Genomic DNA, 115,343 nt, shown 5'->3' with positions numbered 1-115,343 from the left:
TCAACGCACGCGCTGCCCCTATTTTTACGACACTAATCAACCCTGCAACAAACGTCAGCCGGGCAGCGGCTGCGCGGCGCTTGGCGGCTACAGCCGTCAGCTTGCGGTGGTCGGTGCCAGCGAATCCTGCATTGCCACTCATCCAAGCGATATGGCGGTTGCCATGCAGCTGCTTGATGCAGTTGTTGAGACCGTCAACCCGGACGGTAGCGAACGCCAGATCCCGCTGGCGGAATTTTATCGCGCGCCGGGCGACACGCCGCATCTGGAGACGGTGTTGCAGCCCGGCGAACTGATTGTCGCCGTCACCCTGCCGCCGCCCGCGGGCGGCACGCATATCTACCGTAAAGTGCGCGACCGCGCCTCCTACGCTTTTGCGCTGGTCTCCGTGGCGGCGATTGTCCACCCGGACGGCAGCGGGCGCGTTGCCATCGGCGGCGTTGCCCATAAACCGTGGCGGCTTGCCGAAGCGGATGCGGCGCTGCCGCAGGGGGCACAGGCGGTGTATGACAAGCTCTTCGCCACCGCGCAGCCTACGGCTGAGAATGCATTTAAATTGACGCTGGCGAAGCGCACGCTCGCCTCGGTGTTGTCGGAAGCGAGGGCGTAAACGATGAAATTTGAGAAACCGGCAGGCGAAAACCCCATCGATCAACTGAAAGTGGTCGGTCAGCCCCATGACCGCATCGACGGCCCGCTAAAAGTGAGCGGCCGCGCCCACTACGCCTACGAATGGCATGATGTGCTGCCCAATGTCGCCTATGGCTACATCGTCAGCGCGGGCATCGCGAAAGGTAAAATCAGCGAGATTAATTGCGATGCGGCAGGCAACGCGCCGGGCGTGCTGTCGATTATCACCGCCGATAACGCCGGCCCGCTGGGCAAAGGCGAGCGCAACGCCGCCACGCTGCTCGGCGGCCCGCAGATTGAGCACTACCACCAGGCCGTTGCGCTGGTGGTGGCTGAAACCTTTGAGCAGGCGCGCGCCGCTGCCGGGCTGGTGGACATCACTTACCAGCGCGAAAGCGGTGCCTACGATCTGGCGGCAGAGAAACCGGCGGTCAACAGCGCGCCGGAGAGCGCACCGGACAAAAATAGCGGCGATTTTGACGCTGCCTGGGCAAGCGCCGAGGTGAAACTCGACGCCACCTACACCACGCCGGATCAGAGCCATATGGCGATGGAGCCGCACGCCTCGATGGCCGTCTGGGAAGGGGATAAGGTGACGGTCTGGACTTCCAACCAGATGGTCGCCTGGTGCCGCACCGATCTGGCCGCCACCCTCAAGTTGCCGGAAGAGAACGTGCGCATCATCTCGCCCTATATTGGCGGCGGTTTTGGCGGCAAGCTCTTCCTGCGCAGCGATGCGCTGCTGGCTGCCCTCGCCGCTCGCGCCTTGCAGCGCCCGGTAAAAGTGATGCTGCCGCGCCCGATGATCCCCAATAACACCACCCATCGCCCGGCGACTATTCAGCACATCCGTATCGGCATCGATCGGCAGGGCAAAATCACCGCCATCGCGCACGATAGCTGGTCCGGTAACCTGCCGGGCGGGACGCCGGAGACGGCGGTAAACCAGACCGAGCTGCTCTACGCGGGGGCTAATCGCCATACCGGTTTACGGCTGGCGACCCTCGATTTACCTGAGGGCAACGCCATGCGCGCGCCGGGTGAAGCACCGGGCATGATGGCGCTGGAGATTGCCATTGATGAGATGGCAGAGCGAGCCGGGATCGATCCGGTTGAGTTTCGCATTCTCAATGACACGCAGGTTGATCCAAAGGATCCACAGCGCCCCTTCTCACGCCGCCAGCTGGTGGAGTGCCTGCGCAGCGGCGCGGAGCACTTTGGCTGGTCGCAGCGCAACGCCACGCCCGGCCAGACGCGGGATGGAGAGTGGCTGGTGGGCTACGGTGTCGCGGCGGGCTTTCGTAACAACCTGCTCGCCCCGTCCGGCGCACGCGTGCATCTCGACGACGCAGGCCGGGTGACGGTAGAGACGGATATGACCGATATCGGCACCGGCAGTTACACCATCATTGCCCAGACCGCCGCCGAGATGCTCGGCGTGCCGCTCTCCCACGTTGAAGTGCGGCTTGGCGACTCCAGCTTCCCAATCTCTGCCGGTTCCGGCGGGCAATGGGGTGCCAACACCTCTACCGCAGGCGTTTACGCTGCCTGCGTCAAGCTGCGTGAAGCCATCGCCAAAAAACTGGGTTTTGATGCCGCTTCAGCGGTGTTCGCTGATGAGACGATAAGCGTGGGCGATCGCAGCGCACCGCTAAAAGCCGCGGGCGCGCTCAGCGCGGAAGATACCATTGAGTTTGGCGATCTGGATGAGCAGTATCAGCAATCGACCTTTGCTGGCCACTTTGTTGAGGTCGCCGTCGATGCGGCAACCGGTGAAGTGCGGGTACGCCGTATGCTGGCGGTGTGTGCCGCCGGGCGCATCCTCAACCCGAAAACCGCGCGCAGCCAGGTGATTGGCGCGATGACGATGGGGCTGGGCGGCGCATTGATGGAGGAGCTGGCGGTTGATACGCGCCAGGGTTACTTCGTCAATCACGATATGGCGACCTATGAGGTACCGGTACATGCCGACGTGCCTGAGCAGGAGGTGGTTTTCCTCGACGACACCGATCCCATCTCCTCGCCGATGAAGGCCAAAGGCGTGGGCGAACTGGGACTGTGCGGCGTCAGCGCGGCGATTGCTAATGCGATCTACAACGCGACCGGCGTGCGGGTGCGGGATTACCCGGTCACGCTCGATAAGCTGCTCGACGCCTTGCCGGATATTGCCTGAGGAGACGTTATGCAGCAGACCATTCTGGCACCCGACACGGCAGATGAAGCGCTGCTGACGCCACAGCAGGCGCTGCTCACCGATGACAGCGAAGCGATTCTGCGCTTCGCCGTCGATGCGCTCGGCGCAGGCATGGAGACAGCGCTGGTAACGCTGACCGGCATTCGCGGCGGCGCAGCACGCGCGGCGGGCGCGCAGATGGTGGTGCGCGAAGATGGCGGCTATTGCGGCTTTGTCTCTGGCGGTTGCGTGGAGTCTGCCGCCGCCTTTGAAGCGATGGCGGCAATCGCCTGCGTTGAAGATCGCGTGGTGCGCTACGGCGAGGGATCGCCGTGGTTCGATATTGTGCTCCCCTGCGGTGGCGGTATCACGCTGCATATTCATCGCCTGCGTAGCGCGCAACCGCTGCTGGCAGTGCTGAACCTGCTTGCGCAGCGCCAGCCCGCCGCGCTGCGCTACCATCCGGCCCGCGAGCAGCTTGAGTGCGTGACGGGTGTGACCCAAAGCGGCTGGGATGAGGAGATCTTTACCGTCGCCTACCGCCCACGCGTGCGGGTGATGGTGTTTGGTCGCTCGATTGAGGCGCAGGCCACCGCCAGCCTCGCCCGCGCCTCTGGCTACGATGTGCAGCTTGTCGAGACGCTAACGGATTGCGCACAGATCGACGCGCAAACGGCAGTGATCCTGCTGTCGCACGATCTGCACCGCGAACTGCCGGTGTTGCAGGCGGCGCTCCACGCGCAGCCTTTCTACATCGGCGCGCTCGGCAGCTATCGCACCCATCAAAAACGCACGCAGAAGCTCAGTGAGATTGGCTTTGCGCCCTCTGACATTGCGCGCATCAAAGCGCCGATTGGCATTTTCCCGAAAGCGCGCGATGCGCGTTCGCTGGCGCTCTCAGTGCTGGCGGATGTCGCCGCCGCGCAGCTTGCAGCGGACGAAAGCTGATGGCTGCTCCGGTGGTAATTATTCTTGCCGCAGGACGCGGCGAGCGCTTTCTCGCCTCCGGCGCGCAACGCCATAAGCTTGATACGCCGCTCGGTGAGCGCACGCTGCTGGAACATGTGATTCATGCGGTAGCGCGCGCCGGACTCAGCTGGCACCTTGTTCGCCCCGTGGGCGGCACGGGCGGAATGGGAGACTCTATCGCGCTGGGTGTTAACGCCACCCCGAACGCCTCCGGCTGGCTGATTCTGCCCGCCGACCTGCCGCTGATCGCACCAGAATCGTTGCTGCGCGTCGCCGAAGGGTTAGGTGAAAAACCGCTGGTGGTGCCGTGGCATCAGCAGCACCAGGGCCACCCGGTGGCCTTTTCCCGCTGCTACTTCCCTTCCCTACGGGCATTAACTGGCGATAGCGGCGCGAAAAACATTGTGCAGCAGGCAAGAGCGCGCGGCGAGGTGCTGGATCTGCCGCTGACGGATGCGGGGATTATTCAGGATATTGATACGCTCGAGGATTTGCGGCGAGCAGAGCGTATCTACAATAACTATTTACGCGTCCAGCGTGCGTAAGTGAGTCGCCACACCCCAGCGCAGCACCTCGCATTTTTCTTCCGCCATCTCTAACACCGCGTAGCTCGCATTGGGCTGCGCATAGCGGGCGAAATTCTCAAGGCTCCCTTCCTTCAGCAGCGCCAACAAACCCTGAGTGACGTGCCCATGGCAAACAACGCAGAGGGTTTTATGCGCCGCGCGAGTGTGCTGAAGCTGTAAACACGCCAGCATGCGCTGCACCGCCTGCGCCAGTGATTCACCGCCAGGCGGGCAGAACGCGGCATCGTGTGCGAATAACGCATCTGTTTCAGCAGGACATTCAGCCCGCAAATTCTGCGTGGAAAGCCCTTCGTAGCGCCCGAATGACTGCTCCATCAGCGCGGCATCAATCACCAGCGGCGCCTGAAAAAGCGCGGCGAGTTGTGCCCCCATGCTGCGCGCCCGCGTAAGCGGCGAGCTAAAGACAGACTCGGCGGCGTAACCTTCATCTTCTAACGCAGTGAGTAATGCCACCGTTTCCCGCTCGCCGCGTTCGGTGATTGGGCTGTCCTGCTGACCCTGAATCATGCCCGCGCGGTTCCACTGCGTTTGTGCGTGGCGTACGAGAATAACTTTCATCTGTCCTGCTCCTCGCCCGGTATATTCGCGGGAAATTATAATGGGTATGAATGGAAGAAGAGTGGCTATCATGTGGCGGGAATACAAGCGAAAAATAACGCTGAAGACGGGGAAAATATGATTGGGATAAAAACGTTTAATGCAGTTTGCGCGAATGTCGCCAACGAGGATGAGGTGCTAACCCTTGGCGTAGGAGACGATGCACACGACCCGGATCATTTTTTTATCATCGGGAGATTTGATGAAGATGATCTTGCTATTGATGAGTGCATCGGGTTTCAGAGCGACGACACAGCCTATGAACTGGCGGCGGCAATAGAAGCCGTTACGCTAAGCGTGGATACATTGACGATTCGGCTGAACGAGGCTGCGGCGCAGCAGGCAGGTTACAGGGAATATTGCGCGAAGATTTCTGCTGTTCAAAACAGCGGGGAGTTGCAAGCCGCCTTGCTGACGTTATTTGCAGGCAGCAAAGTGAGGCTGCAACTTAAATAATGCTGTGGTGTGAATGTGCCAAACAGCCAAGGCTCAGCGTACGCGCTGATACTGGTTCACCCGGTGGCCCACCGCGATGCATTTCGCCTCGACCATGCTGATGTAGTAATAGCGGGGGTTTGGCAGATGGGTCATCAGCCACGGAAGTTCCGTGGAGTATTCGACATCAGTGGTGGCGATCATCCACACCGGTTCACCGAATAAGGTGATGACCGTAGCGTGATGGGCGTACTCATCCCACCCGCGTCGGCTCTGCGCGGCATAGGCCCTGGCGATCTCAATGGCTTCAGCTTGAGTAATCAATACCGCGTCCTGAGCAGAAGAAGTTTTGAGTAAACTACACGGCTTTGTGACCAGTGGCTATGACGGTTTTTAGCTGAGGAAGTTGGAATAATTTATCTCCAGCCTGGTGATTCATCAGCTGCGGCGAGAGGGAGATCATTTCGCATGTGATGCTTTTGTTGGGGCTTCGTTTTTACATTCTCTTTTCGCCTCAGCTACACTACTCCCTCAATTTTTCTTGCTGAACTCAACAATGTTAAAAAAATTACGCTTTATCATTCCTCTGCTCGCGCTGATTGGCGCTGTCGCCTACTGGCTAACGCCGCACTACTCCGAAGAGGAAGAGAGCTATTACCGCGCGGTGTTCTGCACCATCGATCATGACGATCCGCAGAATTTTTCCCGAGATATGGAAAACATTATCGAGGGCGGCAATTCCGATTACGCGTTACGTAAAAATCACTACATCTCCGCGCTGGGCGAACGGATGATTGATACCTGGACGTCACTCAGCGCGCAGCAGCAGGCAGAGCTCAAAGAAAACCAGCAGAAGTGCCGCGACATAATGAGTGACAAACAGCGGTCATAATAAAATTATGAGCTTTGCAGCAGTGGCCTTCTGGTTTAACGGCAGAGATTATTTGAGAGTAAGTTATGAGCAAAAAGAGTATCGACACCAGTAAATTCTTAAGTTATGTCTTGCGCCATGAACCAGAAGCAATTGACCTATCTCTGGATAAAGAGGGCTGGGCCGTTATAGACGACCTTATTCTGCGTGCTGGTAATAAAGGCCATACACTCGATAAAGATCTTATTTTTGAAGTTGTTGAAAGCAGTGAAAAGAAACGCTTCACGATTTCAGAGGATGGCTTACGCATTCGTGCGGCTCAGGGGCACTCTACTCAACAGGTCAATATCACTTACGCAGAGAAAACGCCTCCAGATATTTTGTATCACGGCACTGCAACCCGCTTTATCGCTCAAATCAGAGAACAAGGCCTTCTGCCATTATCACGCCAGTATGTACATCTTTCCTCTGATGAAGATACGGCAATTCAGGTCGGGCAACGTTATGGAAAGCCCGTGTTATTAAAAATAAAAGCCGTGGATATGTATAAGAGGGGCTTTATATTTTATCAGGCGGATAATGGAGTTTGGTTAACGGCGCATGTGCCGTATGAGTTTATTCAGGAGTGACGGCTACTCATCGTCATCCTGATCATCTTTATGACGGGTTGCGTCAAGGCGAGCCGATTTTCACCTGAGTAATTGCAAATGCGAAGAGATGAAAACCAACCAGACAAAAATACCTTTTCCCATTATCAGAGAAATAGACAATTTCTAAACCATCAACTTTTCTGTGTCGGGAACAACACGTGCATCACTTCGCTCAATCTTAGCGCCACAATTCTTTTCAAGCTCATCTAGAAATTTAGTCATACTATCGCTATTTATCTGCTTTTGGTTTAAAGGGATATATTTAGCGTTTATTACCGCTGATGCCTAAATCGCTGCTTTCAGCAAAATGGCTGATAACGCTCTTGAAGCTTGGTTATATAAATGATTACTAACCCTTCATCATCCTGGTACTCCTTGATATAACTTCGAGAAAGAAAGGATATTAACTCAACAAATTTTTGAGGAGAAATTGCTGAACTTTCATAGTCCCCAAACATAAAGCTGACTTCGTTAAAATCTTCAGGAACATCCCAATTTTGATCTAGCGAATAACCGCATCCTTCTGATGGGGAGCATCCATACCCTTCGCTAGCGCGTTTCAAAAAGGCGATATAACTCATCTTATTTAGTGATAAAACCAAATAAACAATATCATATAAATCCCTGCCATCATTTTGATAAAAATAGTTTTTTGTTGTTTGTAACCACTTTAACTTTTTCATGCGCGTTAATGATGATTTGTAAGAAGTAGAATAAATTTTTTATTCACAGTGTACGCTATGTGGTTGCGCCAGGATAATTTACGAAACCAGATCAGCTTGTCAATTATCACTCATTAGGGTCAATATAATCCAGTGCAACCTCCCAATCAACTGTCAGTTATTGAGGGACACTAACGAGCTCAGAGAATAAACTTCCCTACACGGTACTGTTTTGCGAGAAATTTCTTGTAATTCATTCTTTTTTTCATGATTTTATCTTAGCTCTGTAAGTTAACGCTATTCTAAATTTGCTTTAATAATTACTGTCAACTATTAAACATTATAATTTTTGATCGCAACATTTCCAGTTTCGCTATAATCGAAATATTTAATATTATTATTAAACTCTAAGAGCTCAGACTTTATATTATTAAAGCCTAAATCTTCTATTCTTATTTTTTTCAAAGATATAAAAGAATCATTAGCTTTATTAAAGTCATTTACATTATCAAAATCAATATAGCTATTGAAATTAATCGACTCAATAACTATATCTGATTCATGGAAATTTAAATGAATTTCCCCATCAAAAACTAGCATTATATTAATTGTTGTATTTTCGAAATCAGAGCAGTAGCCAGCAAGCCATATGTGCTTATCTCCAACACAAAACTCATTCCCTATGGAGTGATAATAGTTATCGGTGTCAGTCGATAACTTAATATACACACATTTAATTCCTGAAATCGTTAACTCTGCTCGTTGCATCATTAAAGTAAAAATATCTAAATCATTAACATCCAAGCTATTCAAAGCTCTAGTCACAATACTATTGCTATTTTTTTTAGTTATTACGCCATACCATGATTCATCATCAATATTTATAACCATATTGTTCAACAAAATAGATGAGTTTTCTTTTTTATTAATTATATCTAGAATTGAAAAATATGATTTCAAACCAATGTTATTATCCAGACAAATTACTTGAGGATAGCAGTCTGTTATATTTAACTTATACTTAATCATTTGCTGGCACCTTTTTTAAATTTATATTCAGTAACTGTTGAGTTATTTATCGGTTTTCCATCAGTCTGTGAAAACCCAGTACTTGGAATAACATTTTTTTCAGTTAAGACAAACCCATTTTTTTTAGCTTCATTTTCGATTTTTTTTATCACTGGATTATTCCATGAACCTTTAACTATAATGGTCCCATTTTTATCCAACACTCTTAAAACCTCATCATTAAATGGTTTAAATCCATAAGGATTTTCCATGATGACCGTTTTTTGGGAGCCAGTAACAATATTCGATAAATTATTAGCGTCACCATCATATACACCTGTACCTTTAGGATAATCAGGATGGGAAATGTTATAAGCACCTTCTATAGGTTTGTTACCTGCACCTATATTTAAAGTCCCCCCTTGCTGTGGCTTATCATAAAATGGGTATTTAACGAGTGTATTTTCTAGCCAAGCGTTATTACTCGGAGAAACAATTCCGCCACTTGGCTTACCAACAACTTTATTCCCAGCAGATCCGCCGAATATAGCAACTGAACCCAGCGCGATATTTGTACCACCTTCTGCAAACTTGCCATCATATACCTGAGCGATCCCTTTTCCTGTCTGGTAAGAACCACCGGCAGCTAATGATAAACGCATTAACTGGCTTATTCTGCCGGGTCCGGCTAACAGTGCATCAGTTCCTATCACGGCCTGAGACAAGTGAACTCCAGCGGAATTAAGGTATCGGTATGCTTCGTTATATTCTTTTGTCAAAACCGGGCCGATTGAATCATTTTTCAATATTGAGTCGATAACCTGAGATGCTTCCGCTTCACTCATTCCTCTGTAAAGTTGTAATTGAGTTCCGTACTCATTAAGATAGCGAGCCAGTTCTAATTTACCGGTATCATCCAGTTTACCTGCTTTATAACCGGCGATTAACTTATCGTTATACTTGTCTTCATTTGTGAGATAAAAAATATCCTCTGAAGCCTTCAACAGGTTTTGTCCGGCCTTTTGAGCCTCGAGCGCTTTAAATCGGCGATCTTCTTTTTCTGGTGATAGTAAGTTATTCTCAACCGTCGTTTTCCCGGCCTGCGCCGCTGCAATCACACTTGCACTACTGTCGCCCACCAGGCCACCGGCAAGGCCGGATGCCAGGGTTGCCAGCGCGGAAACGGTCTGTTTCTCTTCCTCGCTCAGTTCACCAACGGTTTTATGGTATGCGTCAACGGCAATTATGCCTGCCAGTTCACCTGTGGCGGCCCCTGCCGCTGCGGTCGCTGCATCTTTTTTGCTGGCTGCCGCCAGCGCGGCATTTACCACGGCGTGGGCCAGCACGCGTGCTTGCCAATCTGTTTCGGGGATTAACCTGGCAATCTCATTCGCCAGGTAAGGTGCGGCGCCACCCGCAATCGCTGATTTGAGATCGCCTCCGGCCAGCGCCTGCACTGCGGCAGTTGTGGCGGTAATGGCACGCTGAACGCTGCCGCCTGTGCCCTGTTGTGTTTTCGCAAACTCACGGTTATAGAAGGTCTGGTACATCTGGTCACTGATGGCCTCATCAGTAACCGGCTTCCCTGCCTTCTGCAGCAGGCTGATGGCTGCCGCGCGGTCTTTCTCATCCGCGTGTTGCATGCTGGCTTTGGCGTTTTCCGTCGCGGTGATCTTCGCGTCGGTGCGCACAACATCCGAGACCTGGCTGCCAATCTCGCCAATCAGCTGTGCGGTTTGCAGGCGCCGTTGCTCTTTTTCCTTGTTAAATATCGGGTCAATGCTGCCGTTGGCATGTTCCGTGTCGCGGCTCAGCGTGCCGACATCCTGCTGCTGATTGGCGGTATTGCGTACAATCACCGTACCGTCAGCCACCGCCGATTGCGTGGTGCCTTCGGCATGCCCGCTACCGCCGAGCCCGGTCAGCATGTTGCTCGCCATATTGCCGATCACATTACCGGCAATGCTTCCCCCGGTGCTGAACCCACCGCCGACGTGTTCGACTTTGTAATCCGCTTTGTTGGCGATATCTGTGAAGCCAAGCGTACCGGTGTCGAGCCGGTTTTTGTCGGCCTCTGCGCGGCTGGCAAGCACCGCGCCATCCAGCTGCGTATGGTTGCCGACCGTAACATCGAAACCACCCTTGCCAGCGAAGATCCCCGTCTGCTCCTGCACCGAGTCGTAGTTGCTCTTCATCTTGTCGCGGCTGTAGCTGAAGCTGCCACCCGCTCCGCTGCCGAAGGTGTAATTCAGCCCGCCACTGACGCTCTGCTGCTTGCTGTTGTAGTTATCGCTGTCCTGCAGGCTGCTCAGCGTCAGGTCTCGGCCAACATCCGCCGTCACCTTGTCGCCATTAACCTGCGCGCCCTGCAACAGGGTGTCACGTCCGCTGCTCAGGCTGACATTTTGCCCGGCATCGAACGTGCTCTCCTTCCAGGTGGTGCCATTACCTTTCTCGCCGCCCTTCGCGGCGTTGCCGCTGGCGGAAACGGTAAACCCTGCGCCATCTTTTCCGGCGGTGATGCCGACGCCAAGGGAGCCGCCCTTGCTGGAGTTGCTGCCAGTGGTTTTCTGCGTATCTGCCGCGCCCGTGAGGGTGATATCCCGCGCGGCATCGAGAGTGAGATCTTTCCCGGCTTTCAGCTGACTGCCCGCAATGGCAATATCGCCGCTGTTCACCGTCTGACCTTTGCCGCTGGCGGTGATGCTGAGATCGTTCCCGGCGTTAAGGGTGCTGCCGGTATTGGTCTCCTGCTCAGAGTGGGAGGTGGATTTCGACGACTGCCCACCGATGGAGGCCATCACGCCGAACGCACCGTTCTTCGTCATATCGCCGCCGCTGACAGCATCTGCCAGACGGCTCGCCTGCCCGGCCTGAATGCCGGAAAGCGCCGCTTTGGTGGCCTGCAATGCGGCCAGTCGTCCGTCGCTCTGATCTTTGGCTTCCATGGCGGTGGTCGCCGCCGTGTTCACCGCATCGCCGACCGCGCCGGAGAGCGCCACCGTCAGGCCGCTGCTCTTCTGCTTGAACGTCTGGTCACTGACGCGTTTGTCACGGCCCGGTTCGACAACCACACTGTCGCCGGAAAGGGAGAGATCCTTTTTCGCCACCAGATCTGCGCCGCCCACGTGCAGTTGCTCGCCCGCGTTAATCGAGACGTTGCCGCCATTGCTGCCAATGGCGCTCATGCTCTGGCTCTGGGTGGTGCCCTTCTCTTTCAGATCCTGCGTGGTTTTACTGGTACCGATGGTGAAACCGATCCCGCCGGAGCCCATCAGGCCGCTCTTTTTCTTCTCTTTGAACTGCCAGTTGGAATCCGTGTTGGTGGCGGCCTCAATATTGACATCGTGACCGGCACTCAGCGCCACATTGCCATCACCCACTACATTCGAGCCTTTCACCAGCAGGTCATTGCCGGATTTGAGGGTGATGTTATCGCCGCTCAGCAATGTGCCGGACTCGCGCGTTGCGCTCTGCTCAGAGATGGTGTGCGTGGTGGTTTTTTTCAGGAACCCTTTCTTGGTTTTGGTTTGCTCCTGGTAGTGGTAATCGCTCTCGGTGGCGGTCGTCAGGTTGATGTCACGCCCGGCCTGCACGCCGATATCGCCCTGCGCTGTCACCTGTGCCGCTTCGGCGTTCATATCGCGCCCGGCGATAATCGTCGTGCCAGCGCCGCTGGCAATCTCTGTACCCTGCTGGCGTACCTGCTCGTTGATAACGGTTTTTTTGCGGGCTTTATAACTGTCGCCCTGCGTCATCTCTGCGGCTTGTAGATCGACATCGCGCCCGGCCTGCATCCCGACCTGCTGCTCTGCTGCCAGCCCGGCGGCCTGGGAATGAATGTCCTGCCCGGCGGTGAGGATCAGGTTACCGCCCGCACTGACGGTGGTGCGATCAAGCCCGGTGCTGTGACTTTCGCTGTTGCCGTTACGGCTGCTCTGGCTGGTCTGCTGCGCATTCAGGTTGAGGTCATTGCCCGCGGCAAGCGAAGCATCTTTTCCTGCGCGAACATCGCTGGCGGTCAGCGTTAAATCTTCGCCTGCCTGCATGGAGAGCGATCCGCCCGCTGTGATGCCGCTGCCCTGATAGCTCACCGTGGACCGGCTGGTCGGTGTTTGCCGCCGGAAGCCGGACTGGCTGTGGGCATCGTTAATTTCAATGGCGTTGACGGCGATATTGCCGCCCGCGTCCATCAGCAGATCGCCGCCTGCCGTCAGGGTAGAGCCGGTGAGCGCGATATCTTTTCCGGCATTGAGCGATAAGCCATCCAGCGCCGTAATGCTGGCGATGCTGCCAAGCGTGGTGTCCTTCAGGCTTATCGTGCCGCCCTTGCCCTGCGCATTGAGCGCAAACTGGTCGGCCAGAGTGATGTTGTTGATGCTGCCGTCGAGGCTCTCAAGCGCTACCGTTTTGCCACTGATGGCAGAGCTGATGTTGCTGATATCGCCAACGGCGCTGAGATCGACATTGCCGCCCGCTTTCAGCAATGCATCGTTGGTGTTGATAATCTGCGAGGCGCTGTTAACGCTGAGATCGTTGCGCGCCAGCAGCGTGCTGCCGCTGTTGGTGACCTTGCCGCCATTGATGGTGACGTTATTCCCGGCAATAACACTGCCGTTATTGACGGTGACATCTTTCGGCGAGAGGTAAAGTTTCGGGATCATCACCGTTTCGCCGCCGATGGTCGCGCGCTCCCACCACAGGATGCTGTGGTCCAGCGCCGCAATCTGATCGGCGGTGAGCGCGATACCAAACTGCAGCCCCAGGGATTGCTTCGCGTTGGCGGCGTTATCCATCAGGTAGCGCATCTGCTCAAGATCGGAGCCGATACCGTTCAGGTAGCGGTTACCGGTCTGGTTCAGCATGGCATTGCTGACATAACGGGTATCAAATGCGGCATCACCGAGGAAACGGTAGTCGTAATCCGGTTTCAGGTTGATGCGATCCAGCATGTAGGCTGAACCGAGGAACAGCTTCTCGTCGGTATACTTTGGGTTGGTCTCGCGCGGCGCAACCAGTGTGGTCATGCCAGCCTGGACGAAGAGCGGGTTGCCTGCCAAATCAGGCGTTGATACGCCCGCACCGGCGATACCACCTGGCGAACTGACAAGCTTCACGCTCTCCGACGGCGTCATTCCCTGCGGTAGCGAAGGACCATTTACCTGGCTGACTGGCGTAATGCCGCCAGGTAACCCGGAAGAGTTTTGCCCGGTGGGCTTCGCCGCAGGGTTAACCCCGGCCGGCAGGTTCGCGGCGTTAAAGCCTGGCGCGGAGGCCGAAGGCGACAGCCCCAGCAATGCATTCAGGTCGCCGAACAGCGCCGGATCTAAATCACCCAGCCCGTCCAGTTTTGGGTTGAGGGTAATGAGATAAGGGCTTTTCGGGTTAGCCGACACCACGAAATAGCCGTTATTACCCGTTGGCAGCGGATAGGCGCTGGTATCAACGGTTTTCCCCTGGTGCTGACCGGGGCCGCTGTTAGCGATATTTTTCAGCGCGGCCTGGGTAACATTGGCACTGGCCAGGCTTCCTGCATTACCGAGGCTGGCACTGCCTTTCTGCTGACCGCTGACGGTGCTCAGCGCCGTTCCGGCCGTTGTGCCATTGTCCAGCGAACCGCCGCCGTTAATCTGCTGCAGCGCGTTTTGTAGCTGATCCTGCCACTGCGGCGAGTTAACGGACGCAGAGCCTGCGGCAAGCGCCTGTTTTGCCACGCTACCGCCAATACCCTGGTTGCTCAGGGTATTGAGTGAAGGAGCGGTAATCGTACCACTCACACCACCCGCGTTGGAGGTGGTAGTTTCGTTACTGATATTGCTACTAAAGTTAGCGGTTACATTACCACCGGCCTGGATAACGGCGCGATATAATTGCCCCTGAGTGGTCTCAAGCTCATGACCCTGCAAGGTAAATTTGATGTCCTGAATGTACTTTAAGTATCTTGTGTTTTTGTTAGATAAACCGCCATCCGGAATCTCTTTTTCAGCATATTTTCCCGCCCGGCCTGGGTCATATTTATAAACAAGAACATCAGTGGTTGTGCCATTTTGCCAACTCTGATTGTTAAGCTGGCCTCCTTGTAACGTAAGGTTATTCCCACTCAGTATTTCACTGGCTTTGTTATCAAGGGAGTTTGCTGAAATAAATGCATTTCTGCCTGATGCTATACGTGCGCTTCCACCACTACTGGTGACATCAGTACGTGTCTCACTTAATACAAATTTTTGTGAAACAGAGTCTTTAAAGGGAAGATAGTAAAACGTCGTTACTGTCCATGAAGAGCATCCGCCATCTTTACCTCCGCAAGAGGAAGACTCATGATATTCATCATTTCTATAGTAGCCATAACTACCTGTAGGCAGCAGCGAATAATGTACGTTTAAGGTTGCGTTGCCTATACCAGGAATTGTTTGCACATTTGTTGTGACTGTATTGGCTTTAAGCCCATCCCGCTGATTCAGCAGATGCCCGGTTCTGATGGTGATATCACCACTCTGCGTCTCAATATTCCCTGACGTGTTAACCACTTCACTATTCGCATTCCCCGCCGCATCACGCTGCATCGTCAGGTTATTCCCTGCCAGCATATCGCCGCGCTGGTTGGTGATACTGTTCGCATAGAGCGCCAGGTTATTCGCCGCGTAGAGCAGCGCAGTGTTAACAATGCTTCCCGGTGCGCTGAGCGTCAGGCTGCCGCGGGTGCCGGTAAAGCCGTTTACTGCGATCCCGCCGCGGCTTAACAGCGTCACATCACCGCCGCCCTGCAGAGAGCCATTACCATTCAGCACAATCGTGCTGCCGCTTAGGGTGCTGCTGCCGTTGCCGGTGGTGATTTGCCCGTTGTTCGTCAACTGCCCGCCTGCACTCAGGTTGACCGCCTGGCCCTGCATCACAGACTGGTTATCAATTGCGCCATTGCTGCTAATGTTCAGATTCCTGCCCGCCGCCAGCGCCGTTTTACCGGTAAAGGCATCGGCAAGTTGCAGCGTCAGATTTCCCAGCGCAACCACCTGCCCCAGCGCATTCATCCCGGTTGCGCCTACAAACAGATCGCCGCCGCTGAAGAGCTTGCCGCTGGCAGACTGATTCACTTGTGAGGCATGGACCGTCAGCTGGCTGTTCCCCAGCAGCGTGCCGTTGTTGGTGAGCTGGGCGTAATTCAGCGCCAGGTTGTTGGCCTGGGTAGTGCCCTGGTTAGTGAAGGTATTGCCGGTCAGCGTCATCTGGTCGGCAAGCAGCGTCCCGGTGCCAGCGTTATTGGCGGCATTGAGGATCAGATTGGTGGCCTGTAACCAGCCCGCGCCGCTGTATTGCGGGGTGGTTAAGGTCAGACGCGCGCCGGAGAGGAGTTTGCCCGCATTTATTGCCTGCGCGGTGCTTTCAATGCGCGTTTCGCCCGCCCCCTGAATCAGCCCGTAGTTGAACAGTGACGGTGCGGTGAGCGTTAAACCCCTGGCGCTCACCAGTTCGGCACCTGCATTGTTGGTCAGCGAATTCGCCGTAAGCGTAAGATCACCGCCCTGGATTTTGCCCTGGTTGCCCACGGTGGTGGCGGTAAGGCCAAGCGTACCGTTGCTGGCGAATGTGCCTCGCGCCTGCTGGGTGAATGCGCCGTTGAGCGTCGCGGTCGCGCCGTCGCGCCCGCTGATGGCGCCGCTATTATCGAGTGTGTTGCCCTTCAGCGTAAGGGTGGCTGCCGCCCATTGCCCCTGGTTGGTGAGCGAAAGCGCCTGCAACGCCGCCGCGCCCATGGCGGTAATTTTACTGCCCGCCGTGGAGTTGAGATTGCCCGTAAGCGTCAGGTTCAGCGCCCCGGCGCTCTGCACCGCGCCGCCATTCTCCAGCGACTGGGCCGCCAAAAGCACCCGGTTCCCTTGCCAGTTCCCGGCGTTACGCACCGTCCCGGCGGTAATATCGAGCGTGCCCTGAGTGAGTAACGATCCCGTCGCGCCGTTGCTCAGCTCAAGCGCCGGTGCCACCAGCGCCATGCGCGCCAGTGTGGTGACAGCGGGTTGACGATTATCCAGTTGCAGGCCTTTCAGCCCGATCAGTTTGCCCGTGTTGGTGATGCGGCTCTCATGTGCCGCAAGGCTGTTGCCCTGCAGCATACCGGTGTTGGTCAGCGACTGCCCGCTCAGCGTGATATCACCGGCGCTCAGCATCTGCCCGTCGTTATTCAGCGTCTGGGCGCGTACATTCATTCCACCCTGGCTGGTTAACGAGCCGGACAAGGCCAGCGTATTGCCAACCCTGGCCGTCAGATCACCCTGGCTCAGCAGCGAGCCGCCGAGCGTCCAGTTATCGGCGGCCACATTGACCTGGTTGCCCTGCAACGTCCCCAGCGTGGTGAGCGATCCACTATCCAGCGTCAACGCACCGCCGCTCAGGGTGCGCGATCCTGCGCCGGTGGTCAGCGTGTCACCGCTCACCGCCAGGCCATTACTGCCCTGCCACAAGCCGTTGTTGTGCAGTTCCGGGCCCGTTAACGTCAGGGTATTGCCGGTGATGCGTCCGCTGTTGGTCAGGGTTTGTGCGCGTAAATCGGTCGCGCCGCCGCTGACCAGTTGCCCGTCGTTGATGAGATCTGCGCCGTAAACTCCGGTCAGCCCCTGCAGGCCGTTAACCAGACCGCGGTTGTTCAGGCTCGAACCGTTTAACGAGACGGTGCCACCCTGCACTGTTCCTCCATTTTCCAGCTTGCCGGCATTGAGCGTCATGGCATCGCCGGAGAGCAAACGGCCGCCCGCATTATTGGTTAGCGTGTCCGCCGTGGCCTGCAGCCCGTGCGTTCCCTGCATCAGCCCGCTGTTGCTGAGCGCTCTGCCCTCAAGGGTCAGTGACTGAGCGGCGATGTCACCGCTGTTGGTCTGTGTATCGCCACGCAGCACCGCGTCCTGATGGGCAAGCAAGGTTCCGCTGTTGGTCAGCGTGCCGCGCAGTGTGGCGTCGAGAGCGTCAGACTCCACGCTGCCCCCGTTAACCAGCGTGAGCGCGTTCAGGGTCAGCCCGCCGTTCACATAGAGCTGCCCCTGGTTCTCCAGCCGATCGAGATTCAGCGCCAGCGCGTTGCCGCTGACCAGTTGACCCTTGCTGCCATTCAGCAGGTTAAGGGTGCTGAGCGTCAGGGCGTCGTTGCCCTGCAACAGGCCGGTGTTGGTCAGTTCAGGCGCGGTAAGCCGCAGTACTTTTGCCGCCAGCTTGCCGCCGTTCTGGGTTTGTGCGGTGCGGATATCCGCCGCGCCCTGGCTCAGCATCTGCCCCTGGTTATCCAGCTTGCCGCTCAGGGTGGCGTTAAGATCGTCCTGCGCCTGCAGGGTGCCGCCGTTGTGCATATTGTCGGCGGTTGCAGTAACGGTGCGGCCCTGCATCTGCCCCTGGTTATCCAGCGTGCTGCCATTAAGCGTAAGGCCGTTGCCGCTCAGCATCTGCCCACTGGCCGCATTCACCAGCGAGGCTCCATCCCAGGCGAGCGTGTCACTGCCCTGAATCAACCCGCTGTTGCGCACATCGCCGTGCAGGGCGAGCACTTTAGCCATCAGCGTGCCGTCATTCTCGCTGCCTGCCGCCTGGAGCGTCATTGCCTGCTGGCTGATGATGCGCCCCTGGTTTTCCAGTTTGCCGCTAACTGCGGCATTCAGGCCATTTTTGCCCAGCGCGGTGCCGCTGTTGAGCCACTCGCCGGTGGCTAAATCCAGCGTATCGCCCTGCAACTGCCCGGCATTGACCAGGCGGCCATTTTTCACGGTGACGGCGCCATTGCTCAGCACGACGCCGCCCTGCTCATTGGTCAGGCTGGTGCCGGTTGCTGTCAGGCCGTTCGTGCCCTGCAACGTTCCACTGTTGGTAATATCGCCCTGCTTCAGCGTCAGGGTGTTACCCGCCATCAGGCCGCGGTTAAGCAGCGTCGGTGCGCTGACCGTCAGGCCGCTCTCGCCGATGATGCGCCCGTTATCGTGGTTTATCGCCTGCCGCGTGAGCGCCAGCAGCAGCGAGGTGGCGGTCAGCTCACCCCGGTTCTCCAGACTTTGCGCCGTCACGCTGCCGGTATCTGCCGAGACCAGCCCATCATTCACAATATTGGCTGAATTAAAGGTGAGATTTTTGTCGGCCAGCAGACGCCCGCTGGCGGCATTGGTCAGGTTACGGTAATCACTGGAGAGACTGACGCCGTTGATCTCGCCGTCGTTCACCAGCGTGTTGCCACCAATATGCAGATCGCCGTCGGTGGTGATGAGACCGCTGTTGGCTAATTCAGGGATGGCGAGGGTGAAGCCCTGCGTGGAGTAGATTGTCCCGCCGGAGAGGTTATCCAGCTTGCTGGCCTGAAGATCGAGTACGCGGGTGCCCTGCAACAGGCCGCTGTTGCGGATCTCCCCGCCGTTCATCGCGAGGGTGTCGGCAACCAGCGTGCCGCTATTTCCAAGTTTATTTTGTACGTTTAAATCGATGCCAGCGGCGCTGGACTTGCCGCCGTGGCTAAGCGAATTGGCTTTAACATCCAGCGCGCCTTTGACCGCCTGCGTCCCGTTTAGGGTGATGCTGTCCGCATCGAGGGTCATATCGCCCCCGCTCTGCAACTGCGCCTGTTGCTGGCTGCTCAGCGTCCCGGCGTGAACAGTAAGCGCACCGCCAGCGTTAACCTGCCCGTCGAGATCGGCCCGCGTTTGTGCACGTAGCGCCACATTGCCGATACCGGTAATGGTGGAACCCGCGCCGCTGGCGATGGTTCCGGCCTGCACGCGCAGTGCGCCATCGGATGCCAGCGTGCCGCTGTTTTGCACCCGATCGCCCGTGATATCAAGAGCCTGCCCCTGTACCGTACCGCTGTTGTTAAGCGCTGTGACAGTTGCGGTGAGCTGGCCTTTTGCCGCCACCGCACCGCTGTTAGTTACCTCTCCGCCACGGATCTGCGCCGCACCCGCTGCGTTCAGCGTGCCGCTGTTTTGTAGGGTATCTCCGCCGATATCCAGCGTCTGCCCCTGTAAAGTGCCGCTGTTGATAAGCGTCTGGCTATCGGCCGTTAGCTGGCCTTTTGCCGCCATCGTTGCGCGGTTATCCAGCAGCCCGGCGCGCAGTTGCGTATCACCCGCAGACAAGGTTGAGCCGCTGTTGCGCAGCGTATCAGCAGCGATCTCCAGCGTCTGGCCTTCAAGCGAGCCGCTGTTATCAAGCGTTGCGCCTTCAGTGGTTAAGCGCCCTTTGGCGGTGATCGCGCCGCGGTTTTCCAGCGTCTTGGCACGCAGCAGCGCGTCGGAAGTAAAGGTCAGCTCCCCCTCGTTGTGTAACGTATCGCCGGTGAAATTCAGGGAGAGCGCCTGAATGGTGCCGAGGTTATTGAGATGGGGAATGTTTAACAGCAGGCCCTGCACCGAATAGATCGAGCCGCCGGCCTCGTTATCCAGTTGCCCGGAGTTCAGGTTCAGCGCCTGGGTGCCCTGGAGCAGGCCCCGGTTGGCGATCTGCCGAGCGTTCAGCGCCAGGCTATCCGAAATCAGCGTGCCGCTGTTGGTCAATCCATTCTGCGCGGTGAGTGTAATGCTTCCCGCGCTCGTTCTGCCGCCGTGGTTCAGGGTGTTGGCCTTCACCTCCAGCGCCCCTTTCGCCCACTGCGCGCCGTTAAGCGTGGCGCTGTCGGCGGCAATCGCCATCTTGCCGCCGCTTTGCAGCTGGGCGGTGCTGGTCAGCGTGCCTGCCTCAACCTCCAGCGATTTGTCGGCGTTGAGTTGCCCTTGCAGCGAGGCGTCACGTTTTGCTGAAAGCTGGAGGTCACCTTTGCTGTTGAGCGTGGAGTCAGCGGTTGTCGTCAGGGAACCGGCATCAATACGCAGTGCGTCATCCGCGACCAGCATGCCGCTGTTGCGCACCTGCTCACCGCGCATATCGAGGTTTTTGCCTTGCAGCGTCCCGCTGTTTTCCAGCACATCACCTGCAATGCCGAGTGTCAGCCCCTGCATCATTCCCTGGTTGTTCAACCGACCGCCACTGGCGTTCAGGGCGCCTTTTGCCGCCACGTTGCCCCGGTTTTCCAGTTGTCCTGCTTTTAGCACCAGCCCGGTATCGGCAAGCAGCTTGCCCTCGTTTTGCAGCACATCGCTGGTGGCATTAAGCGACATCCCCTGAATCGTGCCGCTGTTGTGCAGTTGTGGAATGTTGAGGATCAGATCCTGAGCGGTGTAGATCGTGCCTGTCGACTGGTTCTCCAGCCGATCCGCCTGCAGATTGAGGGCCTGGGTGCCTTGAACCTGCCCGCTATTGCTAACCTGCGCGGCATGCAGCGCGAGGCTATCCGCGATCAGCTTCCCGCTGTTGTTGATGTTATCTGTTGCCGTCAGGGCGACAGCGGCTCCGCTCATCTCTCCGCTGTTGTTGATGCTATCTGTCGCCGTCAGAGCGACAGCCGCCGCGCTTGTCTGCCCGCTGTGATCGAGCGTTTTCGCCGTCACATTCAGCGCATCCTGCGCGATTTGCGTCCCGCTCAGCGTCGCGTCATCTGCGCTGAGATCCATGCGGCTCTTGCTTTCCAGACGTCCCGCGTTGTTGAGCCGGGTAGCGTTAGCGGTTAACTGGCCTTTTGCAGCAATGTTACCTCGGTTATCGAGCTGCCCGGCTCTCAGCCAGAGGCCGGTATCGGCAAGCAGCGTGCCCTCGTTTTGCAGCACATCGCTGGTGGCATTAAGTGACAGCCCCTGGATGGTGCCGCTGTTGTGCAACTGCGGAATATTGAGGATCAGATCCCGGGCGGTGTAGATTGTGCCGGTCGCCTGGTTATCCAGCCGATCCGCCTGCAGATTGAGAGCCTGGGTGCCCTGAATCTGCGCGGTGTTGTTAATCTGCGCGGCATGCAGCGCGAGGTTGTTCGCCACCAGCGATCCGCTGTTGTTGATGGCATCTGTCGCCGTCAGGGCAACGGCAGCCGCGCTGGTCTGCCCGCTGTGGTTAAGGGTTTTCGCCGTCACGCTCAGCGCGTCCTGCGCGATTTGCGATCCGCTAAGCGTCGCGTTATCCGCGCTGAGATCGACACGCCCCTTGCTTTCCAGACGCCCGCGGTTATTAAGCTCAGTCGCGCTGGCGGTGAGCTGGCCTTTCGCCGCGATGCTGCCCTGGTTTTCCAGTTGCCGTGCCTTCAGCCACAGGCCGGTATCGGCAAGCAGCGTGCCCTCATTTTTCAGCACGTCGCCGGTGATACGCAGCGACCGCCCCTGCACCGTGCCCTGATTGTTCAGCTGTGGCAGGGTGAAGTTGAGATCTTTTGCTGAATAGAGCGTGCCGCTGGCCTGGTTATCCAGCAGGCTGGTGTTGAGGTTCAACGCGTCGGTGCCCTGAACCTGCCCGCTGTTGCTGATGTGTGCCGCGCCGAGAGTCAGGTTATTCGCTATCAGCGAACCACTGTTGGTCAGGGTATCGCGGGCATTGAGGTTGAGCGCACTGGCGCTGGATTTTCCTGTGTGCTGGAGCGTGTTCGCCGTCACGTCCAGCGCCCCGTTGGCCTGCTGAGTGCCGTTCAGCACTGCATTATCAGCGCCGAGTCGGATATTACCGTTGCTTTGCAACTGCCCACTCTTGCCATTGTTCAGCGAGCTGGTTTCGGCAGTGAGTTGCTGTTTTGCTGCGATGGTTCCCTGGTTATCCAGTTGCCCGATCTTCAGTTGCGTATTGCTTTCCGACAGCAACGTGCCGCGGTTATGCAGCACATCGCCGGTCAGGTTAAGTGAGCGCCCCTGAACCGTGCCCTGGTTGTTGAGTTGCGGCAGCGTGAGCGTGAGATCCTGCGCAGAGTAAAGCGTACCGCTCGCCAGGTTATCGAGTTGAGTGGTGTTGAGATTCAGAGCCTGGGTGCCCTGAAGTTTCCCGCTGTTGGTTATGTGCGACGCGCCAAGCGCCAGCTCTTTCGCTACCAGCGAGCCGCTGTTGGTAAGCGTCTGCTGGCCGGTCAGCGCGATGCGATTCGCCGTTGAGGTTCCGCTGTGGGTGAGGCTTTTTGCTTTAACCTCCAGCGTCTCTTTTGCCACCTGAGTGCCATTCAACGCCACCGCCTGCGTTCCGGCGATGACCATATTGCCGCCGGTCTGATGGCTTCCGTTCAGCGTCACGCTCTCACCGCTCGCGGTTAACGATCCGCTGGCGACACTCTCCCGGATGACCATTTTCCCGTTAGCATCAAGCTGGATATCCCCCTGCCGCGCAGCCAGGTTGCCGAGGTTCACCCCGACGCCTTTTTCGGTCGAGACCAGATGAATACGGTTGGCATACATACCGCCGAGCGCGCCGGTATCTACCGCCACGACCGGAGCCGCGCCTTCGCCAGCAATTGGTGTGGCGTTTCCGCTGGCATCGACGCGGTTAGCGCCTGCAGTTACCGTTAACGCTTTCGCATGGATCGCGGCGTTCACTTCGGTGGCGCGCGAGATCAGCGACAGCGCATCGCTCGCGCTGGCGTCCAGCCCCTTCCCTTCCACCGTAATGGTGCCTTTTCTCACCTCCAGCGCAGAGAGGTTGCCCGCCGCGTCAAACTGCGGTTTACCGGTTGTGAGCGTTGCATTCGGCGTGTTGATAAAGCCGCAGCCATTACAGGTGATGCCATACGGGTTGGCGACCATCACATTCGCCGCTTTCCCGGCTACTTCGGTATAACCCTGCAACTGGGAACGGCTGCCGCCGGTGACTTCGTTGATAATGCCGCGCGCTTCCTGGCCTGCGCGCAGGTTCGGGTTGTTCTGGACAAGCCCGCCCAGCTGCGTCTGCGTAAGCTGACCGGTGGCGTTATTGAGGATTAACCCCTCGGCACCTACGTTGTAATCTTTGAACTGGTTATGGGAAATACCCGCGCCGTTAGGCGTGGCGATATTAACCACCGGCACGCCATTGGCGGCCTTGTCCATGGTGGCCGGGCCATTCGGCGTGATGGCCGCGGCAAAGGAAGGCGCAACGGGCTGCCAGACCAGCAGGCTGATGATCAGCCAGCTCAGCGCGCGTTGTGAGAAACGAACAGGTTTGACAGTATCCATTGCCTTCTTCCTTAAAATGTCACCGCAACACGCCAGTTAAGCGTCAGATGATCCGGCCCCAGCCAGTCGGGATAGGCGAGCGGCGTCCCCAGTGTGATTTGACTTGCGAACCAGCGCCCGGCGCTGCTAAGCGATGCCGCCGTTCCCCACAGCGTGCCCGAAGCGAATTTATCGAAGCGATCCTTTTCCAGCCAGCCGCCGTCCAGCGCGACGGTGGCGCTGATCTGCCCGAACACCGGCAGGGTAAACAGCGGGTAGTTGAGTTCGTTACGCCAGTAACCCCCGTTATCGCCGGAGAGATACTGCTCTTTAAAGCCGCGAATGGAGCTTTCGCCACCGAGGGTCAGCCGTTCGCTGCCATAGAGCCGGTCCGGCGACCACTGCCCGTACAGGCTGGTAAGCCACAGAAGATCATGGGTTACCGGGCGCTGGAAACTGGCACTCAGGTTCCACTTACGGAACTCTGCGCGCGGCACGTCGCCGATCTTCTCTTCATCGGTTTCAGCGTTAAACCACGGCATACCGTGGCTGTAACCGGGGTTGAACGTTGCCACACCGCCGAACATTTTCTGTGTGTGGTTGATACCAAGCTGGAGGCTGGAGAGGTTGCGGGTGCTGCTTTTCAGCGGCGCGTCGTTAAGCCAGTTACGGCTGGAGCGCTGGGTTACGCCCGCCGAGAGCGCGGTTTTGATATCGCCATTACGAAACACCACCCATGAACCATTCAGCCGATGGGTTTTGGTGTCACCCGTCGACATCCATGGATAACCCTGATTCATAATGGTGGTGCGGTAGTTACTCCAGGCGTAGCTGTAATCCAGCAGGCCGTAGCCATAAGGCACGCTGACGCCGGTCTGGAAACTCTGCGCGTCATATCCGGTGGCAAAGTCACTGCTGCGCCCGCCGCTGACAAACCATTTATCAGCCAGCCCCAGCAGGTTATTTCCACTCAGTGAACCGTTTAATTGCTTCTCGCCAGTGCTCTTCTGCCCGCTATTATCGAGCGAGAAAGAGGCACTTAACGGGAATTCCGGCGTGGCGGTAAGGTTAACGATGGAATATCCCGGCTCGGTATCCGGCACTATTTCTATCTGCACAGGGTTGCTGCGCAAACGGTTTATTTGCTCCATCCCCTGCTCAATATCACGCAGGTTTAACACCTTGCCTTCCAGACCGGGGAAAACCATTTTCAGCATGCGCGGCGATTCATCGTCGAGGCGGATATGGCTTAATTTCCCTTCCATTACTACCAGGCGTAATTCACCCTGCGACAGATCTTGCTCAGTAAGAAATGCGCGGCTGGTGATATAGCCGCGGCTGATATACCAGTCAGAGATGGCGGTGGTTAATTCGGTGATTTTTGCCATATCCAGGCATTGATTCAGCCACGGTGAGATCAGTTTCTGCTGCGCTTTCGCGCTGATAAGCGTGACGCCTGAAAGGGTTATAGTGTGAATGGTAAAACAGGGCCCCTGAGCGTTGCCGTCGGGCGTACGCACCTCCTGACGCGGCAGCGGCGTGCTTCGCTCCAGCTCATCGCGCTGCTGCTGGCCCTGGCGCAACAACTGTTCCTGCTGTTGACGCACCGCATCCCGATCAGCCGGCGATAATGGCGCAGCCTGTGCGGCAGAGATAAATAATATAAACAGCAATAAATAACGCACTTTTCTCATCCCTGAAGAAAACATAGGTCACCCGACCAATATAATTTTGGTTAAGTTGCTTTTAATAATGATTTCTAAGTATTTTCTTATGGATTAATTAAAAAGGCAATACTCGATGAGGCAAATAGATAATGTACTTTTAAATTTAACTTTAGTTCAGGATATATTCTGGAGAAGATTGAAGTATATCGCAGTGGCTTTGAAGATTAAGTGATACGCAGGGTGGTTAATAAGATGCTATTAGCATTTTTGGTAATTGTAAGCATCGATTATTTGGCTACTTAAATTAGTAGGTTAATAGAGAAGGATGGATATATCAAAGCAGGGATGGGGGTAATAGCCACAGGCTATTATGTTGCCGGGTTCGCCGGGCGCTCCGGCTGATGTAAGCACGGTGCTCTCTTGTGCCTGATTTGCGCTGCTCGCGCTCTTTAGCTAAATCAATGATACTGATGCCGACCATTACCACAGCCATGCAAAACTAAGGTCTTTACCAGACTATCGTCTGTTAAATCACTGTCTAATATGGAATGATTGGCAGACAATCTTAATAATAAAGGGAGTCAATTTTGCAGCATGAACTATGGTTAGAGCCAGACGGGAGCCAAACCTTTTGCCTCAAAGGTGTTCACGGACATGCAGCAAGATCGTTATTAGCGCCCGGCGCAGAGCTCGTATGGGAAGTTGAAGCTACGAGCTATTATGAAGCAATGACACTTTATTATAAATATATGGGCTGGGGTCAATATATGACCTCTTTTCCTGACCAGGATTGTAAGACTTATAGTGAGCTGGGTTGGGAGTAAACGCCTTTAAACTCCATTCCTGCTTTGCGATCCCACGCCACGCTGCACGGCTCAGGCGGTAAGCCGCCTGAAGGCCAGCAACACAGATGCTGAGAAAACGATGCCTAAAATTATTGATAAAAATTTAGTTATGTCTTCTGTGCTGTCAGCGGTATTTGGCAGTTTATCTGGCTCATTATTTCTTTTGATATATCTTTACTGGGCAAAAAATAACGATTCCGCAGAGGAATTGGTATCTGTCATTTTTGTCTATTTGTTTACCGTCATGATAAGTATTTACGGCACACTGGCAGGGTCTTTTATAGTGGGTCTTCCGGTGGTGGTAATAACAAGGCGAATATTCCCTGCCCCTTCATTTAAGGGATGCTTTTTTATACTGTTCACTACGCTCTTCATATGGCTGGTTGTACTGGCATGGCCTGTCATCAGCATATTCGAAATTACTTACCACGAAGTTCTGCTTTTAAGCCCTTATGCTTTTTGCTCAGTTGCTGCACTTACGTATCTGATTTACTGGAAAGGAAGCGAGCGGCACAAATCAGGTTCTGCGTAGAAGGTTTGTACTGATAATCCAGGCTTCCTGCCGGGTAAGAGGAAATGGTCATGTGCGGGCTGGCTTCATCAGAACGGGTACTGACTGAGATCTAACTCGCCGCCCGTTTGCGGCGAGCTTCCAGACCGATGAAAGCAGGATAATACCCTGCTTTTAACGGTTATTCCGGACGCGGGCTGGAACCTTACATGCTCGTTACCAGCTAATATTGTTACACTTCCTGAATGATTTAGTAGGAACGATTTTCATCATATGGTTTTTTGCCATGCACTGGTTAAAGATTTCAGACCTGAAACCTTCAACGTTTAAGCCCAACAGTGTGGAAGAACGTTTATCTGCATCTTTTTTGACGTAATACCCGCAATACTCCTTGAAACTGTCAGGGTTATCGCTGTGCGCTACTGACCATTTCAACTGTGATTCGGCTGACTCTTTCTTCGGCATGTTTGCATTCATCATTCCTGAAACTGCTCTGGAATAATGAGGATCGCTGAATATCTTTTCAACGAAGAGGCGGTTCCCGGTATCAAGATGACCTGCTTTGCACAACTGGATATAGGCCGATGAAAGGCGCTCCTTCTCCGCATCAGACTGGGTGTTACACTCCATAACAACCTGCTTGTCACTCTTCAGGGGATTTTTTTTAGTTGACTCCCAGTAACTCTTATCGAATTGCTGAATCTCGCCTTTATGTGCGCCGAAAGGACAGAGTAATTGGTAGTTGGAGGAACAACTGAGCAATAAAAAGGACGCTGGTATCAGCACCAGACAGCGGTTGAACCGAAACGATAGCAGGTGCTTAATTTTCATTTGAGGGAGTTCCAGAAGTTTTATTGTTAAAGGGTCGCGATGTACTGGAGTGAAGCACCGGCGTTACAACATAAAATCGACCTTAAACTGCGTATTAACGGCTCCAGTCTTCAAGCTCGAGTCCGGGAACGCGGGCAAACTCACGGGTATTGTTGGTCACCAGAATAGCGCTGGCCGCAATGGCGTGCCCTGCAATCGCCGTATCATTTGGACCAATCGGTGTGCCGGCTGCGGCCAGAGCGACCTTAATTTCGGTCGTGGCATCCACTGCTGCACGATCCCAGGCGAGAACTGCATCAAGGCGGGCGCAGAATGCGTCAACAAGCTTTGCGTGACGTGGTGAGGCTTTCTTGCCGACAGCACCAAAGCGCATCTCGGCATAGGTGATGGCCGATACCACGATGCGGTGGTTACGCAGAACGGTCTGCTCCAGGCGTTTCAGGACTGCCTCAGGCTGCTCGCGCATGATGAATGAGCAAATATTTGTGTCGAGCATATAAGTCTTGTTCACAGATCAAATCGTCCTTCATCGGTGACAACGTCCTCACGCTCCGCCATAAAGTCCGGATCGGCCTTCTCAAGTTGAGAGAAAGAGCCCCAAGTGGGGCGCACGGGACGCAGGATGATGCTGTCCCCTTCACGAATGATCTCCAGTTCACTCACCCCTTCAAAATCCAGATCGCGGGGTAGTCGTATGGCACGATTGTTGCCGTTTTTGAAAATAGATACGGTTCTCATAATTCTCTCCCGAATATTATGGATATGTGGAACATATCTGGAACGCTGTCCAGGTACCAGGTGTGCCATATGCTGAGTATATGCAAACTCAGTTCAAGCGTATAGGGCTGGCATATGTATATGCTCTTCACATGGCAAGATAACGACATTCAACAGCATTGCGAAGAGTCGGTACCAGAGCTGTGGTGAGTTGCCGTACAAAGGAAATAAGCGGCAGGGAGCACATCGAAATGGTCCGTCGCTGTGCGCAATTGGCACCTAATTACCGGACTGAGCATGCGAAAAAATCGACTCAATCCTTTGGTGATTGAGTCACAAATTTGTCCCACAGCGAAAATGAGAAAGGTGACCTGCTGCCCTTGTGCTGCGCTCAGCACTGCCGCACCATGCCGAACTCAGTGCTCCAGGACTGCAATGACATTCTGGATGAATCAGATTTGTCGCCTGATGCATTAATGCGCATGGATGCATCGAGGAGATTCACTCCAGCTAAGCATAAAACTTTTCAGGACTGCTCAAACGCCTGAAACTTGCGGAGGAAACCTATTACTCTAAAGTGTCCTGAGTGCGGCACAATCTCACATGCCGGTTCCAGCTTTTATGAAGCCCCATCCATAAAGTGGACCTCTTATCAGTGCAATTACCTGGAGTGCTCATGCACATTCACTGCACTGGAGAACGTGGATACGATTATTGCCCGGCCTAACAAGGTTGAGGAGAAGGATGACGTTATAACCGAGCAATCAAATAAGTCAGCTCATACGCTCGGGAAATATGGCGCAGCATCCCGGCTCTCTAACCGCCAGCAAACTCCTGTCTGACGACTCAAGCGATCCGAGAACCGGCTTACATGCCGGTTTTTTTATACCAATTTTCTGACTTTCCCGCTGATGTTGAGAGTGCATATTTATGCTGCATGAAAACGCATGAGTTTCGTGCATCAATTTTAATCCCAGCGCCCATGGTTCAAGGGCATTGAGGGTTAATCGACAGTGCATGAAAACCTGTGCATTTAGTGAAGCGGGCGGGCGGGCGGGGCTGCGCACGCTGAGGGATAAAACAAGGATAAGGTGCTTTGATTGCGGTATAGCTTAGCGGTACGATAGGTGGTTCTTGTTTGAGTGAAAAGCTTCAACGTTTGCAGTGCAAATATATTGTTACAAGACCCATGTTGTGAAACATTTTTTTAGAATGTTTCAAAAAAAACCTTACAATAAGGGATATCAGTGTCTCTACTTTGATAAGAACGACGCATAACTCAAGGGCGGTCAAAAATAATGAAGATTAATCCCCAAGGTGTTGAAATTCAGAATCGCGATGTACAAACGCTTTTTAGATCCTTAGAACGTTCAGAATTAAAACTGGACGATGCAGAGATATTTTTAGACTTCCCAATGTATAAAGGTGATGATGATAATCTCGTAATATCTCAGATCCTAATGGTTAGCCCTTATTACGGCGTGATTGTTTTTTATTCATCCTCTGCAAATGAATATAATATCCCTCAGCTTAACAGAGATGATAAAAGCTTAGAAAGGGTGGCAGGTTTCGTTGTCTCCAGACTAATCAAAAATGATCAGCTACGCAAAGGAATGCTGGGGTTTGCATTACCGGTAAACTCATTATTATTCGTACCATTATTAAATAGCAATGACAAAAGCATTGAAAATTTGCGCAACCCTGTTGTTACGACGGAAAAACAACTTCTCGATACAATAGCTTCATATGAAAGTAATTTTCCTGAGCGTTTGTTTTTTGAGTCAATCTCTACGATACAAGGGGCAAAAGGTTTATTAAAACCGGAGGATCGTAATGCCGAAAGCCTGCCACCTGATTCTAAAGCAGCAAGAATAACTCAAGTTGAATCAAACATTTTAATGTTTGACAGGGATCAGCAAGAAGGATACATCCCAGCATTAGACGGCCCACAACGAATTCGAGGGCTAGCTGGTTCTGGAAAAACCGTTATTTTAGCCATGAAAGTTGCCCAAACGCTTTTAAGGGATGAGACTGGAAAGGCAACCATTCTATATACTTTTACAACTAAGAGTCTATATCAACATGTCCTAAGGCTTATTCAACGTTTCTATCGAGAGTTTCATGATGACTCAACAAACCTTGATCGCGTAACAGTCATGCACTCTTGGGGAGGGAGATCTAATGCCGGAGTTTATTACGAGGCTTGCAAAGCTTTTGGCCATGACTTCCTCACTTTCCCAGACGCCCAAGTTGAATCAAGAGGAACATTAGATCCATTTGAATATGCATGCAAAGAACTTTTAAACAATGCACAAATCACACCTTTATACGATTATGTTTTTGTAGACGAAGCACAAGATTATGGTATTTACTTCATGCGCCTCTGCACTAAACTAGCGAAAAACAAGCAAGTTTGCTTTGGTGCGGATGTCTTTCAAAATATTTTCCAAAAAAGAACACCAACAGCCACGGAAATATTTGATGATGGAACCGAATTCATTAAAGATAAATTCCTTGAGGTATGCTACAGAACTCCATTAGCTATACTTGTAACTGCTCATGCTATCGGTTTAGGGGTGTATGGAAAACAAGTTCAAAAAATTGAATCAGTTCAATACTGGAACGATTTAGGATATTCAGTTACATCCAGACAATCTGGAGAATTTCAAGAATCGGAAAAAGTTGAAGTGTTGCGTGAATCCAAAAACTCACCAAGCTTTGCACAACAAGACACTCGAGAATTATTAGCTTTCAATTTTAGCCATAAAGATTTAGATGAAGAAATAAATAGTTTAGTTGCAGCCATAGAAAATGACATTAGGGGCGAAGGATTACTCCCTGAAGATATCATGGTGATTTGTGCGGATGATTATAATTGCCGAAATTATTTCAATAAAGTGACAAGGGTATTGAACTCTAGAGAGATATACACCAACAATGTGCACGCAGAGAAAATATCAATTCATGACTTTAAAGTTAAAGACAGAGTAACACTTACTACAATTCACAAAGCGAAGGGAAATGAAGCATATTCAGTGTATATAGTCGGCTCTGATTTTTTATGCCACAACTTGAATATTAGAAACAGAAACCTTTTATTTACAGCAATGACAAGAACAAAAGGTTGGTTATCTGTTTCAGGTATTGGTGATGTTACCAGTGGGTTGAAAAATGAAATGGAACAATCTGTTAATAACATTCCATACATACGTTTCGATTACCCAACGAAGGAAGAAGCCCAGCAAATTGAACATGATATTACTCATGTTAAGCAAGTGTCGTCCAAAGATATTAGCGAGCTTGAGTTTATGCTCAGTAAATTTGGAAGCTTCGAAAACATGCAGAAGTTCATGGAGGAACAATCAGCTAAGAAGGGGAGAAAATGATTTCCTTTCAAGATGTGAGAGCAATAAGTAAATGTACTGATTTCGTGGAGACTTCAGGCTTGCTAGCAGAGTCTAATGGAAGGGTTAATTTACCTTCAAATTACGCTCCCCTATGTAGAAACCTTGCTTATAGGGAATACTGGGAGCTGCATAAAAGTAAATTTTGGTTTCATATTAAACTCACTGACGAGAGTGTTTTTCTATTTGAAGAAAACAGCTTTAGATTTATTATGAGTCCAATAACAGTTCCTTCTATGGAAGATTACTTTCTAAGTGAATTTGGCGAGGAATGGGATAATTTAGACAGAGAAACCAAATCAAGTTACATTGATTCAGGGTCTTTTAGCGAAGGCTATCAGAATTTTGTAGTATCTGTCTCTGATCACAAAAGTTTCACTCCAGTTCGGCTAGACCAACATCCTTCACAGTACGACCCTATAAACCACCCAGCACATCATTTACATATTGGTTATGAGAATGAGTCTCGGATACCTGTAAAAAGAATTTTAACCCCTTTAGCATTCACTGCATTTATAATATCCACTTTTTATCCTAAGACGTGGAAAGAGATGCATGAATCAGGGTACATAAACAGAGATACCGTAGGAGTATATAAAAACAATCTAGATATTCTTCCGCATATTTCCCCTGAGCATTGGAATGGTGAACTAGAGGAAAGCAGGTTCTATATTTGCTAAATTTAATAAGTGCTAAATAATATATCATTTAGCACTTTTTTGTAAACAGGAAGTCCGAATACCACTGTATCATCTCCCTTCTCCCCTCAATATATATAGCATGATTATAGGTTCCTCTTATATTATTTTTATCAACATGAGCCAATTGAATTTATATCCAAGCAGATATAAATCCTTTCTCATGTAAAATAGTAGACAGCGTGTGCCTAAAACCATGCCCTGTTAGCTTTCCCCCATAACCAATACGTTTGATAACTGGATTAATACTCGCCTCACTCATCGGCTTGTTCGGATCGTTCCTCCCCGGGAAAACATAACGGTAGCTCTCTGTCATGATCTTGAGTTCGTTAAGTAAATCTAACGCCTGAGTAGACAATGGCACAAGATGTGGCCTACGCATTTTCAGCCTTTCTGCAGAAATTTCGTAGCAATCTGGCCAAGCCGACTCCCTATGTAACTGTTTAAGGCAAACAGAAAATCGGGTATCTCATTAGACTTAGGAGCGGGAAGTGATTGGATTGATGTGCTTCGGGTGCACTGGAGAGATCTGTAGAAGGATTAAACTCTGCTGCCCATAGTAATGGCATAGCGAAAAACTTCCGAGCAACGTTGTCGTACTTTGCGTATTTTCTAGCGGTTTGATTTATCCTACTGGTCTCGTACCCACATAAGGTAAATGTCGCTCTGAAACGCTTCCATAATGTATGAGGCATATCCTGGCGACCATTTAGTTGACTTCATTTGATGCCACTCTCTGGCAATATATTCAAAAGCGTTTTCAGACTCGGTTTGCAACGCAAGCTTTTTCTCTTTTCGAACCTCACCAAGGTTCTTTCCTTCCGCGACCAGCTTCCGAGCGTTATCACGAAGAGAGCGAGCATCTGCAAGTGTGATCGTCGGGTAAACCCCAGGCGAGATCATTTACGGATTACCAACAAAGCGATAGCGGAACCGCCAGCTCTTACTTCCATTTGGTTCAATAAGCAATGATAGCCCCAGGCCATCACCCAATGTATAGGCTTTAGCTTCAGGCTTAGCGCGGCGAATCTGCATATCGTTTAAAGGCATGTGTACAGGAATCCAGACCGAACAGGAACATATACACAATCCTATACATATTTAGTACTGGATGGTTACGGACGGCATTGGATTGAAACGCAAAAAAACGCTAAAAATCAGAAGATATGTAGACGACTACGAACGTTTGAGGAAGCTGAAGTGGTGCCGATAATAGGAGTCGAACCTACGACCTTCGCATTACGAATGCGCTGCTCTACCAACTGAGCTATATCGGCCCTGCGAGGTGTTCACGAGCGTGAATCACGGGTTAGAAGGTTAAAACTAAGCGGGTGATGCGTCAATGCCCCTGTGAATCAAACGGCTACTTTTGCATCACCCGACTTTATTTACGCACGAATGGTATCGTCGCCAAAACCGATCCACTTATAGGTGGTCAGTGCTTCGAGACCCATCGGGCCGCGCGCGTGCAGCTTCTGCGTGCTGACCGCCACTTCCGCGCCGAGGCCAAACTGGCCGCCGTCGGTAAAACGCGTCGAGGCGTTCACATACACCGCTGAGGAGTCGACCTCGTTGATAAAGCGGTTGGCGTTGCGCAGGGTGCGGGTGAGGATCGCATCAGAGTGCTGCGTGCCATGCTGGCGAATATGATCGATCGCATCATCGAGATCGGCGACGATCTTCACATTCAGATCCAGCGACAGAAACTCATCGTCATACTGCTCCGCCTTTACCGATTCAACCTTCGCCGGGCCGCTTTGCAACAGGGCGAGCGACTGCTCGTCCGCATGCAGCGTCACGCCGCTCTCTGCCATCTGCTGGCTGAGCGCCGGTAAAAAGGTACCGGCAATGCCTTGATGCACCAGCAGCGTCTCGACGGTGTTACAGGTGCTCGGGCGCTGGGTTTTGGCGTTGACGATAATCTTCAGCGCCGGGGCGATCTCTGCCGTCTCGTCGACCAGAATATGGCAGACGCCGATACCGCCGGTGATAACCGGGATCGTTGACTGCTCGCGGCAGAGCTTATGCAGCCCTGCCCCGCCGCGCGGGATCAGCATGTCGATGTACTTATCCATGCGCAGCATCTCGTTGACCAGCGCGCGATCCGGGCTCTCAATCGCCTGTACCGCACCCGCCGGTAAACCGCACTCTTCCAGCGCCTGCTGAATCACTTTCACCGTCGCGGCGTTGGTGCGCCAGGTCTCTTTCCCGCCGCGCAGGATCGCAGCGTTGCCGGTTTTCAGGCACAGGGAGGCGACATCCACGGTAACGTTCGGGCGCGCTTCATAAATCACGCCGATCACGCCGAGCGGCACGCGGCGGCGCTCGATGCGCAGCCCGCTGTCCAGCACCCCGCCATCAATCACCTGGCCGACCGGATCGGCAAGTTTGCACACCTGGCGCACATCGTCGGCAATGCTTTTTAAGCGCGCCGGGTTGAGCGCCAGGCGGTCGAGCAGCGCCTCGCTAAGACCATTGCCGCGCGCCTCTTGCAGATCCTGCTCGTTAGCCAGCAAAATCGCGTCCGACTGCGCCTCTAAATAGTCGGCAATCTTCTCCAACACGCGGTTTTTTTCCTGGCTTGTGAGCAACGCCAGCTTGTACGACGCAGCTTTCGCCGCGATGCCCATCTGTTCCAGCATACCTCTGCTCCTTAACGGGTAATCATATCGTCGCGGTGCACCGCGACAGGGCCATACTCATAGCCCAGAATCTCATCAATCTGCTGCGAGTGGTGACCGGCAATCCGGCGCAGCGCATCGCTGTTGTAGCGGCTTACGCCGTGGGCGATATCGCGCCCCTGCAGATTACAAATACGGATCACTTCCCCACGGGAGAAGTTGCCTGTCACGCTTTTAATCCCTTTCGGCAGCAGCGAACTGCCGCGCTCAAGAATGGCGGCGGTCGCCCCTTCATCAACGGAGATCTCACCGGCAGGCGGTGCGCCGAAGATCCAGCGTTTACGGTTCTCCAGCGGCGAAGTCTGAGCATGAAAACGCGTGCCGACCGGCGTGCCGCTCACCACATCGGCAATCACGCCGGGCTTGCCGCCTGCGGCAATAATCGTCTCGATACCGGCGCGGCAGGCAACGTCGGCAGCCTGTAACTTGGTGCCCATGCCGCCGGTGCCGAGGCCGGAAACGCTGTCGCCCGCAATAGCGCGCAGCGCGTCATCAATGCCGTAGACATCTTTAATCAGCTCGGCCTGCGGGTTGTTGCGCGGATCGGCGGTAAACAACCCCTGTTGATCGGTAAGCAAAAGCAGCTTATCGGCTCCGGCCAGAATCGCCGCCAGCGCCGAGAGGTTATCGTTATCACCGACTTTAATCTCCGTGGTCGCCACGGCGTCGTTCTCGTTAATCACCGGCACGATGTTGTTATCAAGCAGCGCGCGTAGCGTGTCGCGGGCGTTGAGGAAGCGTTCGCGGTCTTCCATATCGGCGCGGGTCAGCAACATCTGACCAATATGAATACCGTAAATGGAGAAGAGCTGCTCCCAAAGCTGAATCAAACGGCTCTGGCCGACGGCTGCCAGCAGCTGTTTTGAGGCGATGGTGGCGGGCAGTTCCGGGTAGCCCAGGTGCTCACGCCCGGCGGCGATAGCGCCGGAAGTCACGATTACTATGCGATGCCCGGCGGCGTGCTGCTGCGCGCACTGGCGCACCAGCTCCACAATATGGGCGCGGTTCAGGCGACGGGAACCGCCTGTTAAAACACTGGTGCCGAGTTTTACCACCAGCGTCTGGCTGTCACTCATGATTCTCTGCCGTTTTTAGAAAAAATAAGAAGTTTATTAGTAATCAAACGTTGTAACAGGAGTGAGCGCGCTTGCCAACCGCCAGCGTGAATCGACCACTTTTTTGTTGCGCGGGATCAGCAAGCGTAGCGGCAGAGTTTGACAATTTTATGGCAAACACAAAAAAACATAACTTTTTCAAATTACTCTTACTTTGTCATAAATGTTTCATTTCAGAGCGTTACAACCCTTCCTGTTTTTCACGGGGCGAGAGCCCAGCGAATAGTGGCGCGTTAGTTTAATCAGGAATTCAAAATGAAAAAGAGCACTCTGGCATTAATGGTACTGGGCGTTGTTGCATCGGCTTCTTCTGTTCACGCGGCGGAAGTCTATAACAAGAATGGCAACAAACTGGACGTGTACGGCAAAGTGAAAGCCATGCACTACTTCAGTGATGACAACAGCAACGACGGTGACAAAACCTACGTGCGTTTCGGCTTCAAAGGTGAAACCCAGATTAACGACCAGTTGACCGGTTTCGGCCGTTGGGAATCTGAATTCGCCGGTAACAACGACGAAACTACCTCGGGCCAGAAAACCCGTCTGGCCTTTGCCGGCCTGAAAATCAAAGATTTTGGTTCTATCGATTACGGTCGTAACCTCGGCGTGCTCTACGACGTGGCCTCCGTGACCGATATGTTCCCGGAGTTCGGCGGCGACTCGCTGGCCCGTACCGATAACTTTATGACCAAGCGCACCACTGGCGTGGCGACCTACCGCAACACCGACTTCTTTGGCATGGTGGATGGCCTGGACATGACCCTGCAATACCAGGGTAAAAACGAAAACGGCCGTAACAGCATCATCAAGCAGAACGGCGACGGCTGGGGCACCTCTCTGGCCTACGATTTCGGCGGCAGCCCGGTCACGATTATTGGTGCTTACGCCAACTCTGACCGTACTAACGCGCAGAACACCGCGCTGGCGCTGGGCCGTGGTCAGAATGCCGAAGCCTGGGCAACCGGCGTGAAATATGATGCTAACAACGTCTACCTGGCGACCTTCTACTCCGTGTCATACAACATGACGCCGGTCTCCTCTTCGCTGGGCTTTGCCAACAAAGCACAGAACTTTGAAGCCGTCGCGCAGTACCAGTTCGACTTCGGCCTGCGTCCGTCCGTGGGCTACGTGCTGACCAAAGGCAAAGATATGGAAAACGGTATCGGCGACGAAGATCTGGTGAACTACATCGACGTTGGCGCCACCTACTACTTCAACAAAAACTTCTCGGCGATGGTCGATTACAAAATCAACCAGATCAAAGACGACAACAAACTGGGCATTGCTGACGACGACATCGTTGCTGTTGGCGTGACCTACCAGTTCTAAACCCTGTAGTGACCCTCGTTATATGAAATGCCCTCGGTTGAGGGCATTTTTTTCCCGTCTGATGGGAGAAAGCAGGCCAGTGCCTGTTCATGCCCGGCGTGCGAAGAGCAGCCGGGCATTTTTTATCGGGGGCGTTATGCGGGGAGTTTTAACTTCTCTTTGAAGTCATCGGCAGGTTCAAGCTTCAGCTCAAGGGAGGCTAACAGCGTACGCGCGCGCTCGTGGAAGTCGCGCAGCGTTTTTTCCAGACGGTCGACCACTTCCTGGTCTTTAATGGCGGTGGGTTTCCAGTGCCCCTCTTTGTCGAAGAGCCCAAAGTGGTAGCGATAGGTAAAGCGCTTCTCCTGCGCTTCCATTTCCATCCACCATCCCCAAAACTCGCGTTTTTCCGGCGCGGGTTTCACATTCACGCAAACTGCCAGGCAATCAAAGAAAAAACGGTTTTCTTCGCACTGCTCTTCGCGGATATAAGGTCCTAGCGCAGTAAACTTTTTAATCAACCTGCTTCTCGGATGTCCACTTGGTAACGTCATTGCGATCTCCTTTTGTGATGCAACTGTTTTACCAAATCAATGGAAATTCTCAAAGTATTAACCGAACTGATGGTTGATCCAGTCAACAATCTTCCTGAGCGCAGCGTCAAAATTGCGATAAACCGGGTTAAACGGGATGTCGAGCAGCTTTCCATTACTGGATGAAGAGGTGATTAAGCGCGACTCCGCCTCCGGGCTGAAGGGATCGTTTTGCCAGAAACCGGAGAGCATCGGCGTCGGGCAGCGGCGGCCCAGCAACCCCTGCGTTTTTAATGAATAGCGGTTAAGTTCAACGCGCAGCGCCTCATCGGAAGCGTCATGCATGCCTAAACGGCTGGCGAGCACGTCCAGATACATCTCCGGCACATCGCCCTGGCGCAGCGGCTCGCTAAGCAGGGAATGCACCACCGGCCCGAGGCAGGCCACCGCTTTCAGGCGCGACGCTTCAAGATAGGCCAGCCGCACCGCCACGTTGGCACCAAAGCGGAAACCAAATGCCGCCACGCGGGTGTGGTCAATCCACGGAATGTTGGGCAATGCCTGGAGCGCATGCTGATGCAGCAGGCTGGAGTCCTGGGTCAGCTTCCATTTGCTGGAGAAGCCCACCGAGGGCATATCGAGCGTCAGCATGGCAATGCCTTTCGGGGCCAGGTAGCGCTCATAAAGGGTGTAGTAATCGATCTGCAGGCCATCCAGCCCGCCGCACATCAGCACCGTCGGGAAGGGGCCTTCGCCTTCCGGCATATGCAGAAAGCCGGTGACCGGCGCGCCGCCGGGAATGGCGAACTCCAGCTCTTTAATGCTGCCCGGCAGGCGCTGTGCGGCCTCTTCATAGGCGCGGTTGGCCAGCGCCTGCGCCTGCTCGGCCAGGCTATCGCCTTTGATGTGCGGATAGGCGGCGATGCTATAGAGGTTAGAGGCGTGCAGCCAGTGGCGGCCGCTCAGCGCACTGTCCGTCTCCTGCATCGCTTTTTGCTGCCAGCTCATCGCCTGCGCGGACCATTCGTAGATCCAGTTGCCGTTGCGGTAGCCTACCACCGTATCGAGCAGTTCCGCGTCGGTGCGCTCGGCCTGGCTCATCACTATGCGCGCCTGCACTTCGAGGATCTCGCGCGCGTCGATGCCGCGCCAGATCCACATCAGCCGGTTGATCATCCGGTACCACTGCGGCACGTTTTTGCCATCCAGCGCGGACTGCACGGGCGGCTGCACGCCAGGGTTAAAGCGGCGCACCAGCGTCGAGGTCTCAGGGTATTTAAAGCGGGGTTTGAACAGCGTTTCGCTAAGATTTGACTGGGGCATGGCGCGCAGCTCCTTAAAATTCACCGGAGGGCATTGTAACCCGTGACGCGCCAAAAAGAACAACGCCCGGCAGAACCGGGCGTGTGTACAACAGGGGGGATTAACGGCCGCTGATTGGCGGAACGAAGGCTACGCCCATATCCCACGGCTGCTCAATCCAGGTATCCTGCGGGATATCAATCACATAATCGTTCACCAGCGGGCGACCGGCCGGCTTGGCGAAGATAGTGACAAAATGTGCTTTCGGGTACATTTCGCGGATCGCTACGGCGGTACCGCCGGTATCCACCAGATCGTCAATCACGATAAAGCCTTCGCCGTCGCCTTCCGCGCGCTTCAGTACTTTCAGTTCACGCTGGTTGTCGTGGTCATAGCTGGAGATACAAACGGTATCGACATGACGAATACCCAGTTCACGCGCCAGCAGCGCGCCTGGAACCAGACCGCCACGGCTTACGGCGATAATGCCTTTCCACTGTTCTGAAGGCATTAAACGGGCAGCAAGTTTGCGGGCGTGTATCTGCAACATGTCCCAGGTGACGACGTATTTTTCGCTCATGTGAAGTGTCCCAGCCTGTGTTTTACGGCTTAAAAAGTGTTCGAGGGGGAAATAGGTTGCGCGAGATTATAGAGATCTGACGCGCTAAAAACCAGTGTTACCCGGCATCGCCGCCGCTTTTTCCCCAATCCCGTGCTCGCGCTGTCGCCATAAAGTGGTATTCTCAACCGCATCTCGCAAGAGGGTCTTGCGATTCGTTTATCTAACCCGCGACCTGCACGCAACCTGTTCGCAGGCGCTTTTAAGGAGACTCATCGTGTCTGAACTGTCTCAACTATCTCCGCAGCCGCTGTGGGATATTTTTGCCAAAATCTGCTCTATTCCGCACCCCTCTTACCATGAAGAACAGCTCGCCGAACACATTATGGGCTGGGCGAAAGAGCAAGGCCTGCACGCAGAGCGCGACCAGGTGGGCAATATCCTGATCCGCAAACCGGCCACCGCCGGGATGGAAAACCGCAAGCCGGTCGTGCTGCAGGCGCACCTCGATATGGTGCCGCAGAAGAACAACGACACAGAACACGACTTCACCAAAGACCCGATTCGTCCCTATGTTGACGGCGAGTGGGTAAAAGCGCGCGGCACCACGCTTGGCGCGGATAACGGCATCGGTATGGCCTCTGCGCTGGCGGTGCTGGCAGACTCCACCGTGCAACATGGCCCGCTGGAAGTGCTGCTGACCATGACTGAAGAAGCGGGCATGGATGGCGCATTCGGCTTACAGGCGAACTGGCTGCAGGCGGATATCCTGATCAACACCGACTCTGAAGAAGAGGGTGAGATCTATATGGGCTGCGCGGGCGGTATCGATTTCATCACTACCCTGCCCCTGACCCGCGAAGCGGTGCCTGCCGGTTTTGAAACCGTCAAACTGACGCTGAAAGGGCTGAAAGGCGGCCACTCCGGCGCCGATATCCATTTAGGTCTGGGCAACGCCAACAAACTGCTGGCGCGCTTCCTGGCGGCTCATGCTGCTGAGCTGGATCTGCGTCTGCTCGACTTCACCGGCGGTACGCTGCGTAACGCCATTCCGCGCGAAGCGTTCGCCGTGATCGCCCTGCCGGCGGATAAAGCCGCACAGCTGAAAACCCTGGCGGATGAGTACCAGGCGATCCTGAAAAACGAGCTGGAAGCGAAAGAGAAGAATCTGGTGGTGCTGGTCGATAGCGTAAGCAGCGACAAAGCGGCGCTGACCGCGCTGTCGCGCGATGCCTTTGTTCGCCTGCTGAACGCCACGCCGAACGGCGTGATCCGCAACTCCGACGTCGCCAAAGGCGTGGTGGAAACCTCGCTGAACGTCGGCGTGGTCACGTTGCAGGATGAGAGCGCGGAGATCATCTGCCTGATCCGCTCGCTGATCGATAGCGGTAAAGATTACGTGGTAAGCATGCTGGAATCGCTGGGTGCGCTGGCCGGTGCGAAAACTGCGCCGAAGGGCGGCTACCCGGGCTGGCAGCCGGATGCCCAGTCGCCGGTGATGGCGCTGGTGCGTGAAACCTATCAGCGTCTGTTCAACAAGATGCCGAACATTCAGATTATCCACGCCGGTCTGGAGTGTGGTCTGTTCAAAAAGCCCTATCCGGAGATGGATATGGTGTCGATTGGGCCGACCATTACCGGCCCGCACTCGCCGGATGAGCAAGTGCATATCGAAAGCGTGGGCCACTACTGGACCCTGCTGACCGAACTGCTGAAATCTATCCCGGCTAAATAAGCCTGCTGTCCGCGCCGCCCGGCGCGGACATTTTCCTTCCTTTACTGCGCCTTAAACCCTGGCCCCTTAAAGGTGCGCACCGGGTTGCCGCGTTCTATCTGATGATGAAACAGCCTGCGTTCCGACTTAAGCGCCGCGCGCTCGTCATCCTGCGCCTGCTCCAGCCGGTGTGAAATCAGCAGCATCGCCAGCCGCTTATTTGCATGCTGGCTGCGCTCCGACTGCACTTTTACGCTAATACCGGTGGCAATATGCGTGGCGCGCACGGCGGAATCGGTTTTATTCACGTGCTGGCCGCCCGGCCCGGATGAGCGCAGCGTCTCAAAACGAATCGCGCTATCCTGCAACGCCGCCTGCGGAATAAACTCCGCCACGCCGATAAACCAGTTCTTCCGTGCATGATTGGCGCGATAGGGGCTCGGGCAGATCCACTGCACCGTGCCGCACCAGCGCGCACTCAGCGCCTGCGCATTTTCGCCATCGAGTGAGACCAGCACCGAGCGGTAGGCGCCCGGCTGGCGCGCCGCTTCCGTTTCGATCACCGCCAGCGACACCTTTTGCGCCTCAGCCTCTTCCATCAGCTGCGCTAACGCTTTACCCACTGCCAGGCAGCACTCATCAGGCCCCTGCGCGGAGGAGAGTTGCAACAGTCTCATTCGCCCGCCCCTCCGCTCACTTTCAGGGTTAACACCGGACGCAAGCGCGCAACCGGCGTCACTAAATCGGCATCGACCAGGCACTCAAGCACGCTCTCGACGGACTTATACGCCTGCGGCGCTTCTTCATAGATCAGCTGACGATCGCGGCAAATCACCCGGCTGCCGAGCGGTGTGCGCGCCAGTTGCGCCGGGGTGAATTTCCCGGACAAGCGCCCTTTGCACTCGGTGCGCATCCATTTGCGTCCCGCGCCGTGCGCCAGCGAATAGAGGCTCACCTCGCTCACTTTCGGCATTACCAGCCAGCTGTGATCGCCGCGTGAACCGGGGATCACTACCAGGCCCTGCCCGTCCGGCGTCGCCCCTTTGCGATGCAGCCAACCGGCTTCACCGCCCACGGTGCAGGCTTCGACGAAGTTATGCGCCACATCGAGCAGCGCTTCGCCATCGGCATTGAGATGATCGAGAATGCGCCGCGCAATCAGCGCCCGGTTGATGCGGGCAAAGTTGAGCGCGTCATCGTGCTCGGCAAGATAGTGGCGAGCCGCGTCGCTCCCCTCCACCAGCCCGGCGTGCGAGAAGGCGTCGACGTGGCGGCGCAAAATCTGCTGCCCCAGCCCGCGTGAACCGCTGTGGGCCAGTAACAGCAGGCGCTGCTCATCGAGGCCGCTTTGCGCGAACAGCGCCGCATCGCTCACGCTATCGACCTGTTGCAGCTCGGCAAAGTGGTTGCCGCCGCCAATCGATCCCAGCGCGGCGCGCCAGGGGTGGTTTTGCCACGCATCCGGCACCGCTTCATCCAGCCAGTCGGCAGAGGCGCTATCGCCCAGCGCGCTGAGGCGTTTTTCGACCTTATCGGCGTTATATTTGCGCCGTACCAGGTCGGTCTGCCACAGCGCCATGCCGCAGCCGATATCGTTCCCGACCAGCGCCGGGTAGAAACGCCCGGTGGAGAAAAAGGCCGCGCCAATCGGGTAGCCGCGGCCGGGGTGAAGATCCGGCATGCCGACGACGCGCGTCATACCCGGCAGTGCCGCAGTGGTGTGTAATTGTTGGATCGCTGAACCTTCGATCCACAGGTTTTCCGACGCAATATAGGAGATCGCGTCTGAGATATGACAAACAGAGTTGCCCATATACCAATCCATATGTAGAGAAATAAAAGGAATTGGCAGACGAAACCAGGGGCAAGTTTTTGAAGAATTAAGCCTGGAGAGGTCTGCAAAGAGAAATCAGGGCATGGTGTGTCATGGTGAACCTCCTTTGCAGTTAATAGGGAATGAATAAACGCCGGGGATAATAAAGAAGCGGGCGGGAAATTACCACCGCAAATTCTGGTAGGGTTACAACCCGAGCAACAGCTGGCGCTCAAGCTGCGGGTCGAGCAGTGTGACATGCAGACCAACAAGACGGACGCCGCGCCCGCCGCGTCGCTCATCCCATGCCTGACGCGCAGTGGCGAGCAGATCCTCTTTATTCAGACACGGCCAGACATGCTCCTGGGTGGTCTGCTGAAAGTCGTTGAACTTCAGTTTCACTCCCTGGCGGGCGATGCGCAGATCCGGTTTTACCACCGAAAGCCGCCGCTCAAGCTCCGGGTAGAGCCGCTCGATAATCGCTTCGCACTCCTCCCACTGATGAATATCCTCCACCAGCGTGCGCTCGACGCCGACCGATTTTCGCAGCCGCTCGCTGCTGATCTCCCGCTCATCGATCCCCTGGCTGCGCTCCCATAATACGCGGCCAAACTTGCCAAACCGCTTAAGCAGCATGGCGAGATCGCTCCTCTGCACATCCTCACATGTGCGCAGCCCAAGGGTCTCCAGCTTGGCCGCTGAGACTTTACCAACGCCGGGGATTTTGCTCAGCGGCAGCGTACGCAGAAAGGCCGGCACTTCCGCCGGGGTGATCACATATTGCCCGTCGGGCTTGTTGAGATCGGAGGCGATTTTAGCGAGGAACTTCACCGGCGCGATGCCCGCCGAGGCGGTAAGCTGCGTCTCATTAAAGATGGTCTGGCGGATCTCCTGCGCCATCAGCGTTGCAGAGCCGTAGCAGTGCGGACTGTCGGTAACATCAAGATAGGCTTCATCCAGCGACAGGGGTTCAATCAGTGAGGTGTAACGCGAGAAGATGTCGCGGATCTGGCGGGAGGCTTCTTTATAGGCGTCGAAACGGCCGGGTAACAGCGTGAGGTGCGGGCAGAGTTTCAGCGCCATCCCGGTTGGCATCGCGCTGCGCACGCCATATTTTCGCGCCGGGTAGTTGGCGGTGCTGATGACGCCGCGCTGCACGCGGCTGCCGCCAATGGCAATCGGAATGTCGCGCAGGGCCGGGTTGTCGCGCATCTCTACCGCCGCGAAAAAGCAGTCCATATCGACATGTATGATTTTGCGCATGCGTACACCCTCACAGAACACTGGATAAGTATACAGCACGTTCCAGCGAAATGAGAAGCCAGCCGAGAAACCGCCGAAAAGAGGGCAATCTGCTGTTTAATTCTCAGCATTTACTTTCATAATAGCCGTCGTCAAATTGCGCAGGTGGTTGAAAGGCAAAACAGAACACTTTTTGTGCGATGGCGAAAAGACAATCAACAGGATCGACGGGCGCGGAATCACCGCTATTCGGGGCTTGCGAAAAAATGTCGGAGTGCTAAGGTTAGCGCTCAAAACAGAATTGTCCGAATTCTGGGCATCTTTTGCCGTTCTGGCAAAGTCGTATCCGTTTTATCAAGGAAACACGTTGTATGCGCAAAATCGCATTGTTCATTGCGATGCTTCTGATCCCGTGCGTCTCCTTTGCTGGCCTGGTTGGCAGCAACAGTGCCACTAAGCCGGTAAGCAAAGATTTTAAACAGCAGTTGATGGGGTCACCGGTCTATATTCAGATCTTCAAAGAAGAGCGCACCCTTGATCTCTACGTCAAGATGGGCGAACAGTATCAGCTGCTCGACAGCTATAAAATCTGCAACTACTCCGGCGGCCTTGGGCCTAAACGCCGTCAGGGCGATTTTAAAAGCCCGGAGGGGTTCTATTCGGTACAGCGCAGCCAGCTGAAGCCGGACAGCCGTTTCTATAAGGCGATCAATATTGGCTTTCCGAACAACTTTGACCGCGCCCACGGTTATGAAGGCAAATACCTGATGATTCACGGTGCCTGCGTCTCCATCGGCTGCTACGCCATGACGGATACCGGCATTGATGAGATCTTCCAGTTTGTTACCGCGGCGCTGATTTTCGGCCAGCCGAGCGTGCAGGTGAACATCTATCCGTTCCGCATGACCGATGCGAACATGCAGCGTCACAAATATTCGACCTACGCGGATTTCTGGAAGCAGTTGAAGCCGGGGTATGACTACTTCGCGGCCACCCACCAGCCGCCGATTGTCGCCGTCGTGGATGGACGCTATGTGGTCAGCAAGCCGCTGGCTACCTCCGTGCAGCCGCAGCTGGCGTCAAACTATACGCTCACCGAGGCAAAATAACGCCCACTCGCCTGGCATAATCTTGTGCCAGGTTTCGTTTGCCGTTAACGGCTGCGTCGCAATCACGGTGACCACATCATTCGGTGTGGTCTCACGCTGAAAATCAATCTCCACATCCTGATCCAGCAGCTTCGCCACGCCAAACGGCGCGCGCCGGGTAATGCAGAAGAGATTGGTGGAGCAGAACGCCATCACATAGCGCCCGTCCGACAGCAGCATATTGAACACGCCCTTCTCACGCAGTTCCAGCGCCAGCGTCGCAATATACTTAAACACCGCCCCCATATTGCCCGGCGTGCGCGGGTAGCGCTGCGTCAGCTTGTGCAGCATCCAGCAGAAAGCTTTTTCGCTGTCCGTTTCACCCACCGGGCGGAAGTTGCCGGTCTGCAAAGATTTATAGCCCGTTAACTGACCGTTGTGGGCATAGGTCCAGTTGCGGCCCCACAGTTCACGGGTAAAGGGATGGGTATTTTCCAGCGCCACTTCGCCGCGGTTCGCCTGGCGAATATGGGCAATCACCGAGCAGGATTTAATCGGGTACTCCTGCACCAGCTTAGCGACGGGCGAGTTGTAGCTTGGTTGCGGATCTTTGAAGGTGCGACAGCCTTTGCCTTCGTAGAAGGTGATACCCCAGCCATCTTTATGCGGCCCGGTTCCCCCGCCGCGCTGGACGAGACCGGTAAAACTAAAGCAGATATCGGTCGGCACATTAGCGCTCATCCCGAGCAGTTCGCACATAGTCACCTCCACAACCGCCTCAATCTGAGAAGGCGTTATTGTTGCCGCCCGTCAGACACGGGCAGCGCCGCGATGACCTGCGCCAGACGCAGGAACGTTGAGCACTGCCCAGGCTGAACAGGGCAAATAAAAAGCCTGCTTTACGCCTTAACCATCTCTTTTTCGATCAGCTGAATCAGGATATGGATCACTTTGATATGGATCTCCTGAATGCGATCGGCATAGCCAAAGTGCGGAACGCGAATTTCGATATCCGCGGTGCCGGCCATTTTGCCGCCATCTTTACCGGTCAGGGTGATCACTTTCATCCCCTTCTCACGCGCCGCGGCAATCGCTTTGATCACGTTGCCAGAGTTACCGGAGGTGGAGATCCCCAGCAGCACGTCGCCCTCACGGCCAACGGCTTCCACATAGCGGGAGAATACATAGTCGTAACCGAAGTCGTTGCTGACGCAGGAGATATGGCTGACATCAGAGATGGCGATCGCCGGGTAGCCAGGACGGTTTTCACGGTAGCGCCCGGTTAACTCCTCCGCAAAGTGCATCGCGTCGCAGTGCGAGCCGCCGTTACCGCAGGACAACACTTTGCCACCCGCTTTAAAGCTGTCGGCCAGCAGCACCGCCGCGCGCTGAATAGCGTGAATATTGGCTTCATCTTTCAAGAAATTCGCCAGCGTTTCCGCCGCTTCGTTCAGTTCGTTACGAATAAGATCCTGGTACATGAGGATATCCTTCAGCATAAATGTAAATAACACTGCGCAGTGTACCGGATAGGCTTTCAGCCGAGAAGCTAAAGCCGCCGCTCCCGCCGCCGTTTTCATTTTCCGTGCGCAAAACGACCTCAACAATGTGAACCAGGTTGTAATTATTTTGTAAACACATTGCTAAAAGAAATGACATCCACTACAAACAATACATCACAAGTGGTCAGACCTCCTACAAGAAGGGAGCTTTTCGTTATGATGATTTTGAGTATTGTCGCAACGCTCGTTCTGCTCGGTGTGCTCTTCTATCACCGCGTTAATCTGCTGCTCAGCAGCGTGATCCTGCTGGCATGGACCGCAGCCCTTGGGCTGGCGGGCATCTGGTCTCTCTGGATGCTGGTGCCGGTGGCGCTTATCCTCCTGCCGTTGAACTTCACGCCGATGCGTAAATCCTTTATCTCCGCGCCGGTGTTCCGCGGTTTCCGCAAAGTGATGCCGCCGATGTCGCGCACGGAAAAAGAGGCCATCGACGCTGGCACCACCTGGTGGGAAGGCGATCTATTTCGCGGTAACCCGGACTGGAAAAAGCTGCACAACTACCCGCAGCCGCGCCTGACCGCAGAAGAGCAGGCCTTTATCGACGGCCCGGTTGAAGAAGCGTGCCGCATGGCGAACGACTTCCAGATCACCCATGAGATGGCCGATCTGCCGCCGGAGCTGTGGGCCTATCTTAAAGAGCACCGCTTCTTCGCGATGATCATCAAAAAAGAGTACGGCGGGCTGGAGTTCTCTGCTTACGCGCAATCTCGCGTGCTGCAAAAACTCTCCGGCGTCTCCGGCATTCTGTCGATCACCGTCGGCGTGCCTAACTCCTTAGGTCCGGGCGAACTGCTGCAACACTACGGCACGCAGGAGCAGAAAGATCACTACCTGCCACGCCTGGCGCGTGGGCAAGAGATTCCCTGCTTTGCGCTGACCAGCCCGGAAGCGGGTTCCGATGCGGGTGCCATTCCGGATACCGGCGTGGTCTGCATGGGCGAGTGGCAGGGCGAGCAGGTGCTCGGCATGCGTCTTACCTGGAACAAGCGCTACATTACGCTGGCGCCGATTGCCACCGTGCTTGGCCTGGCGTTTAAACTCTCCGACCCGGACAAACTGCTGGGCGGCGCGGAAGAGCTGGGCATTACCTGTGCGCTGATCCCGACCTCGACGCCGGGCGTGGAGATTGGTCGTCGTCACTTCCCGCTTAACGTTCCGTTCCAGAACGGCCCGACGCGCGGGAAAGATATCTTTGTACCGATTGATTACATCATCGGCGGCCCGAAAATGGCCGGTCAGGGCTGGCGTATGCTGGTGGAGTGTCTCTCCGTTGGCCGCGGCATTACCCTGCCCTCCAACTCGACGGGCGGCGTGAAATCGGTCGCGCTGGGCATTGGTGCTTACGCCCACATTCGCCGTCAGTTCAAAGTGGCGATTGGCAAGATGGAAGGTATCGAAGAGCCGTTGGCGCGTATTGCCGGTAACGCCTATGTGATGGACGCCGCGGCGTCGCTGATCACCTACGGCATTATGCTCGGCGAAAAACCGGCGGTGCTGTCGGCGATTGTGAAATATCACTGTACCCACCGTGGTCAGCAGGCAATCATCGATGCGATGGATATTGCCGGCGGTAAAGGCATTATGCTCGGCGAAGGCAACTTCCTCGCCCGTGCTTACCAGGGCGCGCCGATCGCCATCACCGTTGAGGGCGCTAACATCCTCACCCGTACGATGATGATCTTCGGTCAGGGGGCAATTCGCTGCCATCCGTATGTGCTGGAAGAGATGGCCGCCGCGCAGAACAACGACGTTGATGCGTTCGATAAGCTGCTGTTTAAACATATCGGCCATGTCGGCAGTAATGAGATGCGCAGCCTGTGGCTCGGCCTGACGCGCGGTTTAACCAGCGCCTCACCGACCGGGGATGCCACTAAGCGTTACTACCAACACCTGAACCGCCTGAGTGCCAACCTGGCGCTGCTGTCGGATATCTCAATGGCAGTGCTCGGCGGTAGCCTGAAACGCCGCGAACGCATCTCCGCTCGTCTGGGTGATGTGTTAAGCCAGCTGTTCCTCGCCTCGGCGGTGCTGAAGCGCTACGACGATGAAGGTCGCCAGGAAGCAGATCTGCCGCTGGTGCACTGGGGCGTGCAGGATGCGCTCTATCAGGCTGAGCAAGCGATGGTCGACCTGCTGGAGAACTTCCCGAACCGTTTCGTCGCGGGCATGATGAGCTTTGTCATCTTCCCGACCGGCCGCCACTACCGTGCGCCGTCCGACAGGCTTGATCATAAAGTGGCGAAGATCCTGCAAACGCCAAATGCTACCCGTTCACGCATCGGTCGCGGTCAATACCTGACCCCGAGCGAGCACAACCCGGTCGGGCTGCTGGAAGAGGCGCTGGTTGATGTCATGGCCGCCGACCCGATCCATCAGCGCATCTGTAAATCGCTGGGTAAAAACCTGCCGTTTACCCGTCTGGACGATCTGGCTAACCAGGCGCTGGCAAGCGGGCTGATTAACCAGGATGAAGCGGCGCTGCTGATTAAAGCGGAAGCGAGCCGTCTGCGCACCATCAACGTCGATGACTTTGAGCCGGATGCGCTGGCGACACAACCGGTGATCCACACGCCGGAAAAGCTGCGCAAGCCGGAAGCCGCCTAAGCGCCTGACGGCTCCCCTCCTCCTTCGACAAAACCCGCAACCCTGCGGGTTTTTTTCGTTTTTTGGCGTGCTACAGTGTGCCGATGCTGTCTGATGGAGAGTCGCGATTGTGCCTGGATTAAAAATTACGCTGTTACAACAACCGCTGGCGTGGATGGATAGCCCGGCGAACCTGCGCCATTTTGATGTGCAACTGGAAGGGATTAGCGGGCGCGATGTGATTGTCCTGCCGGAGATGTTCACCACCGGCTTTGCGATGGAAGCCGCCACGCGGTCGTTATCGCAGGAAGAGGTGGTGAGCTGGATGCGCGACAAGGCGCGGCAGACTAATGCGCTGATCGCTGGCAGCGCGGCGCTGCAAACGGATCGCGGGGCGGTGAACCGCTTTTTGCTGGTCGAGCCGCAGGGCGAGGTGCATTTTTACGATAAGCGCCATCTGTTCCGCATGGCGGATGAGCACCACCACTATCAGCCGGGTGAGACGCGCGTGATATTCGAGTGGCGCGGTTGGCGCATTATGCCGCTGGTCTGCTATGACCTGCGTTTTCCGGTCTGGTCGCGCAACCGCGATGAGTACGATCTGCTGCTCTATGTCGCTAACTGGCCTGCGCCGCGCTCCCTGCACTGGCAGTCGCTGCTGCTGGCCCGCGCAATTGAGAACCAGGCCTGGGTGGCAGGCTGTAACCGCGTTGGCAGCGACGGGAATGGTCACCACTATCGCGGCGACAGCCGGGTGATTAGCCCGCAAGGGGAGATCGTCGCCAGCGCCGACGCGCACCTGGCAACGCGCATTGACGCCGAGATGTCACTCACCGCGCTGAAAGAGTACCGCACCCAGTTCCCCGCCTGGCAGGACGCCGATCCCTTTACCTTAAAGTGATGCCCTCCCGTAGGCCGGATAAGCGTTTACGCGCCATCCGGCAATATCGCCGCGGCACCGATTGCCGGATGGCGGCTACGCCTTATCCGGCCTACCAAAACGCAGTTCCAGCGACACCGTTTTTGCTTTTATCTGCGGTCTCACAGCGATGGGGTTGTGTCCCCGCTGAAATCGGCGAACCGAAGCGTGAATGACAAGGTCTGGACGCCATGGATGGCGGACAGAGGCGAACCGAGACAGGGACTCGTTCCAGAATGGAACGAGTAAGTCGAGTCGAGCCGGCCGCCGTCAGGCACGCGGGAGGTGAGCGCAGTGCGCAGCACCGATTTCCTCGCGGGGCCGCGGGGATTGACAAGGGGGGAGCGGTCCCCCCCTTGTCCCGTTCACCGCATAAGAGGTCAATGAAACTCCGCCACGCATGGTGAACGGAACCCTTCCACCAATGCCATATGCCAGGCCCATTGCCGGATGGCGCGTTACACGCTTATCCGGCCTACGGGAACGGCGCTGGTTTGTATGCCGCCATCCGGCAATCGGTGCCGCGGTATTAATGCCCGGGAGCGGAGCCCCATTAACTCACCAATGCCTGCCCATCTTTGCGGCTCTCGGTGGCGGCAACATACTGCCCCTCCGGCATCCGGTAAATCACCTGCGCGCCGCCGAAATTGTACCCCGCCTGCGGATCCTCGACGGTAATCTGATGCCCGCGATCGCGCAGCGCAGCGATCACATTGTGCGAGAAGGTCGACTCAACAATCACCTCCCGCCCGCGCACCACGCGCCAGCGCGGAGCGTCAATCGCCGCCTGCGGATTCTGCCCGTGCTGCATAATGCGCAGCGCCATCTGCATATGCCCCTGCGCCTGCATCGGCCCGCCCATCACGCCAAAAGACATCAGCGGCTTGCCGTCTGCCCCCATCGCAAAGCCGGGAATAATGGTGTGGAACGGGCGCTTACTGCCCGCCAGCGCATTCGGGTGTTTCGGATCGAGCACAAAGCCACAGCCGCGGTTTTGCAGGCTAATTCCGGTCTCCGGCACCACCACGCCCGAACCAAAGCCCATAAAGTTGGACTGAATAAACGACACCATCATGCCGCTGGCATCAGCCGTTGAGAGATAGACCGTGCCGCTCTGCGTCGGCGAACCGTAGACAAAATCGGAGGCTTTATCAGGGTCGATCAGCGCTGCGCGGGTTTTCAGGTAGCTGTCGCTGAGCAGCAGGTCAGCGGCAAACTCGAGGTGATCTTCATCGGCGATATAGCGATCGAGATCCGCCAGCGCCAGCTTCATCGCCTCAATCGACAGATGCAGCGACTGCACCGAATCGGGATCGTAACGGCCAATATCGCACTGTTCGAGAATGCCGAGGGCAATCAGCGTCGCAATCCCCTGCCCGTTCGGCGGCAGCTCCTGCACCGATCCACCGGCAAAGTCGCGCGACAGCAGCGAGACCCAATTGGCTTCATGATTCGCCAGATCCGCTTCGCTCAGGTGCGCGCCGTGCTGCTTTGCAAACGCGGCGATCTTCTGCGCCAGCTCGCCGCGATAGAAGGTTTCACCATTGGTCTCGGCAATCAGCTCCAGCGTGCGCGCCTGCGCCGGGTTACGGAAGATCTCGCCGATTTTCGGCGCCCGGCCTTCAGGGGCAAAACACTCGCTAAAGCCCGGCTGATCTTTCAGCTTGTCATAGCCGCGCTGCCAGAGATGGCCAATCAGCGGCGAGACGGGAAAACCGTTACGGGCATACTCAATTGCCGGTTGCGCGAGCGTGGTGAGCGGCAGCGTGCCGAAGCGCTCCGCCAGCGCCACCCAGCCGGAGACCGCGCCGGGCACCGTCACCGCATCCCAGCCAATCTCCGGCACCGCGTCAAGACCGGCAAAGAGATCCGCATGCCAGCTGGCGGGCGAGCGGCCAGAGGCGTTCAACCCGTGCAACTCTTTGCCATCCCAGACGATGGCAAAGGCATCGCTGCCGATGCCGCAGCCGGTCGGCTCGACCACCGTCAGCGCCATTGCTGCGGCAATCGCCGCATCTACCGCGTTACCGCCCTGCTGCAACATACGCATTCCGGCCTGTGCCGCCAGCGGCTGCGACGTTGCCACCGCGTTTTGGCCAATCATTGGCGCGCGGCGTGAAGCGTAACCGACGCTAAAATCAATCGCTTTAGTCATGCAAACTCCTTAGTCGTGGCGCGGATCGAGCGCGTCGCGCAGCCCGTCGCCGAGTAAATTGAATCCCTGCACGGTGAGGAAGATCGCCACACCGGGAAAAATCGACATCCACGGCGCCTGCTCGAGGAACCCTTTTGCCGTGTTAAGCATGGCGCCCCAGGAGGGGTATGGCGGCTGCTGCCCGAGACCGAGAAACGAGAGGCTCGCCTCCGTAATGATCGCCGAGGCGATGGCAAGCGTGGCCTGTACCAGAATCGGCGACATCACGTTGGGCAGCACATAGCGCACGATGATCCAGCGGTCCGGCAGGCCGATGGCGCGCGCGCCGTCGATATACTCTTCATTACGAATGGCGATCACCTGCCCGCGCGTCAGGCGGGCAAAGATCGGCATCGCCGAGAGGCCTATGGCGATCATCGCGTTGGTCAGGCTTGGGCCGAGAAACGCGCCGAGGGCAATCGCCATAATCAGAAACGGACAGGCGAGCAGCGCTTCGATAAAGCGCGAAATCACCCCATCCCACATCCCCTGAAAATACCCGGCCAGCAGGCCGAGCGGCACGCCAATCACCACGGCGATCACCACCGAGACGCAGCCCGCCAGCAGCGAGGTGCGCGCGCCCCACACCATGCGCGAGAGGATGTCGCGCCCCAGCTCATCGGTGCCGAACCAGTGGAGCACCGAGGGGGCTTTACGCACCGCCAGAAAATCGGCTTTGACCGGATCAAACGGTGCGATCCACGGTGCCAGCAGCGCGATGAGTACAAAGATGCCGACAATCACCGCGCCAAGCACCGCGCTTTTATTGGCGAGAAATTTCTTCAGCACCCGGTTTTCATTGCGCGGCAGCGTAGCCGCCGCACCGACAGAGGTGAGTTCCGCCATTATTCGCTCCGCATTTTCGGGTTGATCAACACATACAGCACGTCGGCCAGCAGGTTGAGGGCAAGAAAACCGATCGCCACCACCAGCACTACGCCCTGCACCACCGCGTAGTCGCGGTTGAAGACGGAATCGACAATCATCTTGCCGAAGCCGGGAATGGTAAACACCTGCTCGGTGAGCACCGCCCCGCCGAGTAACTCGCCGAACAGCAGCGTTGTCAGGGTGATCACCGGCACCAGCGCGTTACGAAAAGCGTGCTTCATGATCACCGCTTTCGGCAGTAACCCTTTGGCACGCGCGGTGCGGATGTAATCGGCTTTCAGCACCGCAATCATCGACGCGCGGGTGTGGCGCATCAGCGTCGCCGCAAGACCGGTGCCGAGCACCAGCGACGGCAGCAGCAGCGTGCGCAGGTTTTGCAGCGGATCTTCCGCAAAGGGCACAAAGCCGGAAGCGGGCAGCCACTGCAAATTGACCGAGAAGATAAGGATCAGCAAAATCCCCAGCCAGAAGTGCGGCACCGAAATCCCCGAGATGGCGACGAAGTTGGTGCCGTGATCGATCCAGCTGTTCTTATTCACCGCCGCAAGGATGCCCATGCTGATGCCGACCAGCAGCGCGATGATCATCGCCAGCAGCGACATCTCCAGCGTCACCGGCAGCTTGGCCGCAATCAGATGGGTCACCGGCTCCTGCGTACGTAAGGAGACGCCCAGATCCCCCTGCAACGCGCGGGTCAACCAGTGGAAATACTGCACCGGAATCGGTGCATCCAGGTTCAGCTCCGCGCGCAGATGAGCGATTACCGCCGGATCGCGCTCCTCGCCGAGCATGGCGGTGATCGGATCGCCGGGCAGCAGCTTCTGCAACCCGAACACCATCATGCTCACCAACAGCAGGGTTGGCACCGCGAGCATCAGGCGTTTGCAAATCAGTTCCAGCATGGTCTCTCCTTACGGCTGACGGGTTATTTGGCGAAGCTCAGACCCGCCAGACGCACAATGCCGTCCGGGTAAGGGGTAAAGCCCTGCACTTTTTTGTTCAGCCCGAACAGGCGCGGCTCAAAGTAGAGGTAGGCAATCGGCATATCCGTTTGCAGCTGTTTCACCACTTTTTCGTACAGCGCCTGGCGGGTGGCGGGATCGTTCTGCGTCCGCGCTTCGGTCAGCCATGTGTCGACCTGAGCGTTGCTGTAGCGGCCATCGTTGAGTGCGCCTTTGCTGTGTACAAAGCCAAAGATGCTGCCATCGGGGTCCGGGCGGCCGGACCAGCCGGAGAAGCTGAGCTGATAATCACCGCTCTGCTGTCTGTCGAGCAGGGTGGCAAATTCGGTCATCTGCAGGTTGATGTTGAAGCCCGCTTCGGCGGTCATCGCTTGCAGCACCTGGCCCACCTGCTGCGAAGTGGGGTTATTCGGCACCAGCAGCGAGACGGTCAGCGGCGTTTTCACCCCGGCGGCCTGCAACAGCGCTTTTGCTTTCTCCACATCACGCGGCGCAACCGGCAGCTTGACGTGATACGGGCTGACCGGCGAGAAGGCCTGGTTTGCCGGGGTATAAAGCCCCTCGAATACCACCTGGTTGAGCGCCTCGCGGTCGATAGCCAGCGAGAAGGCTTCGCGCACGCGCGCATCTTTAAACGGATCGTTGGCCGGCACTTTGCCGTTATTGATATTAAACGTAATGCCCTGATAGCCGAGGCCGGTTACCTTCGCCAGTTGCAGCTTGCTGTCGCCCTGCACGGTTTTCACGTCGCTGGCAGCAACGCCTTCCGTCAGATCGAGATCGCCCGCACGCAGGTTCGCCAGCCGCACGGAGGCATCCGGGATTGGCAGATAGACCACTTTGTCGAAGTGGTACGCGCCTTTGTTCCAGTAGTTATCGAAGCGGGTCAGCACAATGCGATCCTGCGCAACGCGGCTGTCGAATTTATAGGGGCCGGAGCAGACCGGGTGCGCGGCGAAATTGGCTTTCTTCGCCGCCTCTGGTGCCAGCATCGCGCCAGCGCGGTCGGTGAGCTGCATCAGCAGCGCGGAGTCCGGCGTTTTCAGGTGCAGGGCGATCTGCATCGGCCCGGTCACTTCAACAGACTCCACCGACGAGAGCTCGCTTTTACGCAGTGAGCCTGGCAGCGTCAGGGCGCGGTCGAGGCTATATTTTGCCGCCGCGGCGTCAAACTTCTCGCCATCGTGAAAGGTGACCCCTTCGCGCAGTGTCATGGTCAGGGTTTTGCCATCTTCGCTCCATGTCCACGCCGTCGCGAGGCCCGGCACCACCTTCAGGTTGGCGTCGACATCCACCAGCCGGTCGCAGAGCGAGGCAAAGACAAAACGCCCGTAGTAGGTGCGTGCCAGATGCGGATCGAGCATATCGGGATCGGCGCCGAGGCCCACTTTCAGCACACTTTCAGCGTGGGTCGGCAGCGCCGCGCCCAGCAACATAACGCTTCCCAGAACGGTCAACAGAGAATTTCGCACAATCATTATTGTTTCCTTTAACGGGACGAGTGAGAGGCTGCCTGTTCAAACAGCGCGCGGCGGCGCAGGAAGGCGGCGGAAGGTGGAGCAATCTGGATAACGCTGCGATCGCGGTTAATCTCCTGCCAGCGATGGCAGGCCACCTGACGGCCGCCGTCGAGCAACTGGTTAATCGGCTCAAGCTGGCGGCACTCATCGCTGACATAGGGGCAGCGGGTGTGAAAACGGCAGCCCTGCGGCGGGTTGGCCGGGTTAGGCAGGTCGCCCTGCAACAGCGGCGTTTGCCGCTCAAGGCCCGGCTGCGTCTGCGGCGCAGAGGCGATCAGCGCCTGGGTGTAGGGGTGCAGCGGTGCATCGAAAATCTCTTCGACCGTCGCCATCTCAACAATCTGCCCGAGATACATCACCGCCACCCGGTCGCTCATATGGCGGATCACCGCCAGACCGTGGGCGACGATAATCATCGTCAGGCCAAACTGCTGCTTGAGGTTCTCCAGCAGGTTAACCACCTGCGCCTGCACCGAGACATCGAGCGCCGACACCGGCTCATCGCCGAGCAGCAATTTCGGTCCCGAGGCCAGCGCGCGGGCAATGCCGATACGCTGGCGCTGGCCGCCGGAGAACTCGTGGGGGTAACGGCGCGCCCAGGCGGCGGGCAGCCCGACGGTGGAGAGCAGTTCCGCTACGCGTAGCTGGCGATCGCTTTTGCCCATCTTCTGGTGCAGCCACAGCGGCTCGCCGACGATCTGCTCAACGGTCATGCGCGGGTTGAGGGAGGCAAAGGGGTCCTGAAAGATAATTTGCAGCTCGCGGCGCAGCTGGTTAACGCGCGCGCCGCTGGCATGGGTGATAGCCTCGCCCTGGTAATACACCTCCCCTTCGGAAGCGGCGAGCAGGCGCAGCAACAGGCGGCCGAGGGTCGATTTACCGGAGCCGGATTCGCCAACAATCGCCAGCGTTTCGCCGGGGTAAACCGTCAGCGAGACGCGATCGACGGCGGTGACATACCGTTTTGGCGCAAAGAGGCGCGACGGCCCGGCAAAGCGTTTGCTGAGATCGTGGGCTTCAAGAATCGGTGTGCTCATGCGGTTTCTCCCAGCGCGATATGCTGTTCAAGGGGCGCGCGGAAACAGGCCACCAGGTGACCATGCCCCTGCGGCTGTAAGGTCGGTTTTTCCTGATGGCAGCGCGTCTGCGCAAAGGGACAACGGGTGGCGAAGCGGCACCCTTTCGGCATCGCTTCCGGCAGCGGCACCGCGCCTGGAATGGTGGAGAGCGGGCCTTTGCGTGCGCCGAGGGATGGGATCGAGCCCATCAGGCCGATAGTGTAGGGGTGCTGCGGATCGGCAAAAATCGCCTCGACGCTCCCCTGCTCCACCACCTGACCGGCGTACATCACCGCCACCTGCTGCGCCACTTCTGCTACCACGCCGAGATCGTGGGTGATCATCAACACTGCCGTGCCGGTCTCGGCCTTCAGGGTGTTGAGCAGGGCGAGGATCTGCGCCTGAATGGTGACATCCAGCGCGGTGGTCGGTTCGTCGGCAATCAGCAGCCGGGGGTTATTAATCAGCGCCATGGCGATCATCACGCGCTGGCGCATACCGCCGGAGAGCTGGTGCGGATAGGCTTTGAGGCGCATCTCCGGGGCCGGGATCTGGACTTTTTCGAGAATTTGTAGCGCCGCCGCCATCGCCTCACTGCGCGAGACGTTCTGGTGGCGCATCACCGCTTCACTGAGCTGATCGCCTAACGTGAACGCCGGGTTGAGGGAGGTCATCGGCTCCTGAAAAATCATCGCCAGCGCGTTGCCGCGCAGGTCGGCATAGTCACGCGGAGCAAGCTGGCGCAGATCCTGGTCGCGAAAGTGCATCTCGCCGCTGACAATCTGCGCGCTGGTGGGCAGCAGCCCCATCAACGCCAGCGAAGTAATACTTTTCCCGCAGCCCGATTCGCCCACCAGCGCCAGCGTCTCACCGCGTTTTACGCTCAGAGAGATGCCATCTAATACGCTGACCGGCGATCCGGCAAACTGCACCTTCAGGTTGGTTATCCGCAGCACCGGCGCGGGATCGTGAAACGGGATCGTCGTCATGGCATATCGTCCTCAATGTGGATGGCCTGGATCAGGGCGTATTGCAGATCGAGCAGGTGTTCGCGCATCGCCATGGCGGCCGCGGCCGGCTTGCGATCGCGGATCGCCTGCATAATGCGGTGATGATGATCGTTGTAGCGGTCGACCTTCGCCGGCGTACGCGCCAGCTCGCGCAGGTGGTGCCAGGCGGGTTCGCGGCGCACGGCGTCGAGGGTGTCGAACAGGCCAAGCAGCAGACGGTTGCCCGCCGCTTCAGCAATCGCCCGGTGAAAGGCGCTGTCCCACAGTTCATTGAGGTCCGGATCTTCGGCGCTGACGTTATCGATGCGCTCAAGCATGCGCTGCATCAGCGCCAGCTGCTCCGGGCTTGCCCGCAGTGCCGCCAGCCGCGCCAGGCCTGGCTCAATCTGTAAGCGCGACTCCATCACTTCCAGCATATTGGTCTGCTGAACCAGCCCTTGTAGCGCAACGGGCGAGGCAGGCGCGGTGGGGCCGGTAAAGGTCCCTTTGCCCTGCTTGCGCCAGATGCGCCCCTCCTCCTCCAGCACGTCGAGGGCGCGGCGGATCTCGCGCCGCCCGACGCCAAACATTTCAGCCAGCTCGCGCTCTGTCGGCAGAGGAGTCCCTGGTGTTGACTCATACTGGTGGATAAGGCCACGAAGCTGTTCAAGCGCTGTGCTGGAGTTCGCCAGATAGCGTGAGGGTTTTTCCATATTGGTTCATCCGCGTTTTGCGTTATCTTTTTATTTCATAACAGCAAGTTATGGTTTTTATGCCTGCTGCCACTCAGGGTTTATTAAGCAATTTGCGAACCAATAGATCATTGGTTCAGTTATATTTTTGAAATATTTGTTAATACATTGATTTAAAGATGTTTATTTTTTGCCAGCAGTGGCGGGAAAAGCAGCGCTTCAGAGGACGAAAAGCGGCGGATGCACAGTTTTTGTGCAACATACGCACCAAAAAAGAGCAAAACGTTCACAAATGCACCATCCGATGGTGCGATGCGTGAAAGGGATGGGGGATTTGTACTGCCCGATGGCGCTGCGCTTATCGGGCCTACGGGTGCGGTACCTGAGAGAGGTGGGGGTTTGTACTGCCCGATGGCGCTACGCTTATCGGGCCTACGGGTGCGGTGCCTGGGTGAGCCGGGTGTGCCAGGCCTGATAAGGCGCAGCCGCCATCAGGCAATGGCGGAAGGACGCGCAATAAGCTGACCGACTGCGAGGCTAAAGGCGCGCAGCGCCTGCGCGACATCATCTTCCGCCACGCTCTCCGCCGGATGATGGCTAATACCGCCCGCACAGCGCACAAAGAGCATCGCCGACGGCCAGCGTTCGGCAATGGCAATCGCGTCATGCCCGGCACCGCTCGGCAGCAACAGCGTGCGCCCCTGCACTTCCCGCACCGCGTCGCTTAACCGCGCACGCAGAGCTTCATCGCAGGGCGTGGCGGCAATGGTATAAAAAATCTCATGGCTAAAACCCACGCCGCGCCGCGCCGCGATCACCCCGGCCTGATCCAGCAAGCGTTGCAGCAGCGCGTCGCGCGCCTCATCCTGCGGGCTGCGAATATCGAGCGTCAGGCTTACCGCGCCAGGGATGACATTCACCGCGCCAGGCTCGCACTGCAAGGTACCGACGGTGGCGACAATATCCGGTGCGAAGGCCTGGGTGGTCTGCTCAATAAACAGCAGCCATTCGGCGGCGGCGGCCAGCGCATCGCGGCGATGGCGCATCGGCACCGTCCCGGCATGGCCCGCTTCGCCGATAAAGCGGGCGTGCAGACGGTGCGCGCCGTTGATCGCGCTCACCACGCCAAGGGCGAGATCCTCCTGCTCCAGCACCGGCCCCTGCTCAATATGCAACTCGAGGTAGGCCGAGAAATCCGCCACAGGACGCTGGGCGGCAAAAATCGCATCGGCGCTCAGCCCGGCAAGGGCTAACGCCTGCGCCACGCTCACCCCCTGCGCATCTTCGCAGGCGAGCCACGAAGCGGGCCAGCTGCCGGTCAGCCCGCGGCTGCCGAGCAGGGCGATGTTAAAGCGCGTCCCCTCCTCATCGGCAAAGCCGATAATCTCAATTGCCTGCGCCCCGCGCAGCCCGGCACGGTTCAGCGCATCGACCACTTCAATCGCCGCCAGCACGCCGAGCATGCCGTCGTAACGCCCGGCGTTGCGCACCGTGTCGAGATGGGAGCCGAGCAGCAGCGCCTGCGCGCCCGGCTGCGCGGCCTCATAGCGGCCGCAGATATTGCCGACCGCATCCTGCCAGGTGTTCATGCCCGCCTGCTGCATCCACTGCGCGACCAGCGCGTTGGCCTGCAAATGCTCCGACGAGAGATAAACGCGGGTCAGCCCCTCTGTGCTTTCGCTTAATTGCGCCAGCGCGTCGCAGCGCGCCATTACCCGAGCGGCGGCGCAGGCAGCCTCCTCCTGATTCATCATGCGCGCGCTCCTTCATACACATCCCAGGCTGCCTGCATCGCCGCGCCCTGCACGGTACGAAAACCGAGGCGGTTGAGCACCGCTTCCAGCGCGGTGAGGGTTTGCAGGACGCAATCTTTGCGCGCGTTATAGCCCATGGTGCCAATGCGCCAGATCTTGCCCTGTAGCGGGCCGAAGGAGGTGCCAATCTCAATATGGAAATCGTTCAGCAGGCGCTGGCGCACCTCTTCACCGTGTACCTCAGGCGGGATCACCACCCCGAGCACGTTATTCATCTTGTGGCGGATGTCGCCAAACACGCCAAGCCCCATTCCCTGGATACCGACGAGCAGCGCGCGGCCGTGCAGTTCGTGGCGGGCAATCAGGTTATCCATCCCCTCCTCCAGCATAATGCGCGCGCATTCGCGGGCGGCGAAGAGCATGCTGGTGGCTTCGGTGTGGTGGTTCAGGCGCTCCGGCCCCCAGTAATCCATTACCATGCCGAGATCGAAATAGTTGGAGTAGATCATCTCCTCGCTGCCATCTTCGTGGGCCTCGGTGCGGATCCCCTGCTCAACGCAACGGCGAGCGCGGATCGCCGCCTCCATGCGCGGGCTTAAGGTGACCGGCGCGCTGCCGGACGGCCCGCCAAGACACTTCTGCAACCCAGCCGAAACGGCATCCAGCCCCCAGGCATCGCTCTCCAGCGCGTTGCCGCCGAGTGACGCCGTGGCATCGGTGTAGAACAGCACATCGTGGCGGCGGCAGATCTCGCCCAGTTGATCGAGGGGTTGCAGCATCGTTGTCGAGGTGTCGCCCTGCACCGTCAGCAGCAGGCGCGGCTTAACGCGCTTGATCGCCTCTTCAATCTGATCCGGGGTAAAGACTTCGCCCCACGGCACCTCAATGGTATGCACCTCGGCGCGGCAGCGGCGGGCGATTTCACAGAGCAGGTGACCAAAGCGGCCGAACACCGGCACCAGCACGCGGTCACCGGGGCGAATGGCGGAGACGAGGATCGCCTCAATACCGGCGCGCGAGGTGCCATCCACCAGCATCGTCCAGCGGTTTTCGGTGCGAAAGACACCGCGATAGAGCGCCATCACCTCATTCATGTAGCCGGTCATCACCGGATCGTACTGGCCGATAAGCTGGCTCGCCATCGCGCGCAGCACGCGCGGATCGGCATTGATCGGCCCTGGCCCCATCAGCAGGCGTTGAGGCGGGTTGATTTGTGAACTGTGGGAGAGATCAAACATTGGCACGTCCTTCATCCGGTCAATGAAACAAAAGGTTCTTATTTGCTATTTCTGCAACTAATGTGCCATAGACGGAGGGGACGGGACTGCGGGGTAAACCACAAAAACGGGGGCACAGCGTGCCCCGCGAGGTGTCATCAGCGTGGTGCGAAAGCACCAAAAAAGTGCATCAGCGCGGTTCGAGTTCGTCGAGATCCTGATAGAGCGCAGCGATAGTGTGAATGCGCTGGCGCCCTTCGCTAAGCGTGGTGTGCAGCAGCGCGTTAGCGAGGAGATTCACCAGGCTCATGGCGCTGCTGTAGCTGTCGAACGCCGAGACGCTCTCCAGCGGCAGGCCGATATGCCAGCGGCTAATGGCTTTCAGCCCGCTGGCCTGCGCTTCACTCAGCACCAGCACCGGCACGCCGCGGCTTTGCAGCGTCTCCAGCAGCGGACGCACGCCGCGCGGACGGCGGCGAAACGCCACCATTACCACCATATCCTCCTCAGTGAGATCGACAATCTCCTCCGCCAGCGTCTGCCCCGGCTGCGGCATCACCGCCACCTGCCCGCGGCTTTGCAATAACTGCTGGCGCAGATGCAGCGCCACCGGCGCGCTGTTGCGAAAGCCAATAATCACCACCCGCCGGGCAGCACTCAGGGCCGCGATAATGGCGGCAAACTGCTCCGCATCGAGGCTGTTGATCCACTGGGTCAGGTTCGCCATCTCCTGCTTATAGTGCCGCGCCAGCAGCGTGTTGCCCTGCACCGCCTCGCGGCTTTCCGCCAGCGGCATCCCGCTCTGGCGCAGGGTGCGCAGCTCATCGCGCATCGCTTTGAAGTTGTCGTAACCGAGCCGGCGAAACAGGCGGCTGACGGTCGCTTTCGACACGCCGCTTAAGCGTGCAAGCTCCGCGCTGTTGTAGCTCACCAGGTCGTCGAAGTGATCGAGAATAAAGGCGGCCACCCGCTGCTCCTGCGGCGAGAGGTGGTCGTAACACGCGCGTAAGCGCATATCGAGCTGCTGCATAACGCCTCCTGCAACTTTTGTTTCAGCTAAAGCTGACACAGTGAAACGTATCGCGTCAATCTGGAACAGCTCTTGCTTAGCACTCTGCTATACCCGCAAAAAAGGAAGCGTGACGATGCAGAGTAATATGGCCCCCTCTGGTATGGCGGTAACGCCCCACCATCTTGCCAGCGAGTCGGCGCTCTCGGTGCTGCGCCACGGCGGTGACGCCATTGAAGCGATGGTCGCGGCGGCGGCCACCATTGCGGTGGTCTACCCGCATATGAACGGCATTGGCGGCGACGGCTTCTGGCTGATTGTGCCGCCGAACGGCGAACCGTTGGCGATCGATGCCAGCGGCGCGGCGGGCCAGCACGCGACCACCGCCTTTTATGACGGGCATGCGCATATTCCCCATCGCGGCCCGCTGGCGGCGTTAACCGTGCCCGGCACATTGAGCGGCTGGGAGGAGGCGCTGGCGTTCTCCACCTCACTCGGCGGCGGGCAGCTTCCGCTTTCGCGCCTGCTGGCAGATGCCATTCGCTACGCCGCCGACGGCATTCCCGTCACCCAGTCGCAGGCCAGCGCCACCCAGGCGAAGTACGCTGAGCTGGTCGATGTGCCCGGTTTTGCCGACACCTTCTTACCAGAGGGCAGTGCGCCTTTGGCGGGGAGCCGCTTTTGCCAGCCGAAACTGGCGCGCACCTTAACCCGGCTTGCCACTGAGGGGCTGAGCAGTTTTTATCGCGGCCCGCTGGCAACGATTATCGCCGCTGAAATGGCGGCCTTAGGCCTGCCAGTGACCGCGCAGGATCTCGCCGCTCATCGCGCCCAGCGCCGCGTGCCGCTGCGGCTCGCGCACAGCCAGGGCGAGGTGTTCAACATGACGCCGCCCACTCAGGGGCTGGTGTCGCTGGCGATCCTCGGCATTACCGATCACCTGGCGATGGAACAGGCCAGTGAAGTGCAGACCATCCACCGAATTGTCGAAGCGACCAAAAAAGCCTTTGGCCTGCGCGACCGCTATATCACCGATCCGCGCCACGTCACGCTGCCGGTGCAGAGCCTGCTGGAGCAGGCACCGCTGGAACAGCTCGCCGCCAGCATCGATGAGCAGAGCGCCGCCCCCTGGGGCCCAGGCAAAGGGCCGGGGGATACGGTGTGGATGGGCGTGGTGGATAAAAACGGGCTGGCGGTGTCGTTTATCCAGAGTATCTATCACGAGTTTGGCAGCGGCGTAGTGCTGCCGGAGAGCGGCGTGCTGCTGCAAAACCGCGGCGCGGCCTTCAGCCTCGACCCGGAACACCTGCTGGCGCTGATGCCGGGTAAACAGCCGTTCCACACCTTAAACCCGGCGGCGGCGCGGCTTAATGATGGCCGCACCATGGTCTACGGCACGATGGGCGGCGACGGGCAGCCGCAGACTCAGGCGGCGATCTTTACCCGCCATGTGTTGCAGGGAATGGGATTGCAGGAGGCGGTCTGCGCCCCGCGCTGGCTGCTCGGGCGCACTTGGGGGCAGACCTCCGACAGCCTGAAGCTGGAGAACCGTTTTAGCGAAGAGACGGCGCAGGCACTGCGCGCTATGGGGCATGAAGTGGAGTGGCTGCCCGGCTTAAGCGAAGCGACCGGCCATGCCGGTGCGATTGTGCGCCATGCCAACGGCATGCTGGAGGGGGCGTTTGATCCGCGCAGCAACGGCAGCGCGGCGGGTTTCTAAGGAGCGATGATGAATAACGACACAACAGACTGGCCGGCGTGGATCCGGCTGATGGAGCAGATACTTGACGTGCCGCTTGATGACGCGCGCCGTGCGGAGCTTGAGGTGCAGCTGGCGCGCATCGCGGCGATGGCGCAGCCGTTAATGCAGTTTCCCCTGCCCCCTCGTCAGGAAGGGGCGGGAGAGTACCGCTTATGAATCTGTCGATTGAGGATATTCAGCGCGGGCTGCGCGAGAAGTGGTTCAGCGCGCACGAACTGGCGCAGCAGACGTTATCGCGCATCGACCAACTTAACCCGGGCATTAATGCTTTTACTGAAGTCACCGCTCCGCGCCTGCTTGCCGAGGCGGCGCAGATTGACCGCCAGATCGCCGGGGGTGAAACGCTGCCGCCGCTGGCGGGGGTGCCGTTTGCGGTGAAAAACCTGTTTGATATTGCAGGCGTGACGACGCTGGCTGGTGCGGAGTTGTTTAGCAACGATCCGCCCGCCGTGCAGGATGCCTTTGCCCTGCGCCAGCTCCATCGCGCCGGGGCACTGCTGGCCGGCGCGCTCAATATGGACGCTTATGCCTATGGCTTTACCACTGAGAACAGCCACTACGGCGCGACGCGCAACCCGCGCGATCGCACCCGCGTGGCGGGCGGCTCCTCCGGTGGCTCGGCGGCAGCGGTCGCGGCGGGGATGGTCAGTTTCGCTCTCGGCACCGACACCAACGGCTCGATCCGCGTGCCTGCTTCTCTCTGCGGTGTGAATGGCCTGAAACCGACCTTCGGACGTTTGTCGCGCAGCGGCAGCCACCCCTTTGTGCCGAGCCTCGATCATATCGGCCCGCTGGCGCGCAGCGTCGACGATCTGGCGCGGGTTTATGACGCCATGCAGGGCCACGATCCGGACGATCGCGCGCAGGCGGATCGCCCGCTCGAGCGAGCGCTTACGCAGCTTACCCGTGACGATCCGCTGCGCTGCGCGGTGCTGGAGGGGTTCTTCACCACCTGGTGCGATAACGATGCCAGGGGCGCCTTAAGCCAGGTGGCACAAGCACTAGCTGCGGATCGTGCGATGACGCTGCCGCAGGCGGAGCTGGCGCGTTCGGCGGCGTTTGTGCTGACCGCTGCCGAAGGGGGAAATGCGTACCTGCCTGCCCTGCGCACGGCGGCGGATAAGTTTGAGCCGAACTCGCGCGAGCGCCTGCTGGCAGGGGCGATGACGCCGTCGGCGTGGTATACGCAGGCGCAGCGCTTCCGGGCCTGGTTTCGTGATGAGACGCTGGCGCTGTTTAAGGATGTCGATCTGCTGCTCGCTCCCGCTACGCCGTGCAGCGCTACGCAGATCGGGGACGCGACAATGCGCATTAACGGCTGCGACCTGCCGGTCAAAGCGAGCATGGGAATGCTGACGCAGCCGATTTCGTTTCTCGGCCTGCCGGTGGTGACCGTAGCGCTGAAGAGCGAGCGCGGGCTGCCGATTGGCGTGCAGATTATTGGCGCGCCGTGGCAGGAGGCGCGCTGTTTACAGGCAGCATGGCGGCTGGAGCAGGCCGGGCTTCTTTATCCGCAGGAGGGGACATGAATCGGGACAATATTGACCGCCCGCTGATCCTCAACGAGGTGACAGCGGCGTTTTATCGCTATGAGCAGGCGTTAATCAGTAATGATGTGGCGGTGCTGGATGAGCTGTTCTGGGATGATGGCCGCACGGTGCGCTACGGGGCGACGGAGAACCTTTACGGCATGGCGGCAATCCGCGATTTTCGCCAGGCGCGACCGTCAGCCGGATTAGAGCGGGTGTTACGTAATACCACCATCACCACCTTCGGCGATGAGATGGCGGTGGCGAGCACCGAGTTTACCCGCGAAAACAGCGAGCGCATCGGCCGCCAGATGCAGACGTGGGTGAAGTTCCCGTTCGGATGGCGGATTGTCGCCGCCCATGTGAGTGTGATGCAGTAAGAGTATTACAAAACCGCAGCCATCATCGTAGGCCGGATAAGCGTTAGCGCCATCCGGCAATGTGATGCCGTAAGCCTGTGCGGTCTGTTTGCCGGATGGCGGCTTTGCCTTATCCGGCCTACAACACCGGCAAAATCGCGGTGGCCATCCGGCAACGGCTGAAGAGTTACCCTTCGTGCAGCCCGCATTCGCGTTTCAGGCCGAAGAAGCGCGTCTCCTCTTCTGCCATGCCCGGCTCCCATTTGCGGGTGGTGTGGGTATCGCCGACTGACAGATAGCCCTGATCCCACAGCGGATGGTACTTAAGCCCCTGCTTTTGCAGATACTGGTACACCGTACGGTTATCCCAGTCGATGATCGGCAGCACTTTGAACACACCGCGCTGAATGCCCAGCACCGACAGCGCTGCGCGGCTACCCGACTGCTCACGGCGCAGCCCGGCAAACCAGGTTTGTGCGTTAAGATCAGCCAGCGCCCGGTTCATCGGCTCGACTTTGTTGATCTGGTTGTACTTCTCAATCCCTTCCACGCCCTGCTCCCACAGCTTGCCGTAGCGCGCTTCCTGCCAGGCCGGGCTCTGCTCTGCGCGATAGACCTTAAGGTTTAAGTTGAGTTTCTCTGTCAGCTCATCAATAAACTGGTAGGTCTCCGGGAAGAGATAACCGGTATCGGTCAGGATCACCGGGATATTCGGGCAGACCTGGTTGACCAGGTGCAGGCTGACCGCCGCCTGAATGCCGAAGCTGGATGAGAGCACATACTCACCCGGCAGGTTTTCCAGCGCCCACGCCACGCGCGCTTCGGCGGTGAAGGTTTCAAGCTGGGCGTTGGTGTCGGCCAGCTGCTGGTCGCGTTCCTCTTTCGCCAGCGCGTTGAGCGCGTTCAGATCGAGTATGGACATAGGTTCCTCACAGTGTTGTTGCCGGGTGGCGTGTTCAGTGCCGGATGGCGGCTTCGCCTTATCCGGCCTGCAACGCTTATTCCCAAAAATCGCGCGCCGGATCTAATACCGGGCGGATAATGCCGCTGCGCACGGTGAAATCGCCGAAGCCTTCACCCGCTTCGCGCTCCTGCGCCCAGCGCCCGACGAGGGTGTCGATCTCGCCTAAGATCTCCGGTTCGGTAATGTTTTCGCGGTACATGCGCGGAATGCGCGTGCCGCTGCGGTTGCCGCCCAAATGCAGGTTGTAACGACCCGGTGCTTTACCCACCAGGCCAATCTCCGCCAGCATCGCGCGACCGCAGCCGTTCGGGCAGCCGGTGACGCGCAGCACGATATGCTCGTCGCCGACGCCATGTTTCACCATCAGCTCTTCCACTTTGTCGACAAAGGATGGCAGGAAACGCTCAGCTTCCGCCATCGCCAGCGGGCAGGTCGGGAAGGAGACGCAGGCCATCGAGTTTTCGCGCTGCGGCGTTACCGCATCCATCAGGCCGTGACTGCGCGCCAGTTGCTCGATCGCCGCTTTCTGGCTCTCCGGCACGCTGGCAATGATCAGATTCTGGTTGGCAGTGATGCGGAACTCGCCCTGGTGGATCTTCGCGATCTCCAGCAGGCCAGTTTTCAGCGGGCGTCCCGGATAATCCAGGATACGACCGTTTTCAATAAACAGCGTCAGATGCCAGTTATTGTCGATCCCTTTAACCCAGCCGATGCGATCGCCGCGCCCGGTAAACTCATACGGGCGGATCGGCTCAAATTTGATCCCCGCACGGCGTTCCACTTCCGCTTTAAAGGTCTCAACGCCGACACGCTCAAGGGTGTATTTGGTTTTGGCGTTTTTACGATCGGTACGGTTACCCCAGTCGCGCTGGGTAGTGACCACCGCTTCCGCCACCGCCAGCGTATGCTCCAGCGGCAGGTAGCCAAACTCGCTCGCCGTGCGGGCGTAGGTTTTCTTGTTGCCGTGCTCAATAGAGAGCCCGCCGCCGACCAGCAGGTTAAAGCCGACCAGCTTGCCGTTCTCGGCAATCGCCACAAAGTTCATGTCGTTGGCGTGCAGATCGATATCGTTCTGCGGCGGGATCACCACCGTGGTTTTGAACTTACGCGGCAGATAGGTCTGGCCGAGGATCGGCTCTTCATCGGTGGTGGCGACTTTCTCCTGATCGAGCCAGATCTCTGCATAGGCGCGGGTGCGCGGCAGCAGATGCTCGGAGATCTTCTTCGCCCACTCGTACGCTTCGGCGTGCAGCTGCGATTCGAACGGGTTCGAGGTGCAGAGCACGTTACGGTTCATGTCGTTGGCGGTCGCCAGCGCATCCAGCCCGACGGAGTGCAGCATCTGGTGCACCGGCTTCACGTTCTTCTTCAGAATGCCGTGAAACTGGAAGGTCTGGCGGTTGGTCAGACGGATGCTGCCGTAAATGGTGTTGTCATGGGCGAACTTATCGATCGCCTGCCACTGTTTAGTGGTGATGACACCGCCCGGCAGACGGCAGCGCAGCAGCATTGCGTGGCGCGGTTCGAGTTTTTGCTCGGCGCGCTCGGCGCGAATGTCGCGGTCATCCTGCTGGTACATGCCGTGAAAACGGATCAGCAGGAAGTTGTCGCCGGTGAAGCCACCGGTCAGACCGTTATTTAAATCTTCGGCGATGGTGCCGCGCAGATAGTTACTCTCAAGCTTCATGCGCTCGGCATCGGCCAGTTTGCCTTCGACCACCAGAGGGCCGGGATGTTTTTCGCTCATTAGTAGACATCTCGCTGATAACGGCGCTCAACGCGCAGCTCACTTAAAAATTCATCCGCCGCTTCGGTATCCATGCCACCGAACTCGGCAATCACGTCCAGTAAAGCCTGCTCAACGTCTTTCGCCATACGATTGGCGTCGCCGCAGACATAAATGTGGGCACCCTCATTGATCCAGCGCCACAGCTCTGCGCCCTGTTCGCGCAGTTTGTCTTGTACGTATATTTTCTCTTTTTGATCCCGCGACCAGGCGAGATCGATACGGCTCAGCACGCCCTCTTTCACATAGCGCTGCCACTCCACCTGGTAGAGGAAATCCTCGGTAAAGTGCGGGTTGCCAAAGAAGAGCCAGTTTTTGCCCGGTGCTTCATCGGCGGCGCGCTGCTGCATAAAGGCGCGGAACGGCGCGATGCCGGTGCCAGGACCAATCATAATGACCGGCGTTTCCGGGTTGGCCGGCAGGCGGAAGTGCTCGTTATGCTCGATAAAGACGCGCACTTCGCCCTCCTCTTCCACGCGATCGGCGAGGAAGCTTGACGCACCACCGGCACGCGGACGGCCTTCAATCTCGTAACGCACCACGCCGACGGTGACGTGCACTTCGCTCTCCACTTCCGCCTGCGCAGAGGCGATGGAGTAGAGGCGCGGCGTCAGCGGGCGCAGCAGGCCAATCAGCGCATCGGCATCCAGTTGCGCCGGGGAGAAGCGCACCATATCAACAATAGGCGTGGTCGCGGCGTAGTGCTGCAACTTCGCTTTATCACCCACCAGCGGCAGCAGCGATTCGCTGCGTGTCAGAGTGGCGTAGTTCTCGACGATATTGGCGGTGTTAACGGTCAGCTCAAAATGCCACTGTAAAGCTTCAGCCAGCGGCAGGGTTTTGCCGTCTACCATTACCGGCTCGTCGCCCTTCAGCCACAGCAGCTCCACCAGCTCTTGCACCAGCGCCGGATCGTTCTGGTACCAGACACCGAGCGCGTCGCCAGGCTGGTAGCGCAGGCCAGAGTCTCCAAGATCGATTTCGATATGGCGGACATCTTTTTCCGAGTTACGGCCGGTGATTTTTTGATTAACGGAGAGCGTCGCGGCAAGCGGCGCTTCTTTAGTGTAGGGGCTGGAGGTGACTTCATTCACCGCGCCGCTGGTGCTGGCTGCGGTCTGCGCAGGCGTAGCGGCCGGGGCGCGGGCTTTCAGCACTTCGACGACGCGCGCGCGCCACTCGGCGGCGGCGGTCTGGTACTCAACATCGGCATCGACACGATCGAGCAGACGCTCGGCGCCCAGCTCTGCCAGCTTGCTGTCGAAATCTTTCCCCGCCTGGCAGAAGAACTCATAGGAGCTGTCGCCAAGGCCAAACACCGCAAAGGCGGTATCGGTAAATTTCGGCGCTTTTTTCGAAAACAGGAATTTATGCAGTGCTACCGCTTCTTCCGGCGCATCCCCCTCGCCCTGCGTCGAGGCAACAATTACCAGCAGCTTCTCGTTGGCAATCTGTTTGAATTTGTAGTCGCCCGCGTTGACCAGGTTGACGCTCAGTTTCGCCGCCAACAGATCGTCGCGCAGCGCTTCAGCGACGCGGCGCGCATTACCGGTCTGCGAGGCGGAGATCAGGGTAATCGATGGGGTTTCGGCAACGGGTGCGGCAGTGGCAACGGCCGCCGCGCCGGGCTGCTGATTGAGCACGCCCCAGAAATAGCCGGAAACCCAGGCGAGCTGGGTGGGAGTCAAATCAGTGGTGGCCGCCTGGAGGCGCGCCAGTTGCTCCGGGTTTAACGGGAGCAACGCGGAAGATGGGGCCTGGGTTGTCATGCGTCGTTATGTTCCAGTAGCAAAGCTGTTTTTATGTTTTGAAAAACAGAAGAGAAAGTAAGGTTAACGGCGGGGATAATAACAATTAAAGAAAGGTTGGAAATAATAAATAACCAAAAGGACTAACCTGTTTTAGCTATCATCCTTAACAGTAAAACAGGTTGAATAAGTGACTGAATTTTAGCGATAAATCGACTGCTTCGTTAAGCGCGTGCAGCGGTAATCGTTTTTAGCGGTTTTAGTTAATGCTAAAAAAGGTCATTTCCGCTACCATTCGGCGGTTTTTGTAGCCTGAGAGTGCATTATGTCGACCACCTTGTTTAAAGATTTCACCTTCGAAGCCGCGCACCACCTGCCCCACGTTCCTGAGGGACATAAGTGCGGTCGCCTGCATGGCCACTCCTTTATGGTGCGCCTGGAGATCACCGGCGAGGTGGACCCTTATACCGGCTGGATTATGGATTTCGCCGAGCTGAAAGCGGCGTTTAAACCGCTCTACGACAGACTGGATCACTACTATCTGAATGAGATCCCGGGGCTGGAAAACCCGACCAGCGAAGTGCTGGCGAAATGGATTTGGGATCAGATGAAGCCGGTTGTGCCGCTGCTGAGCGCGGTGATGGTGAAAGAGACCTGTACCGCCGGATGCGTCTACCGCGGCTGATCCTCTGCGTAAAACAACAAACCCGCCGCTGGCGGGTTTGTTTTTTCAGGCGATGTTGAGATATTTGTGCGTCTGCATCGACAGCCGCCAGTTGCGCGCAATGCAGGTTTCAATGCACAGACGCGTGGCGTCCTCTTTCTGGCTGATCGGCTGCAGGGCGATAACCCGCTGCTTCTGATCGTGCAGTTGCGCCAGCAGTTCATCCAGCGCTTCGATATCGCGCATGCGCCCGACCGGGTGCTTGATCTCATCGGCCCGCTCCAGCGCCTGCTGCAGCACATCATACCCGCCGCGCATATTCACCTTCGGCGAAACCGTCACCCAGGTGGAGTGGGAGGTACGCACTTCATGGGTACCGCTGGTTTCGATCTGGCAACTAAAGCCGTGCTTCTCAAGCAGCGCGGTGAGCGGGATAAGGTCGTGAATGCAGGGTTCGCCGCCGGTGATCACCACGTGGCGCGCCGTCCAGCCCTGGCGCTCAATAATGGCGAGCAGATCTTCGCTGCTGGCCGCGCCCCACTTGTCGCTCTCTTTGGTCTTGCCAAGAATGCTGTAGAGCGACACCTCCCGATCCGCGAGCTTATCCCAGGTGTGTTTGGTGTCGCACCAGGCGCAACCAACCGGGCATCCCTGTAAACGAACAAAAATGGCGGGAACGCCGGTGAAGTAACCCTCGCCTTGCAGGGTCTGGAACATCTCGTTAATCGGGTACTGCATGCTGGCTCTTTATCGAAGTGAAAAAAGGGATTATTGCAGATAACCCGCCGCCGATCATGTGCCATTTGCGCTTTGCCGCAACATCTCCGGCGGGTAGTACGCCATTTATGGCGAATTGTCAGCGGTGAAAGAGTGCCGCTATGATGTGGCGAATCTCCACCAGCCCTGCAAGGAAGTTGCTTTATGGCACGCGTAGTCACCTTATTGCTGCTGTTCGTGAGCCTGACGTTTCAGGCCCACGCGCTCCCGGTTCCGTCGATGCGCGGCTTCGTCAACGATCCGCACGCCCTGTTTGCCACCGAGGATAAGTTGTCGCTTATTAGCGAGGTCGCGGAGATTAACAGGCGAACCGGCGCGCAGGTCGCCGTGCTGGTGCTGCCCTCCCTTGAGGGAGAGAACCTCGAAACGTTTGCCACGCAAACCTTTAATGAGTGGCGGCTGGGCAATGCGCAGCGCAATGACGGCGTGCTGATCCTTGTGGCATGGCAAGATCGCCGGGTGCGCGTTGAAGTCGGGCGCGGTCTTGAAACCACTATCAGCGATGCGCTGGCAAGCCAGGTGATCAAAGAGCAGATGCTGCCCTACTTCAGGGAGGGGGATCTGCTCTCCGGCTTACAGCACGGGCTGAAAGGGATTGATGCGCTGCTGAGCGGGCAACCGCTGCCGTCGCCCGCCTCCGCTTCATGGGCATGGGTGCGCGGAAAGCTGGTTAACTTCTCTTACTGGCAAGGGTTGCCCTTTCTCGCCGTCGGCCTCTTTTTACTGATCCTCAAGCGCAAAAAGAGAACGGTGCGGGTACTCTTTTTTGGTTCGTTGTTACTGACCCCAGCACTCGCCATCACCTCTGAGTTTGTCTCCTGGGTGATGCCTTTTGTCTGGCTCAGCTTCTCCATCCCTTTTATCAGCATCTTTTCGGGATTGTTCTTCCTGTGGCTCTACCCGCAGCGCTTGCTGGCTGAAGGCGGCGGTACGATGCGCGACGACAGTGCGACCTGGACCTCGACCAGCACCAGCCATCTTCACCACCATTCGGGCGGTGATAGCGGCAGCCACAGCAGCAGCGATAGCTCAAGCTCCGGTGACGGCGGCTCCAGCGACGGCGGCGGCTCGTCAGACAGCTGGTGATCTTATTGCGTCGGTAAAGCGGCGCGTAATCTGCTGGGGACGGGTAATGGCACCGCCCACTACCACCGCATGGGCACCGAGCGCCAGGCAGCGCGCCGCGCGCTCGGGGGTATCAACATTCCCTTCGGCAATGACCGGAATGGCAACGGCTGCGAGCACTCCTTTGAGCAGGGCAAAATCGCTCTCCGGCAGCGTATGGCCTTTTGTCTGCGCCGTATAACCGTAGAGCGTGGTGCCGACGCAGTCGAAACCAAGCTGCTCTGCTATCACTGCCTCTTCAACGCTTGCGATATCCGCCATCAATAACAGCGCGGGCCAGCGGGCACGGATCCCGGCGACCAGTTGTGCAAGAGTTTCTCCACCGGGGCGCGGGCGCTGGGTGGCATCGAGCGCAATCATCTCTGGCGCGGCCACCACTAACTCTTCGATTTCGCGCAGCGTGGGCGTAATAAACACCTCGCTATCGGGATAGTCGCGCTTGATAAGACCAATCACCGGCAGTGCGACCTGCTGTTTGATAGCCTCAATATCCGCCACGCTGTTAGCCCGAATTCCCGACGCTCCACCCTCGGCGGCCGCCAGCGCCATCCTCGCCATAATAAACGGGCTGTGCAGTGGCTCATTTTCCAGCGCCTGGCACGAAACGACCAGCTTGCCTTTTATTTGCTCTAACATCGTCGGCCTCCCTCTGACTGTTTAATGTTATCTCTATTATTGTCGTTAAAAGCGAAAGTGCCTGCCCGCGATTAGTGCATGCGAATCGTCTAATATGATTTAAAAAAGGGGAAAAAGGATGTAAGCAGAGATTATTTATTTTACATATGGAAATAATTTACGCTTTTATTTCACATGCATGACAGGCAATTAATAATAAATAAAATCATCAACATAGATAATTTATTCATCTTGCCTGAATTTTTTCCCCGGCTTCGCTGTCCTATAAAAATCCCCCGCGACACTTTCCTTAAATTAAGCTTAATTTTCGCCTTTTCACGCCGCGTGTTTATTTATCTGGCGTTTACTTTTCTGCTCCTACAATCCGCCCATTCAACCATAATGGGATAGCACGCATGACCACACTATTAATAACGGGCGCAACGGGTTTTCTGGGCGGAGCAGTATTAGAAAAAATCCTGCAGCGTAATGAAAAGGTCAATTTATTACTGCTGGTGCGCGCCGCCGATCGCGAAACCGGGCTGGCACGCATTGTCACGAATATGCGCAAATTTAATCTCAGCGAGGCGCAGCTTGCCGCCCTCACCGCCGGGCAGATCCTTTGCGGTGATTTGGGCGAGCCGGAGAGCTTTCTCGACGATCCGCGCCTTGAACAGGTCACCCATGTAGTCAACTGCGCGGCAGTGGCCTCATTTGGCAGCAATCCGCTGATCTGGAAAGTGAACGTCGAAGGTACCCTCGCCTTCGCGCGCCGGATGGCGCAGGTAACGGCTTTGCAGCGCTTCCTGCATGTTGGCACGGCGATGTCCTGTACTCCGGAGCCGGATTCGCTGGTGGCGGAGAGCGCAGAGTTTCGTGAAAACGCGGAGCACCTTGTGGCGTATACCCACTCCAAATCGACCATTGAACAGCTGATGCGCCAGCACTGCCCGCAACTGCCGCTGGTTATCGCCCGTCCCTCCATTGTGGTTGGGCACACGTGCCACGGCTGCCAGCCGTCGACCAGTATTTTCTGGGTCTTCAGTATGGGGCTGATGCTGCAAAAATTTATGTGCTCGCTGGAGGATCGCGTGGATGTGATCCCGGTCGATTACTGTGCTGATGCCCTGCTGATGCTGCTGGAAAAAGAGATGGCGCATGGGGAAGTGGTGCATATCTCTGCCGGGGAGGAGAACAGCGTGCGCTTTGCGGATATCGACAGCGCGATGGCGCTAGCGCTGGAGAAAGCCCCGATTGCCGATAACTACGCGCAGGTGAGCTATGAGACGCTGGTGAAGATGCGCCGCGAACTGAAGGATATCTTCGGGCCGTGCAATGAGCGGCTAATGCTGAAAGCGATGCGGTTATATGGCGCCTTCGCCACGCTCAACGTGCGTTTCAGTAATGATAAGCTGCTGAGCCTCGGCATGCCGAAGCCGCCGCGCTTTACCGACTATATCGCCCGCTGTGTGCAGACGACGCGCGGTTTGACTATTCCGCAGCAGATGGAAGTCGATTTTAAGTAAAAAAAATGCCAGTCATTCGACTGGCATTTCTCTAAGACGAACGCGCAGGGATTATGCCTGGCCTTTGATCTCTTTACGACCGTTGTACGGTGCTTTTTCGCCCAGCGCTTCTTCGATACGAATCAGCTGGTTGTATTTAGCAACGCGGTCAGAACGGCTCATGGAACCGGTTTTGATCTGGCCAGCCGCAGTACCTACCGCCAGGTCAGCGATGGTTGCGTCTTCAGTTTCGCCAGAGCGGTGAGAGATAACGGCAGTGTAGCCCGCATCTTTCGCCATCTTGATGGCAGCCAGAGTTTCGGTCAGAGAACCGATCTGGTTGAATTTGATCAGGATGGAGTTAGCGATACCTTTGTCGATACCTTCTTTCAGGATCTTGGTGTTGGTTACGAACAGGTCGTCGCCCACCAGCTGGATTTTGTCGCCCAGCACTTTGGTCTGGTATGCAAAGCCGTCCCAGTCAGATTCGTCCAGGCCATCTTCGATGGAGACGATCGGGTACTGTTTGGTCAGCTCTTCCAGGAAGTGAGTGAACTCTTCAGAAGAGAAGGCTTTGTTGCCTTCGCCAGCCAGCACATATTTGCCGTCTTTGTAGAATTCAGATGCTGCGCAGTCCATCGCCAGAGTGATGTCTTTGCCCAGTTCGTAGCCTGCTGCTTTTACCGCTTCAGCGATAACAGCCAGCGCTTCGGCGTTGGAACCCAGGTTCGGCGCGTAGCCACCTTCGTCACCAACAGCGGTGTTCATGCCTTTAGACTTCAGCACTTTCGCCAGGTGATGGAACACTTCAGAACCCATGCGGATCGCTTCTTTAACGCTGGAAGCGCCAACCGGCTGGATCATGAATTCCTGGATGTCGACGTTGTTGTCAGCGTGCTCGCCGCCGTTGATGATGTTCATCATCGGAACCGGCATGGAGTATTTGCCCGGGGTGCCGTTCAGTTCAGCGATGTGCTCGTACAGCGGCTGGCCTTTAGAGGCAGCAGCAGCTTTCGCAGCAGCCAGGGAGACCGCGAGGATGGCGTTGGCGCCGAAGTTAGATTTGTTCTCAGTACCGTCCAGATCGATCATGATCTTATCGATGCCAGCCTGGTCTTTGGCATCTTTGCCAAGCAGCGCCTGAGCAATCGGGCCGTTAACTGCGCCAACTGCTTTGGTTACGCCTTTACCCAGGAAACGGGATTTGTCGCCATCGCGCAGTTCCAGCGCTTCGCGGGAACCAGTGGAAGCACCTGACGGAGCGGCAGCCAGACCAACGAAACCACCTTCCAGGTGAACTTCTGCTTCAACAGTCGGGTTACCACGGGAGTCGATGATTTCACGACCGATGACTTTAACGATTTTGGACATTAGGTTTTCCTCAGTACAAGTTAAACTAAAACTCCAGACAACAATGCACCCGTCGGGGTGCACTGTCTTTGTATATTTTACTTCGCCTGGCGCTTTTGATACTCGCTGGCGGCTTTCACAAAGCCGGCAAACAGCGGATGTCCGTCACGCGGCGTAGAAGTAAACTCCGGGTGGAACTGGCAAGCAACAAACCACGGGTGGTTCGGCACTTCGATGATCTCGACCAACTGATCATCCCCGGAACGGCCCGCAACGCGCAGGCCCGCAGCTTCAATCTGTTTCAACAGCATATTGTTGACTTCGTAGCGATGGCGATGGCGCTCAACAATCGTTTCTGAGCCATACAGCTGGCGAACCAGGCTCTCATCGCTAAGCTGGCACTGCTGCGCGCCAAGGCGCATGGTGCCGCCGAGATCGCTCTTCTCAGAACGCTGCTCAACGTTGCCCTCTTCGTCACGCCACTCGGTGATCAGCGCCACAACCGGGTACTTACAGTCTGGCACAAATTCCGTAGAGTTGGCGTTCTCCATCCCGACAACGTGGCGCGCATACTCAATCAACGCAACCTGCATACCCAGGCAGATGCCGAGGTAAGGAATATTGTTTTCACGCGCAAAACGCGCGGTGGCGATCTTGCCTTCTACGCCGCGGTAGCCGAAGCCGCCCGGGATCAGAATGGCATCGAGGCCTTTGAGGATCTCAACGCCGCGCGTCTCAACATCCTGCGAATCAATCAGCTTGATGTTGACGGTTACGCGGTTTTTAAGACCACCATGTTTCAGCGCTTCAATCACCGATTTATAGGCATCCGGCAGCTCGATATACTTGCCGACCATACCAATCGTGACTTCACCTGACGGATTCGCTTCCTGGTAGATTACCTGCTCCCATTCGGCGAGATTCGCTTCCGGGCAGTCTAAGCTGAATCGTTTACAAATATAATCGTCCAGCCCCTGAGATTTCAACAGGCCCGGGATTTTATAAATGGAATCGACATCTTTCAGAGAAATCACTGCTTTTTCTGGAACGTTACAGAACAAAGCAATTTTGGCTCTTTCGTTGGCCGGAACGGCGCGATCGGAGCGGCAAATCAGGATATCTGGCTGAATACCGATGGAGAGCAGCTCTTTCACAGAGTGCTGAGTCGGCTTGGTTTTCACTTCACCGGAAGCGGCCATGTATGGCACCAGCGTCAGATGCATGTAGAGGGTGCGCTCGCGGCCCACTTCTACCGCCATCTGGCGGATCGCTTCGAGGAATGGCAGGGATTCGATATCACCCACGGTACCGCCGATCTCAACCAGCGCAACGTCGTGGCCTTCGCCGCCGGCAATAATGCGCTCTTTGATGGCGTTGGTGATATGGGGGATAACCTGCACGGTCGCACCGAGATAGTCGCCGCGGCGCTCTTTACGCAGCACCTCGGAGTAGATACGGCCGGTGGTGAAGTTGTTGCGACGGGTCATCTTGGTGCGGATGAAACGCTCGTAGTGACCCAAATCAAGATCGGTTTCTGCGCCATCTTCGGTAACGAACACTTCACCATGCTGGATAGGGCTCATTGTGCCCGGATCGACGTTGATGTACGGATCCAGTTTCATCATGGTGACCTTGAGGCCACGGGCTTCAAGAATAGCTGCCAGGGAGGCTGCGGCAATGCCTTTACCCAGAGAGGATACGACCCCGCCGGTCACAAAAATATAGTTCGTTGTCATGCTGAACCTGAGAAGTTAGGTTTAAAAGACGGTGGAATAACCAGGACGGGAAAGCAGTATACCGGATGATGAGTTGCGCCACAAACTTTCATTCCCCCTCCCCTTCTCTCTTCAGGCCGCATTAGCGTTAGCTCTCTTGGCTGACGCCGCTTGTACAACAATTCTGAACGTTTACTGATTCGTGCTGTTGCCGCCCGGAAGCCCTAAGGATAAGCCGAAGCGGCGTTAGCGGAAACGTTTCAACAAACGTAATGAGTGTGAAAATAGCCCCTTTCCAGCAAATGTTTTTGACGCAAATCAAGCGCTTGCTATTTAAAAAATCACACAAATCAGGCTTGTTACCACAAATGCCTTAAAGATCATGTTCCTGGCGCTTTACCTGCTGCCAGATAGTTTCCATTGTTTCCAGATCTACGCCGGTCATTTCCAGGCCGCGTTCCTGAACCAGCCGTTCGACTTCGCGAAAGCGGCGCTCAAATTTGAGGTTCGCTTTTTGCAGCGCCACTTCCGCTTTAACGCCCAGATGACGAGAGAGATTAACAGTGGCAAAGAGCAGATCGCCCATCTCCTCTTCCACGCGCGCCTGGTCGACAACCGCCTGTTTGGCTTCGTCCATCACTTCGTCGATCTCTTCATACACTTTGTCGAGCACCGGGCCGATAGTGGTCCAGTCAAAGCCCACGGTTGAGCAGCGCTTCTGGATTTTGTGGGCGCGCATCAGCGCCGGCAGGCTGTGGGGAATATCATCCAGCGCCGAGTGCTGCGCTTTCTCCGCCCGCTCGGCGGTTTTGATCTGCTCCCAGCGCTCAAGCACTTCCGCGCTGTTACCCGCCTGCGCGTCGCCAAAGATATGCGGATGGCGGCGCTCCAGCTTGTCGCTGATGGCAGCACAAATATCGTTGAAATCAAAACGCCCCTCTTCCTGCGCCATCTGCGCGTAGAAGACCACCTGGAAGAGCAGATCGCCCAGCTCGCCGCGCAGATCGTCGAAGTCTTCGCGCGAAATGGCGTCCAGCACTTCGTAAGTCTCTTCCAGTGTGTAGGGCGCGATGGTGGCGTAAGTCTGCTCTTTGTCCCACGGGCAGCCGGTTTGCGGGTCGCGCAGCCGTTGCATGATCCCGAGCAGACGTTCGATTTGAGTCATGAAAAATCCTTGCTAAAAAGCGATCCTCCCAGCAGATGGGAGGATCGGGTGAAGAGACGATCAGCCGCCGTGCAGGCGGCGGGCGTCGATAACGTCAGGCACCTGATTCAGTTTGCTAAGCACGCGGCCCAGCACCTGCAGGTTGTAGATTTCGATATTCATATCGATAGTCGCCAGCTGCTCGCGGGTGTCGCTGCGGCTGGCAACGCCGAGCACGTTGACCTTTTCGTTGGCGAGAATAGTGGTGATATCACGCAGCAGCCCGCTGCGATCGTTCGCCGTGACGCGCACCACCAGCGAGTAGCCCGCCGAGTAGCTTTCGCCCCAGACGGCATCCACGATGCGCTCCGGCGCGACATTGCGCAGCTCTTCCAGTTGATCGCAGTCGGCGCGGTGAATCGAGATGCCGCGCCCCTGGGTGATAAAGCCGACGATTTCGTCGCCAGGGATCGGCTGGCAGCAGCGCGCGATGTGGTGCATTAGGTTGCCGACCCCTTCCACTACCACGCGCCCGTTGTCTTTGCTGCGGTTCTGCGGTGCGTAGGTCTTCTGCTGCAACTGCTTGAGCGCAGCGGCATCCTGCTCCTCGGCGCTCGGCTTGTTGAACTGCGCCTGCAGGAAGTTGACCATCTGGTTGAGACGAATGTCGCCGCCGCCAATCGCCGCCAGCAGCTCGTCCAGCTCGTTGAAGTTGTAGCGCGGCAGCAGGTGCTTCTCCGCCTCTTTCAGGCTGATGCCGAGGTGCGCCAGCTCATCGTCGAGGATCTGGCGACCGGCAAGAATGTTCTTGTCGCGATCCTGCTTGCGGAACCAGGCGTGGATCTTCGAGCGCCCGCGGCTGGTGGTGACATAGCCGAGGTTCGGGTTGAGCCAGTCGCGGCTCGGGTTCGGCTGTTTCTGGGTGATGATCTCAATCTGATCGCCCATCTGCAGCTGATAGGTAAAGGGCACGATGCGGCCGCTGATTTTCGCGCCGATGCAGCGGTGACCCACATCGCTGTGAATATGGTAAGCGAAGTCCAGCGGCGTGGAGCCGGCGGGCAGATCCACCACATCCCCTTTTGGCGTAAAGACGTAGACCCGGTCGTCGAAGACCTGGCTGCGCACTTCGTCGAGCATTTCGCCGGAGTCCGCCATCTCTTCCTGCCAGGCAATCAGCTTACGCAGCCAGGCAATGCGATCTTCATGGGCGGAACGCGCGCCGGTCGCCGTCGCCGTGCCCTCTTTGTACTTCCAGTGCGCGGCAACGCCCAGCTCGGCATCTTCGTGCATCTGGCGGGTACGGATCTGGATCTCAACGGTTTTACCGCCCGGCCCGAGCACCACCGTATGGATGGACTGGTAACCGTTCGGTTTCGGGTTGGCGACATAGTCGTCAAACTCATCCGGCAGGTGGCGGTAGTGGGTATGCACAATCCCCAGCGCGGCGTAGCAATCCTGCAACCGTTCAGCGACGATGCGCACGGCGCGGACATCAAACAGTTCGTCGAACGCGAGATGCTTTTTCTGCATCTTGCGCCAGATGCTGTAGATATGTTTCGGGCGGCCATAGACTTCGGCTTTGACGCCTTCGGTCTTCATCTCGGCGCGCAGGTGGCCAACAAACTCATCAATGTAGTGTTCGCGATCGATACGGCGCTCGTGCAGCAGCTTAGCGATGCGTTTGTACTCTTCCGGGTGCAGGTAGCGGAAGCAGTAATCCTCCAGCTCCCACTTCAGCTGGCCGATGCCTAAGCGGTTCGCCAGTGGCGCATAGATGTTGGTACACTCTTTCGCCGCCAGCACGCGCTCATCTTCCGGCGCATCTTTCACTTCGCGCAGATGGGCGATACGTTCAGCAAGCTTGATGACTACGCAGCGGAAATCATCCACCATCGCCAGCAGCATGCGGCGGACGTTATCCACCTGTTCGGAGGAGACGGAATCGGTATGGGTCGCTTTTAACTGGCGGATGGCGGCCATGTCGCGCACGCCGTGGATCAGCTCAACCACCGCCGCGCCGACGTTTTCGCGCAGCACCTCTTCGCTGACCACTTCCGCATCGGCGAGCGGGAAGAGCAGCGCGGCGCGCAGCGTGTCGGTGTCCATACTCAGCATCGAGAGGATCTCCACCATCTCGATACCGCGTGAAAGCAGGATCTCCGCCTGCGGATGCCCTTGAGTTTGACGCAGACAATAAGCCCAGGTTTCGGTTAAGCGTTCACACGACGGCTGACTGGTAATGCCCAGACTGGCGATCCATTTGGCCGGATCGAATTCACCCGCTTTGTTCAAATGCGCACTGCGTACCGCAACCATTGTCCTCTCCTTTCAGGGACCGGGCCTGCCGAATTCGGCAAGCCGAAATTAATCATTTGTGTTTCACAAACAACACCATCGATTCCAGGTGACCAGTGTGCGGGAACATGTCCAGCATCGCCAGCCGCTCAATCTGGTATCCCGCACTCAGCAGCGCTTCACTGTCGCGTGCAAGCGTGGCGGGATTACAGGAGACGTAGACCACCCGGCCCGGCGACAATTTTATAATATGCTGCATCACACCTGCCGCCCCCGCGCGCGCAGGGTCGAGTAAAACTTTGTCAAACCCACGGCTCGCCCACGGCTGTTTTGTAACATCTTCCTCCAGATTTTCGTGAAAGAATGTCACATTGTGCAAACCATTCTGTTGCGCGTTCTCCTGCCCTTTCGCCACCAGCTCGGCAACGCCCTCCACGCCAACCACTTCCGCCGCGCGTTTCGCCAGCGGCAGCGTGAAATTTCCCATCCCACAAAAGAGATCGAGAATGCGGTCCTGCGGCTGCACAGCGAGCCACTCCAGCGCACGGGCGACCATCTGCTGATTTACGCCATCATTGACCTGGATAAAATCCCGCGGGCTGAAGTGTAAGGGTAGCCCGTCAGAAGCGTAGCAGGGAGTCTGACCAGTGATCTGCTCAACAATATCGCTTTGCGGCGCGAGATAAAGCGCCAGATGATGGGAATGCGAAAAGCGTTCCAGTTTTGCTCTGTCGGCGGCGTTTAACGGTGCGGTGTGACGCAGCACCATCAGCGGGCCATTATCCGCCTCAACCAGTTCGACATGCCCCAACTGGCGAGCACCGCTTAATTCCGCCAGGCAGTCGCGCAGCGGCGTAAGCAGTGCTTCAAGACGGGGCACCAGCACCGGGCATTGTGTGACATTGACGATATCGCTGTCGCCCGCTTTGCGAAAACCCATCTCCAGACGCTGCGCTTTCGGCTGCCAGCTCAGGCTTAAGCGCGCGCGGCGGCGATATCCCCACGGCTTACCGGCGATCACATCGTCGACCTCCTGCTTCATCAGGCGTGCCAGCGCGGCGCGTTTGCTGCGCTGTTGCAGCTCAATGCTCGCATGCTGCTGCTGACAGCCGCCGCAGACGCCAAAGTGCGGGCAGCGCGGCGCTACGCGCTCCGGGCTGTCGCTCAGGCGGCGGCTCACTTCGCCGCGGGCAAACTGGCGTTTATCCTCTTTAAGGATAATTTCCGCCGTCTCTGCGGGTAACAAACCGGGAATAAACAGCGCTTTACCATTATGACGCGCCACCCCCTGCCCAAACGGGTCAAGGTCGTTTACTGTTACGGTTATTTTTTGACGAGTCGTCACTCGTCGTTTTGCAGAGTAGAATTGCGCCATTGCGGTGAAAAATCTCAATTACTGATCAATGGCCCCATTCTCCCATAACGGAATTCCATGACCAACTACAGCTTGCGCGCACGCATGATGATTCTGATTCTGGCGCCCACCGTACTTATCGGTGTGCTGCTCAGCGTCTTTTTTGTCGTCCATCGCTATAACGATTTGCAGCGTCAACTGGAAGACGCCGGTGCCAGCATTATTGAGCCGCTGGCGGTCTCCAGCGAATACAGCATGACGTTGCAGGATAAAGACGCCATCGGCCAGCTGATTAGCGTCCTGCACCGTCGCCACTCCGATATCGTGCGGGCCATCTCGATCTACGACAATAAGAACGCGCTCTTCGTCTCGTCGAACCTGCAACTGGAGGGCGACTCCCTCAAGCTGCCCGCCCATCAGCCCTTCCCGCGCAAGCTGAGCGTCACCCGGCGCGGCGATGTGATGATCCTGCGCACGCCGATCCTTACCGAAGGGTTTGCGCCCGCCAACTCCTCGCTGCCGGCAGATAAGATCACCGGCAATCTGCTCGGCTATGTGGCGCTGGAGCTGGATCTCAAATCGGTGCGTTTGCAGCAGTACAAAGAGATCTTTATCTCCAGCCTGATGATCCTCTTCTGTATCGGCATCGCGCTCATTTTTGGCTGGCGGCTAATGCGCGATGTCACCAGCCCAATACGTAATATGGTCAACACCGTCGATCGCATCCGTCGCGGCCAGCTCGATAGCCGCGTCGAAGGCTTTATGCTCGGCGAGCTGGATATGTTGAAAAACGGCATTAACTCGATGGCGATGTCGCTGGCGGCCTATCACGAAGAGATGCAGCACAATATCGACCAGTCCACCTCCGACCTGCGCGAAACGCTGGAGCAGATGGAGATCCAGAACGTTGAACTGGATCTGGCGAAAAAGCGCGCCCAGGAAGCGGCGCGTATCAAATCCGAGTTTCTTGCCAATATGTCCCACGAGCTGCGGACGCCGCTTAATGGCGTGATTGGTTTTACCCGCCTGACGCTGAAATCGGAACTGAATCCTACCCAGCGTGACCATCTGCTGACCATTGAGCGCTCAGCCAATAACCTGCTGGCGATCATCAATGACGTGCTCGACTTCTCCAAACTGGAAGCGGGCAAGCTGATTCTGGAAAGCATCCCCTTCCCGCTGCGCAGCACGCTGGATGAGGTGGTAACGCTGCTGGCGCACTCGGCCCACGATAAGGGGCTGGAGCTGACGCTGAGTATCAAAAACGATGTGCCGGATAACGTGATTGGCGATCCGCTGCGCCTGCAGCAGGTGATCACCAATCTGGTCGGCAATGCGATCAAGTTTACGGAAAACGGCAATATCGACGTGGTGGTGGAGAAGCGCGCCATCAGCAATAACAAAGTGCAGGTGGAAATGCAGATCCGCGATACCGGCATCGGCATTCCCGAACGCGATCAGTCGCGGCTCTTCCAGGCGTTTCGTCAGGCGGACGCCAGCATTTCGCGTCGCCACGGCGGCACCGGGCTGGGGCTGGTGATCACCCAGCGGCTGGTCAATGAGATGGGCGGCGATATCTCTTTCCACAGCCAGCCCAATCGCGGCTCAACCTTCTGGTTCCATATCAATCTCGATCTTAACCCGAATGCTATCAGCGAAATGCAGCCGACCCGCTGTCTGGTCGGCAAGCGTCTGGCCTACGTGGAGCCAAATGCGACGGCGGCGCAGTGTACGCTCGATGTGCTGAGCGAAACGCCGCTGGAGGTGATCTATAGCCCGTCGTTTTCCGCGCTGCCGCAGGCACACTACGACATGCTGTTGATGGCGATCCCGGTAACCGTGCGCGAGCCGCTGAGTATGCAGCATGACCGCCTGGCGCGTGCCGCGGCGATGACCGACTACCTGTTGCTGGCGCTGCCATGCCACGCGCAGGTTGACGCCGAATCGCTTAAACAGGATGGCGCGGCGGCCTGTCTGCTTAAACCGCTCACCTCGACGCGCCTGCTGCCTGCGTTAACGGAATATTGCCGCATCACGCGGCTGGCGGAGCTGCCCGCGCCCGACGAGACCAAACTGCCGATGTCAGTGATGGCGGTGGATGATAACCCCGCCAACCTGAAGCTGATTGGCGCGCTGCTTGAGGATCAGGTTCAGCAGGTGGAGCTGTGCGAGAGCGGCCAGCAAGCCCTTGAGCGGGCGAAGCAGATGCAGTTCGATCTGGTGCTGATGGATATTCAGATGCCGGAGATGGACGGGATTCGCGCCTGCGAATTGATCCGTCAGCTGCCGCACCAGCAGCAGACGCCGGTGGTCGCCGTTACCGCCCATGCAATGGCCGGGCAGAAAGAGAAGCTGCTCAGCGCCGGGATGAATGACTACCTGGCGAAGCCGATTGAGGAGGAGAAGTTGCGGAACCTGCTGCTGCGCTATAAGCCCGGCCACAGCGTCGGCCCATGGTTGACGCCGCTGGAGCCGGAAACGGAGCAGACGCCGCCGGTTATTACCGTGGATGATGAAACGACGCTCGACTGGCAGTTAGCGCTGCGTCAGGCGGCGGGGAAATCGGATTTGGCGCGCGATATGCTGCATATGCTGGTCGAGTTCCTGCCGGAGATCCGCAATATGGTTGAAGAGCAGCTGGTCGGCGAAGCGCCCAGCGGGCTGGCGGAAGGGATCCATAAATTGCACGGCAGCTGCGGCTATAGCGGCGTACCGCGCCTGAAAAAGCTCTGCCATTTGCTTGAGCACCAGTTGCGCAGCGGCGTGGCCGCCGAAGATCTGGAGCCGGAGCTTCTCGAATTGCTCGACGAGATGGATAACGTAGCGCGCGAAGCGCACCGGTTGATTGGTTAAGCAGCGTTCATTGCCGGATGGCGCGTAAACGCTTATCCGGCCTACACGGTTTCAGCGGCTTCGTGAACGTAGGCCGGATAAGGCGCAGCCGCCATCCGGCAAAACCATCCCACAGGCATATCGCACCCGTGGGCCGGATAAGGCGCAGCCGCCATCCGGCAAAACCACCCCACAGGCATATCGCACCCGTGGGCCGGATAAGGCGCAGCCGTCATCCGGCACAACCACCCCACAGGCATATCGCACCCGTAGGCCGGATAAGGCGCAGCCGCCATCCGGCACAACCACCCCACAGGCATATCGCACCCGTAGGCCGGATAAGGCGCAGCCGCCATCCGGCACAACCACCCCACAGGCATATCGCACCCGTAGGTCGGATAAGGCGCAGCCGGCATCCGGCACAACCAACCATCAGGCATCCGGCACGCCTTACTGCAACCCCTGCCCCGCTTTTAATACCGCCGCCACGTTGCGGGCGGTGAGGCGCACATTCTCCCCGGCGTTGGCTAATGCCTCGTCGAGGGAACAGATGCTGTAAATCACGCTGAACACCGCGTCGATGCCGTGCTCGTGCACCACGCCGACATCGGCGGTCAAACTGCCGGCAATGCCGATCACCGGAATATCATACCGTTTGGCGACCTTCGCCACGCCGACCGGCACTTTACCATGCACGGTCTGGCTGTCGATTCGCCCTTCGCCGGTGATCACCAGATCCGCATCGGCCACGTGCTTATCCAGCGCCAGCGCATCGGTCACAATCTCAATCCCCTGGCGCAGCTCGGCTCCGCAAAAAGCGTACAACGCCGCGCCCATGCCACCCGCCGCGCCGCCGCCGGAGAGTGTTAACACATCGCAATCGAGATCGCGGGCAATAATCTGCGCGTAGTGCGCCAGCGCCTTATCCAGCCGCGCGATCATCTCCGGCGTTGCTCCTTTTTGCGGGCCAAACACCGCTGAAGCCCCCTCTTTACCGGTGAGCGGATTGGTAACATCGCAGGCGACATCAATCCGGCACTGCGCCAGGCGACAATCCAGCTCGCCAATATCGATGCGCGCCAGGCGCTCCAGCGCTGCGCCGCCTGCGGCGATCTGCTCCCCCTGCTCATCAAGAAGCTTTGCGCCCAGCGCCTGCACCATGCCTGCGCCGCCATCGTTGGTCGCGCTGCCGCCGATGCCGATAATGATCTGTTTCACGCCCGCATCCAGCGCATGGCGGATCAGCTCCCCGGTCCCCCATGAGGTGGTGATTAACGGATCGCGCTTCGCCGTGGGCACGCGCTCCAGCCCGCTTGCCGCCGCCATTTCGATAAACGCCGATTGCTCATCGCCGGAGAGACCATAAAAGGCGTCGGCCTCCTCGCCGAGCGGCCCTTTAACCGTCACCTTCACCACCCGCCCCTGGGTGGCGGCGACCATCGCTTCTACCGTCCCTTCCCCGCCGTCCGCCACCGGGATTTTCACGTACTCAGCGTTGGGGTACACCTCGCTAAACCCCGCTTCAATGGCGGTCGCCACCTCCAGGGCCGTTAAACTCTCTTTGTAGGAGTCCGGTGCGATGACAATTTTCATAAGCCGTCCTTACGCATATTCACCACGGTAAGCATACACCTTGCGGGCAGCGGGAAATGCCAGCCCCCGCAAGGAGTGGCAATTTCATTAACGCACCATGCAGGGACGCTTGTTATCAAATTTCCAGTCGGGGATCAGGTACTGCATGCCCATCGCATCGTCGCGCGCGCCGAGCCCATGCTTTTGGTACAACTCGTTAGCCTTCATCACCTGATCCATATCCAGCTCAACGCCAAGACCCGGTGTGGTTGGTACCTGCACCATCCCGCCTTTGATTTCAAACGGCGTTTTAGTCAGGCGCTGGTTGCCCTCCTGCCAGATCCAGTGGGTGTCGATGGCGGTGATCTTGCCCGGCGCAGCGGCGGCGACATGGGTGAACATCGCCAGTGAAATATCGAAGTGGTTATTGGAGTGCGAACCCCAGGTGAGGCCAAACTCATGGCACATCTGCGCCACGCGCACCGAGCCCTGCATGGTCCAGAAGTGCGGGTCGGCCAGCGGAATATCGACCGATTGCAGCGACAGGGTGTGGCCCATCTGCCGCCAGTCGGTGGCGATCATATTGGTGGCGGTCGGCAGACCGGTGGCGCGGCGGAACTCCGCCATCACTTCACGCCCGGAGAAGCCCTGCTCCGCCCCGCACGGATCTTCAGCGTAGGCGAGCACGCCTTTCAGCTGCTTGCCGATGGCGATCGCCTCATCGAGCGACCACGCGCCGTTCGGATCGAGGGTCACGCGCGCCTGCGGGAAACGTTTTGCCAGCGCGGAAATCGCTTCTGCCTCTTCCATCCCGGCCAGCACGCCGCCTTTCAGTTTGAAGTCGTTAAAGCCATATTTCTCATAAGCCGCTTCCGCCAGGCGCACCACGCGATCCGGCGTCATCGCCTCTTCATGGCGGATGCGATACCAGTCGCACGCATCGTCGGGCTGGCTCTGGTAAGGCAGGGGCGTCTTTTTGGCATCGCCGACAAAGAAGAGGTAACCGAGCATCTCCACTTCGCTGCGCTGCTGGCCTTCGCCGAGCAGGGAGGCGACGTTCACGCCAAGGTGTTGACCGAGCAGATCGAGCATCGCCGCTTCGATACCGGTGACCACATGAATGGTGGTGCGCAGATCGAAGGTTTGCAGCCCGCGCCCGCTAGCATCGCGGTCGGCAAAGGTGTTGCGCACGCTGTTGAGCACATTTTTGTACTCGCCAAGCGTCTTACCGACCACCAGCGCAGCGGCCTCCTCCAGCGTCTGGCGGATCTTCTCCCCGCCGGGGATTTCGCCGACCCCGGTATGACCGGCGTTATCTTTAATGATCACGATATTGCGGGTGAAGAAAGGCGCGTGCGCCCCGCTCAGGTTCATCAACATGCTGTCGTGACCGGCAACGGGAATAACCTGCATCGATGCCACAACGGGCGTGGAACTGTAAGTACTCATAATGGTGTCCTTTTGCTCTTTTAATGCCGTCCAAAAACGGGGCGTTTTTTATCAAACGTCCAGCCAGGAATGAGGTACTGCATCGGGCCTGCATCATTGCGCGCGCCGCCAGGCAAGGTTTTATAGATCGCGTGCGCTTTCTCAATTTGCGCCCAGTCCAGCTCAACGCCAAGACCCGGCGCGTCCGGTACGGTGATTTTCCCCTCGCGGATCTGCAAAGGTTCTTTCGTCAGGCGCGCGTCGCCCTCCTGCCAGATCCAGTGGGTATCAATCGCCGTTGGCGTGCCTGGCGCAGCGGCGGCGACATGGGTAAACATCGCCAGAGAAATATCGAAATGGTTGTTGGAGTGGCAGCCCCATGTTAAGCCCCAGTCGTCGCACAACTGCGCGACGCGCACCGCGCCGGAGAGGGTCCAGAAGTGCGGATCGGCGAGCGGAATATCGACCGCGTTGAGCATTACCGCGTGGCCCATCTCCCGCCAGTTAGTGGCGATCATATTGGTGGCGACCGGCAGACCGGTGGCGCGGCGAAACTCCGCCATCACTTCACGCCCGGAGAAGCCCTGCTCCGCGCCGCAGGGATCTTCCGCGTAGGTCAGCACATCGTTCAGCCCTTTACAGAGGCGAATAGCTTCGTCGAGCAGCCACGCGCCGTTAGGATCGACGGTGATGCGCGCATCGGGGAAGCGTTTTTTCAGCGCGCGCACGGTATCGATCTCCCGCTCACCCGGCAGCACGCCGCCCTTCAGTTTGAAATCTTTAAAACCGTAACGATCCTGCGACGCTTCGGCAAGGCGCACCACCGCTTCGCTACTCATCGCCTCCTGATGGCGCAGCCGGTACCACTCGTGGCTGCCCGGCGTCGCATCCAGATAGGGCAAATCGGTTTTCGTGCGATCGCCGACATAGAAGAGGTAGCCGAGCACGGTAACGGCATCGCGCTGTTTGCCCGGCCCCAGCAGTTCGCACACCGGGACATTCAGGGTTTTGCCGAGCAGATCGAGCAGCGCCGCCTCCAGCGCCGCGACGGCATTAACGCGCAGTTCAAAGGTCCACGCGCCGTTACCGAAGGTGTCGAAATCCGCCGCCTGGTTGCCTTTGTGCACCCGCTGCACCACTTTGTTCAGCCGGGCGATCTCTTGTCCCACCACCATTGGCGTGGCATCGACCAGTGTTTGATAGATCACCTCTCCACCCGGCGCTTCACCTACGCCGGTCTGCCCGGCGCTGTCCGTCAGCACCACGATATTGCGGGTGAAGTAAGCGTTATGCGCGCCGCCGATATTCATCAACATGCTGTCGTGCCCGGCAACCGGGATCACCTTCATGTCGGTGATGACGGGCGTGGCTTGTGTATTCATCATTCGCGTCCTGTTACGGGTTTAAGTTCGATGCGTTTGATATTGCCCACCAGCACCAGGTAACTGAGCACCGCCACCAGCGCATGAACGCCAACGTAGATCAGCGCGCCGTTAAACGAGCCGGTGGTGCCGACGATGTAGCCAATCGCAATCGGCGTGACGATGCCGGAGATATTGCCGAACATATTAAACAGGCCGCCGCTCAGGCCACTGATCTCTTTCGGCGCAGTATCCGCCATCACCGCCCAGCCGAGCGCACCGATCCCTTTGCCGAAGAAGGCCAGCGCCATAAAGGCGATAATCAGGGTTTCCGAATCGGTGTAGTTACAGAACACCATACTCATGGAGAGCAGCATGCCCAGCACGATCGGCGTTTTACGCGCCACGTTCAGCGATCCGTAGCGGCGCATTAACCAGTCGGAGATCACCCCACCAAGCACGCCGCCGACAAAGCCGCAGATCGCCGGGATCGAGGCGACAAAGCCCGCTTTCAGGATCGACATGCCGCGCGCCTGCACCAGATAGACCGGGAACCAGGTGATAAAGAAGTAGGTTAAGGCGTTAATGCAGTACTGCCCGAGATAAACGCCGATCATCATGCGCGAGGCGAGCAGCTGTTTGACCTGGCCCCACTTCTGCGCAAAGGGCACTTTCTGCTGGTGGTTCTTCTGATCCATGTTGATCAGCGCCCCGCCCTCGGCGATGTACTCCAGCTCCTTTTTGTTGACGCCCGGATGCTGGTTCGGCTCGTGGATCATTTTCAGCCACAGGAAGCTGATGAAGATCCCAAGCCCGCCCATAAAGAAGAAGACGTGCGACCAGCCCACTTCATGGGTCAGCCAGCCCATGATTGGCGCGAAGATCACCGTGGCGAAGTACTGCGCCGAGTTGAAGATGGCGACGGCCGTGCCGCGCTCCTGCGCCGGGAACCAGGCGGCAACGATGCGGCTGTTGCCCGGAAACGAGGGGGCTTCTGCCAGGCCGACCATAAAGCGCAGCGTAAAGAGCGCGATGATGATGCCAAAGCCGCTGAAGAGATCGACGAACCCTTGCAGCAGGGTAAAGAGCGACCAGGTGAAGATGGACCAGAAGTAGACGCGTTTCGAGCCGAAGCGGTCAAGCAGCCAGCCGCCCGGGATCTGGCCAATGACATAGGCCCAGGAGAAGGCGGAGAAGACATAGCCCATACCGACAGGATCAAGGCCGATAGCCTTAGACATTTCCGAGCCAGCAATCGATAGCGTAGCGCGATCGCCGTAGTTGAAGGATGTGACGATAAATAGCATCACCACGATCCAGTAGCGGGCGTTGGTGCGCTTTTCAGCGCCGCTCGCCGCCTGGCTTAATGCACTCATGGTTGTACTCCCGAAGCATAGATGTTCTTTTCAACATGCATCCTGTACGGCGCAACCTGTAGGGGAAGACAGAACGCTGTCGCTCTTTTTATGCCGCGGCCCGACGCGTTTTCACTCCACGACGGGCGGCTTTATTAACTGGCTCAAGGAGTATAAAAAGCGGCCTGGTAACTCTCACCGTGCATCAACACAACATTCGGCGACAGCTCAGCGCGGGTTTGGGGCATTAGCCCAGGGCGATGGGGGGTATTTCACGAAAATTGAAACAGACGATAAACGGCGGGGTAAAAGCGCGGGTCAGGTGCTAAGAGTGTGAATGGCGTCGCTTGACGGTTAATAAAAAGAGGCTAACCCTCCCGGCAGGCGGGAGGGAGGGAAAAGGACTTATTTCAGCAGGCTTGCCCACTGCTCAACCCACGGGTTGGAGACGCTTTCTGGCTCCGGATCTTCGCTGGCATCAATCAGCAGCACCTCGCCGATGCGCTGCGCGCCCTGCTCCTGCAACAGCGCATCAAATTTTTTCCCGCCGCCGCAGAAGTGGCTGTAGGTGCTGTCGCCCAGTGCAATCACGCCGTAGCGCAGCTCGGGCTGGTAGCCGACGGTGTCGCGCAGGTAGTGAAACAGCGGCGCGATGCTGTCCGGCAGATCGCCCTGGCCAGTAGTGGAGGTGACGACCAGCGCGTAGTTGCCTTTGTTGCTCTCCCACTGCGCCGCTTCGGGATCTTCATACACCTTTGCCGTGTGGCCCTGGGCTTCTAAAATCGCCTGCGCTTCTTCCGCTACCAGCAGCGAATTGCCGTACATCGTGCCGACAAAAATGCCTATATTCGCCATGCTTATCACTCCTTGCGTGATTCCAGATTGCCCTCATCCTGACCGCTGAGGCCGCTAAACTCAACCCTTTCATTCTCAGGGAGAAGGCCGCGCCAGCCGAACTGATCCAGCGCCTGCATCCATACCGCATCGAAGCCGGCGCGCAGGGTTAGCGCCTCGCCGGTAAACGGGTGCGTAAGGCTTAACTGGCTGGCGTGCAGCATCAGGCGGTTGAGGCCGAAATGCGCCGCCGCGCTGCGGTTTTGCCGCAGATCGCCATGCTTGCTGTCACCAATAATCGGGTGGCGCAGATGGGAGAGATGGCGGCGAAGCTGGTGTTTGCGTCCGGTTTTCGGCTCCAGCTCAACCAGCCCATAGCGCGTAGAGGGAAACTTACTAATCGCTACCGGTAATTCGGTCGTCGCAAGGCCGCGATAGTGGGTTACGGCAGGCTGCGGATCTTTGTCGGTGCGGGCGAATTTATCCGCCACTTTGTCCAGCTCCTCGACCAATGGATAGTCGAGCAATGCCTCCTCCATCAGCCAGCCGCGCACAATCGCGTGGTAGCGCTTCTGCATCTGGTGCTGTTCAAACTGCTGGGATAAACGCCGCCCCGCTTCGCTGGAGAGCCCCATCAGCAGGACGCCGGAAGTCGGCCTGTCGAGACGATGGGCGGTAAAGACATGCTGACCAATCTGGTCGCGCACGGTCTGCATCACCACCACTTTTTCGTCGCGGTCGAGCCAGCTGCGGTGCACCAGCCAACCGGAGGGTTTGTTGACGGCGACCAGCCACTCATCCTGGTAGATTATCTCCAGCATCAGTGATTTTCGTCGCTAAACAGCGCGTCAAGCTGCTGGAGATGAACCAGCATCGCATCGCGGGAGGGGTGTGTCGCCTCAAGGGCCATTTCATAATAGGGCGCGATAGCAAACGCCTGCGGCAGCGCCTGCTTGCTGTCGAGCAGCGCATGCATACGTGGGATCAGCACCCACTGCAGCCACTCAAAGGGTGCGAGGGTGTCCATGCAGAAGGGTTGCGTGCTCTCAAAGGCGCTCAGCGCCGGGGCAGTGGTTTGCCAGAGATCGTGCTCGCGCAGCTGCGCTTCAATCAGCTGAAGCTGCTGGCGCACGCGTTGATGTTGAGTCATAAAAGCCCCCGTTTAATCAGACTGGCGCGCAGCATAGCAAAGAGCGGGAGAAATAAAAAAAGGGAGCACTGTAAAAACAGTGCTCCCGGTTCGTTTCGCAGCTATCCGGCTACCCGTGTGCTCCCTGCTCATCCATGAAAACTTTTCCTGCGGTCTCCTGACCCGTTCATCCTTAAACAACGCATCATGCTCACACCACCCCGATGTGACCTGGCCTTATCCTTAAAGCGTGTCCTGGATCCTCCTGATCTACCGTCCATCCTGACCGGCTCTCATTCTCCGTCCTGGAGGTGTCCTTTAACGCACTCCGGCGATATCCTCTCACTTCGTCCTGAAGTCTGTCCGTGAAGCACCTTCCCGGTGTGTCCAGAAACAACATCATCCTGATGTACGTCTCTTAGTCAGACTCCGTGTCGACAGGAGATAGAATTACGTATTCCGGCCGGTCTTACAAGGAGACTTAACGACAAAGCTATGCCGTAATCGGGCATTAACTCCAGGGAGTGGAGTATTAACATTATGATTTATAATTGTTTAAATAAAGATAACTCACGTGAGTTATAGAATACGAACAGCCGATCTCCTACAGGCTTTGTAAGAGATCTCTCACACGGGATGTAGGCTAAGGGCTTACACGACGGGTTGTAGCTGAGTGAGGAAATCGGGCAGATCGCTGGCCAGACGCGTGCGTTTGCGCGTACCGAGCGTCTCCTGCATCACCTCACCGCTCAGGTTACACACCGAGATGACGTCCAGCTCGCTCTCAAGCGTGGCAATAAAAAGTGTAGGCGATAATTTGAGCCTTTTCTGCGTCACCAGGTGCCCAATCAGATTTTCCTGTACCCGGACAAAATCCGCTTCGCTCCAGGTTTGCAGCAGCGTCAGGCTGATATCCCCCAGCCGCGCGCCCATATCACCGGCAAACTGCGTGGTATAGAACGCATGGATCGGCGGTTGTACCACAATCTCCATCGCCTGTTCAACGGGGTGGACGTTCTGCTGCGCCGTAAAGGGCTGCGGCTGCCAGAAAACGGCATCGTCGGTAGAAGAGATAATGCAGGGCGAAGGGACACCATACAGATCTTCACTCTGCGGCCAACTGCCGTGCGCCGCATGCCACGCATCGCAATAACGTTCCGTAAAGGCTTTCAGCGCCTGAGCCGTCTCTTTTTCCACCGATTTCTCTCTTTACTTAAGCCAGGATAAACTTGCACCATAGTTTACCTGCAAAATGGCGATGAAACATGTCTTCTTATGATAACCACCAGGCGCTTTCGGGCCTGACGCTGGGCAAAACCACCGACTACCGCGACACCTATGACGCCAGCCTGCTGCAAGGCGTGCCGCGCTCCCTCAACCGCGATCCCCTTGGGCTGAAGGCTGATAACCTCCCCTTTCACGGCGCGGATATCTGGACGCTGTATGAGCTCTCCTGGCTCAATGCCAACGGGCTGCCGCAGGTCGCGGTCGGCCAGGTGGAACTGGATTACGCCAGCCTCAATCTGGTGGAGTCTAAAAGTTTTAAACTCTATCTCAACAGCTTTAACCAGACCCGTTTCGCCAGTTGGGATGAAGTACGCAGCACCTTGCAACGCGATCTCAGCGCCTGCGCGCAGGGTGCGGTAAGCGTCACGCTCTACCGCGTCGATGAGCTGGAAGGCCAGCCGGTTGCCTACTTTGCTGGCCTCTGCATCGACGATCAGGATATCGCTATTGATAACTATGAGTTTGATGCTGCGCTGTTGACCGACGCCGCGCATGGCGAAGTGGTGGAAGAGACACTGGTTAGCCATCTGCTGAAATCCAACTGTCTGATTACCCACCAGCCGGATTGGGGCTCGGTGCAGATCCAGTATCGCGGGGCGCAAATCGACCGGGAAAAACTGCTGCGCTATCTGGTGTCGTTCCGCCATCATAATGAGTTTCACGAGCAGTGCGTTGAGCGCATCTTTACGGATATTCAGCGCTTCTGCCAGCCGGAATCCCTCAGCGTATACGCGCGCTACACCCGACGCGGCGGCCTCGATATCAACCCGTGGCGCAGCAATACAGACTTCGTTCCGGCAACCGGGCGGCTGGCGCGCCAGTAAAACATGCGTTGACAGGTTGTTAAACGTCATAAGCCAGGGCTATTGTAATCAGCAGGGAAGATAAAATTTTCGTCCCGTAAGGAGTTCACTTGATTACACATATTAGCCCGCTTGGCTCGATGGATATGTTGTCGCAGCTGGAAGTCGATATGCTTAAACGCACGGCCAGCAGCGACCTGTATCAACTGTTTCGCAACTGTTCGCTCGCTGTACTGAACTCAGGGAGCCAGACCGACAGCAGCAAAGAGCTGCTCTCCCGTAACGAAAGTTTTGATATCAACGTTTTGCGCCGTGAACGCGGCGTCAAGCTGGAGTTGATTAACCCACCGGAAGAGGCGTTTGTCGACGGGCGTCTGATCCGCGCGCTACAGGCCAACCTGTTTGCCGTGCTGCGCGATATCCTGTTTGTGAACGGCCAGATCCATAACGCCGGGCGCTTTCAGCATCTTGATATGGAGAGTTCGACCCATATCACCAACCTGGTCTTCTCAATTCTGCGTAACGCCCGTGCCCTGCACGTCGGCGAAGCGCCGAGCATGGTGGTCTGCTGGGGCGGCCACTCGATCAACGAAACCGAGTACCTCTACGCACGCCGCGTCGGCACCCAGCTTGGCCTGCGCGAGCTGAATATCTGTACCGGCTGCGGGCCGGGAGCAATGGAAGCGCCGATGAAGGGCGCAGCGGTCGGCCACGCGCAGCAGCGTTATAAAGAGGGGCGTTTTATCGGCATGACCGAACCATCGATCATCGCCGCAGAGCCGCCAAACCCGCTGGTTAACGAGCTGATTATCATGCCGGACATTGAAAAGCGTCTGGAAGCGTTTGTGCGTATCGCCCACGGCATCATTATCTTCCCGGGCGGCGTCGGCACGGCGGAAGAGTTGCTCTACCTGCTGGGTATTCTGATGAACCCGGCGAACAAAAATCAGGTGCTGCCGCTGATCCTCACCGGGCCGAAAGAGAGCGCCGACTACTTCCGCGTGCTGGATGAATTTATCGTCAACACGCTGGGCGAAGCCGCGCGCCGTCACTACACCATCATCATCAACGATGCGGCCGAAGTGGCGCGCCAGATGAAAAAGGCGATGCCGCAGGTGAAAGAGAATCGTCGCGAAACCGGCGATGCCTACAGCTTCAACTGGTCAATTCGCATTGCGCCGGATCTGCAGGTGCCGTTCGAGCCGACCCATGAAAATATGGCCAACCTGAAGCTCTACCCGGATCAACCCGTCGAAGTGCTGGCGGCGGATCTGCGTCGCGCCTTCTCCGGCATTGTGGCGGGTAACGTTAAAGAGCACGGCATTCGTGCGATTGAGACGTTTGGCCCTTACAAAATTCATGGCGACAGCGACATGATGCGCCGGATGGATGATCTGCTGCAGGGCTTTGTCGCCCAGCACCGTATGAAACTCCCCGGATCGGCCTATATCCCCTGCTACGAAATCTGCGCCTGATAACCCCTTTTTACCGGGCGGCCATAAGCCGCCCTTATACCTTCCCGCCTTTCGCGCGGCAATTCCCCTACCCTGCACAAGGTAATGATCCACTCCAGTTGGCTTAAAAGTCGATAAATCACTGCTAATGGGATGATCTACAGCGCTTTTATCGTCTTTCACCGCTGTGAGTTTGATCGCATATCTGGCGGGTGATAGCCTTCGCGCCCATAAATCTCAGATGATTTTAGATAAGCAGACAGATGGTCTAAATATGCCCACTTAAGAAGTGGATTATTGCAATTGCGATCCTGATCACTGATAGAGTCATAACATACATGTATCTTTCCGCCGCAAATAATTGCGGTAAGAAATTATAAAAATAGCCGCAATCAACCGGATAAAATATTACCGCTGACGTGGATGGCAAACGATTTGTCTAAATGGCAGCTTTTTGATTTTCCCAGGAGATTTACCAATGGAAACGACTCAAACCAGTAATCTGGCTTCAACCGGAACGCGGAGCGCATGGCGTAAGACCGACACCATGTGGATGCTAGGCCTCTACGGTACCGCGATTGGCGCTGGCGTACTGTTCCTGCCCATCAACGCTGGCGTAGGCGGACTGATTCCGCTGATCATCATGGCGATCCTCGCCTTCCCAATGACCTACTTCGCACACCGCGGCCTGACCCGCTTTGTGCTTTCCGGTAAAAATCCCGGCGAAGATATCACCGAAGTGGTGGAAGAACATTTTGGTATCGGCGCGGGTAAACTGATTACCCTGCTCTACTTCTTTGCCATCTACCCGATTCTGCTGGTCTATAGCGTGGCGATCACCAATACCGTCGACAGCTTTATGACCCACCAGCTGGGCATGACGCCGCCGCCGCGCGCCATTCTCTCCCTGATTCTGATCGTCGGTATGATGACCATCGTGCGCTTCGGCGAGCAGATGATCGTTAAAGCGATGAGCATCCTGGTCTTCCCGTTTGTTATCGCCCTGATGCTGCTCGCGGTCTACCTGATCCCGCAGTGGAACGGCGCGGTGCTGGAAACCCTCTCCTTCAACAGCGCGTCTGCGACCGGCAATGGCCTGTGGATGACCCTGTGGCTGGCGATCCCGGTGATGGTCTTCTCCTTTAACCACTCACCGATCATCTCCTCCTTCGCCGTGGCGAAACGTGAAGAGTACGGCGCAGAAGCAGAACGTAAATGCTCACGCATTCTGGCATTCGCCCACATCATGATGGTGCTGACGGTAATGTTCTTCGTCTTCAGCTGCGTGCTGAGCCTGGCACCGGCCGATCTGGCTTCGGCGAAAGAGCAGAACATCTCGATTCTCTCCTACCTGGCTAACCACTTTAATGCGCCAGTCATCGCCTGGATGGCGCCGATCATCGCGATGATCGCCATCACCAAATCCTTCCTCGGCCACTACCTCGGCGCGCGTGAAGGTTTCAACGGTATGGTGATTAAATCTCTGCGCGGCAAAGGCAAAACCATCGAAATCAACAAGCTGAACCGCATTACCGCGCTGTTTATGCTGCTGACCACCTGGGCTGTTGCGACCTGGAACCCGAGCATCCTCGGCATGATTGAAACGCTGGGCGGCCCGATTATCGCCATGATCCTCTTCCTGATGCCGATGTATGCGATTGCCCGTGTTCCGGCGATGCGTAAATACAGCGGTCACATCAGCAACGTCTTCATTGTGATTATGGGTCTTATCGCTATCTCCGCGATTTTCTACTCCCTGTTCAGCTAATCTCTGCGCGCCGTCCAGCCGGGCGGCGCGATCCCTCTTTGTCATGGATAACGCGTTATGATCAGCGTATTCGATATTTTTAAGATCGGTATCGGTCCCTCCAGCTCGCACACCGTCGGCCCAATGAAAGCCGGCAAACAGTTCACCGATGATTTGATTGCCCGCGGCCTGCTGCGCGACGTTACCCGCGTGGTGGTCGACGTTTACGGCTCGCTCTCCCTGACCGGCAAAGGCCACCATACGGATATCGCCATTATTATGGGGCTGGCCGGCAACCTGCCAGATAGCGTTGATATTGATGCGATCCCAGGCTTTATTCAGGATGTGAATACGCACGGCCGCCTGCTGCTGGCGAACGGCGAGCACGAAGTGGAGTTCCCGGTCGATCGCTGCATGAATTTCCATGCCGATAATCTCTCGCTGCATGAGAATGGCATGCGCATCACCGCGCTGGCGGGCGAAACGGTGCTCTACAGCCAGACCTATTATTCGATTGGCGGCGGCTTTATTGTCGACGAAGCACACTTCGGCCAGACCACCAGCGCGCCGGTTGAGGTGCCTTACCCCTATAAAAACGCTGCCGATTTACAACGTCACTGCCAGGAGAGCGGGCTTTCCCTCTCCGGCCTGATGATGAAAAACGAGCTGGCGCTGCACAGCAAAGAGGAGCTGGAGCAGCACCTGACGCGTGTCTGGGAGGTGATGCACGGCGGCATTGAGCGTGGCATCAACACCGAAGGCGTGTTGCCGGGACGGCTGCGCGTGCCGCGTCGTGCCGCCGCGCTGCGCCGCATGCTGGTCAGCAGTGATAAAACCACCACCGATCCGATGGCGGTTGTCGACTGGATCAATATGTTCGCGCTAGCGGTCAATGAAGAGAACGCTGCCGGTGGCCGCGTGGTGACCGCACCGACCAACGGTGCCTGCGGCATTGTCCCGGCGGTGCTGGCCTATTACGACAAGTTTATCCGTGAAGTGAACGCTAACTCGCTGGCACGCTATCTGCTGGTCGCCAGCGCCATCGGCTCACTCTATAAGATGAACGCCTCCATCTCCGGCGCGGAAGTGGGCTGCCAGGGCGAAGTGGGTGTCGCCTGCTCGATGGCAGCTGCCGGTCTGGCTGAACTGCTCGGTGCCAGCCCGGCGCAGGTGTGCATTGCGGCGGAAATCGGTATGGAGCACAACCTCGGTCTGACCTGCGATCCCGTCGCCGGCCAGGTGCAGGTGCCCTGTATTGAGCGTAACGCCATTGCCTCGGTTAAGGCTGTTAATGCCGCGCGTATGGCGCTGCGCCGCACCAGCGAGCCGCGCGTCTGCCTCGACAAGGTGATCGAGACGATGTACGAAACCGGCAAAGATATGAACGCCAAGTACCGCGAAACCTCCCGCGGCGGGCTGGCGATGAAGGTCGTTACCTGCGATTAACCTGCCTGACAGATGCCTCGTTTTGCGAGGCATCTTCCTGAATAGTCACCGTTTCATAGCCTCATAAAGCGGGCAATGTTACCCTTAGCGCTCGCTTACAAGGAGGGTATCCGTGGCTCATCTGCTTATTGTCGACGCACTCAATCTTATCCGCCGTATTCATGCGGTGCAGGGTTCACCCTGCACGGAGACCTGCCTGCACGCGCTCGAGCAACTGATTGTGCATAGCCAGCCGACCCACGCGGTGGCGGTGTTCGATGATGAAGCGCGCAATCAGGGCTGGCGCCACCAGCTGCTGCCGGACTACAAAGCGGGCCGACCGCCGATGCCGGAGCCGCTGCATCAGGAGATGCCCGCCCTGCGCGCGGCGTTTGAGCAGCGCGGCATTCGCTGCTGGGCGACGCCGGGCAATGAAGCCGACGATCTCGCCGCCACGCTGGCGGTGAAAATGGCGCAGGCGGGGCAAGAGGCGACGATTGTTTCGACGGACAAAGGCTACTGCCAGCTGCTCTCGCCCACCATCCGCATCCGCGACTATTTCCAGAAACGCTGGCTGGATGCACCGTTTATTGACCAGGAGTATGGCGTCACGCCGCAGCAACTGCCGGATTACTGGGGGCTGGCGGGCATCAGCAGTTCAAAAGTGCCGGGCGTCGCCGGGATCGGGCCGAAAAGCGCCACCCAACTGCTCAGCTCTTTTCCCACGCTGGAAGCGCTGTATGACAATCTTGCCGAGGTGCCTGAGAAGTGGCGGCAGAAACTGGAGGCCCACCGCGAAATGGCCTTTATCTGCCGGGATGTCGCGCGACTGCAAACGGATCTACAGCTTGATGGCAACCTGCAGCAACTGCGCCTGACGCGCTAACCCTCGCCCGCGCACTGGCGGGCAGCGGGCCGGTTACGCTTTATAGGGGTGATGTTTCAGCCAGTGCTCGGCGATCTCCTGGCGGCGGCAGATCCACACTTTGTCATGGCTTTGCACGTAATCAAGAAAACGCTGCAGGGCGCGAAACCGCCCCGGTCGCCCCAGCAGACGGCAGTGCATGCCGATCGACATCATCTTCGGTGCCGTTTCACCCTCGGCGTAGAGCACATCGAAACTGTCTTTCAGGTAGGTATAAAACTGCTCAGCGGTGTTAAACCCCTGCGCGGTGGCAAAGCGCATGTCGTTGGCATCCAGCGTGTAGGGCACAATCAGATGCGGTTTCTCGCCGACGGTAGTCCAGAAGGGCAGATCGTCGCCGTAGTAGTCGCTGTCATAGAGAAAATCGCCCTGCTCTACCACCAGCGCGCGGGTATTAGGGCTGTCGCGCCCGGTATACCAGCCGAGCGGGCGTTTGCCGAACAGCGTTTGCAGGATCTCAATCGCCTGCTGCATATGCTGGCGCTCGGTCTGGATATCGAGATCCTGGTAGTGGATCCAGCGCCAGCCGTGGCTCACCACGTCATAATCCGCCGCCTTGATCGCCTCGACAATCGCCGGGTTGCGCGCCAGCGCCATCGCTACGCCAAACACCGTTAACGGCAGGCCGCGCTGCTGAAACTCCTGATGGATGCGCCAGAAACCGGCGCGCGAACCGTACTCATAGAGGGAGTCCATCGACATATGGCGCGCCGGGTAGCTGGCCGCGCCGATGATGTCGGAGAGAAACTGCTCCGAGCCGCTGTCGCCGTGCAGAACGTGGTTCTCGCCGCCCTCTTCAAAATTAAGCACAAACTGCACGGCAATGCGCGCGCCGCCCGGCCACTGTGCGTGCGGCGGCTTGCCGGCGTAGCCCGCCATATCGCGCGGGTAGTCGGCAGTAAAGTGCCAGAAGGGAGTCTCGGTTGCTGCTTGCATGCTGATTCGACCTCTTAACCGGGGCCGCCTTCAGCTGAGCATATCGAAGCATCCTGAAAGCGGCTTTTTATTGGGATACGCGAGATCGCCATATTTACTGGTGCCAAAACCGAGGGCGAGCAGAGACTCAACCATTTTGACCGCCGCCGTTACGCCGTCGATCACCGGGATGCCCAACTCCTGCGTCAGTTCACTGGCAAGATTCGCCATACCGCCGCACCCCAGCACAATCGCCCCGCTTCCATCCTCACGTTTGGCTTGTATACAACGCTCGCGTACCTTTTGCTGAGCAAGACCCGTGCCATCTTCCAAAGCCAGTACCAGTAAATCGATGGCGTGGAGCGCGGCGCAGTGATGTTCAAAGCCATACTGGCGCAGTAAATGGCGGGCGATGATCACCGTGCGCGGCAGCGTGGTGACAATCGAGAAACGCGTCGCCACCAGCGTCGCCATATGCATTGCCGCTTCGGCAATACCGATAACCGGGCCGCTCGCCAGTTCCCGCGCCGCCAGCAATCCCGGGTCGCCAAAGCAGGCGATCACATGCCCCTGCGCGCCCTGCGCTTTGCCCTGCTTTACCTGCTCCAGCACGCCGATGGCGGCAATCGCTTCATCGAAATGCCCTTCTATGGATTCCACGCCCTGCGTCGGGCAGCTGGCGAGGATAGTTGTGCCCGGCGAGGCGATGCGGCGCGCGGCGCTGGCTATGGTTTCGGTCATCTCCGGGCTGGTATTGGGGTTGATGACTTGTATACAAAATGCACTCATTGCGGCTCTCCTCGGGTGCCAAACAGGCGGGTAAAATCGGGCAGCGTTTCGCCGCTGCGCTCAAAGCGCAGGCTGGAAACAATGTGGTCGAAGTGGTGCGCCATGGCATGCTCAAGGCCCGCCAGGTCTTTGTTACGTAAGAGTTCGATTAACGCATCGTGATCGTGACAGCGGCAGCCCTGCTGCCACGGCGCGCCCCAGGCGGCAATCACCAGCGAGGAGCGCTGCGTCAGAGTGGTGATAATGTCGGTCACCACCGCATTGCCCGATATCGCCTGTAATTGAATATGGAAAGCCGCCGAGTGGCGAATGGCCGCCGCGCCGTCATGCTGCTGGTGCGCCGCTTCCTCCTCGCCAATGATCGCCTCCAGCGCCGCCAGATGCGGCGGTTGCAGATGTGCCAGCACCTGCGGCAGGTTGGCACACTCGATCATTTTGCGCGTGGCGAAGATCTCTTTTGACTCGTCGATGCCAGGATTAGCGACAAATGCACCGCGCCTGGGCGCGATGGTGATCATTTGCACCGTTGCAAGGCGTGTGAGCACTTTACGATAGCCGATAGCAGACCTATGAACGCTATCGCTATTTAAAGGAGCAGATTCCATGCCAAACCCTGAACCGCAGTACGATGCTCGTTATAGCCCAAGATTGACCAATGAGGACCTTGCCCCGACTCGCCAGCAGAACTGGACCTGGTACAACATCTTCTCGTTCTGGATGTCCGATGTGCACAGCATGGGCGGCTATGTGGTTGCCGCTAGCTTCTTTGCCTTAGGGCTCGCCAGCTGGCAGGTGCTGCTCTGCCTGTTGGTGGGGATCTGTATTGTGCAGCTCTGTGCAAACCTGGTGGCGAAGCCGAGCCAGATGACCGGCGTGCCCTATGCGGTGATTTGCCGTCAGGCATTTGGCGTATTCGGCGCCAATATTCCGGCGGTGATCCGCGGACTTATCGCCTTCGCCTGGTACGGGATTCAAACCTATCTCGCCGCCAACGCCCTGATGCTGGTGGCGCTGAAATTCTGGCCTTCGCTGGGCGCGCTGACAAGCAGCCACTTTCTGGGGCTGTCGGCGCTGGGCTGGATCTGCTTCGGCATTATGTGGGCGCTGCAGGCACTGGTGTTCTGGCACGGAATGAACGCGATCAAACGCTTTATTGATGTCGCCGGACCGGCGGTGTATGTAGTGATGATGGCGCTGGCGGGCTGGATCCTCTACCAGACCGGGTTTGACGGCATCTCCTTTACCCTTGCCAGCAAGGCGCTGACGCCGGGTGAACAAGCGTGGCAGATGATCACCGCCACGGCGCTGGTGGTCTCCTACTTCTCCGGCCCGCTGCTCAACTTTGGTGACTTCTCCCGCTACGGCAAAAGCATGCAGGCGATCCGCCGCGGCAACCGTTGGGGACTGCCCTTCAACTTCCTGCTCTTCTCGATTGTGACGGTGGTGATTGTCTCGGGAACGCAATCGCTGTTTGGCAAAATGATCACCGACCCGATTGAAACCGTCAGCCACGTCGGCAGCGATCTGGCGATGGCGATTGGCCTGCTGACCATGATTACTGCGACTATCGGCATTAATATCGTGGCGAACTTCGTCTCACCGGCGTTTGATTTCTCTAACTGCGCGCCGCAGAAGATCAGCTTCCGTACCGGGGGAATGATTGCGGCGGTCGGCTCGGTGCTGCTGACGCCGTGGAACCTGTTCCAGTCGCCGGAGTTAATCCACTACACGCTGGATGTGCTCGGTGCCTGTATCGGCCCGCTGTTTGGTATTCTGCTGGCGGACTTCTACCTGATTAAACGCGGCCAGGTGTTTGTCGACGATCTCTTTACCGTCTCCCCGACCGGGCGTTACTGGTACAAAAACGGCTTTAACCCCAAAGCGATTGCCGCGCTGCTGCCGTCGGTGATGGTGGGCCTGGTGATCAGCTTTATTCCGGCGCTGCACGAAGTGGCAAACTTCAGCTGGTTTATCGGTGTCTTTCTCGGTGCAGGTTGCTACTGCTGGCTGGCGCGTCATGAGCGCGCGGGCGTGGAGAGCGGATTTATCGCGCAGCGCGCGGTGGTGAAGGAGTAGAAACGACGAAGGCCTGAATCATTGCTGATTCAGGCCTTCTGAATAGTGGCGGAACGGACGGGACTCGAACCCGCGACCCCCTGCGTGACAGGCAGGTATTCTAACCGACTGAACTACCGCTCCGCGTTGTGTTCCTGTTAGGGAACGAGGCGCATATTACGTATTGCGCCTGGTGCCGTCAACGCTTTTTCTCTTGTTTTGAATCGTTTGCTGCAAAAATCGCCCACGGGCTGATTTTTCACGGTTAATAAATGAATTTAGCCGCGCCAGAGGCAACTTCCGCCCTTTTTCTGTACTAAATCGAGGCGCGATTCATGGGCCATCAGCTCTTCATCACTGGCTAAAACAACGCGCAGTTTGTTTGCCTGGCGCACAACGCGCTGGATCCCCGCTTCGCCTGACTGATTCTGGTTCTCGCCCTCCATCGAAAATTTTATCGATGTCTGGCCGCCGGTCATCATCAGATAGACGTCGGCAAGGATTTGGGAGTCGAGAAGTGCGCCGTGCAGCGTTCGCTTGCTGTTATCTATTTCGTAACGCGAGCAGAGCGCATCAAGGCTGTTACGCTTGCCCGGGAACATCCTGCGCGCCAGCGCCAGGCTGTCGGTAATTTTGCAGAAGGTTTCGGTTTTCGGAATTCCACGGTTCAGCTTGCTGAATTCATAATCCATAAAGCCGATATCAAACGAGGCATTATGGATCACCAGCTCCGCGCCGCGGATATAGTCGATAAACTCATCGGCAATATCGCCGAAGGTCGGTTTATCCAGCAGGAACTCATCGGCGATGCCGTGAACGCCAAACGCTTCCGGGTCCACCAGACGATCGGGCTTCAGGTAGACGTGATAGTTATTGCCGGTCAGGCGGCGGTTTATCACCTCAACCGCACCGATCTCAATGATCTTATGCCCTTCGTAGTGCGCACCGATTTGGTTCATACCGGTGGTTTCGGTATCGAGGACGATCTGTCGTGTAATTGCAGTGCTCATAGCGGCCATTTATGTCAGACTTGTCGTTTTCAACTCAGGAAGTCTACCAGAGATGCTCAAACAGGTAGAAATTTTCACCGACGGATCGTGCCTCGGCAATCCGGGACCGGGTGGATATGGCGCCATTTTACGTTATCGCGGACATGAACGGACCTTCAGCGAAGGCTACCGTTTAACCACCAACAATCGCATGGAGCTGATGGCGGCGATTGTCTCCCTTGAAGCGCTGAAAGAGCACTGCGAAGTGGTGCTCAGCACCGACAGCCAGTATGTGCGCCAGGGCATTACCCAGTGGATCCACAACTGGAAAAAACGCGGCTGGAAAACGGCGGATAAGAAGCCGGTTAAAAATGTCGACCTGTGGAAGCGGCTCGATGCAGCGCTCAGCCAGCATCAAATCCGCTGGGAGTGGGTGAAAGGCCACGCCGGGCATCCGGAAAACGAACGCTGCGATGAGCTGGCGCGCGCGGCGGCGATGAATCCCACCCAGGAAGATGTCGGTTACCAGCCGGAAACGCTGGCTTAAGATTGCCGTGTCGCGCCAACGGCCTGCGGCACGCGCGCCCGTGAGCGGCTCTGCTTTAACGGGTTGATGGTCAGCGGAATGGTGCGTTTACGGGCCACGATCAGCTGCATACAGCCCAACGCCGGCAGATGCGCGCTCAGCAGCTTTCCGCCCTGCTTCGTCCAGGGCAACACGCGAAAGCGGCTATAATGAAGCACTTCAAAATTGAGCAGCGCGAGCCAGTCAAACTGGCGCGTGAGGGTGAACATTCGGCTTTTGACCGCCGGCGAGCGGCGCGCAAACGGCACCGCTTTGCAGGCGCCTAACAGGCTGATGGGGTTAAACCCGCTCATCACCAGCCAGCCATCGTCAATCAGCACACGATCGACCTCCTGCAGCAGCCGGTGAGGATCGGGGCACCAGGGCAGCGTATGGGCCAGCAGGCAGGCATCGACGGACTTTTCTGCAAACGGCAAATAGAGCGGATCCGCGCGCACCTGCGCCGGTTCGCCTGCCAGAGAGACATTGACCTGGTGGGAGATCGCGCAGCTTTCAAGGTTGATTTCCGCGCTGAGGTTGCCAATCTTAAGCAGGTGAAAACCATACATTTTCACCAGCCACGGCTTGAGCTCCTCCTCCAGCGCCTGACGGTAATAAACACCTTTTGGGAGCGCGCCCCAGTTTACGGGCGCGACGAATTTTCGGGGAGTCCTTGCCGGCTTCATTACAACCTTCCGCTACGCTTTGAGAGGTAATTTATGAATCTTAACAGTATTCCCGCGTTTCAGGACAACTACATCTGGGTGTTGAGCGAGGATGACGGGCGTTGCCTGATTGTCGATCCGGGCGAAGCCGCCCCGGTGCTGCGTGCCATTGAAGAGCACAAGTGGCAACCCGAAGCTATTCTACTGACGCATCACCATAAAGATCATGTCGGCGGTGTGCAGGCACTGCGCGACGCTTTCCCTGATGTAGTGGTTTATGGGCCAGCGGAGACACAACATAAGGGCACCACTCAGGTTGTGGCCGAAGGCGATACGGTCACCGTTTTAGGCCAGGATTTCTCGGTCTTCGCCACCCCAGGTCACACTTTAGGACATATCTGTTTCTTCAGTTTTCCTTACCTTTTTTGCGGCGATACGCTCTTCTCTGGCGGCTGCGGAAGATTATTTGAAGGGACGGCAACGCAGATGTATCAATCCTTCTGTAAAATTAACGCCCTTCCCGATGACACGGTGATTTGTTGCGCACATGAATACACTTTAGGGAATATGAAGTTTGCTGTCAGCGTGCTGCCTGAAGATGCAGAGGTTCAGGAATACTATAAGAAAGTGAGTGAGTTACGTGCTAAAAACGAAAAGACACTCCCTGTAATTCTGAAAAATGAGCGGAAAATAAATTTATTTTTACGCACGGAAGATGCTGATTTAATTGAAGTAATAAATCAAGAAAGCCTATTGCAACATCCAGAGGAGCGTTTCGCCTGGTTACGGGCAAAGAAAGATGCTTTCTGACATTGCGGGTTGCCTTTTGAAAACATCGCCGTTATCATCGCTCGTCTTTTAAGCAACTACTATTGACACACACATGAAGGCAAAAGCGATATTACTCGCCTCTGTCCTGCTCGTGGGGTGCCAGGCGTCGCAGCGCGACGGTTCGGTACAACAGCACGCACAGAGCCTTTCTGCAGCTGGTCAAGGGGAAGCTGGGAAGTTCACAAGTCAGGCACGCTGGATGGACGACGGAACACTCGCCGACCAAACGGATAGCAACTTGTGGGCCTCCATAAGCGACGAGCTAAAGATGGGAATTCCGGAAAACAGCCGGATTCGCGAACAGAAACTGAAGTATTTAAACAATAAGAGCTATCTCCACGATGTAACTTTACGGGCAGAGCCGTATATGTACTGGATAGCTGGGCAAGTTAAAAAACGTAACATGCCCATGGAACTGGTACTACTACCCATAGTGGAGAGCGCTTTTAACCCGCACGCAACGTCTGGTGCCAATGCCGCAGGCATTTGGCAAATCATTCCGAGCACAGGGCGAAATTATGGTTTAAAACAGACACGCAGCTACGATGCGCGTCGTGACATTGTGGCCTCTACCACGGCCGCGCTCGACATGATGCAGCGTCTTAACCGTATGTTTGACGGCGACTGGTTACTGACCGTTGCCGCCTATAACAGCGGTGAAGGCCGCGTGCTGAAGGCAATTAAAGCGAACAAAGCGCAGGGGAAACCCACCGATTTTTGGTCGCTGTCATTGCCTTATGAAACAAAGATTTATGTGCCTAAGATGCTGGCGTTGAGCGATCTTCTCAAAAACAGCAAACGCTATGGCATTAATCTGCCGACGCCGGACGAAAGCCGTGCGCTGGCGCGCGTCAGGCTGAGTAGCCCGGTAGAAGTGAGTCAGCTGGCTGAAATGGCGGGAATTTCCGTCAACAAACTGAAGGCGTTTAACGCAGGCGTTAAAGGTTCGACGTTGGGTTCAGCTGGTCCACAGTACGTGATGGTGCCGAAGAAACATGCAGATCAGCTGCGTGAGTCGCTGGCATCCGGCGAAATCGCCGCCGTACAGCCGACGCTGGTTGCGGATAACACCCCGCTCTCCAGCAAGAGCTACAAGGTTCGCTCAGGCGATACGATCTCAGGCATCGCGTCACGCCTCGGCGTAAGCGCGAAGGATCTGAAGCAGTGGAATAATCTGCGCGGCGCGAATCTGAAGGTGGGTCAAAACCTGACGGTTGGTGCAGGCAGCAGCGCACAACGTCTTGCCAGCAACAGCGATAGCATTACCTATCGCGTGCGCAAAGGTGATTCGTTGTCGAGTATCGCGAAACGTCACGGCGTGAACATCAAAGATGTGATGCGCTGGAACACCGATACCTCCAATCTGCGGCCGGGCGATCAAATCACGCTCTTCGTGAAGAACAGCGCGACGCCAGACTCCTGACCTGAAGCAATAAAAAAAGCACCGTTTCCCCACGGTGCTTTTTTTTATCTTTTTTTCGCCCTACTTGCCGGAAGGGAGCGGGCTAAACTCCACCAGCAGCGGATTGTGGTCCGATGCGCGGGTCACCAGCACCGACGCCTCATCAACGTTTAAGCCACGGTAGAAGACAAAATCGAGCGGTCGGCCAAAGGCTCGACTGCGATTGTCATCGGTGAATCGTACCTGCCTCAGCGCCATTTCGCGCGCGAAACGGTAGAGGGCATTCATGCGCGGGCGGCTCCAGGCATTAAAATCGCCGGCCATAATTACCGGGCCATCGTGGCGGCCAATCTGGTCGCCAATCGGCAGCAGCTGTTTACTGTAGACATCGACACCGAGACTGAAGTTGACCGCATGCACATTCACCACCATCAGATTACGGCTGTCCGGCAGCGGGTAGACCGTCACCAGGGCTGACTTTGCCAGCCGCAGAATCGGCTCACGCTCGCGCAGAGGGCAGCAATAGACCGGATGGGCAGAAGAGAGCGTCATCACGCCTGAGGGGTGCTGAGGCAGCACAAAGGCGGGAACCTGATCGGCAGCAAGATAGTTGCTGGTTGCGAAACTCACCAGTTCGGGCGTCGTCTGCGCTTCCTGCAACAGAACCAGGTGCGCATCTTTGCCGAAGCTTTGCAGCACCGAGAGCCACTCCGCCCGCTGCTGCTTGAAGATGTTCCATACCAGTACGCGGATCTTTTCATCCTGGCTGAGAGGAACCCCGGCAGGTAAAGCCTGACCAATACTGGCGAACGATCCCGGCGGTAAAATGCGCTCCGCAGGTTGTCCGGCAACATATCGCATAGCGTAAGTATTTTTCGCCACTTCGGCTTTGAACCTCTTTGATTTCCGCGCCCGAAAAAGGGGCGTCACTCAGTTATAGGGATTGTAGACCATAGTTTCAACGAATAATCACCAGAAAAGCGCCAGCTTGTATAGGTGCCATTGACCTTTAGGCCGCGCGATGGCGTTGCGACACGCGGCGTGGTTAAATACACGCGCATGAATAATCTCGTTGAAATGTTGCTACAGAGGCAATAATGAAAACCACCTCGGAAGAACTCGCCATTTTTGTCGCGGTCGTGGAGAGCGGCAGTTTTAGCCGTGCCGCTGAACGTCTTGGTCAGGCAAACTCCGCCATTAGCCGGGCGGTGAAGAAGCTGGAGAATAAGCTCGGCGTTAACCTGCTCAATCGCACCACTCGCCAGCTTAGTCTCACTGAAGAGGGCGAGCGCTATTTCCGTCGCGTACAAACGGTGCTGCAGGAGATGGCGGCGGCGGAAAACGAGGTGATGGAGAATAAATCGGTGCCGCGCGGCACGCTGCGTATCGATGCCGCCACGCCGGTAGTGCTGCATTTTTTAATGCCGCTGATTAAGCCGTTTCGTGAACGTTACCCGGAGATCAGCCTGTCGCTGGTCTCGAGCGAAACCTTTATCAACCTGATTGAACGTAAAGTGGATGTCGCTATTCGCGTCGGCAAGCTGACTGATTCCAGCCTGCGCGCGCGTCCGCTCTTTAAGAGCTACCGCAAAATTATCGCTTCGCCCGAATACCTTGCCCGTTACGGTACGCCTGAAACGGTCGAGGATTTGCAAAACCATGTCTGCCTCGGATTTACCGAGCCGGTATCGCTGAATACCTGGCCGGTGGCGGCAGCGGATGGTCAACTGCTGGAGGTGACGCCCACGCTCGCCTCTAATAGCGGTGAAACCCTTAAACATCTCTGTCTGAGCGGCAACGGTATCGCCAGCCTGTCGGATTATATGATTGATAAAGAGCTGGCGAGCGGCGAGCTGGTTGCGCTGATGTCAGACAAACTGCTGCCGGTAGAGATGCCCTTCAGCGCCGTCTACTACAGCGATCGGGCGGTGAGTACGCGTATCCGCGCCTTTATCGACTTCGTCAGCGAGCATGTGCCGCAGACGGGCAGATAAAAAAACGGGAGCCAGGCTCCCGTCACGTTGCTGATTAATCCCACTCAGGCGCAAGCCCTTCCGGGCTGACCAGCCGGTCATTGCAATCCAGCGCGGCGATAGCGGCTCTGTCATCCGCATCCAGTTCGAGCGTCTTCGCTTGCAGGTTGCTCGCCAGGTTCTCGCGTTTGGTTGAGGATGGGATCACCGCGTACCCCTCACCCATAGCCCATGCCAGGATCACCTGCGCTGGCGTTGCGCTGTGCTTCTGCGCGATGCGGGCAATCGTGGCATCTTTCAGTGCCTTACCATACGCCAGCGTCATATAGGAGGTGATGTGGATCCCGTGCTCTTTTGCCCACTGCGCCACTTTTCGGTTCTGCAGATAGGGTGAAAGCTCAATCTGGTTAGTGGCAATATTTTCCGCCCCGACTGCTGCAATCGCCTGCTCCATTAACTCAATCGTGAAGTTGGAGACGCCGATCTGACGCGTTAGCCCCTGCGCTTTGGCGTTCATCAACTGCTGCATCGACTCGGCAACCGGCACCGCTGCGCCCGGCGATGGCCAGTGAATCAGCGTCAAATCAACGTAGTCGGTGCCTAACTTCTTCAGGCTCTCTTGCAGGCTTGGGATCAGTTGGCCTTCACCCAGGTTTTCAGTCCAGATTTTAGTAGTGATAAACAGCGATTCCCGCGCGACGCCACTCTGCGCCAGCGCTTCGCCAATGGCGGCTTCATTGCCATAGATCTGTGCGGTATCAATCACGCGATAACCCAGTTCAAGGGCGGTTTTCACCGAGGCGATAACCGCTTCATCGGTTAAACGGAAGGTCCCCAGACCAAATGCAGGGATAGACATATCAATTCCTCTCTCATTATTTCTTAACAGATGGCGTGATTATGGTGAGTTGAGCACGGGGGAAAAAGAGGCAGTAAAGCAGAGGATATTTGCCGCAGCGGCAATAGTGCTAAAAGTAGTTACTTGCATATTGAAAGTCACTATGTCACTTTGGTGTGGCATGTTTACTACAGCAGATACCACCATGAAAAATGAAGCACTTTACCAGGCTCCCTGCCCTATTGCCCGAAGTCTGGGACGCATTGGTGATAGCTGGAGCATGATTATCCTGCGCGACGCCTTCGCAGGCTTTACCCGTTTTGATGAGTTCCAGAAAAACGCCAATATTGCGCCGAACATTCTCTCCCGGCGCCTGAAGGAACTGGTTGAAGAGGGATTGCTTGAAAAGGTGAGCTACAGCACAACCCCGCCGCGCTATGAATATCACCTCACGCCGTTAGGCTATGATTTTCGTCCAGTCATCATTGCGCTGGCGCAGTGGGGAAACCGTCATTTCTCACCTGAAGGCCCACAGATGATGCTGGTTGAGCGGGAAACCGCGCGCCCGGTTGAAGCGATCCTCGTCGATAAGGCCACCGGCGAAGCCATAACCCCTGAAAAATACGCCATGGTGCCAGGCCCGGCAGCCTCGCCGGTTCTCCACTATCGTCATCAATATTTGCAACGTAAGCAGGCCGGGGAGACGTCGCTGAAATATGCGCCACAATTACAGATGAATAAGGAGGAGTGAATATGAGCATTTCGCATAAGCGCGTCGTTATAACCGGTATGGGCATTGTCAGCCCGCTGGGCTGCGGCCTTTCCCACGTCTGGTCATCATTGGTTGAGGGCAAATCGGGTATTTCCCGCCTTGACGACGAAATGGTCGACGATATTGCCTGCAAAGTGGCAGGCCAGGTCCCTTCGATTGAAGAGGATCCGCATCACGGTTTCGATCCCTTAAGCACGATCCCGGCGAAAGAACGTAAAAAGATGGATCGTTTTATTGAGTTCGCACTGGTGGCAGCGAAAGAAGCGCTGACGCAGGCGAACTGGTTCCCGCAGGAGGAGGCGCAGCGCGATCGAACTGCGACGGTGATTGCCACCGGGATCGGTGGCTTCAGTGAGATCACCAACGCGGTGCGCACCACCGATTCACGCGGGCCTCGCAAACTCTCCCCGTTTACCGTTCCCTCTTTCCTTGCCAACCTCGCAGCCGGCCATGTCTCGATTAACTATGGTTTTCGCGGCCCGATCGGCGCGCCCGTTTCGGCATGTGCGGCCGGCGCGCAGGCCATTGGTGATGCCGCGCGGTTGATACGCAGCGGCGAGGCAGATATCGCCCTATGCGGCGGCAGTGAAGCGGCGATCCATCGGGTAAGCCTTGCCGGATTTGCAGCGGCGCGCGCGCTGTCGAGCGGTTTTAACGATCAACCGACAACTGCTTCACGCCCATTTGATCGCGATCGTGATGGATTTGTGATGGGTGAAGGTGCCGGGCTGCTGGTGATTGAATCGCTCGAACATGCGCTGGCACGCGGTGCGACGCCGCTGGCGGAACTGGTGGGTTATGGCACCAGCGCAGATGCGCATCATCTCACTGCCGGCCCGGAAGATGGTAACGGTGCCGCACGGGCGATGGAAGCCGCGATCCGTCAGGCGGGAATTTCAGCCTCCGATATCCAGCACATTAATGCTCATGCGACCTCTACTCCGGTTGGTGATAAGGGCGAACTGGCAGCGATAAAGCGTGTGTTTGGTGCGAACAGTACGGTAGCGATTACATCGACTAAGTCAGCGACCGGGCATCTTTTGGGTGCCGCGGGCGGTATTGAAGCGATCTTCACGGTTCAGGCGTTGCGTGAACAGATCGCACCACCGACGCTGAATTTGCATCACCCTGATGAGAAGGCCGATGGGTTAAATCTGGTGGCGCTTGCCGCATGCCCACTTGAGATTCGCTACGCGATGTCGAACGGGTTTGGCTTCGGCGGGGTGAATGCCAGTTTGCTGTTAAAGCGCTGGGAAGAGTAAATAACAGGGCCGTTTGGCCCTTTTTTCACAAATTGCAGACGAAAAAAAACCGTATCTCGTGAGAGATACGGTTCTTAAAATAAGTGGCGGAACGGACGGGACTCGAACCCGCGACCCCCTGCGTGACAGGCAGGTATTCTAACCGACTGAACTACCGCTCCACCGAATTTTTTCTACAACCACCGGTTTGTTGCCCCGGTTTACTGCTTAATTTGATGCCTGGCAGTTCCCTACTCTCGCATGGGGAGACCCCACACTACCATCGGCGCTACGGCGTTTCACTTCTGAGTTCGGCATGGGGTCAGGTGGGACCACCGCGCTAGTGCCGCCAGGCAAATTCTGTTGCCATCCCGCGTCAGCCGGACGGCTTAATCTGTATCAGCTGAAAATCGTCTCTCATCGCCAAAACATCTTCGGCGTTGTAAGGTTAAGCCTCACGGTTCATTAGTACCGGTTAGCTCAACGCATCGCTGCGCTTACACACCCGGCCTATCAACGT

89 protein-coding genes, 3 tRNA genes, 2 rRNA genes and 3 pseudogenes (1 of these 97 running past the window's edge) are annotated in these 115,343 nt (G+C 57.0%); 37 read left to right on the top strand and 60 right to left on the bottom strand.

Annotated elements, in window-relative coordinates:
• The 4 genes in view from SOM48_RS15325 to SOM48_RS15310 are tightly spaced (at most 9 nt apart) and all read left to right on the top strand, a layout consistent with a single transcriptional unit that may run on beyond the window.
• Nucleotides 1-610: the 3' portion of an FAD binding domain-containing protein gene (locus SOM48_RS15325; RefSeq protein WP_320512266.1), read on the top strand. It extends 341 nt beyond the left edge of the window; 610 of the gene's 951 nt are visible here — the last part of the coding sequence; the start codon falls outside the window, past its left edge; its stop codon occupies nucleotides 608-610.
• A gap of 3 nt (nucleotides 611-613) precedes the next feature.
• Nucleotides 614-2,803, top strand: coding sequence for an aldehyde oxidoreductase molybdenum-binding subunit PaoC (gene paoC, locus SOM48_RS15320; RefSeq protein WP_315081933.1), 2,190 nt, complete (start codon nucleotides 614-616; stop codon nucleotides 2,801-2,803).
• 9 nt (nucleotides 2,804-2,812) lie between these two features.
• Nucleotides 2,813-3,751 (top strand): XdhC family protein, encoded by a 939-nt coding sequence (locus SOM48_RS15315; protein WP_320512265.1) that lies wholly within the window; start codon nucleotides 2,813-2,815, stop codon nucleotides 3,749-3,751.
• Nucleotides 3,751-4,317, top strand: a complete 567-nt coding sequence (locus SOM48_RS15310) for a nucleotidyltransferase family protein (protein ID WP_320512264.1) — start codon at nucleotides 3,751-3,753, stop codon at nucleotides 4,315-4,317. Before SOM48_RS15315 ends, SOM48_RS15310 begins: the two co-directional genes overlap by 1 nt.
• On the opposite strand, the gene SOM48_RS15305 is transcribed toward SOM48_RS15310, so the two are convergent.
• Nucleotides 4,297-4,917: a histidine phosphatase family protein gene (locus SOM48_RS15305; RefSeq protein WP_313276293.1), complete on the bottom strand. Its 621-nt coding sequence runs from the start codon at nucleotides 4,915-4,917 to the stop codon at nucleotides 4,297-4,299. The genes SOM48_RS15310 and SOM48_RS15305 overlap by 21 nt on opposite strands.
• Before the next feature lie 72 nt (nucleotides 4,918-4,989).
• Here SOM48_RS15305 and SOM48_RS15300 point away from each other — a divergent pair, with 72 nt between their 5' ends.
• The gene (locus SOM48_RS15300; protein WP_320512263.1) at nucleotides 4,990-5,412 is read left to right on the top strand and encodes an Imm10 family immunity protein; all 423 of its coding nucleotides are present in this window, start codon (nucleotides 4,990-4,992) and stop codon (nucleotides 5,410-5,412) included.
• A gap of 33 nt (nucleotides 5,413-5,445) precedes the next feature.
• On the opposite strand, the gene SOM48_RS15295 is transcribed toward SOM48_RS15300, so the two are convergent.
• Entirely contained in the window at nucleotides 5,446-5,715 is a 270-nt protein-coding gene (locus tag SOM48_RS15295) for a hypothetical protein (protein WP_312481302.1), read from the bottom strand.
• Between the two features lie 232 nt (nucleotides 5,716-5,947).
• Here SOM48_RS15295 and SOM48_RS15290 point away from each other — a divergent pair, with 232 nt between their 5' ends.
• A complete protein-coding gene (locus SOM48_RS15290) occupies nucleotides 5,948-6,283 on the top strand; it encodes a hypothetical protein (RefSeq protein ID WP_320512262.1) in 336 nt (111 codons plus the stop codon).
• 65 nt (nucleotides 6,284-6,348) lie between these two features.
• On the top strand, nucleotides 6,349-6,891 hold the full coding sequence (locus SOM48_RS15285) for an RNA 2'-phosphotransferase (protein WP_320512261.1): 543 nt from the start codon (nucleotides 6,349-6,351) through the stop codon (nucleotides 6,889-6,891).
• A gap of 320 nt (nucleotides 6,892-7,211) precedes the next feature.
• Here the strand turns inward: SOM48_RS15285 and SOM48_RS15280 are convergent, their stop codons facing one another.
• The 4 genes from SOM48_RS15280 to SOM48_RS15265 form a co-directional block, all read right to left on the bottom strand.
• Nucleotides 7,212-7,595 (bottom strand): hypothetical protein, encoded by a 384-nt coding sequence (locus SOM48_RS15280; protein WP_320512260.1) that lies wholly within the window; start codon nucleotides 7,593-7,595, stop codon nucleotides 7,212-7,214.
• A 312-nt stretch (nucleotides 7,596-7,907) separates the two neighbouring features.
• Nucleotides 7,908-8,603 carry a hypothetical protein gene (locus SOM48_RS15275; protein ID WP_320512259.1) on the bottom strand — a complete coding sequence of 232 codons (696 nt, stop codon included), beginning with the start codon at nucleotides 8,601-8,603 and terminating at the stop codon, nucleotides 7,908-7,910.
• Nucleotides 8,600-23,587 (bottom strand): hemagglutinin repeat-containing protein, encoded by a 14,988-nt coding sequence (locus SOM48_RS15270; protein WP_320512258.1) that lies wholly within the window; start codon nucleotides 23,585-23,587, stop codon nucleotides 8,600-8,602. The genes SOM48_RS15275 and SOM48_RS15270 overlap by 4 nt, the downstream gene beginning before the upstream one ends.
• A gap of 11 nt (nucleotides 23,588-23,598) precedes the next feature.
• Nucleotides 23,599-25,260: a ShlB/FhaC/HecB family hemolysin secretion/activation protein gene (locus SOM48_RS15265; protein ID WP_320512330.1), complete on the bottom strand. Its 1,662-nt coding sequence runs from the start codon at nucleotides 25,258-25,260 to the stop codon at nucleotides 23,599-23,601.
• Between the two features lie 897 nt (nucleotides 25,261-26,157).
• Between SOM48_RS15265 and SOM48_RS15260 the strand changes: the two genes are divergently transcribed.
• Nucleotides 26,158-26,610 (top strand): hypothetical protein, encoded by a 453-nt coding sequence (locus SOM48_RS15260; RefSeq protein WP_320512257.1) that lies wholly within the window; start codon nucleotides 26,158-26,160, stop codon nucleotides 26,608-26,610.
• Between the two features lie 195 nt (nucleotides 26,611-26,805).
• Here the strand turns inward: SOM48_RS15260 and SOM48_RS15255 are convergent, their stop codons facing one another.
• The 3 genes from SOM48_RS15255 to vapB form a co-directional block, all read right to left on the bottom strand.
• Nucleotides 26,806-27,420, bottom strand: a complete 615-nt coding sequence (locus SOM48_RS15255; protein ID WP_312202229.1) for a hypothetical protein — start codon at nucleotides 27,418-27,420, stop codon at nucleotides 26,806-26,808.
• Between the two features lie 94 nt (nucleotides 27,421-27,514).
• On the bottom strand, nucleotides 27,515-27,931 hold the full coding sequence (locus tag SOM48_RS15250; protein ID WP_313163728.1) for a type II toxin-antitoxin system VapC family toxin: 417 nt from the start codon (nucleotides 27,929-27,931) through the stop codon (nucleotides 27,515-27,517).
• Nucleotides 27,928-28,158, bottom strand: a complete 231-nt coding sequence (gene vapB, locus SOM48_RS15245; RefSeq protein WP_042715980.1) for a type II toxin-antitoxin system VapB family antitoxin — start codon at nucleotides 28,156-28,158, stop codon at nucleotides 27,928-27,930. The genes SOM48_RS15250 and vapB overlap by 4 nt, the downstream gene beginning before the upstream one ends.
• A 200-nt stretch (nucleotides 28,159-28,358) precedes the next feature.
• Between vapB and SOM48_RS22700 the strand changes: the two are divergent.
• The 4 genes and pseudogenes from SOM48_RS22700 to SOM48_RS15230 form a co-directional block, all read left to right on the top strand.
• Nucleotides 28,359-28,469 (top strand): annotated as a pseudogene (locus SOM48_RS22700) (hypothetical protein); the annotation flags it as partial.
• A gap of 234 nt (nucleotides 28,470-28,703) precedes the next feature.
• Nucleotides 28,704-28,979, top strand: a complete 276-nt coding sequence (locus SOM48_RS15240; RefSeq protein ID WP_320512329.1) for an ogr/Delta-like zinc finger family protein — start codon at nucleotides 28,704-28,706, stop codon at nucleotides 28,977-28,979.
• Between the two features lie 456 nt (nucleotides 28,980-29,435).
• On the top strand, nucleotides 29,436-31,523 hold the full coding sequence (locus SOM48_RS15235) for a DEAD/DEAH box helicase (protein ID WP_320512256.1): 2,088 nt from the start codon (nucleotides 29,436-29,438) through the stop codon (nucleotides 31,521-31,523).
• On the top strand, nucleotides 31,520-32,221 hold the full coding sequence (locus SOM48_RS15230; protein ID WP_320512255.1) for a DUF2290 domain-containing protein: 702 nt from the start codon (nucleotides 31,520-31,522) through the stop codon (nucleotides 32,219-32,221). Before SOM48_RS15235 ends, SOM48_RS15230 begins: the two co-directional genes overlap by 4 nt.
• A gap of 28 nt (nucleotides 32,222-32,249) precedes the next feature.
• On the opposite strand, the pseudogene SOM48_RS15225 reads toward SOM48_RS15230, so the two are convergent.
• The 4 genes and pseudogenes from SOM48_RS15225 to proB all read right to left on the bottom strand — a co-directional run bounded on the left by SOM48_RS15225 (nucleotide 32,250) and on the right by proB (nucleotide 35,996).
• Nucleotides 32,250-33,289, bottom strand: a pseudogene (locus SOM48_RS15225) (tyrosine-type recombinase/integrase).
• Nucleotides 33,290-33,440: 151 nt separating this feature from the next.
• A tRNA-Thr gene (locus SOM48_RS15220) sits at nucleotides 33,441-33,516 on the bottom strand.
• A gap of 111 nt (nucleotides 33,517-33,627) precedes the next feature.
• On the bottom strand, nucleotides 33,628-34,881 hold the full coding sequence (proA, locus tag SOM48_RS15215) for a glutamate-5-semialdehyde dehydrogenase (RefSeq protein ID WP_320512254.1): 1,254 nt from the start codon (nucleotides 34,879-34,881) through the stop codon (nucleotides 33,628-33,630).
• Between the two features lie 11 nt (nucleotides 34,882-34,892).
• Nucleotides 34,893-35,996, bottom strand: coding sequence for a glutamate 5-kinase (gene proB / locus SOM48_RS15210; protein WP_023479003.1), 1,104 nt, complete (start codon nucleotides 35,994-35,996; stop codon nucleotides 34,893-34,895).
• Between the two features lie 294 nt (nucleotides 35,997-36,290).
• Here proB and phoE point away from each other — a divergent pair, with 294 nt between their 5' ends.
• Nucleotides 36,291-37,364 (top strand): phosphoporin PhoE, encoded by a 1,074-nt coding sequence (phoE, locus tag SOM48_RS15205; RefSeq protein WP_023478988.1) that lies wholly within the window; start codon nucleotides 36,291-36,293, stop codon nucleotides 37,362-37,364.
• Between the two features lie 134 nt (nucleotides 37,365-37,498).
• Here the strand turns inward: phoE and crl are convergent, their stop codons facing one another.
• From crl to gpt, 3 genes are all read right to left on the bottom strand, one after another.
• A complete protein-coding gene (crl, locus tag SOM48_RS15200; protein WP_023479000.1) occupies nucleotides 37,499-37,897 on the bottom strand; it encodes a sigma factor-binding protein Crl in 399 nt (132 codons plus the stop codon).
• Nucleotides 37,898-37,954: 57 nt separating this feature from the next.
• Nucleotides 37,955-39,199: an esterase FrsA gene (frsA, locus tag SOM48_RS15195; RefSeq protein ID WP_128483579.1), complete on the bottom strand. Its 1,245-nt coding sequence runs from the start codon at nucleotides 39,197-39,199 to the stop codon at nucleotides 37,955-37,957.
• 100 nt (nucleotides 39,200-39,299) lie between these two features.
• Nucleotides 39,300-39,758 carry a xanthine phosphoribosyltransferase gene (gene gpt / locus SOM48_RS15190; RefSeq protein ID WP_023478997.1) on the bottom strand — a complete coding sequence of 153 codons (459 nt, stop codon included), beginning with the start codon at nucleotides 39,756-39,758 and terminating at the stop codon, nucleotides 39,300-39,302.
• A 256-nt stretch (nucleotides 39,759-40,014) separates the two neighbouring features.
• Between gpt and pepD the strand changes: the two genes are divergently transcribed.
• Nucleotides 40,015-41,472, top strand: coding sequence for a cytosol nonspecific dipeptidase (gene pepD / locus SOM48_RS15185; RefSeq protein ID WP_313276323.1), 1,458 nt, complete (start codon nucleotides 40,015-40,017; stop codon nucleotides 41,470-41,472).
• A gap of 41 nt (nucleotides 41,473-41,513) precedes the next feature.
• Here pepD and prfH read toward each other — a convergent pair whose 3' ends face one another.
• From prfH to dinB, 3 genes are all read right to left on the bottom strand, one after another.
• Nucleotides 41,514-42,128, bottom strand: a complete 615-nt coding sequence (prfH, locus tag SOM48_RS15180) for a peptide chain release factor H (RefSeq protein ID WP_289746563.1) — start codon at nucleotides 42,126-42,128, stop codon at nucleotides 41,514-41,516.
• Nucleotides 42,125-43,264 carry an RNA ligase RtcB family protein gene (locus tag SOM48_RS15175; protein WP_139568360.1) on the bottom strand — a complete coding sequence of 380 codons (1,140 nt, stop codon included), beginning with the start codon at nucleotides 43,262-43,264 and terminating at the stop codon, nucleotides 42,125-42,127. Before SOM48_RS15175 ends, prfH begins: the two co-directional genes overlap by 4 nt.
• A gap of 207 nt (nucleotides 43,265-43,471) precedes the next feature.
• Nucleotides 43,472-44,527: a DNA polymerase IV gene (gene dinB, locus SOM48_RS15170; RefSeq protein ID WP_139965590.1), complete on the bottom strand. Its 1,056-nt coding sequence runs from the start codon at nucleotides 44,525-44,527 to the stop codon at nucleotides 43,472-43,474.
• 350 nt (nucleotides 44,528-44,877) lie between these two features.
• Here dinB and dpaA point away from each other — a divergent pair, with 350 nt between their 5' ends.
• Nucleotides 44,878-45,615 carry a peptidoglycan meso-diaminopimelic acid protein amidase gene (dpaA, locus tag SOM48_RS15165; protein ID WP_023479016.1) on the top strand — a complete coding sequence of 246 codons (738 nt, stop codon included), beginning with the start codon at nucleotides 44,878-44,880 and terminating at the stop codon, nucleotides 45,613-45,615.
• Here the strand turns inward: dpaA and SOM48_RS15160 are convergent.
• Nucleotides 45,586-46,353, bottom strand: coding sequence for a class II glutamine amidotransferase (locus SOM48_RS15160; protein WP_023478998.1), 768 nt, complete (start codon nucleotides 46,351-46,353; stop codon nucleotides 45,586-45,588). The genes dpaA and SOM48_RS15160 overlap by 30 nt on opposite strands.
• Before the next feature lie 140 nt (nucleotides 46,354-46,493).
• Nucleotides 46,494-47,075, bottom strand: a complete 582-nt coding sequence (gene lpcA, locus SOM48_RS15155; RefSeq protein ID WP_023479022.1) for a D-sedoheptulose 7-phosphate isomerase — start codon at nucleotides 47,073-47,075, stop codon at nucleotides 46,494-46,496.
• A gap of 237 nt (nucleotides 47,076-47,312) precedes the next feature.
• On the opposite strand from lpcA, the gene fadE reads away from it, so the two are divergent.
• Nucleotides 47,313-49,760, top strand: coding sequence for an acyl-CoA dehydrogenase FadE (gene fadE, locus SOM48_RS15150; RefSeq protein WP_288883450.1), 2,448 nt, complete (start codon nucleotides 47,313-47,315; stop codon nucleotides 49,758-49,760).
• A 109-nt stretch (nucleotides 49,761-49,869) separates the two neighbouring features.
• Nucleotides 49,870-50,640: an amidohydrolase gene (locus tag SOM48_RS15145; RefSeq protein WP_320512253.1), complete on the top strand. Its 771-nt coding sequence runs from the start codon at nucleotides 49,870-49,872 to the stop codon at nucleotides 50,638-50,640.
• A 571-nt stretch (nucleotides 50,641-51,211) separates the two neighbouring features.
• On the opposite strand, the gene SOM48_RS15140 is transcribed toward SOM48_RS15145, so the two are convergent.
• The 10 genes from SOM48_RS15140 to SOM48_RS15095 form a co-directional block, all read right to left on the bottom strand.
• Entirely contained in the window at nucleotides 51,212-52,813 is a 1,602-nt protein-coding gene (locus tag SOM48_RS15140) for a gamma-glutamyltransferase family protein (RefSeq protein WP_320512252.1), read from the bottom strand.
• 9 nt (nucleotides 52,814-52,822) lie between these two features.
• The gene (locus SOM48_RS15135; protein WP_023479468.1) at nucleotides 52,823-53,698 is read right to left on the bottom strand and encodes an ABC transporter permease; all 876 of its coding nucleotides are present in this window, start codon (nucleotides 53,696-53,698) and stop codon (nucleotides 52,823-52,825) included.
• Entirely contained in the window at nucleotides 53,698-54,642 is a 945-nt protein-coding gene (locus SOM48_RS15130; RefSeq protein ID WP_023479449.1) for an ABC transporter permease, read from the bottom strand. Before SOM48_RS15130 ends, SOM48_RS15135 begins: the two co-directional genes overlap by 1 nt.
• Nucleotides 54,643-54,665: 23 nt before the next feature.
• Complete coding sequence (locus SOM48_RS15125) at nucleotides 54,666-56,180, bottom strand: ABC transporter substrate-binding protein (RefSeq protein WP_206616702.1); 1,515 nt, start codon at nucleotides 56,178-56,180, stop codon at nucleotides 54,666-54,668.
• A gap of 11 nt (nucleotides 56,181-56,191) precedes the next feature.
• Entirely contained in the window at nucleotides 56,192-57,259 is a 1,068-nt protein-coding gene (locus SOM48_RS15120; RefSeq protein WP_023479459.1) for an ABC transporter ATP-binding protein, read from the bottom strand.
• On the bottom strand, nucleotides 57,256-58,269 hold the full coding sequence (locus SOM48_RS15115) for an ABC transporter ATP-binding protein (RefSeq protein WP_023479460.1): 1,014 nt from the start codon (nucleotides 58,267-58,269) through the stop codon (nucleotides 57,256-57,258). Before SOM48_RS15115 ends, SOM48_RS15120 begins: the two co-directional genes overlap by 4 nt.
• The gene (locus SOM48_RS15110) at nucleotides 58,266-58,982 is read right to left on the bottom strand and encodes a FadR/GntR family transcriptional regulator (RefSeq protein WP_023479491.1); all 717 of its coding nucleotides are present in this window, start codon (nucleotides 58,980-58,982) and stop codon (nucleotides 58,266-58,268) included. The genes SOM48_RS15115 and SOM48_RS15110 overlap by 4 nt, the downstream gene beginning before the upstream one ends.
• Nucleotides 58,983-59,452: 470 nt before the next feature.
• Nucleotides 59,453-60,715, bottom strand: coding sequence for an allantoate amidohydrolase (gene hpxK / locus SOM48_RS15105; RefSeq protein ID WP_320512251.1), 1,263 nt, complete (start codon nucleotides 60,713-60,715; stop codon nucleotides 59,453-59,455).
• Nucleotides 60,712-61,953, bottom strand: coding sequence for a pyridoxal-phosphate-dependent aminotransferase family protein (locus SOM48_RS15100; protein ID WP_320512250.1), 1,242 nt, complete (start codon nucleotides 61,951-61,953; stop codon nucleotides 60,712-60,714). Before SOM48_RS15100 ends, hpxK begins: the two co-directional genes overlap by 4 nt.
• A gap of 169 nt (nucleotides 61,954-62,122) precedes the next feature.
• Complete coding sequence (locus tag SOM48_RS15095; protein WP_320512249.1) at nucleotides 62,123-62,962, bottom strand: MurR/RpiR family transcriptional regulator; 840 nt, start codon at nucleotides 62,960-62,962, stop codon at nucleotides 62,123-62,125.
• A gap of 115 nt (nucleotides 62,963-63,077) precedes the next feature.
• On the opposite strand from SOM48_RS15095, the gene SOM48_RS15090 reads away from it, so the two are divergent.
• The 4 genes from SOM48_RS15090 to hpxZ are packed head-to-tail and all read left to right on the top strand — an operon-like array spanning nucleotide 63,078 to nucleotide 66,612.
• Nucleotides 63,078-64,661 (top strand): gamma-glutamyltransferase family protein, encoded by a 1,584-nt coding sequence (locus SOM48_RS15090; RefSeq protein ID WP_320512248.1) that lies wholly within the window; start codon nucleotides 63,078-63,080, stop codon nucleotides 64,659-64,661.
• Nucleotides 64,662-64,670: 9 nt separating this feature from the next.
• Complete coding sequence (gene hpxX, locus SOM48_RS15085) at nucleotides 64,671-64,859, top strand: oxalurate catabolism protein HpxX (RefSeq protein ID WP_128484104.1); 189 nt, start codon at nucleotides 64,671-64,673, stop codon at nucleotides 64,857-64,859.
• Nucleotides 64,856-66,232 (top strand): AtzE family amidohydrolase, encoded by a 1,377-nt coding sequence (locus SOM48_RS15080; RefSeq protein WP_320512247.1) that lies wholly within the window; start codon nucleotides 64,856-64,858, stop codon nucleotides 66,230-66,232. The genes hpxX and SOM48_RS15080 overlap by 4 nt, the downstream gene beginning before the upstream one ends.
• Nucleotides 66,229-66,612 carry an oxalurate catabolism protein HpxZ gene (hpxZ, locus tag SOM48_RS15075; RefSeq protein ID WP_094419427.1) on the top strand — a complete coding sequence of 128 codons (384 nt, stop codon included), beginning with the start codon at nucleotides 66,229-66,231 and terminating at the stop codon, nucleotides 66,610-66,612. Before SOM48_RS15080 ends, hpxZ begins: the two co-directional genes overlap by 4 nt.
• Nucleotides 66,613-66,778: 166 nt before the next feature.
• On the opposite strand, the gene cysH is transcribed toward hpxZ, so the two are convergent.
• The 3 genes from cysH to cysJ all read right to left on the bottom strand — a co-directional run bounded on the left by cysH (nucleotide 66,779) and on the right by cysJ (nucleotide 71,110).
• The gene (cysH, locus tag SOM48_RS15070; RefSeq protein ID WP_076769428.1) at nucleotides 66,779-67,513 is read right to left on the bottom strand and encodes a phosphoadenosine phosphosulfate reductase; all 735 of its coding nucleotides are present in this window, start codon (nucleotides 67,511-67,513) and stop codon (nucleotides 66,779-66,781) included.
• 76 nt (nucleotides 67,514-67,589) lie between these two features.
• Nucleotides 67,590-69,302 carry an assimilatory sulfite reductase (NADPH) hemoprotein subunit gene (gene cysI, locus SOM48_RS15065; RefSeq protein WP_023479495.1) on the bottom strand — a complete coding sequence of 571 codons (1,713 nt, stop codon included), beginning with the start codon at nucleotides 69,300-69,302 and terminating at the stop codon, nucleotides 67,590-67,592.
• Complete coding sequence (gene cysJ, locus SOM48_RS15060) at nucleotides 69,302-71,110, bottom strand: NADPH-dependent assimilatory sulfite reductase flavoprotein subunit (RefSeq protein WP_320512246.1); 1,809 nt, start codon at nucleotides 71,108-71,110, stop codon at nucleotides 69,302-69,304. The genes cysI and cysJ overlap by 1 nt, the downstream gene beginning before the upstream one ends.
• 304 nt (nucleotides 71,111-71,414) lie before the next feature.
• Between cysJ and queD the strand changes: the two genes are divergently transcribed.
• A complete protein-coding gene (gene queD / locus SOM48_RS15055) occupies nucleotides 71,415-71,774 on the top strand; it encodes a 6-carboxytetrahydropterin synthase QueD (RefSeq protein WP_023479478.1) in 360 nt (119 codons plus the stop codon).
• Nucleotides 71,775-71,819: 45 nt separating this feature from the next.
• Here queD and queE read toward each other — a convergent pair whose 3' ends face one another.
• Nucleotides 71,820-72,491 carry a 7-carboxy-7-deazaguanine synthase QueE gene (gene queE / locus SOM48_RS15050; protein ID WP_042717647.1) on the bottom strand — a complete coding sequence of 224 codons (672 nt, stop codon included), beginning with the start codon at nucleotides 72,489-72,491 and terminating at the stop codon, nucleotides 71,820-71,822.
• A 183-nt stretch (nucleotides 72,492-72,674) separates the two neighbouring features.
• On the opposite strand from queE, the gene SOM48_RS15045 reads away from it, so the two are divergent.
• A complete protein-coding gene (locus SOM48_RS15045) occupies nucleotides 72,675-73,616 on the top strand; it encodes a TPM domain-containing protein (protein WP_312481356.1) in 942 nt (313 codons plus the stop codon).
• On the opposite strand, the gene SOM48_RS15040 is transcribed toward SOM48_RS15045, so the two are convergent.
• Nucleotides 73,602-74,291 carry an N-acetylmannosamine-6-phosphate 2-epimerase gene (locus tag SOM48_RS15040; RefSeq protein WP_320512245.1) on the bottom strand — a complete coding sequence of 230 codons (690 nt, stop codon included), beginning with the start codon at nucleotides 74,289-74,291 and terminating at the stop codon, nucleotides 73,602-73,604. The two genes, SOM48_RS15045 and SOM48_RS15040, sit on opposite strands and share 15 nt — an antisense overlap.
• 395 nt (nucleotides 74,292-74,686) lie before the next feature.
• Here SOM48_RS15040 and SOM48_RS15035 point away from each other — a divergent pair, with 395 nt between their 5' ends.
• Nucleotides 74,687-75,796: an SDR family oxidoreductase gene (locus tag SOM48_RS15035; RefSeq protein WP_320512244.1), complete on the top strand. Its 1,110-nt coding sequence runs from the start codon at nucleotides 74,687-74,689 to the stop codon at nucleotides 75,794-75,796.
• Nucleotides 75,797-75,847: 51 nt separating this feature from the next.
• On the opposite strand, the gene eno is transcribed toward SOM48_RS15035, so the two are convergent.
• From eno to rlmD, 5 genes are all read right to left on the bottom strand, one after another.
• Nucleotides 75,848-77,146 (bottom strand): phosphopyruvate hydratase, encoded by a 1,299-nt coding sequence (gene eno / locus SOM48_RS15030; protein WP_023479467.1) that lies wholly within the window; start codon nucleotides 77,144-77,146, stop codon nucleotides 75,848-75,850.
• Between the two features lie 77 nt (nucleotides 77,147-77,223).
• Nucleotides 77,224-78,861 carry a glutamine hydrolyzing CTP synthase gene (gene pyrG / locus SOM48_RS15025; RefSeq protein WP_023479487.1) on the bottom strand — a complete coding sequence of 546 codons (1,638 nt, stop codon included), beginning with the start codon at nucleotides 78,859-78,861 and terminating at the stop codon, nucleotides 77,224-77,226.
• Nucleotides 78,862-79,213: 352 nt separating this feature from the next.
• Complete coding sequence (mazG, locus tag SOM48_RS15020) at nucleotides 79,214-80,005, bottom strand: nucleoside triphosphate pyrophosphohydrolase (protein WP_054804281.1); 792 nt, start codon at nucleotides 80,003-80,005, stop codon at nucleotides 79,214-79,216.
• A 60-nt stretch (nucleotides 80,006-80,065) separates the two neighbouring features.
• Nucleotides 80,066-82,303 carry a GTP diphosphokinase gene (relA, locus tag SOM48_RS15015; protein WP_054804280.1) on the bottom strand — a complete coding sequence of 746 codons (2,238 nt, stop codon included), beginning with the start codon at nucleotides 82,301-82,303 and terminating at the stop codon, nucleotides 80,066-80,068.
• Between the two features lie 52 nt (nucleotides 82,304-82,355).
• Nucleotides 82,356-83,657 carry a 23S rRNA (uracil(1939)-C(5))-methyltransferase RlmD gene (gene rlmD, locus SOM48_RS15010; protein WP_320512243.1) on the bottom strand — a complete coding sequence of 434 codons (1,302 nt, stop codon included), beginning with the start codon at nucleotides 83,655-83,657 and terminating at the stop codon, nucleotides 82,356-82,358.
• Between the two features lie 57 nt (nucleotides 83,658-83,714).
• On the opposite strand from rlmD, the gene barA reads away from it, so the two are divergent.
• Entirely contained in the window at nucleotides 83,715-86,489 is a 2,775-nt protein-coding gene (gene barA, locus SOM48_RS15005) for a two-component sensor histidine kinase BarA (RefSeq protein WP_320512242.1), read from the top strand.
• A gap of 429 nt (nucleotides 86,490-86,918) precedes the next feature.
• Here barA and SOM48_RS15000 read toward each other — a convergent pair whose 3' ends face one another.
• From SOM48_RS15000 to syd, 8 genes are all read right to left on the bottom strand, one after another.
• Nucleotides 86,919-88,061: a glycerate kinase gene (locus tag SOM48_RS15000; RefSeq protein ID WP_320512241.1), complete on the bottom strand. Its 1,143-nt coding sequence runs from the start codon at nucleotides 88,059-88,061 to the stop codon at nucleotides 86,919-86,921.
• Between the two features lie 87 nt (nucleotides 88,062-88,148).
• Nucleotides 88,149-89,489 carry a glucarate dehydratase gene (gene gudD / locus SOM48_RS14995; protein WP_320512240.1) on the bottom strand — a complete coding sequence of 447 codons (1,341 nt, stop codon included), beginning with the start codon at nucleotides 89,487-89,489 and terminating at the stop codon, nucleotides 88,149-88,151.
• Nucleotides 89,490-89,509: 20 nt separating this feature from the next.
• The gene (locus SOM48_RS14990) at nucleotides 89,510-90,850 is read right to left on the bottom strand and encodes an enolase C-terminal domain-like protein (protein ID WP_320512328.1); all 1,341 of its coding nucleotides are present in this window, start codon (nucleotides 90,848-90,850) and stop codon (nucleotides 89,510-89,512) included.
• The gene (locus SOM48_RS14985) at nucleotides 90,850-92,205 is read right to left on the bottom strand and encodes an MFS transporter (RefSeq protein ID WP_200581103.1); all 1,356 of its coding nucleotides are present in this window, start codon (nucleotides 92,203-92,205) and stop codon (nucleotides 90,850-90,852) included. The genes SOM48_RS14990 and SOM48_RS14985 overlap by 1 nt, the downstream gene beginning before the upstream one ends.
• Before the next feature lie 384 nt (nucleotides 92,206-92,589).
• Nucleotides 92,590-93,039 carry a flavodoxin gene (locus SOM48_RS14980; RefSeq protein ID WP_023479490.1) on the bottom strand — a complete coding sequence of 150 codons (450 nt, stop codon included), beginning with the start codon at nucleotides 93,037-93,039 and terminating at the stop codon, nucleotides 92,590-92,592.
• Between the two features lie 5 nt (nucleotides 93,040-93,044).
• Nucleotides 93,045-93,839: a tRNA pseudouridine(65) synthase TruC gene (truC, locus tag SOM48_RS14975; RefSeq protein WP_054804276.1), complete on the bottom strand. Its 795-nt coding sequence runs from the start codon at nucleotides 93,837-93,839 to the stop codon at nucleotides 93,045-93,047.
• Nucleotides 93,839-94,168, bottom strand: a complete 330-nt coding sequence (locus SOM48_RS14970; protein ID WP_054804275.1) for a YqcC family protein — start codon at nucleotides 94,166-94,168, stop codon at nucleotides 93,839-93,841. Before SOM48_RS14970 ends, truC begins: the two co-directional genes overlap by 1 nt.
• Before the next feature lie 630 nt (nucleotides 94,169-94,798).
• Nucleotides 94,799-95,344, bottom strand: coding sequence for a SecY-interacting protein (gene syd, locus SOM48_RS14965; RefSeq protein WP_054804274.1), 546 nt, complete (start codon nucleotides 95,342-95,344; stop codon nucleotides 94,799-94,801).
• Nucleotides 95,345-95,412: 68 nt separating this feature from the next.
• On the opposite strand from syd, the gene queF reads away from it, so the two are divergent.
• From queF to xni, 5 genes are all read left to right on the top strand, one after another.
• Nucleotides 95,413-96,258: an NADPH-dependent 7-cyano-7-deazaguanine reductase QueF gene (queF, locus tag SOM48_RS14960; protein WP_312481343.1), complete on the top strand. Its 846-nt coding sequence runs from the start codon at nucleotides 95,413-95,415 to the stop codon at nucleotides 96,256-96,258.
• A gap of 89 nt (nucleotides 96,259-96,347) precedes the next feature.
• A complete protein-coding gene (gene ppnN, locus SOM48_RS14955; protein WP_076769421.1) occupies nucleotides 96,348-97,712 on the top strand; it encodes a nucleotide 5'-monophosphate nucleosidase PpnN in 1,365 nt (454 codons plus the stop codon).
• 457 nt (nucleotides 97,713-98,169) lie between these two features.
• Nucleotides 98,170-99,459: an HAAAP family serine/threonine permease gene (locus tag SOM48_RS14950; protein WP_023479482.1), complete on the top strand. Its 1,290-nt coding sequence runs from the start codon at nucleotides 98,170-98,172 to the stop codon at nucleotides 99,457-99,459.
• 57 nt (nucleotides 99,460-99,516) lie between these two features.
• Nucleotides 99,517-100,884 (top strand): L-serine ammonia-lyase, encoded by a 1,368-nt coding sequence (locus tag SOM48_RS14945; RefSeq protein ID WP_054804272.1) that lies wholly within the window; start codon nucleotides 99,517-99,519, stop codon nucleotides 100,882-100,884.
• A 112-nt stretch (nucleotides 100,885-100,996) separates the two neighbouring features.
• On the top strand, nucleotides 100,997-101,749 hold the full coding sequence (gene xni, locus SOM48_RS14940) for a flap endonuclease Xni (protein ID WP_320512239.1): 753 nt from the start codon (nucleotides 100,997-100,999) through the stop codon (nucleotides 101,747-101,749).
• A 33-nt stretch (nucleotides 101,750-101,782) separates the two neighbouring features.
• On the opposite strand, the gene puuE is transcribed toward xni, so the two are convergent.
• The 3 genes and pseudogenes from puuE to SOM48_RS14925 all read right to left on the bottom strand — a co-directional run.
• Complete coding sequence (gene puuE / locus SOM48_RS14935) at nucleotides 101,783-102,724, bottom strand: allantoinase PuuE (protein WP_076769420.1); 942 nt, start codon at nucleotides 102,722-102,724, stop codon at nucleotides 101,783-101,785.
• A 30-nt stretch (nucleotides 102,725-102,754) separates the two neighbouring features.
• Nucleotides 102,755-103,492, bottom strand: a complete 738-nt coding sequence (locus tag SOM48_RS14930; protein WP_320512238.1) for an aspartate/glutamate racemase family protein — start codon at nucleotides 103,490-103,492, stop codon at nucleotides 102,755-102,757.
• Nucleotides 103,489-104,058: pseudogene (locus SOM48_RS14925) on the bottom strand (GntR family transcriptional regulator); the annotation flags it as partial. The gene SOM48_RS14930 and the pseudogene SOM48_RS14925, both read right to left, overlap by 4 nt.
• Before the next feature lie 37 nt (nucleotides 104,059-104,095).
• On the opposite strand from SOM48_RS14925, the gene SOM48_RS14920 reads away from it, so the two are divergent.
• Nucleotides 104,096-105,568 (top strand): NCS1 family nucleobase:cation symporter-1, encoded by a 1,473-nt coding sequence (locus tag SOM48_RS14920; protein WP_320512237.1) that lies wholly within the window; start codon nucleotides 104,096-104,098, stop codon nucleotides 105,566-105,568.
• Between the two features lie 46 nt (nucleotides 105,569-105,614).
• On the opposite strand, the gene SOM48_RS14915 is transcribed toward SOM48_RS14920, so the two are convergent.
• Nucleotides 105,615-105,691: transfer RNA gene (locus tag SOM48_RS14915), tRNA-Asp, on the bottom strand.
• Nucleotides 105,692-105,825: 134 nt separating this feature from the next.
• The gene (gene dnaQ / locus SOM48_RS14910; RefSeq protein ID WP_042712390.1) at nucleotides 105,826-106,557 is read right to left on the bottom strand and encodes a DNA polymerase III subunit epsilon; all 732 of its coding nucleotides are present in this window, start codon (nucleotides 106,555-106,557) and stop codon (nucleotides 105,826-105,828) included.
• Here dnaQ and rnhA point away from each other — a divergent pair.
• Nucleotides 106,511-107,083, top strand: coding sequence for a ribonuclease HI (rnhA, locus tag SOM48_RS14905; protein ID WP_161629337.1), 573 nt, complete (start codon nucleotides 106,511-106,513; stop codon nucleotides 107,081-107,083). The two genes, dnaQ and rnhA, sit on opposite strands and share 47 nt — an antisense overlap.
• On the opposite strand, the gene SOM48_RS14900 is transcribed toward rnhA, so the two are convergent.
• Nucleotides 107,080-107,787 carry a class I SAM-dependent methyltransferase gene (locus tag SOM48_RS14900; protein ID WP_054804270.1) on the bottom strand — a complete coding sequence of 236 codons (708 nt, stop codon included), beginning with the start codon at nucleotides 107,785-107,787 and terminating at the stop codon, nucleotides 107,080-107,082. The two genes, rnhA and SOM48_RS14900, sit on opposite strands and share 4 nt — an antisense overlap.
• 33 nt (nucleotides 107,788-107,820) lie before the next feature.
• On the opposite strand from SOM48_RS14900, the gene gloB reads away from it, so the two are divergent.
• Together gloB and mltD are read left to right on the top strand one after the other, a co-directional pair.
• The gene (gene gloB / locus SOM48_RS14895; protein ID WP_320512236.1) at nucleotides 107,821-108,576 is read left to right on the top strand and encodes a hydroxyacylglutathione hydrolase; all 756 of its coding nucleotides are present in this window, start codon (nucleotides 107,821-107,823) and stop codon (nucleotides 108,574-108,576) included.
• Between the two features lie 73 nt (nucleotides 108,577-108,649).
• Nucleotides 108,650-110,020, top strand: coding sequence for a murein transglycosylase D (gene mltD / locus SOM48_RS14890; RefSeq protein WP_128483607.1), 1,371 nt, complete (start codon nucleotides 108,650-108,652; stop codon nucleotides 110,018-110,020).
• A 60-nt stretch (nucleotides 110,021-110,080) separates the two neighbouring features.
• Here mltD and SOM48_RS14885 read toward each other — a convergent pair whose 3' ends face one another.
• Nucleotides 110,081-110,881, bottom strand: coding sequence for an endonuclease/exonuclease/phosphatase family protein (locus SOM48_RS14885; protein WP_054804268.1), 801 nt, complete (start codon nucleotides 110,879-110,881; stop codon nucleotides 110,081-110,083).
• 215 nt (nucleotides 110,882-111,096) lie between these two features.
• On the opposite strand from SOM48_RS14885, the gene yafC reads away from it, so the two are divergent.
• Nucleotides 111,097-111,993: a DNA-binding transcriptional regulator YafC gene (yafC, locus tag SOM48_RS14880; protein ID WP_042717373.1), complete on the top strand. Its 897-nt coding sequence runs from the start codon at nucleotides 111,097-111,099 to the stop codon at nucleotides 111,991-111,993.
• A gap of 34 nt (nucleotides 111,994-112,027) precedes the next feature.
• Here the strand turns inward: yafC and dkgB are convergent, their stop codons facing one another.
• Nucleotides 112,028-112,831, bottom strand: coding sequence for a 2,5-didehydrogluconate reductase DkgB (dkgB, locus tag SOM48_RS14875; RefSeq protein ID WP_320512235.1), 804 nt, complete (start codon nucleotides 112,829-112,831; stop codon nucleotides 112,028-112,030).
• A 184-nt stretch (nucleotides 112,832-113,015) separates the two neighbouring features.
• Between dkgB and SOM48_RS14870 the strand changes: the two genes are divergently transcribed.
• Nucleotides 113,016-113,561, top strand: a complete 546-nt coding sequence (locus tag SOM48_RS14870) for a winged helix-turn-helix transcriptional regulator (RefSeq protein ID WP_054804267.1) — start codon at nucleotides 113,016-113,018, stop codon at nucleotides 113,559-113,561.
• Nucleotides 113,562-113,563: 2 nt separating this feature from the next.
• Nucleotides 113,564-114,844 carry a beta-ketoacyl-ACP synthase II gene (fabF, locus tag SOM48_RS14865; RefSeq protein ID WP_320512234.1) on the top strand — a complete coding sequence of 427 codons (1,281 nt, stop codon included), beginning with the start codon at nucleotides 113,564-113,566 and terminating at the stop codon, nucleotides 114,842-114,844.
• An 84-nt stretch (nucleotides 114,845-114,928) separates the two neighbouring features.
• Here the strand turns inward: fabF and SOM48_RS14860 are convergent.
• From SOM48_RS14860 to SOM48_RS14850, 3 genes are all read right to left on the bottom strand, one after another.
• Nucleotides 114,929-115,005, bottom strand: a tRNA-Asp gene (locus tag SOM48_RS14860).
• A gap of 56 nt (nucleotides 115,006-115,061) precedes the next feature.
• Nucleotides 115,062-115,177: ribosomal RNA gene (gene rrf, locus SOM48_RS14855) — 5S ribosomal RNA — on the bottom strand.
• A gap of 90 nt (nucleotides 115,178-115,267) precedes the next feature.
• Nucleotides 115,268-115,343, bottom strand: a 23S ribosomal RNA gene (locus tag SOM48_RS14850); the annotation flags it as partial.

Source organism: Kosakonia sp. CFBP8986 (assembly GCF_034044935.1).
GTDB lineage: Bacteria > Pseudomonadota > Gammaproteobacteria > Enterobacterales > Enterobacteriaceae > Kosakonia > Kosakonia cowanii.
This window is presented reverse-complemented; position numbering and strand designations above follow the sequence as displayed.

What these genes read in the sequence shown, in the direction of transcription:
- paoC (WP_315081933.1), top strand. Translation starts at nt 614, where the DNA reads ATGAAATTTGAGAAACCGGCAGGCGAAAACCCCATCGATCAACTGAAA.
- SOM48_RS15315 (WP_320512265.1), top strand. Translation starts at nt 2,813, where the DNA reads ATGCAGCAGACCATTCTGGCACCCGACACGGCAGATGAAGCGCTGCTG.
- SOM48_RS15310 (WP_320512264.1), top strand. Translation starts at nt 3,751, where the DNA reads ATGGCTGCTCCGGTGGTAATTATTCTTGCCGCAGGACGCGGCGAGCGC.
- SOM48_RS15305 (WP_313276293.1), bottom strand. Translation starts at nt 4,917, where the DNA reads ATGAAAGTTATTCTCGTACGCCACGCACAAACGCAGTGGAACCGCGCG.
- SOM48_RS15290 (WP_320512262.1), top strand. Translation starts at nt 5,948, where the DNA reads ATGTTAAAAAAATTACGCTTTATCATTCCTCTGCTCGCGCTGATTGGC.
- SOM48_RS15285 (WP_320512261.1), top strand. Translation starts at nt 6,349, where the DNA reads ATGAGCAAAAAGAGTATCGACACCAGTAAATTCTTAAGTTATGTCTTG.
- SOM48_RS15280 (WP_320512260.1), bottom strand. Translation starts at nt 7,595, where the DNA reads ATGAAAAAGTTAAAGTGGTTACAAACAACAAAAAACTATTTTTATCAA.
- SOM48_RS15275 (WP_320512259.1), bottom strand. Translation starts at nt 8,603, where the DNA reads ATGATTAAGTATAAGTTAAATATAACAGACTGCTATCCTCAAGTAATT.
- SOM48_RS15270 (WP_320512258.1), bottom strand. Translation starts at nt 23,587, where the DNA reads ATGGATACTGTCAAACCTGTTCGTTTCTCACAACGCGCGCTGAGCTGG.
- SOM48_RS15265 (WP_320512330.1), bottom strand. Translation starts at nt 25,260, where the DNA reads ATGAGAAAAGTGCGTTATTTATTGCTGTTTATATTATTTATCTCTGCC.
- SOM48_RS15260 (WP_320512257.1), top strand. Translation starts at nt 26,158, where the DNA reads ATGCCTAAAATTATTGATAAAAATTTAGTTATGTCTTCTGTGCTGTCA.
- SOM48_RS15255 (WP_312202229.1), bottom strand. Translation starts at nt 27,420, where the DNA reads ATGAAAATTAAGCACCTGCTATCGTTTCGGTTCAACCGCTGTCTGGTG.
- vapB (WP_042715980.1), bottom strand. Translation starts at nt 28,158, where the DNA reads ATGAGAACCGTATCTATTTTCAAAAACGGCAACAATCGTGCCATACGA.
- SOM48_RS15235 (WP_320512256.1), top strand. Translation starts at nt 29,436, where the DNA reads ATGAAGATTAATCCCCAAGGTGTTGAAATTCAGAATCGCGATGTACAA.
- SOM48_RS15230 (WP_320512255.1), top strand. Translation starts at nt 31,520, where the DNA reads ATGATTTCCTTTCAAGATGTGAGAGCAATAAGTAAATGTACTGATTTC.
- proA (WP_320512254.1), bottom strand. Translation starts at nt 34,881, where the DNA reads ATGCTGGAACAGATGGGCATCGCGGCGAAAGCTGCGTCGTACAAGCTG.
- proB (WP_023479003.1), bottom strand. Translation starts at nt 35,996, where the DNA reads ATGAGTGACAGCCAGACGCTGGTGGTAAAACTCGGCACCAGTGTTTTA.
- phoE (WP_023478988.1), top strand. Translation starts at nt 36,291, where the DNA reads ATGAAAAAGAGCACTCTGGCATTAATGGTACTGGGCGTTGTTGCATCG.
- crl (WP_023479000.1), bottom strand. Translation starts at nt 37,897, where the DNA reads ATGACGTTACCAAGTGGACATCCGAGAAGCAGGTTGATTAAAAAGTTT.
- frsA (WP_128483579.1), bottom strand. Translation starts at nt 39,199, where the DNA reads ATGCCCCAGTCAAATCTTAGCGAAACGCTGTTCAAACCCCGCTTTAAA.
- gpt (WP_023478997.1), bottom strand. Translation starts at nt 39,758, where the DNA reads ATGAGCGAAAAATACGTCGTCACCTGGGACATGTTGCAGATACACGCC.
- prfH (WP_289746563.1), bottom strand. Translation starts at nt 42,128, where the DNA reads ATGAGACTGTTGCAACTCTCCTCCGCGCAGGGGCCTGATGAGTGCTGC.
- SOM48_RS15175 (WP_139568360.1), bottom strand. Translation starts at nt 43,264, where the DNA reads ATGGGCAACTCTGTTTGTCATATCTCAGACGCGATCTCCTATATTGCG.
- dinB (WP_139965590.1), bottom strand. Translation starts at nt 44,527, where the DNA reads ATGCGCAAAATCATACATGTCGATATGGACTGCTTTTTCGCGGCGGTA.
- dpaA (WP_023479016.1), top strand. Translation starts at nt 44,878, where the DNA reads ATGCGCAAAATCGCATTGTTCATTGCGATGCTTCTGATCCCGTGCGTC.
- SOM48_RS15160 (WP_023478998.1), bottom strand. Translation starts at nt 46,353, where the DNA reads ATGTGCGAACTGCTCGGGATGAGCGCTAATGTGCCGACCGATATCTGC.
- lpcA (WP_023479022.1), bottom strand. Translation starts at nt 47,075, where the DNA reads ATGTACCAGGATCTTATTCGTAACGAACTGAACGAAGCGGCGGAAACG.
- fadE (WP_288883450.1), top strand. Translation starts at nt 47,313, where the DNA reads ATGATGATTTTGAGTATTGTCGCAACGCTCGTTCTGCTCGGTGTGCTC.
- SOM48_RS15140 (WP_320512252.1), bottom strand. Translation starts at nt 52,813, where the DNA reads ATGACTAAAGCGATTGATTTTAGCGTCGGTTACGCTTCACGCCGCGCG.
- SOM48_RS15135 (WP_023479468.1), bottom strand. Translation starts at nt 53,698, where the DNA reads ATGGCGGAACTCACCTCTGTCGGTGCGGCGGCTACGCTGCCGCGCAAT.
- SOM48_RS15130 (WP_023479449.1), bottom strand. Translation starts at nt 54,642, where the DNA reads ATGCTGGAACTGATTTGCAAACGCCTGATGCTCGCGGTGCCAACCCTG.
- SOM48_RS15125 (WP_206616702.1), bottom strand. Translation starts at nt 56,180, where the DNA reads ATGATTGTGCGAAATTCTCTGTTGACCGTTCTGGGAAGCGTTATGTTG.
- SOM48_RS15120 (WP_023479459.1), bottom strand. Translation starts at nt 57,259, where the DNA reads ATGAGCACACCGATTCTTGAAGCCCACGATCTCAGCAAACGCTTTGCC.
- SOM48_RS15115 (WP_023479460.1), bottom strand. Translation starts at nt 58,269, where the DNA reads ATGACGACGATCCCGTTTCACGATCCCGCGCCGGTGCTGCGGATAACC.
- SOM48_RS15110 (WP_023479491.1), bottom strand. Translation starts at nt 58,982, where the DNA reads ATGGAAAAACCCTCACGCTATCTGGCGAACTCCAGCACAGCGCTTGAA.
- hpxK (WP_320512251.1), bottom strand. Translation starts at nt 60,715, where the DNA reads ATGATGAATCAGGAGGAGGCTGCCTGCGCCGCCGCTCGGGTAATGGCG.
- SOM48_RS15100 (WP_320512250.1), bottom strand. Translation starts at nt 61,953, where the DNA reads ATGTTTGATCTCTCCCACAGTTCACAAATCAACCCGCCTCAACGCCTG.
- SOM48_RS15095 (WP_320512249.1), bottom strand. Translation starts at nt 62,962, where the DNA reads ATGCAGCAGCTCGATATGCGCTTACGCGCGTGTTACGACCACCTCTCG.
- SOM48_RS15090 (WP_320512248.1), top strand. Translation starts at nt 63,078, where the DNA reads ATGCAGAGTAATATGGCCCCCTCTGGTATGGCGGTAACGCCCCACCAT.
- hpxX (WP_128484104.1), top strand. Translation starts at nt 64,671, where the DNA reads ATGAATAACGACACAACAGACTGGCCGGCGTGGATCCGGCTGATGGAG.
- SOM48_RS15080 (WP_320512247.1), top strand. Translation starts at nt 64,856, where the DNA reads ATGAATCTGTCGATTGAGGATATTCAGCGCGGGCTGCGCGAGAAGTGG.
- hpxZ (WP_094419427.1), top strand. Translation starts at nt 66,229, where the DNA reads ATGAATCGGGACAATATTGACCGCCCGCTGATCCTCAACGAGGTGACA.
- cysH (WP_076769428.1), bottom strand. Translation starts at nt 67,513, where the DNA reads ATGTCCATACTCGATCTGAACGCGCTCAACGCGCTGGCGAAAGAGGAA.
- cysI (WP_023479495.1), bottom strand. Translation starts at nt 69,302, where the DNA reads ATGAGCGAAAAACATCCCGGCCCTCTGGTGGTCGAAGGCAAACTGGCC.
- cysJ (WP_320512246.1), bottom strand. Translation starts at nt 71,110, where the DNA reads ATGACAACCCAGGCCCCATCTTCCGCGTTGCTCCCGTTAAACCCGGAG.
- queD (WP_023479478.1), top strand. Translation starts at nt 71,415, where the DNA reads ATGTCGACCACCTTGTTTAAAGATTTCACCTTCGAAGCCGCGCACCAC.
- queE (WP_042717647.1), bottom strand. Translation starts at nt 72,491, where the DNA reads ATGCAGTACCCGATTAACGAGATGTTCCAGACCCTGCAAGGCGAGGGT.
- SOM48_RS15045 (WP_312481356.1), top strand. Translation starts at nt 72,675, where the DNA reads ATGGCACGCGTAGTCACCTTATTGCTGCTGTTCGTGAGCCTGACGTTT.
- SOM48_RS15040 (WP_320512245.1), bottom strand. Translation starts at nt 74,291, where the DNA reads ATGTTAGAGCAAATAAAAGGCAAGCTGGTCGTTTCGTGCCAGGCGCTG.
- SOM48_RS15035 (WP_320512244.1), top strand. Translation starts at nt 74,687, where the DNA reads ATGACCACACTATTAATAACGGGCGCAACGGGTTTTCTGGGCGGAGCA.
- eno (WP_023479467.1), bottom strand. Translation starts at nt 77,146, where the DNA reads ATGTCCAAAATCGTTAAAGTCATCGGTCGTGAAATCATCGACTCCCGT.
- pyrG (WP_023479487.1), bottom strand. Translation starts at nt 78,861, where the DNA reads ATGACAACGAACTATATTTTTGTGACCGGCGGGGTCGTATCCTCTCTG.
- mazG (WP_054804281.1), bottom strand. Translation starts at nt 80,005, where the DNA reads ATGACTCAAATCGAACGTCTGCTCGGGATCATGCAACGGCTGCGCGAC.
- relA (WP_054804280.1), bottom strand. Translation starts at nt 82,303, where the DNA reads ATGGTTGCGGTACGCAGTGCGCATTTGAACAAAGCGGGTGAATTCGAT.
- rlmD (WP_320512243.1), bottom strand. Translation starts at nt 83,657, where the DNA reads ATGGCGCAATTCTACTCTGCAAAACGACGAGTGACGACTCGTCAAAAA.
- barA (WP_320512242.1), top strand. Translation starts at nt 83,715, where the DNA reads ATGACCAACTACAGCTTGCGCGCACGCATGATGATTCTGATTCTGGCG.
- SOM48_RS15000 (WP_320512241.1), bottom strand. Translation starts at nt 88,061, where the DNA reads ATGAAAATTGTCATCGCACCGGACTCCTACAAAGAGAGTTTAACGGCC.
- gudD (WP_320512240.1), bottom strand. Translation starts at nt 89,489, where the DNA reads ATGAGTACTTACAGTTCCACGCCCGTTGTGGCATCGATGCAGGTTATT.
- SOM48_RS14990 (WP_320512328.1), bottom strand. Translation starts at nt 90,850, where the DNA reads ATGAATACACAAGCCACGCCCGTCATCACCGACATGAAGGTGATCCCG.
- SOM48_RS14985 (WP_200581103.1), bottom strand. Translation starts at nt 92,205, where the DNA reads ATGAGTGCATTAAGCCAGGCGGCGAGCGGCGCTGAAAAGCGCACCAAC.
- SOM48_RS14980 (WP_023479490.1), bottom strand. Translation starts at nt 93,039, where the DNA reads ATGGCGAATATAGGCATTTTTGTCGGCACGATGTACGGCAATTCGCTG.
- truC (WP_054804276.1), bottom strand. Translation starts at nt 93,839, where the DNA reads ATGCTGGAGATAATCTACCAGGATGAGTGGCTGGTCGCCGTCAACAAA.
- SOM48_RS14970 (WP_054804275.1), bottom strand. Translation starts at nt 94,168, where the DNA reads ATGACTCAACATCAACGCGTGCGCCAGCAGCTTCAGCTGATTGAAGCG.
- queF (WP_312481343.1), top strand. Translation starts at nt 95,413, where the DNA reads ATGTCTTCTTATGATAACCACCAGGCGCTTTCGGGCCTGACGCTGGGC.
- SOM48_RS14950 (WP_023479482.1), top strand. Translation starts at nt 98,170, where the DNA reads ATGGAAACGACTCAAACCAGTAATCTGGCTTCAACCGGAACGCGGAGC.
- SOM48_RS14945 (WP_054804272.1), top strand. Translation starts at nt 99,517, where the DNA reads ATGATCAGCGTATTCGATATTTTTAAGATCGGTATCGGTCCCTCCAGC.
- puuE (WP_076769420.1), bottom strand. Translation starts at nt 102,724, where the DNA reads ATGCAAGCAGCAACCGAGACTCCCTTCTGGCACTTTACTGCCGACTAC.
- SOM48_RS14930 (WP_320512238.1), bottom strand. Translation starts at nt 103,492, where the DNA reads ATGAGTGCATTTTGTATACAAGTCATCAACCCCAATACCAGCCCGGAG.
- SOM48_RS14920 (WP_320512237.1), top strand. Translation starts at nt 104,096, where the DNA reads ATGCCAAACCCTGAACCGCAGTACGATGCTCGTTATAGCCCAAGATTG.
- dnaQ (WP_042712390.1), bottom strand. Translation starts at nt 106,557, where the DNA reads ATGAGCACTGCAATTACACGACAGATCGTCCTCGATACCGAAACCACC.
- SOM48_RS14900 (WP_054804270.1), bottom strand. Translation starts at nt 107,787, where the DNA reads ATGAAGCCGGCAAGGACTCCCCGAAAATTCGTCGCGCCCGTAAACTGG.
- gloB (WP_320512236.1), top strand. Translation starts at nt 107,821, where the DNA reads ATGAATCTTAACAGTATTCCCGCGTTTCAGGACAACTACATCTGGGTG.
- mltD (WP_128483607.1), top strand. Translation starts at nt 108,650, where the DNA reads ATGAAGGCAAAAGCGATATTACTCGCCTCTGTCCTGCTCGTGGGGTGC.
- yafC (WP_042717373.1), top strand. Translation starts at nt 111,097, where the DNA reads ATGAAAACCACCTCGGAAGAACTCGCCATTTTTGTCGCGGTCGTGGAG.
- dkgB (WP_320512235.1), bottom strand. Translation starts at nt 112,831, where the DNA reads ATGTCTATCCCTGCATTTGGTCTGGGGACCTTCCGTTTAACCGATGAA.
- SOM48_RS14870 (WP_054804267.1), top strand. Translation starts at nt 113,016, where the DNA reads ATGAAAAATGAAGCACTTTACCAGGCTCCCTGCCCTATTGCCCGAAGT.
- fabF (WP_320512234.1), top strand. Translation starts at nt 113,564, where the DNA reads ATGAGCATTTCGCATAAGCGCGTCGTTATAACCGGTATGGGCATTGTC.